The following is an 87,034-nucleotide window of genomic DNA, read 5'->3' as shown; positions in this document are numbered from 1 at the left end:
GCGCCTATTTTATCCCTTTTTCCGGAGCAAAAACGACAGCGCAAACCACACCGCCAGATAGAGAGTGATAGACGCTCCAGCGGAGGGACCCAGATGATAGGAAGTCATCAGGCCGGCCACGCCGGCCAGCACCGCTCCCAGCAGAGAAAACAGATGGTACTGCCTCATGTTCCGGGCCAGGTTCCGGGCCGCCGCCGCGGGCAGCACCAGCAGAGAATTGATGACCAGCAGGCCCACCCAGGTCATGGACAGGGTGACCACCACGGCGATGGCTACGGAAAACACCGTCTCCTGCCAGAACACCTGAATCCCCCGGCTGTCTGCCAGGGCCGGGTGAACAGCGGACAGCATCAGCTTGTTGAAGGACAGCAGCCACAGTGCCAGCACCAGCAGCAGAATACCCGCCAGAACCCCAATCATGGCCGGCTCCACCGACAGGATGTCGCCGATAAGCAGGCTGTTGAACTTGGTGAAGGACCGGCCGTTCATTGTGGACAGGAAGATACCCAGCGCCACGGCGGTGGAAGAGAACACCCCGATGACCGTATCGCTGGCCAGAGCGGACCGGCGGCGGACCAGGTTGAACAGCAGGGCGAAAACCACCGCAAAGATCACCGCCGCCAGCGTGGGGCGGTCGAAGCCACAAATGGCTCCGATGGCCATGCCGGTGAAGGCGGAATGGCCCAGGGCGTCGGAGAAAAAGGACATCCGGCTGTGGACCACCATAGTGGACAGGATACCGAACAGGGGCGTGATGACCAGCACGGCCAGCAGGGCGTGCTTCATAAAGTACATCTGCCCAGGCTGGGCCCAGTCAAAGGGCAGGACCGACAGGAGAGAATACCAAAGCTCCATCAGCGCTCTCCCCCTCTCCCCATCCGCAGATGGAAGGTGTCATAGAATTCCGGAGAGGACAGCACCTCGTCCGGCGGACCCGCCCGCAGCATTCTCTTATTCAGCAAAATGACCTTGTCCGCGAACTGGCCCAGGGTGGCGAAGTCATGGGTGGACAGGAAGATGGACAAATCATATTGGGTTCTTAGCTCATCCAGCATCTCCAGCAATTGGTGCTCCCCCTCAATATCCACGCCGGACAGGGGCTCGTCCAGAATCAGAATGTGAGGCACTGGCTCCAGGGCCAGGGCCAGCAGCACCCGCTGGAGCTGGCCACCGGACAGGGCCCCCATGGGCCGGTCCAGTAAGTCCTCCCCATGGACCCGGGCCAAGATGGCCGCCGCCCGGTCCCGGTATTCCCGCGGGATAGGGAGAAAAACCGGCCACTTAGAGGTTGCGGCGGTAAAGAAGTCTAAAACTGACACCGGGTCCCCCCGGTCAAAGCTGGGAGACTGGGGCACATAGCCCACCAGTGGCCGGGTGCCCCCAGCCGCCGCTCCGTCGGCCAGCCGGATGGCGGGGCCGCCCGCCGGGGAGAAGGTAATACTCCCTTTATAGGGGGTCTGCCCTAAAATGCTTCGAAAAAGGGTGGATTTGCCAGCGCCATTTGGTCCGATCAAAGCCACGATCTCCCCACAGTGTAGGTGGAAGGACACATCCTCCAGGATCTGGTCCCCCTCCATGCTGACGGACAGGCCCTCCAGTTTCAGGCAGCAGGAGTCGGCGCAGCCACCGGATAATTTTCCATGCTTGAACTTTCTCATCCCAGAGCCTCCCTCACCGTCTCTAGATCTCCCTTCAGCCGGGAGATGTATTGCTCCATGATCTTCTCCAGTCCCCAGTCCTGGGGCACGTCGTCACCGCTCATCAGCATATCCAGCATCCAGACCTGACAGCCCGTCTCCCGTCCGATAGCGTTGGCGGTGGCGTCAGAGCCGTTGACCTCGGTAAAGATTGCCGGAATATCATGCTCCCGCACCAGCTGGGAGATCTCCACAATCTCCTTGGCGGAGGCCTCGCTGCCCGCCTCCTCCTCGATGGCAGCCAGCAGCTCCAGATCAAAGGCCCTGGCAAAATATTGGAACCCGTCGTGGAAGGTAATCAGTTCCCGGTGGGTCAACCCACCACCGTCCCGCCCCTGGTATGTATCCAGCAGCTCTCTCTCCACCAAGTCAGCGGCCAGCCCAGTATTGGTCCGGAGCAGAGGCTCCCACTCCGGCATAATTTGAACAAGTCCCTCTACTAGATTGTCCAACATGGTGGGCACGCTGGCAGGGTCCATCCAGTAGTGGGGGTCATAATGGCCGTGATCATGGTCCTCGTCCCCTTCCTTGTGGTCGTGGGAGAGATTTTCCAGCAGCTCTGCTCCAGCGGAGCAGTCCACCACCTCCGCGTCCGAGGTGGCTAGGGCATCGGACAAAAAGTCCTCCAGCCCCGCCCCGTTCAGGGCAATCAGGTCGGCTCTCTCCAGCTTTTTCATGTCCGCCATGGACAGGGTGTAATCGTGGAGGCAGCTGGCGCTTCCTGTGTCCAGCCGCTCTACCACTACCCCCTCCGTCCCATCGGTCACCGCCTGCGCAAACAGATAGATGGGATATGTGGTGGCCACCACAGTCACTCTTTCCTTTTCTTCCTGGGCCGCACATCCAACTGCGGGCAGGAGCAAGGCCAGCAGCAGGAAAGCTAAAATAATCTTTTTCATGGAAACCCCTTTTGAAAAAATTGAACCCCCAGGCCGCGCCTGCGGCGCATGGGGTATCTGGAACTGATTTAGTATATCGCAGTTTCCTCTGTTTGTAAAGGAAGGCTGTCCGCTTACTGGCGGACAGCCTTCCTTTTCATTAAAATATTCCGGGGACGAACAGGGCCAGCACCCAACCCAGGGCCAGCGACAGGCCGTTGGCAGCCAGCGCATAGGCGGCGAGTTGTTTCCCCCGCCCCTTCCCACCGGGCATGAGGCCGAGATAGGCCCCTCCTTCTGCCAGCACCACCCCCAGCTCCATCAACAGATAGGGTAGGAACAGGAACATGGTGCCATTCTTATAGGCGTACCAGTTTAGTCCCAGGTTCAGCGCGCCCTGGGTAAGCAGGTTGACAACCAGAATCAGCGCCATCTGCCCCCCGCTCCGCAGATGGAACAGCCAGGCCACCCCCAACTCCGCCCCAACCGTCAGCACCACCCGGACGGCCAAGGAAACCAGCTCCTTGGTGTAGTCATAGCTCCGAGCCGCCGTTGGGAGCCGGACCGCCCCGCCAGGCTCCAACTCCGCCCCGGACAGATCCAGATGGTAGTAGCTGTCAAAGGCGTACTGCTCGCAGGTCTGGCTAAGAACGACGGCATTCTCCCCCGGAAACCACAGCGCTATCTGGAACTGGTCCGGCGGGTAGTAGGTCCAGGCAAACGCTCCATCGGAGGCGTCCCACACCTCCTGAAGGAAAAACCAGTCCCTCCTCTCCTCCTCATACTCGGCGAAGGCAGCCCATGCGGGATACTCCGGATCAAGCTGGGTATACCGTGGCAAGATATGCTGGTTTTTTACCCACTGCCCCCTCTCACTTTCCCGCCACAGAGAGCTGTGTGGGCCGGTGGAGGAACGGGCAGACAGCAGGGTGGCCCAACAAGCCCGCCCCTCCAGTCCCTCGATTGTAACATTTACTGACGGCTTGGGCCCCGTGTCCCCGTAGACGGGCAGAGCCATGGCGGACAACATCAGAAGCAGGCAGGCCAATCTGATCAGCGTCTTTTTTCTCATGTCATTTCCCTCCCAATCATCCATGTCCCCGCCACTCCCGGCGGTACATTTCTACTGGTATAGACGGAAAAACACGCTTCTCATGACAGGTCCGGGGCCATCCTCATTTAATTCTTGCGCTGGTCCACATAGCGGCAGGCAGCCAGACCAGCCACAGCCCCGTCGCCCACGGCAGTAGTCAGCTGGCGGACCTCCTTCGCCCGACAGTCACCGGCGGCGAAAACCCCAGGCAGGCTTGTAGCGCAGTCCTCATGGACCACAAAATAGCCTCTGTCGTCCGTCATGACCAGGTTGGCAAATATCTCGTTCCGGGGCTCCTGACCCACGGCCACAAAAAGGCCGTCAACCTTCAGCTCCTCCTCTGTCCCCCTCTTCCGGTCAGCCAGCCGCAGGCCGGTCAGCTCCCCGTTGGCTTGTAACAGACTGGTCACCTGGCTGGACAGGCGGAAGTCCACATTGTCACGGCCGCGGAGCTGGTCCACCAGCCGCTGTTCCCCCCGGAACAGGTCCCTTCGGTGGATGACCGTCACTTGGGCGCACCGCTGGGACAGAAAGAGGGCCTCCTGGAGGGCCGCGTCACCGCCGCCCACCACCGCCACCGGACGCCCCTGGTAAAAGGCCCCGTCACACACCGCGCAGTAAGACAGGCCAGCCCCCACCAGGTCGGCCTCCCCGGCCAGTCCCAGCTTCCGGTGGCTCACCCCAGTGGCCAGCACCAGGGCCAGGCACTCCTCCGTTCCTCCGTCCGTTGTCAGCTCAATAACCTCTCCTCTGGTGCGCATGGCGGACACGCCCTCCATCCGCAGCTGCGCCCCCTGCTCCCGGACCTGCCGGGCCAGCTGGTCGGCAAAGTCGCCGCCCCTCATGCCGGGCAGCCCCGGATAGTTCTCCACCAGGGGGGCATAGGCGATCTGACCGCCCAAAGTCTCCTGCTCCAGGACCAGGACCGACTTGCCCGCCCGGGCAGCATACAGGGCGGCAGTCAGACCGGCGGGCCCGCCGCCCACAACGATAATATCATACATATCAAAGCACCTCTTCCTGTCAGGTCGTGGAAGGAAAAACAGCCCCGGAATCCGGGGCTGTTTTTATGATACACGAGTTTGTCCTCCAGCGCAAGGGTCATCCTACACTGGCGGGCCGATTCTCCTGGATAAACTGGCGGATGGGCCCTAGGCCAACCACCTTGGCCGGGCCGCCCTGTCCCTCAAAGACTAAGGTTGGGGCCTGGCGGACGCTGTATCGAGTGGTCAGGTCGGGATTTTCCTCTGCCAGCACCTTCCGGTAGGGGATGCCCGCCTTCTGTAACTGTTCCTCCGCCTGACGGCAGTTGGGGCAGGTCCGTGTGGCGAAGAGCATCAGTTCCTCCGCGGGAACAGGCCGGGCCGCATGGTCCTCCACCGTCACTTGGCTGCCGGCGATGCCCGCCCGACGCAGAGAGGAGCGGCTAATGTCGTACACCTTTCGGTCCTTGAACTCCTGACTCTTGCCGTCGTTCCAGTTCTTCACCGGGCGGTAGTAGCCAGTAATACGGCTGTACACCTCGGCCTCCTTGCCACAGTGGGGACAGACGTGCTGCTCCCCTGCCAGATAGCCGTGGTCGGCGCAGACCGAGTAGGTGGGGGACATGGTGTAATAGGGCAGCTTATAATTCTCCGCAATCTTCCGCACCAGGGCGGCAGCCGCCTTCCAGTCGGGCAGCTTCTCCCCCAGGAAGGCGTGGAACACAGTACCTGAGGTATAGAGGGTCTGGAGCTCGTCCTGGACATCCAGGGCGGAGAAGATATCCTCGGTGTAGCCCACGGGCAGATGGGAGGAGTTGGTGTAGTAGGGGGTCCCGTTCTCATTGGCGGTGATGATGTCGGGGAACTGGGCCTTGTCGTGCTTGGCGAAGCGGTAGGTGGTGGACTCGGCGGGGGTGGCCTCCAGGTTATAGAGGTCGCCGTACTTCTCCTGATAGTCGCTTAAACGCTCCCTCATATGGTTGAGCACGTCCTTGGCAAAGGCCTGGGTCTCCTTGTGGGTCAGGTCAGCCTGGAGCCACTTGGCGTTGAGCCCCACCTCGTTCATGCCAATCAGGCCAATGGTGGAGAAATGGTTATCAAAGCTCCCAAGATAACGCTTTGTATAGGGATACAGCCCCGCATCCAGCAGCTTAGTGATAACGGTGCGCTTGGTCTTCAGCGATCTGGCCGCCACGTCCATCAGGTGGTCCAGTCGCTTGTAGAAATCCTCTTCACTCTCCGCCAGATAGGCGATGCGGGGCAGGTTGATGGTGACCACGCCCACAGAGCCGGTGGACTCGCCGGAGCCGAAGAAGCCGCCGGACTTTTTCCGCAGCTCCCGCAGGTCCAGCCGCAGGCGGCAGCACATGGAGCGCACGTCGGAGGGCTCCATATCGGAGTTGATGTAATTGGAGAAATAGGGGGTGCCGTACTTGGCGGTCATCTCAAAGAGAAGCTTGTTGTTCTCCGTTTCGCTCCAGTCAAAGTCACGGGTGATGGAGTAGGTGGGGATGGGATACTGGAAGCCCCGGCCGTTGGCGTCCCCTTCGATCATGATCTCGATGAAGGCCTTGTTGACCATATTCATCTCTTTTTTACAGTCGCCGTAAGTAAAGTCCATCTCCTTCCCACCCACGATGGCGGGCAGGTTCTCCAGGTCCTTGGGCACCGTCCAGTCCAGGGTGATGTTGGAGAAGGGGGCCTGAGTCCCCCAGCGGGATGGGGTGTTCACGCCGTAGACAAAGGACTGGATGCACTGCTTGACCTCCTTCTGGGTCAGGTTGTCCACCTTGACAAAGGGGGCCAGATAGGTGTCGAAGGAGGAAAATGCCTGGGCCCCAGCCCACTCATTCTGCATGATGCCCAGGAAGTTGACCATCTGGTTGCACAGGGTAGACAGGTGGCTAGCGGGGGAGGAGGTGATCTTACCCGGAATACCGCCCAGCCCCTCCTGGATGAGCTGCTTCAGAGACCAACCGGCGCAGTAGCCGGTGAGCATGGACAGGTCGTGGATGTGGATCTCGGCGTTCCGGTGGGCGTCAGCGATCTCCTGGTCATAGATCTCACTGAGCCAGTAGTTTGCCGTAATAGCCCCGGAGTTGGACAGAATCAGACCGCCCACGGAGTAGGTGACGGTGGAATTCTCCTTCACCCGCCAGTCGTTGATCTGCAGATAGTCGTCCACCAGGTCCTTGTAGTTCAGCAGGGCGGAGTTGACATTGCGCACCTTCTCCCGCTGCTTGCGGTACAGAATATAGGCCTTGGCCACATCGGCGTAGCCCGCCTCAGACAGCACCCGCTCCACACTGTCCTGGATATCCTCTACGGCGATCCGGCCGTCCTTGATCTTGGGCTCAAAATCGGCGGTGACCCGCAGGGCCAGCATATCGATCACACTGGGGTGATACTGCTTCTCCATGGCCTCAAAGGCTTTGGTAATGGCGGCGGATATCTTGTTGAGCTCAAAGCTGGCGGCGGTGCCGTCCCGTTTTGTCACCTGGTACATCAGAAGTCCCTCCACATTTCTTTCTATGACAAAGCCGGCCTCTCCCGGCGTTTCAGCGCCTTTTTACTATACCACCGGCTGGAGCGGCCGTCAATATATAGTTTCAAATATTTTCAACAAACACAATATCTTGTTGCTATATACAAAAAGGCGAGGGCAACTTTTGGTCACCCTCGCCAAAGCCCTCTCATTCCAGCCCCCGCAGGCTCACCTCGTCCACATAAGGGCGAACCAGGGCGGCGAAGCCCTCCAGCTCCTCTCGGGAGCAGGGGTGGAGGCCCGGCTGGAGTACGGTGTCCCGGTCCGCGAAGGACTGGAGGAAGTACCTCCTGGTGCCGGACAGCCAGGGGCCGATGGCCCGGAAGGAGTCCCGGTTGTGAAACTCCCGTACCACGGTGGTCCGAAATTCATAGTCCACCGCCCCAGACAGCAGATAGGACACGCTGTCCCGGACAGACGCCAGCTCCAGGCCGTACACCCCCGCTGTTTCCCCGTACCGCTCCGGGCTGTTCTTCACGTCCATGGCCACATAGTCCACCAGCCCCTCCTCCACCAGCCGGCGCAGCCGGTCCGGATGGGTGCCGTTGGTATCCACCTTGACCCGAAAGCCCAGCTCCTTGATCTCGCCCAGCAGTAGGGGCAGGTCGGGGCGCAGCAAGGGCTCCCCCCCTGTGACGCACACCCCGTCCAACAGGCCCTTTCGTCTGTTCAGGAAGGCCAGAAGCCCCTGGTCGTCTGTTTCTGGGGGACAAGTGCCGGTAACCAGCTCGCCGTTATGACAGAAGGGGCAGCGGAAATCGCAGCCGCTCAAAAAGACGGTGCAGGCCACTTTGCCGGGATAGTCCAGCAGCGTCATTTTTTGCAGTCCGTGTATCTCCATGGCTTATACCTCCTCTCTCTCCGTACGGGCCAGCTCCTGGGGGCTGTCGGCGGGCCGACGGCGGACCGTCAGCCTATCCAGGTACCGCTGGTCCTCTTCCTCCCCCTCCGGTCCGGGACGGTGTTCTAAAAGTGTCTGCTGGAGCCGGTCCAGCTGCCCTTCGTCCAACACGGGGTGGCAGACGCTCCCCATAGTCTGCGGCTGTGTGTTGGCCAGCCAGGGGTTGCGGTACAGCTCATGGAGGGCGTCTATTCCCCGGCCCTCGCCGGCCTGGGCCAGCAGGACCTCTATATCCTGGTCGGTCACCCGGAAATGGAGATTGCCCTGGTCGTCCAGATAGCCGGTTTGGGCACATTGGCCCAGAGAGCGGGGAAAACCTCTCAGCGGGATATAGAGCCGGTCTCCCCTGCCCTCCGCCAGCTGCTGTGCCGTCCAATCCCGGCTGTTCTCCAGCAGGTCAAGGATCTGTTTGCGCAGGTCAGGTCTCCGGTGGAGCAGGGGAGAAAAAATCTCAGAGGGCTCCCCGGTGTAGTAGTCCAGCGCCTCCGTCTCGCCCCCCTGCCAGCATACGAAGTAGTAGGGAGTAAAATACTGCTCCAAAGGCTCTCCGCTATTGAGGACCACCCGGCTCACCCGCTGGGGCAGATTGCGCTCGATCCGCTCCTGGCCGGACCAGGGGTCCAGGATGCGCCGCTTCAGAGCCTCCTCCTCCAATACCACCCGCTCGTCGAACATGTCCAGTGGCAGTCCGTCCCGGAAGGGTACCTTGGCTCCCTCCTCATGGTGGAGGGAAATGTAGAGGTCCTGGCTGTTATAGGGGATCAGCCGGGTACCGGGCTGATACTCCCGCGTCAGGGGAATCAGCCCCAGGGCGTCCACATAGAGCCGCCGCAGCGACCGGGCCGGGTATATCTTCCTACCTCTTTGGATGGACTTGGCGCACAGCTGGGTGTATTCCAACCCCTGGGGTCCTTCTACGATGTGACCCTGGGTTATCAGCGCGGAGTAGAAGCTCTTGGCCATCTCCACTCCCTCCAGCCCAAGCAGGCGGAGCAAATCGTCCCGGTCCTTCAACCGCTGGCTGGGGGCGCACTCCATCACCGCCCGGTCCATAAATTCCTCCAGCACAGACCAATCGCTCTCCAACTCCTCTACCAGCTCCAAAGGCAGTCCATAGACCGGGTGGTACACCTTGGCGAAGCAGGCCACCGGCCGTACGGCGGCCAGACCGCTCAATATCTCATTGACCCGGCGGGGCCGGTTATTCTTCCTTGCCATGGGACACCTCCAGCCGCTGATAGACGCCGTTCTGCCGGCAGTAGTCCAGCAGAGCGGAGAAATACTCCCGGGGGTAGCGGCTCCCCTGGAAGGGGGGCTTTTTGGCCCGGGTCTGGGTCAGGGTCTCGCTGTCCCCCACCATGACCAGCAGCCGCTTGGCACGGGTCATGGTCACGTTCAAGCGGCGGACCTCGCTCTCAAAGCCAATGCCGTGCTGGGGAGAGGAGCGGACAAAGCAGTAGAAGATGATCTCCTTGTCTCTCCCCTGAAAGGAGTCCACCGTGGCGATGTCGATCCGGTCCAGGATCTCCTGGGCGTGGAGCTTGTCACCTTCGCACAGCTCCCGGGCGAGGGCAGGGAGTAAGAATTTGCGGATGCGGCCAATCTGCTTCTTATAGGGGGTGATGATACCCACCGAGCGGTAGTTCAGCTCCACGTCAAACTCCCGGCTGCCGTCAAAATCCTTGACCACATAGGGCAGCTGTTTGAGTATCTTGACGGTTTCATCCACCAGGATCCTAGCTTCACAGTCGTTATACACTCCCTCGCCTCCCTCCGCCATGGTCTCCCCCTTGTCGGTCAGGCCGATGGTATCCAGAAAGCGGATGGGGGCTTCGCCCCCCCGAAGGGGCAGGACACGGTACTCATCCAGGCACCCGGTTTGGTAGGTCCCGTGATAGAACTGGTCCGAGATGTACCGCGCGATGGAGCTGTGCATCCGGAACTGGGTATCCAGCATAACTTTATTTGCCTCCGGCGCCCGCTCGAACAGTTCCTCAAAGAGGCTGACGGAATAGTATCGGTCCAGGCCCTCCTCCTGCTGGAAGCGTTCGTCCTCCTCCATGCGCCGGATCAGGTCGCTGTCTGACACAGGGGGCAACTGAAGGTGGTCTCCGATGAGGATGACCTTCCTGGCCTTGGCCATGGGGACGATTACGTCGTGGAGGGTAATCTGGCCCGACTCATCCACGATGGCAACGTCGTACTCCAGCTTTTTAAAGTTCCGGTCCGTTTCGCTGGAAATACAGGTGGCCCCGATGACCTTCACCTGGGCAAACAGGGCGTCCTCCAGTTCCTCGCAGCGGTTTTGCAGCTCCCGCTCCCACTGGCTCAACAGTTGGAGACGGGCTCTCCAGGTCCGCTCCTTGGCCTGGAGATCAGCCAACTCCCGGAGGATATCAGTCGCCAACTGGCCCACATCCACATCCCGGCTCCCCATGCCGTGCTCCACACAGTACCGGGCCAGCAGCTCTCGGGCAAAGGCCAGCCGCTCCTCGGTATGCTCCAGTTCCTGCTCCCACTCCTTCGTCCGTTTAGAGCGGAACAGGGCCAGCAGCTTCATCCACAGGCGCTGTCCCATCAGCCTTCGGCGCTCCTCCAGCAGCTCCTGATAGCGTCCGGCGCTCTGGGCACAGTCCTGGAGGGCAGAGATCTGTGGGGCAAGCTCTGTCAGCTCCTCCTCCAGCCTGGCCCGCTGGCGACCGCTGTTTCGGAGCACGTTTCGCTGCATGGTCAGCAGCTTCCGGTTGGTCCATACCTCCCGGACTACGGGGACCTGGATTTTCTCCTCGTCAGTGGTCAGGCGGACGCAGTCCACCTGCTTCTCCACCAGCTTTTCCAACACATTGTCCACCGCTAGATTGTTCTTGGAACTGATCAGCACCCGCATCCCCCGGTCTACAAACAGGCGGACCATCTCGATAATAATGGTGGTCTTTCCTGTGCCGGGCGGTCCCTGGACCAGCAGGAAATCCTTAGTGGCCACTGCCAGGTCTACCGCCCGTTTTTGGGCGGGGTTTCCTTTTCTGGCCACCTGCTCCACCGGCCCCATGGGGGCATACCGCCCTTCCAGCAGGATGTCCAGAATAGAGCGGTTCACCGCCTTGTCCTCCGCCAGAGTCTGGAAGGCGCTCTTCTGGATGGCGTAGCCGATATTGGGCCGGCTGAACAAAGTGCCCTCCTTCGGCAGGGCGTCCAGGGTACACTCCCGCCGCTGGGGCAGCTTGACCCATACCGCTGGACGCTGGCTTTCATACCGGACGATGGTCCCAGTGCGCCGGCTGTTCTCTCCCGGCTCCTCACCCAGGCCGCACAGCACCACGCCCTGTCCCTCCAGCTCCTGACCGCTCTGGGAAGAAGGCTCGGCCAGCAGGAAGCAGTAGGTGCCGCCCTCGGCGTTGAACTGGTCCGTGCTCTCGATACCCCGGTAGGACAGCCGGATGGCCTTCTCCTGCTCCAAAGCCGCCTCGGCGTCGATCAGGTCACAGTGAAGGGTACAGTAATCCACCCGTTTCTGCCGCTCCTCTTCGGGCCGCTGTTCCTCCTCCCGTTCCAACTCCACCTGGCCCAACAGGCAGAAGTAGCTGTCCACCCGGCTAATGAACTGCTCCACATAGGCCAGCTCCACGCCGGACTGCCCCTTCCTGGCCAGAGATATTTTTTTATTGTGCCGGAAGCGGGCAGTCCGCCCTAACATATTCACCGTATCCAGGGTGGTCTTTCTGTGCCGGAAATGGATGGTAGCGTAGTAGTTGCCGCTGGAAACAAATTTTTTCCACTGCAGCTCAAAGACACAGTTAGCGGAATAGAGGAGGTATTGGGCATATTGCTCCGTAATCTTTCCTGGCTGAATCCACAAGTAGTCGTTCAGAGCCAGCTCCTCTTTGACCAGCCGCTCCAGCTCCCCGTTGGGGATGGTCCTCCGCTCCATCTGCTCCGACGGAAAGAACAGCGGAGTGGGGCCGGTCAGGTCCAGGCCCTCGGCCAGCTCCGCCCGTAGGGTGGCCGCCTGCCGCCCGTCCACAGGAGGTGTCAGCCCAGTTGGACAGCCAGCCACCTGCACCCCCGTCTGGCGGGCCGGAGGATTGCCCAGAGGGTATCCCAGATCACGTTCGGCCTGTACGGTCCTTTCCGTAGCTTCTCCGCCAATCCGGATTCCATTGGCCGCCTTTCCGGTCCCCACAGAGGCTCTGCCCCTCTCCTCCAGCCAGGCAGCGCCTCCATCGGCCCAGCGGAGCAAGGCCCATATCTTTTCCCGAAAGATCCATAGTCCAGCAGGGATCAGAGGCAGAAAGAATTTTACATACTCGACCAGCCTCCACAGCAGGAAGCCTGCCGTCAGACACAGCAGCAGCCGGACAGTCATCGTCCGCAGCAATATTCCCTGCCTGTGTTCCTGGAGAAACACCAGGCTCCGGCTGCTGATACAGGCACTGACTCTCTCCGCGGCCAGAAAAAGCAGTCCGGTCCCGATCGGCCCTGACTCTATTATGATGTCGTAAAGAACATCACACAAAAACAACCATATCCCAATGGCAAGAAAGACCCATATCAAAGAAACCATACCGCCGCCTGCCGAGATCCAATCTCCGTATCGGCTTCCATCCCGGTATCTGTATTGTCCGTTTTTCTTTTTATGGATCAACCCCGTTCACCTCTCCTCTGGCTAAAGTCGGAACAGGTAGGGCGGCCGCCCCACCCAAAAGTCTGTGGGCAGCACGCCCGGCCACCGCAGCCAGCTCCCTGGCTTTAAGGCGGGGCCCCCCTCCGCCAGACAGAGCCGCCAGCTGCCAGCCCCATCCTCTGAGGGCAGTTCCTCCGGTCTGGCGGGTATACCGGCGGACAGCAGCAGCCAGCGTTCCCCGGCCGCCGGGGGGACATCCATCTGCCCCTCCACAGTCAGCACAGCGCCGGCCATCTCCAGCTCACGCCCCGGCGCCAACGCCAGCTCCCGGGGCAGGAACACCTCCAGCGTCAGATCCTGGTCCGCCTCCCACACCATCCGGTGGACCAGCCCGCCCCGGTCCAGTCGGGCCTGGGGCCGTGGGATGGGAAGACGCACCTCCCCCAGCTCCGCCGGAGCCAATATCCCGTTCTCACAGCGCCAGCGGCCAGCGGCCAGCCGGTCCAATGCCTCCTGAGAGAACCAGGGTTGAAACAGCATCCGAAGCAGGCCCGGGGCCCGGGCTACATACTGGCTTTTCTTCAGCTTCTTACCCAGCGTATAGCTAGCAGCATCCCCCTGATCCCCGCTCTGGACATCGGATGGCCCCAGAGGACTATAAAATGTCCCTTCAGGCAGCAGATCGCTGAGGGCGTCTCTCTCCTCCAGCCCAAAGGGGGCCAGAGCTTGGGCCACGGCGGAGGCCGGTACCGGAAACAGATCCATGCACTGGCCCCGCTCCATCTTCAGGCGGAGCGCCTTGTCAGCCATATGGGACCTCCTCTCTGCCAAACAGAGCCAACAGCTCACGGGCCTGTGCCCGGTCGCTGTCCCGGCCGCTGTGGTCCAAGATATCCTGGAGGAGCAGCTGGGGAGCTCCATAGTGATGGGCGCTCCGGCTCAGATGCCGGAACAGGTATTCATTCTCCTCCAGCAGCCGGCCCAGCTCCTCCGCCTGTACCCAGCTCAAGGTCCTGCCCCCCATCGCCAGCCGGTCTTTTCCCTGGGCCTTGGCCAGCTCCAGTTGTCCCTCCGCCCGATCCAAATAGTACAGGGCGGGCAGTCTGGGGTCGAAGGAGGGCAGACAGCCGCAGGACAGGCCGAAGCGAGGGCGGTAGGCCTCCAGCGCCGCCTCCCCCTCGATCTGCCGCTCCAGCTCCCGCCGCAGGGCGGCGGCCACGGACAGCGCCCGCTCCGGTGGGCACAGAAGCAGCAGATCATCCCCACCGGCAAAGAGGGGATATAGCTCCTCCAGGTGGGTGACAGCCCCCAGGATGGCCCGGTCCAGAGCCTGTCCCGCCGCCTCCCTCTGGTCCACGGTGCCGAAGGTGGAGAAGAACAGGCCCAGGTTGTCCAAGTCCAGCTTCAGCAGGCCAGGCTGTGCCCAGGGAGGCGGTAGGAGCTCTCCTTCCCCTTTTAGCAGGGCGGCAGGCTCCAGCCAGGGCATCCGGTCCCTCGCCCAATCCAGCCCGAACAGGGCCCGGCTCTGGAACTTATCCCGCTCCATGGCCCGGTGGACCTGGACCATCCCGTCCGGCCAGGGCCCACCCATCAGGCGTCTGCCCCCAGGCCGGACCAGTACAACAGGGACCGTGCCCGCCTCCAGCTCCAGCCGGCCGCCGGAGGCCAGAAACAGCCCCCGCTTCAGCCGGACCAGCTCCCTCTCCAGCTTTTCCAGCGGCGTCCCAGGCGCCGTGAGGAGCCAACCCTTTCCGCTGCTCATCATCAATGGATGGGGGCGGTAGCCCTCCATGGCCCGGACCAGGTGGGCCCCCACCGCCTCCGTCGCCTGGGACACATAGCGGGAGGCCCGCCGCACCATAGCCGGGGTCCACTCCCCGTTTATCCTGCCAAAAAGATAGCCCTGGATGCCGGACAGGGCAAACCCGGTAAGCAGCGCCCGGCTTTTTTCCGGGTAATCTGCCGGAAATTCCTCAAAAAACAAGCCGTACCGCTCCCCCATGGGTGACCTCCTCTCCGCTAGAAGCCTTTTATCGGATGGCCATAGCCATTGTTTTCCTGTAATTCTGCCGGTGGAGGTCGATGCTGCGGGTGGTGACCTCCTTCCCCCAGGCCAGAGCCACATATGCCTGATATACGTCTGTGGGCAGGGGCAGAGGGGGCTCCGCTCCGCTGTCCCGCTTTGGGACCAGAAGCCGGTATGCCTTCAGGGCCGTCCGGCCCAGCTCCGTCAGTGTGCGGCACACACAAGTCATGCAGTGGTCCAGAAAATCCAAGTCCATACTGCGAAACAGCTCCCTGGGGTGGCGCACCTGGCGGAGCCAGCCCTCTCTGGCCATCTGGGTCACATTATCAGTAAAAAACAGCTGGTAATAGGCAATGACCACGTCTTTCCTGACCGACCGGCCCCGCTCCTGCTGGAGCAGGAACACCTTGGCCGCCAGCTCACAGGCCATGGAGGCGAACACACTGTCCTCCTCCACCCGCTCCAGGGTCTTCAGCCCTTCCGGGTCCTGGACCATGTCGCCCAGCGTGGCCTCCTCCTCCCCCATCGGTACATCCAGCGAGAGGGCGCTGATGCCGCGGTAGACCGCCCGGCGCACCTCGTCCCTGCGGTCCGGGTCCGCCTCCCGGATGCGTTGGCGCTCCCCATGGGTCAATTCAGGCACACCGTCCCGCTCCCTGCGGATGAAGTCAGACTGCTTCCATTTCATCCCCTTGGCGATATATACCAGCCAGGGGGCCCGCTCCGGGTCAAAGCGAGGAACACCCTCCCCCTCCTGTCCTGGCCGACCAGTCAGGCCGTTCATGATCAGCTCGGTGAGCAGCTCCATCTTTAGGTCCTGTTCCTCATAATCCCGCCCGCTGTTGGCGATTCGGCGCTCCTGGTCCAGAGCTCGGCCCCCCAAGGTCCGTTCCATAGCCTCCACCGTGCCCAGCCAGATCTGGGTGGACAGAGCGGTCAGCCGCTCGCTGTTCCGGTCCTGGCCGCTGTTCACCAACTCTACATACTGGGCGGCCAGCTGGTTGACCCGCTGCTCCTGTCGGGTGAACGCCGGTCCTGTTGTCCTCTCTTCCATCCCGCTTCCCTCCCCTCACAGGTTCAGGATGCGGTCCAGTACCGCCTTGGGGTCGGATACCCGCTGCTCCGCCAGGCGGCGCACGATGTCGTCCAGCGTGATAAGGGCGGTGATGTCATAGAGCTTTGCCGCCGGGGGCTGGACGCTGTGGTCCATCTGGCCGTACACCGCGCAGGTGATGGTCACATCCCTGTGGATCCGGTAGGCATACTGCATGGCCATCACCTCCACCAGCGGGGTGGGCTTGCTTCCGAAGGTAAGACAGGCATATAGATCGTCCCCCTCCTCCGTCCGGTCGATCAGCTTTTGAAAGGTGGCGATATGGCTGTCCAGGCTCTCGTCAAAGGGGACCTCCACCACCTCCACCCCCTTGGGACAGGAGAGTCCCCTGTCTTTGCAGAGGGCCTCCAATTCCTCTTTGAGCAGCTCCAGATTGCAGCGGCAGTTGTCATAGTCGGCCGACAGGGCAATAACACGGATCTCCTCTCCCTCCTGGCCATAGCCCCAGATCAGCGGGATCACCGGGAACCGGGTGGCCCCAGGATAGTCCAGCGCCCGATTCCCCTGGGCCTGGTAGCGTACGTTGCTCAGGTCCCCGGCCTTCTGCCTGGGGATGACACAAATAAACTTCTTCATGGGAACGCGGTCCTTTCTGTTTGATCTTTCCTCCTGGCTCCAATTACGGAGCCATAACGGGCCATTTTTACATATTGTAGCACACATCCTCTCCGTTTGACAGACCTATCCGGCCCTTCTTCTCCCCTATCCGGACATTTTTTTACCAGAGAAGCGGGATTCCCTTGTTCCAAAGATGTTGGGATGCTATAATAATTATGATTATTTTCCGGCGGAAGCTAAAAGGGAGTGTCCCCATGTCCACACGGATCATCAGCTTTTTCAGCGATCTGCGTCCTGGCCTGACCGAACGTTTATACCGCTATCCCGGCCAGCAGGGCCGGCCGCCCCTGTCTGGAGCTCACACGAACGAGGCTCCGCTCTACTATTTGCTGACCACCTTTGCCCCGGTGGATGAGATCCTGTACCTGCGCACCCGCCAGGTAAGGGAGGACAAAGTGGACTGCGGCCGCGAGGGATCCCTCACCGCTGAGGAGTACCTCCAGAAGCGGGTGGCCCGCTTCTGCCAAGACCGGGGGCTGCCCCAGCCCCAAATGACCCCTCTGGACTACGATCCGGCCAATCCGGACATGGAGCAGGCCCTCCGGGCCCTGCTGACCGGCATCCAGCCCAGGGACCGAATCTATCTGGATGTGACAGGCGGCCCCCGGAACGTCAGCTTTCTTATGCTGCTCCTCACCCGTGCTCTATCCTATAAAAACTGCTCGGTGGAGCAGGTGGTATACAGCAGCATCGTCAACGGCCAGAACGCGGTGGTGGAGCTGGCCAATGTGCCCCAGCTCTTTGACATCATCAACGGTCTCCATGAGTTCACCTCCTTCGGCAGCGCCGACACTCTGGTACGGGTGCTGGCCCAGGACCCCGCACCTCAGGTACGGGACCTGATCCGTGACCTCCAGGCCTTCACCGAGGCCATCCGCCTGTGTCGGGCGGACCTGGACCTTCTGGAGCAGATGCTTGCCAACCTGAACCGCGACCTGGACCGGTGTGGAGCACTCCAGGACAGCCACCCCCTGTTATCCGCTCTCCTCCCTGTCTTTCGGCAGGAACTGGGCTTTGGCGACCGGAAGCTTACCATAACCGGTCTGGTCCGCTGGTGCGCCCAAAACCGGATGATCCAGCAGGCCATGACCATCTATAATGAGCATCTGGCCCACGCCATGACTCAGGGGGAGACCCCCTATCTTCTGGTATCCCCCGAGGCCAGGGAGCTGCTGTCCCGTGAGCCCTTCTACGCCAGGTCCCAGAGAGAGATCACCGACTCCGACTGCTTCCAGAGCTTCTCCTACCATCTGGTGGGCGAGCTGGAGCGCTGGGCCCTTTCCAACGGAAACGCCCCCTTCCCCAAGCTCGCCGGAGCAGAGCGACGGCAGGCCCTCCAGCGGGCCCTGTCCCAGCCGGAGACGCGGGTGGCCCTGATGGTAGAGGCGGCCGCCGACCCGGTGGAGGGACAGGCCGTTCCCCCCGCCCTGCCCTGCCTGCCCGCGGATAGTCAGGCTTTGGTCCACCTTCTCCGGGCCCTGTTCCAGTCCCCTGGACAGCGGCGGACCCGAGAGGGCAGCTTGTCTTATCTGGCCCAGCAGGACCAGTTGGATCTGGCTCTGCCAGTGCTTCAAAAGGACTGGAAAAAGGATAGCCAGATGGCCGATGTACTGGAGCGGCTGGCCGATCCCGGACACAATGGCGACCGTCTGCGCCGGATTCTCCTCACCCCGCTGTCCGCCGCCCCTTACCGCCAGGTGGTGCTGGACCTGCTGGACCGCCGGAAGCTCCGGCTCCGTCCCGGTGCGTCGGTGGCGGTCTTTGTCCGCCTGGCCCTGGACAACCAGTATGTCAACCTGATGCGCAACCAGATCAACCACGCCTTGGGCGACTCCAGCAACCGGGGCAAGATGCACGCCCTGAACCGGCTGGGCTACCATGCCAACCTGGGCCGTCTCACCACCCAGGAGCTGGCCTCCTTCTTCCTGGAGTCTGTAGGCCGGCTGGAGCACTTGGGCCGCGAGGTCAAGGCCGCCAGCGGCGCTCCACTCCCCCAGCCGCCGGAGTCCCCATCCCCCCAGGTCACAGAGGACCTTCTGCGCCAGCTCCAGGAAAAGGCCAATGCCAAGATGCTATGAACTATATTTCAAAGGAAAATGCCCCGGCTGTTCTTTTTGAACAGCCGGGGCATTTCTCTATGAAAAAAAGTTTCCTGCTTCACTTCTCTGACTGATCCTTCTCCGGATAGGGTAACTGTACGGTCCAGCGCCTGCCGGATATCCCCAGCGGCCCCAGGCCGCTGTTAGAAAGGAAGGATTTATGATGAAAAACTCCCGTGTCCCGGCCCTCCTCCTGGCCATCAGTCTGATCACGACCTCACTCCCCGCCGCCTTCGCCGCCGGTGAGGCGGCGGGCCAGAGTACCGCTTCTTCGGTCGTCCCACTCCTCTCCTATGCGGGGGTGGACGGCGCGTCCTCCTTCCTCCATCTGCTGGGCACCCTTTTGGGGCCCAACCCTCTGCTGGCCCTGATGCAGCAACCCTCCGAGCCGGAGGAAGCCCAGCCGGTGGAACCCGCGGCCCCCGCCCTGCCCGACCGTCGGGTGATCGACACCCCTTACATCAGCCAGGTGACCCCGGTGTACGCCCCAGTAGGCTGCGAGCCCACCTCCCTGCTCATGGGGCTAAAGGCCAAGGGCTATGCCCAGGAGGTAGACCTGCGCTCCTTCCTGGACGCCATGCCCAAGCATGAGTACGACCCCGCCCAGGGCTTTGCCGGCTCCCCTTATCAGCCCGACCAGAGCAAACGCACCACCATCTACCCCGCCAAGCTGGCGGAGTACGGGCGCCAGTATGGAGACGTGGCAGATTTCTCCGGACGGTCTGTGGAGGAGCTCCAGAGAGAGCTGCTGTCAGGCAACCCGGTCGTGGTTTATGTCACTCTCTGGTGGGCGGAGCCCTACTACCGCACTTACCGCATGGGGGACCATGAGGAGACCTTGCTGCGAAACAACCACGCAGTCCTTCTGTGCGGCTATGACAGCCAGACCGACCAGTACAATGTAGCCGATCCCTATAACGTGAAGTGTCAGGGGCAGGATTACTTTTACTGGCAGGACGCCTCTGTGCTGGAGCCTCTGTACCTGGTCCGGCAGCACGCCGTGGTAGTGCGGTAACTTTTTTCCCAGCTCGCTTCTCTCCCTCATTTCCGTCCGGACAGTACCCTGGGTGCCGGAAGCGGTGGGAAAAATAATTTTTCTGTTTCCCTTCTCTCCCGCTCCCGGAGCCGGACAGTACTTTGTAAGTCACAGCGGCCCGGCATCCGTCGAAAGAAAGGAGGTTGCTATGGACCATTCTCCTCTGTCCCATTCCATCGCCGCCATGGTTCGGCGCGAGAGTGTTCAAGCCCATCTGGAGCTGGACCGCCGGCAGGAGCAGCTCCAGCAGTTACTAGATTACAACCAGACCCACGACCTAGACCCCAGGCTGACGGAGGGCTTTTACCGCTGCCTGCGGACCGCCCTCCAGGCTATGGACCTGGCCCAGTGGGACGTTCTTTCCCTCTCCTTTCTGGACCCCCTCCCCTAGTCAATGCCGGCCTCTGGAGGAGCCGCCGCCTGACTTCCCCCATTCCGTCCCAATATGATACATTTAAGGAGGTTATAGATATGAAAGAAATTTTTTGGATCTCTCATTCTCCCATCCACCAGGAGGAGTACCAGGACCTCTGCCAGCGGTCCGGAGCGCCCCTTCTCATCCGGCCTATGGAGCCGGAATCGCTGGAGGAGCAGCTCCAGCTGCGGGGTAGCCGGGTGGAATCTCTGGTAGTCAATCTTCCTCTGCCCAAGGCCGCCCAGGTTTTCCGCACCGCCGCCGGCCGCTTTCCGGTCCTGTTCCGGGCCTCCCAGAGAATCGCCACCGGGCGCAAGGTCCCCGGCTACTGCAGCGGGCTGCCGGAAGACGAGTACGAAAAGCGGTTTGTGGGCTGGCGCAGGTTGCTCCGCTGCGACGTGGAGGAGCTTCCCGCCGCCCAGCTCTCCCTTCCCCCCGCGTCTGGCCGTGTCTTTCTCTGGCTGTCCCGCCACCAGCTCTCTCAGCCGGCCCTGGACGCTCTCCAGGCCGACTGCGGGCCAGTGACGGTCCTCCAGTACCCCCTCCCCATCCGGGATGTAGCTGACCTGCTCCCTCTGCTGCCTATGGCCGACCTTGTGGGGGCTGTTCTGCCCCCTCAGATGCTGTCCCAGCTGAAGCTGCTGCTTGGGGACACCCCCCTCCTCCGCTCCGATTTCTCCCCCCAGGACGGCTTCCATCGCTGGCAGACACTCCTCTCCTGCTCTGTGGAGTATGAGCTTTTACCTCAGTTGGTCCCTGAACAGCTCCACACCGCTTGATTCTATCCCTCTATCCTCATTTTTTGTATACAGAAAGGAGTTTTATGATGAGAAACTACACCCAGGAGCAGAAGCTCCAGCTCCAAACTCTGATCAGTCAGGAGGCAATGCTGCCCGCCAAGCTGTTCAAGTACCTACGCTCCGAGGAGCATCTCCCTTCTCTGTTGGCCCTGGTGGATGTGCCCGGCTTTTCGGAGCCCCTGATGTGCTCCGTCCCCGCCAATCAGGTGGACCGGTTGAATAAGCCCGTGTCCATCCGGGACCTGCAGCCGGGCTTCCGGGTGGTCCTCCGCGGGCTTGAGGAAGACGGCAGCCTGACGGCCTCCCGCCGGCGGGCCCAGGAGCTGATCTATGACCGCCTCTTCCTTCATCCCGACCGCCGCCAAGTCTACCAGGGCCGGGTAATGGGCATCTCCCCGCAGGGCTTCTTTCTGATGGTGGAGGATCAGCCCGCCATCCTCCTCCGGGAGTTTTACCGCCCCACAGAGGGGCAGGAGGTCTCCGTGGGCGACCTGCTCCCTGTCTGTTTCGCCAACTCCTCTCCCCATCAGCGGCTCTGGTTCCGCTCCCCCCAGGATGAGAACTACCTCAACTATCCCTTCCTGGAGGAGCTGGAGCCCGGCCTGATCTTCCCGGCACGTGTCGTGGGCACTCGGAACGCCTCTATTTTCTTCCAGATCTTTCCCGGCTTCAATGCCATCTCCCCCCGCCCGGATGGCTGGCAGGCGGCAGCGGGTGACCAGATCCTATTCCAGATCAGCGGCGTATCCCGGGATCAGGCCAATCTTAAGGCCTGGGGCAGACCCCTGTGCCCCGTAGCCTGAATCCCACACCCGGTGATGATTTGATTTGAATGGAGGTTTTTTAGATGGATACACTTTACACGCTGAAGGACCGGAATCAGCGCTACTATGCGGCCCAGGTCCCTGGCGGCCGGACCGACTGCCCAGACCGGGCCGACACGCTCACTCTGGATAAAGTCAGGGAAGTGATGAAGCGCCCTGCCATGGCCGGCAGCTGCTGGCAGATGGAACCCGCCGCCAAGACCAAGTCCACCCCCGCCCCTCTGCGGCCCTTTGACTGTTTCCCTACACCCAGGCCAGAGGTACAGGCGGGCTCCGCCCCAGCTCCTGTTCCTGCTCCGCCCTCGGATGGAGCCCCCTCTCCCTCTGAACTTCCGTCCCGTTCCGCCGTCCCCCTTTCCCCCGCACTGGGGCGGCTGGCCTCCTCCCTACGCGCCTTTTTGACCCAGCAAAAGGGGCAGCTGGAGGCACGCCGGGACCAGCTCCGTGGTCGTAAGGATTCTCTGCTCCAACAGGCAGCAGCGAACCAGCTGACGGGGCAGGCGCTTACCCAGTTCTACCAGCAGCTCCAAAACACCCTGCTGGAGTCCGCTCAAGCGGAGCAGGACCTAGCCCTGGCAGTGGAGCTTCTGTCTGCCCCAGACGATAGCCAACTGCTCCAGTCCCTCCAGCGGGCGCAGAAGGGAGGGGCAGCGTGAGCTTCGCCAACGGAAGAGAAAAGGGCGTTTCCTCCAGTATCAGGAGGAAACGCCCTTGCTCCGCCGAAATCAGAGCGCCTTCAGTTCTGTCTGTCCAGCTCCCGACGGACAGTCCGAGACAAGAGCTCCTGCCCTTCGGGAGAGCGGAGCACTTCTAGTACCATCGTCCGCACCAGCTCCTGAAAGGGAGCACTTCGCAGGAAGGAATCGAACACAGTTCCCTCTCCTCCCACAGACTGGGCGGAATTCCGAGGCTCCCGCCTGGGAGGGGGAGATTGGACCGGGTCCTCCTGGTACGCGCCTTCTAGCCAGCTTTCTTGACGGGTACGGTCGTCGCTCTCTCCCCGGAGGTAAAATATGGACACGCCAAAGTAGGTGGCCAGCTTCTCCTGCTGCTCCTGGTTGGGTGTTTGGCGGCCCGTTTCAAACTTCTCAATGGCGTTCTTAGGAAGGCCCAGAGCTGCGGAAAGGCCAGGCCGGCTCATTCCCCGCTGGGTCCTCAACTCCTCGATTCGCTGTGCCAATGTGATCATGGTCATTTCCCTCCTGGTTTTGTTGTCTTCCAGAGCCTATTATACCTCCTTTTTTCCTCATTGGAAAGAGGTATGCGAAGGCCGTCCACGTACTCATGTGGACGGCCTTCTCTTGTTGTCGTCGCTGCCCCTATCTTCTGTTCCTATTGACACCATAGTCCTTCCTGGTAAAATAGGAACTGCTCATACCAGTGTCAAACGGTATTTCCCGCCAGAATAATAGCTGGGTGGTAAGGTGAACTATGAGCCCCCCTGACTTTTGAAACCGTTGGCATAGGAGAGCGGACAAATGACGTCTCTTTTGCCACAGGCATAAAAAGACGTCGGAGCAAACGATATAACGTTTGCTCCGACTTGGAAAGGGCGGTTAAAATCGATATTTTTTCCCTGATAAAACAAAACTGCCGTGCGGCAGCCCCAAAGCGCAACCCAGCGCAAGCGGTTGCGCTTTGGAAGCGAGAAGCAGCAGAATGAGCGCGCGATGAGCTTTGTCCTGGAAGGAAAAAGCTCATCGCAAGCGATATGACGCTTGCGACGAGCTGGCGGAGACGGTGGGATTCGAACCCACGTGCGGTTGCCCGCAAACTGATTTCGAGTCAGCCCCGTTATGACCACTTCGATACGTCTCCATTTGGATTCACATTTAAGTCTATGTGATAGGATATCAAACTATTGGGGAGAAATCAAGCACTTTCTTGTTCTCTCTCCAGGAAAGGACAAACCATGTATCGTATCCTGTTCGTATGCCACGGCAACATCTGCCGTAGCCCCATGGCGGAATTTATTATGAGGGATCTGGTCACACATGCTGGTCTTGGTGGGAAGTTTCATATTGCCTCTGCCGCCACCAGCAGGGAAGAGCTGGGAAATCCAGTCTATCCTCCTGCCCGGCGCAAGCTGGCGGAACATGGCATCAGCTGTGCCGGCAAGACGGCCCGGCAGCTGACACAGGAAGATTATAGCCAATATGATCTTCTCATTGGCATGGACCGCACCAATCTCCGCAATATGTCCTATATCTTAGGCGGCGACCCAGAGGAAAAACTCCACCTGCTGCTGGAGTTTGCGGGTCGTTCTGGAGAGGGCATCGCGGACCCCTGGTATACAGGCGACTTTGAGAGCACCTTCCGGGACGTTTTAGCCGGCTGTAAGGGGTTATTAGCTCACTTTACCGGTACGAAATAAAACAGAGAGTGGAGCACAACACTCCACCCTCTGTCACTCTTTTCTTAATTAGCCGAAGTAGCGCTTCAGCAGGCCCTCAAAAGCCTTGCCGTGACGGGCCTCGTCGCGGGCCATCTCGTGCACGGTGTCGTGGATGGCGTCCAGCCCCAGCTCCTTGGCCTTCTTGGCCAGCTCGAACTTGCCGGCGGTGGCGCCGTTCTCAGCGTCCACACGCATCTCCAGGTTCTTCTTGGTGGAGTCGGTCAGCACCTCGCCCAGCAGCTCGGCAAACTTGGCGGCGTGTTCAGCCTCCTCATAGGCGGCCTTCTCCCAGTACAGGCCGATTTCAGGATACCCCTCCCGATGAGCCACACGGGCCATGGCCAGATACATACCGACCTCAGAGCACTCGCCCTCAAAATTCATACGCAGGCCCTTGATGATCTCCTCGTCCACGCCCTGAGCCACGCCCACAACGTGCTCGGCGGCCCAAGTCTTCTCACCAGCCTGCTCCTTGAACTTCTCGGCAGGAGCCTTACAGATGGGGCAGAATTCAGGGGCAGCGTCGCCCTCGTGGACATAACCGCAAATGGTACAAACAAACTTTTTCATGATCGTGTTTCCTCCTTACTTTTTTTCTGTTTTATACAGTCGGGACAAAGTCCATGCAGGGTGAGCTCATGGCGGTAGACCATCAGCCCATATTGCTGACTGACGGCATGGTCCATCTCACTGTCCAAAGTAAGATGGGGCAAATCGATGACCGCGCCGCAGTATTCGCAAACAAAGTGGCTATGGGGGGTGACAACGGCGTCAAAACGCTCCTGTCCCTGAATGACTCCTACGCTCCGAATATCGCCTCTCTCCTGAAAGAAGATGAGATTGCGGTACACGGTGCCCAGGCTCAGGTCGGGATGGCTGGGTTTCAACTGCTGGTAGATCCACTCGGCGGAGGGATGGCAGCTGGTGCCCTGAATGGCGGCCAGGATGGCCTCTCTCTTTTTACTGTATCGAATGGACCGTTCCATATCCGCCCCCCTAACAATAGTAATTATCGTTTTCTATTTAATCATAACATATGGGACTGAGTTTGTAAAGACCCAGTCCCAAAAATTTTTTATCTCTTATCCTCCCCGCTTTAGCCGGCGCAAAATCTCTGCTTCCACCCGGTCCCCGTACTTCATCCCCAGCAGAAAGAGAGCCAGGCCGCCCAGTCCGATAGGGGCCATAGCCCACAGCGGCAGCCGGAGGGAGGCGCCACCTAATGCGCTGGCGAACAGCAGGCCCCAAGGGCGGGCGCACAGCGCAATGAGCGCGAACCTGCGAAACGGGATCTCTGTCAGGCCTGCCAGGATGCACAGCACATCGTCCGGAAAGAAGGGAAACAGGAAAGCCAGCAGCAGAAAGATATCCGTTTTCGCTCGAATCACGTCCTGGTAGCGGTCTGACAGCCTTCGGCTGACCAGCCGGTCAGCAAAATCTCTGCCCAGCACCCGGGCCAGCCAAAAGACCAGGAGGGAGCCGGCCATCACTGCCCCAAAAGTGAGCCAGAAGGAAGGCCAGGTACCAAAGAGCACACCCCCGGCTGCGGCGCTGATATTGCTGGGAATCGGAGCCAGTACCACTGACAGGAACTGGAGCAGGAAAAAAATCAGGTGTGAATAAGGAGCGAACCGGCGGATATACTCCTGCAGCCCTTCTGCTGAGGTTGCTGCCTGAAAAAAGCCGCTTCGGTACAGGAACAGCCCTCCTCCCAAAAGGAGCAGCAGGGCGAGGACCAGGATCAAACTCTGCTTTTTCTTCTTCATGACGACCGCCTTCTCCTGTGGTTTTCCTCATCCTACCACAGGAAAATTAGGATATCTGGTAGTTTTCCTTAAAAATTGTTAAAATCCTACACCGACCGGATGGAGGTCAGGCTGCCGGCAATTTGCTGGGCTACTGCGGGGTCATTCATGGTATACAGGTGGATACCCTCCACTCCTCCAGCAATGAGATCGGAGATCTGATCAATGGCATAGGCGATGCCAGCCTCCCGCAGGGCAGCCGGATGGTCGCCATACCGGGCTAGGATACGGGTCAGCTTGCTGGGCAGGCTGGCGCCGCACATGGACACCATCCGCTGGATGGAGGACCTGGACAGCACGGGCATGATGCCGGCCTCAATAGGCACATCAATGCCGGCAATCCTGGCCCGCTCCAGGAAGCGAAAGAAATCCTCATTGTCAAAGAACAGCTGGCTGACCAGATGCTGGGCCCCGGCATCCACCTTTTCCTTCAGGTGGCGAATATCGCTGACCAGGTCAGGGCTCTCCAGGTGTCCCTCGGGGTAGCAGGCGGCAGACACTCCGAAGCCGCTGTGGGCGCGGATATAGGACACCAGATCGCTGGCGTGGGCAAAGTCTGTCTTGGGCGGGATATCTGGATTCACGTCCCCCCGGAGCGCCAGGATGTTCTCCACCCCTTCGGCCTTCAGCTCCTCCAGCAGCCGGTCCACGTCCTCCCTGCCGGCCGCCACACAAGTCAAGTGGGCCATGGCCGGGATGTGGTACTGGTTTTGGATCAGTCCGGCGATCTCCCGTGTAGACTGGTTCACCTGGGACCCTCCCGCCCCGAAGGTGACGCTAATAAAGTCTGGGTGGATGTCCCGCAGGCCGTCCAACGTCTTGTAGATGCTATCTACTGGGCTAGTCTTTTTAGGGGGAAACACCTCACAGGAGAAAACCGTGCGCCCCTTCCCAAATAATTCTGCTAACTTCATGGAAATTCTCTTCCTTTCTGTTGATGTGCACTAGGCCAAAACAGAGGGCGTCAGGCTCTCCCGATGGTCCACGTAATATTCCACCACCTGGTGGGAAATGGCCGGATGGGCGTTTACCATAGTCAGGGCCTCCTCTGGAGTGACCCAGACCGCTTGGTCCACCTCCTGGGAGAGGTGGAACTCCTCCCGGTGGACGTTTGCCACAAAGCCGATCATCAACATATCCTTTTTTCCCAGCCAGTAGGTCCCGGTGAAGTGGAGCCCCCGGACCGCAAGGCCCAGCTCTTCCCCAATCTCCCGGGCCGCGCACTCCTCGGCGCTCTCTCCCGGCTTTATATATCCGGACACCAGCACATAGTGCCGGGTGGAGATATACCCCTGGCGCAGAAGGGCCACATTCCCCTCTTCGTCCACCGCCAGAGCGATGATACAGGTGGAGAATATGTCAAATAGAGGCCGCTTGCAGCGGTCGCACCATGGCATCAGCCCCTCGTCCCCAATCTCCTTTTGGACGGCTCTCGTCCCACAGTGTGGGCAGTATTCAAATCGCATGGCGTTTCCCTCTCCGTCTTAATATCATACGTCCAGCTCCAGCAGCACCGGACAGTGGTCGCTGCCTTCTACGTCAGCGAGAATCTCCGCCCGGCGGATCTTATCCCGCAGGCGGTCGGATACGATAAAGTAGTCGATACGCCATCCCGCGTTGTTCTTCCGGGCATTGAACCGATAGGACCACCAGGAGTAGGCCCCGGTGGCGTCGGGATAGAGGAATCGGAACGTGTCAGTAAAGCCGGAGGAGAGCAGAATCGTCATCTTCTCCCTCTCCTGGTCGGAGAACCCCGCGTTCATCCGGTTGGTCTTTGGATTTTTCAGGTCGATCTCCTGGTGGGCCACGTTCAAGTCCCCGCAGTAGATGACCGGCTTTTGCCTGTCCAAAGAGCTAAGGTAATCCCGCAGGTCGTCCTCCCACTCCATCCGGTAGTCTAGCCGCTTCAGGCCATCCTGGGAGTTTGGGGTGTAGCAGCACACCAGATAGAACCCCTCATACTCTAGTGTAATGAGCCGCCCCTCGTGGTCGTGGAGGTCCTTGTCCATACCGTAGGCCACAGAGATGGGGGTATGGGGGGTAAACACGGCGGTTCCGGAGTACCCTTTCTTCTCCGCGGAGTTCCAGTATTCCAGGAGACCCTCCCCAATGGGGACATCCGCCTGTCCCTGTTCCATCTTGGTCTCCTGCAGACATAGAAAATCCGGCCGCCGCTCCTGATAAAAGTCCAAAAAGCCTTTTTTCATACAGGCCCGCAGCCCGTTCACATTCCAGGATATAAATTTCATTGTTTGCTCCTCTGTTGTTCAAAAATCCCCGTACCCACCCTCGTCTCCGGTCAGTGCTGGGTTGTGCGTGATGCCAGATCACAATGCGGTCATGCGCAGTCGGGGCATTACGATAAGCCGGGGAATCGAACCCCCGCGTCCGCCCAAGGACGCATACCAATGGTTGGCTCATTCTCAGCCAAAGAGATCGCACTCGCTCCGGAAACTATCCTTTGTCAGCTTATGACAGTTCTGTGGACCAGTTGGTCTGCTGCAGCTTGTTATCCAAAAGGCGCAGCTGCTGGGCCATCCGATCAGTGTCCTTTTGCAACTGGGCCACGTCTACTGTGCTGAGAATCTTAATCTCAGAGCGGGTTGCCCGGCGGGTGGTCTGCCCCGCCTGTTGAAGAAGATCCCGGTACACGCTGATTTTCAGGGACAGGCAGTCCTTTTTCGCAATCAGTTCCGTAAGGGTGAGACCATCCACCATCGTTCTGCTATTGGTAAGATTGATGCGGACCATCAGTTCCTCCAGCCTAGCGGCGCAGTGCTCCAGTTCCTCCAGAAGCACCTCGGGAGCTTCCGCAGGGCGCTCTCCTTCCTGGACGAGGGCGCTGTTCTCCAGCCGATTTCGGAGCTGCTCGATACGACGGTTCAGGTCCGCCCGTTCCTGCAGGGCCTCTGCCAGTTTCATGGCGGGATCCTCCTTGTCATTTTTTATGGTTATCATTATAGCCATGGCGGTCTTGTTTGGCAAGAGATGAAATAAAGCGCCCGCCGAAGCGGACGCTCTGAAATGGGCCGTTACAAAAGCCTGTCCTCTCCGCCCATGAGGGTGGTAATCGCTTCTATACGCTCCAGTGGGAACGGAGGCATAGCAAGGGGTTTCAGCGCGATGGACATAAGCTTCACAGGGTTGTCGTCCGCTGCTGACCGGTTGGAACTTAGCTTACCGCACCGGCGGCACCGGTGGATGACCGCCCACTCTCCGTTTTTCCGGACCCAGACCCCGATGGGGTCCATCACGCCACCACACTCGGCGGCCCGGTCCCCAGGCTCCTCATCCATATGCAGGCTGGACAGACAGTTGGGGCAGTGGTTGCGGTGATCGCTGCCCGCCGCCTCCGGCGTCACCAGCCAGCCGCACACCTTACAGGTAAAGCTATCTCGGCAGGGATGTGTCTTATAGTAGCCTTTTTCAAATATTTTCCGTTTATTTTCCCGATTCATGGGGATATTTCCTCCTAAAAGATATCATGTGTTCTTTTGGGAGGCGCGCGAAGCGTTTGGGCGCAAACCTCCCGGTTTAACCCACAAGCTCCGAATCATAATGATAATTCATCTTGGTTTCCTCGTTTTCTATTTTTGTCGTCGCCGCGGCCGCAACACCGCCATTATACTGTAAAGTGAGTGGAAAAGGCAAGTTCAGAAACAAAATCGTAATAAAACTGTAAAAAACGCCGTTGCGCTCCCGCAAATAATTCGTTATAATAAGGGAGATTCGATTGAAAAAGGAGGACCCTGCCACCATGCCTCAAATCCACATCCCCCAGGGTTATACTTCCCTGCTGTCCATCTATGAAACACAGAAGGCCATCGGTCTACTCAACCGGCTCTTTGAGGATAAGCTGTCCGGTGCTCTCCGCCTCCACCGGGTGTCCGCCCCCCTGTTCGTCTCCTCCACCTCCGGGCTGAATGACGACCTGAATGGCGTAGAGCGGCCCGTGTCCTTTGACATCAATGGCTGTCAGGAAACCGCGGTGGTGGTCCACTCCCTGGCCAAGTGGAAGCGCCTGGCCCTGAAACGCTACCAGTTCCAGGTGGGTGAGGGGCTGTACACCGACATGAACGCCATTCGTCGAGACGAGGCACTGGACGCCCTCCACTCCGCCTATGTAGACCAGTGGGACTGGGAGAAAATCATCTCCAGAGAGGACCGGAACCTGGATTTCTTGAAGCAGACCGTCCGCTCCATCGTGGGCGCCCTGGCCGAGACCCAGTCCTTCCTCCACACCGTGTTTCCCCAGCTGTCCGTCCTGCCCAAGCTGACCCGTGAAGTGACCTTTATCACCTCCCAGGAGCTGGAGGACCTGTACCCCCAGTTGACCCCCAAGGAGAGGGAGCACGCCTTCACCCAGGAGCATCCCGTCACCTTTCTCATTGGCATCGGGGGCAAGCTCCGCTCCGGCCAGCCTCACGACGGTCGGGCGCCCGACTATGACGACTGGTCCCTTAACGGCGACCTGCTGGTGTGGGACAGCGTCAACGGTCAGTCTCTGGAGCTGTCCTCCATGGGCATCCGGGTAGACCCTGAGGCGCTGGACCGGCAGCTCGCTCTGGCCGGCTGTGACGACCGGCGCGGCCTGCCCTTCCACAAAATGCTGCTGAACGGCGAGCTGCCTCTGACTATGGGCGGCGGCATCGGGCAGTCCCGGGTGTCTATGGCCCTGTTAGGCAAGGCCCATATCGGAGAGGTCCAGAGCTCTCTCTGGGATGAGCCCAACCTCAAGGCCGCCGAGGAGGCCGGCGTCATCCTGCTGTAATGGGAGAAATTTACCGGCCCGCTTCATCAAATCCCAGGAAACCCCTTGTCAAAGCAGGGAAAATAGGGTAAAATAAATCAGCTTATTTCAACGATAATGGAGGATGATTCCTATGGCAATGATTTCTGCCAGCGACTTCCGCAATGGCGTGACTTTTGAAATGGACGGAAAGGTCATGCAGGTAGTCGAGTTTCAACACGTGAAGCCCGGCAAAGGCGCCGCCTTCGTCCGCACCAAGATGAAGAATATCATCACCGGCGGTGTCACCGAAACTTCTTTCAATCCCACCGCCAAATTTGAGCAGGCCTTCGTGGAGCGCAAGGACATGGAGTATAGCTACAACGACGGCGACCTGTACTATTTCATGGACATGGAGACCTTTGATATGCTGCCCATCAGCAAGGATCTGCTGGGCGACTCCTTCCGGTTTGTTATGGAGAATACCCCCTGCAAGGTCATGTCCTATAAGGGCAGCGTCTTTGGCGTGGAACCCCCCAACTTTGTTGAGCTGGTGGTCACCGAAACCGATCCCGGCTTCAAGGGTGACACTGCTACCAATGTGACCAAGCCCGCTACTCTGGAGACCGGTGCCGAAATCAAGGTCCCCTTGTTCATCAATCCTGGCGACAAAATCAAGATTGACACCCGCACCGGCGAGTATCTGGAGCGTTGCAAGGGTTAAGTGTCCCAGCCGTCGTGAGTCCCACCTAACAACCGTAGGCCGGGGTTTGTCCCCGCCGCCTGAAAAGGAGAACGATTATGACTATTTCCGAAAAAGTCGCCTATCTCAAAGGTTTGGCCGAGGGCCTGAATTTGGATACCGAGAAGTCCAAGGAGGGAAAGCTCATCTCTGTGATGATCGGCATTCTGGAGGAGGTCGGCCTGTCCATCGAGGACCTGGAGGAGAACGCTCTGGCTCTGGGAGAGGAGATCGATGTGCTGTCCGATGACCTGGCTGATGTGGAGTCCGTGGTCTTTGACGAGGATGAGAACGACGAGGAGGACTACGACGACGACTGGTTTGAGGTGGAGTGCCCCACCTGTGAGGAGCCTCTCATCATCGACGATGAGGCTCTGGCGGAGGGCTTTATACAGTGCCCCAACTGTCAGTCCAAGTTCTCTTTGGACCTGAGCGACGATGTGGTGGAGGCTGACGAGGAGGAGTAACCCCCTTCCCCTCTCTCCCGTTCAAAAAGCGGCCGAGGAGGCGCGCCAGACGGCGCGCCTCCTTTTTTCCTTTGGTCATGAAGCGCCCTCCCCGCGAATAGAGTGACAGGGAGGGGTGATCATCGTTGGGCGAAAAAATGTTGTCGGCGGGCAAGGGGGCGCTCTTCCTCACCGCTGTAGGCGCGGTATCCCAGATACTGGGCTTCGGCTACCGTGTGGCCCTGTCTCGGGCCGTAGGGGCGGAAGTCATGGGGCTATACCAGCTTATCATGCCAGTGTATTCGGTCCTTCTCTCTCTGACCGCCATTGGCCTGACCTCCGCCATGTCTAACCTTACCTCCCAGTATCTGGCCCTGGGCAACCGTAGGGGGCTGTCCCAGACAATGGGCACCTGCCTGCGGGCCTTTTTTCTCCTTCTGCTCCCTCTAGGCGCGCTGGTCATCTGGCTGTCCGACCCCATCTCTGTGGAGCTGTTGGGGGACGCCAGGACCCAGCTAGGTCTTATTCTGCTGGTCCCCTGTGTTGCCCTTACCGGTGTGGAAAATCTACACAAGCACTTCTTTTATGGGGCGGGGCTGGTTCGGCCGCCGGCCATCGTCGAACTAGTGGAGCAGTTCATCCGGACGGCAGCGGTGCTTGGACTGCTGCTCTTCTTTCTGCCTCAGTATCCGGAGCGGGTGGTCGGGCTTATCGTCCTGGGGATGGTGATCTGCGAGGTATTCTCCGCCTGCACCCTGTCCGTCCTGTACCGCCGTCGGTTAGGCCGTTTAGGGCTGAACGGGCCGGGGGAAACCGCCCGAATCCGCCGGAAGCGAGTGCTCTCCATTGCCCTGCCTGTAGGGGCCAACGCCCTGCTGGGCAACCTGATGGGAGCGGCCAACGCCACTTTAATTCCCCAGAAGCTGGTAGAGGGAGGGATGGAGCGGTCGGCGGCCATCTCCGAATTCGGTGTGGTCTGTGGCATGACCATGCCCATGCTCTCCCTTCCCATTGTCTTTCTGGGCGCCCTCAATCTGGTCCTGGTCCCCCGTCTGGCTCGGGCCTGCGCCTTAAACTGGCCGGGTGAGGTGCGGCGGCTGTCCTCCCGAGCCATGGCCGCCGTCTCTGTCCTCACTCTGCCTGCCATGGCTCTGATGGTGGTGCTGGGCCCTGACCTGGGCCGGCTCATGTTCAAGCAGGATGGCGTAGGAGAGCACCTGATCCCTCTGGCTGTTACCACCGCCATGAGTTGCTACTGCTCCGTGTTGGCCGCCGTCCTCAATGGGGTTGGCCGCCAGAAGGAGGTGGCCGCTGTTTCCCTGCTAGGTGGTGGGGTGCAGCTGGCCTGCACTCTGGTTCTGATCCCCCTGCCTGGCCTTGGAATGAAAGGCTATGTGGCCGGAGCTCTGGTATCCACCGCGCTGGAGCTTGTCCTGTGCCTGTCTCTTGTTCTACGGCACACAGGTCTGCGGCCCCAGCTCTTCCGCTGGATGACTGCCCCTGGGCTGGCCTCTCTCCTGGCCGCATTGAACACCAATCTTCTGCTCCGGTATCTAAAGGCCAGCGGGCTTCCTCCCCTTTGGGCTGGGCTGGGCAGTCTAGCCTTCGCTCTGGTCCTCTACCTGGCCGCTCTTCATGCCCAGGGAGTCAGCCTGCGGGATACACTGCGGGTCAAGTGGTAAACGAAAAAAGGACTGCCGCAAAAAGCGGCAGTCCTTTTAAATGCATGGGGACAGCTTACTTCAGCTCGACCTTGGCACCGGCCTCTTCCAGCTTCTTCTTCAGCTCCTCGGCCTCGTCCTTGGACACGCCCTCCTTCAGAGCCTTGGGAGCGCCCTCGACGGTAGCCTTAGCCTCGGCCAGACCCTGGCCGGTGATCTCGCGGACGGCCTTGATGACCTTGATCTTGGCAGCAGCGTCAAAGCTGGCCAGAACCACGTCAAACTCGGTCTTCTCCTCAGCGGCGGGAGCAGCAGCGCCGCCAGCAGCGGGAGCGGCCATAGCGGCGGCGGACACGCCGAACTCCTCCTCCAGAGCCTTGACCAGCTCGGACAGCTCCAGCACGGTCAGAGCCTTGACTTCCTCGATCAGAGCAGTAATCTTCTCACTTGCCATGATAATTTACCTCCTAATTGTGTAATCAAAATCTAAATTTTTTCTCCCCACCGGGGAGCGGGGAAAGGTACGCCGACTTACTCGGCGGCAGGGGCTTCCTCAGCGGGGGCAGCGGCCTCCTCGGCAGCAGGGGCGGCTTCGCCGCCCTTCTCGGCGATGGCCTTCAGCACGATAGCCAGACTGGTGATAGGAGCCAGCATCATGCCCAGAGCCTGAGCCTGCAGAACATCCTTAGCGGGCAATTCGGCCAGAGCCAGGATCTCCTCCAGGGACAGCACCTTGCCATCCATGAAGCCGCCCTTGATGTTGAAGCGATCGCCCAGCTGCTTGGCGTACTTGTTGACCACACGCATGGGAGCGATTGGGTCGCCGGCGCTGGTCGCCAGGGAAGTGGTGCCGTTGAGCACCTCATCCAGGCTTTCCAGGCCCACATTGTTCAGGGCGAACCGGGCCAGAGTATTCTTCACCACGCCATACTGCACCTCGTTCTGGCGCAGCTCGACGCGCAGAGCGGTGTCCTCGGCAACGGTGATACCCTTGTAATCCACCAGCACGCCGCTGGCGGCGCCCTTCAGCTGCTCCGTCAGAGCGGCCACAACAGCCTGCTTCTCAGAAAGGACCTTTGCGTTAGGCATTTTGGATTCACCTCCAGAAATTGTTTCCGCGCAACAAAAAACCTCCGGTCAAAAGACAGGAGGACAGTACCATCAAAAGGTATTCTTTTGAAAGCACTCTCGGCAGGACTTACTCCGGCGGGCCGGAACCTGCTGTCTTTGAACGCGAATGATATTTTATCATCCCGGACAGGCCTTGTCAAGCAAAACCTGTCCGGGCATGACAAACAAAATTGGGGCACAGCGCAGCCGCCAAATCGAGGACCAGGTCCTCCCAGCGGTACGCGCGCGTCTTACATCAGCTTGGCGCCGTTGACTTTCACACCGGGGCCCATGGTGGATACCACAGTGCAGCTCTTGATATACTGGCCCTTGGCGGCGGCGGGCTTGGCCTTAACAATGGCGCCCATGATGGCGTTGAAGTTCTCAGCCAGCTTCTCAGGGCCAAAGGAAACCTTGCCGATGGGGCAGTGGATGATATTGGTCTTGTCCAGACGGTACTCCACCTTACCGGCCTTGATCTCGTTGACGGCCTTGGTCACGTCCATGGTGACGGTGCCGGCCTTGGGAGAGGGCATCAGGCCCTTGGGGCCCAGCACCTTACCCAGACGGCCTACCACGCCCATCATGTCGGGGGTAGCCACTACCACGTCGAAGTCGAACCAGTTTTCCTTCTGGATCTTCTCCACCAGGTCCATCTCACCTACGTAGTCAGCGCCAGCAGCCTTGGCCTCGTCCGCCTTGGCGGCCTTGGCAAAGACCAGCACGCGCTGGGTCTTGCCGGTGCCGTGGGGCAGAACGATGGCGCCGCGGACCTGCTGGTCAGCGTGGCGGGAGTCGACACCCAGTTTCACGTGGAGCTCCACGGTCTCATCGAACTTAGCGGTGGCGGTATCGACGACCAGCTTCATGGCGTCGGCGGTATCGTACAGAGCGTTGCGGTCGATCTTCTTGGCGCTCTCCTGATATTTCTTACCTCTAAACATCTCTAACCCTCCTTACTCGCCCACCAGGATGCCCATGGAACGGGCGGTGCCGGCGATCATGCTCATAGCGGCCTCGATGGAGGCGGCGTTCAGGTCGGGCATCTTGATCTCGGCGATCTTGCGGACGTCTTCCTTGCTGATGGTGGCCACTTTGTTCTTATTGGGCACGCCGGAGGCCTTCTCCAGATTACAGGCCTTCTTGATCAGCACGGGGGCGGGAGGAGTCTTGGTGATAAAGGTAAAGGAGCGGTCGGCATATACGGTGATGATAACGGGGATGATCATACCCACGTCGTTCTTGGTGCGCTCGTTGAACTCCTTGGTAAAGGCGGCGATATTCACGCCGTGCTGGCCCAGAGCGGGGCCAACAGGGGGGGCGGGAGTCGCCTTGCCGGCGGGGATCTGAAGTTTTACATATCCAGTTACTTTCTGTGCCACGAAAGAGCACCTCCATTTGAAAAATGTGGTCGTTTGGCGGAGCGGTAATCGCTCCTCCCACTTGTGCGGGCCGCTTTTGTAGGGCGCGGCGACCCTGGTGCGCCATTTATGACCCAACCTGAAGCATGCGGCGCGCCATAGCCGCCGCATCCTGCGTCCAGTCGGTCATTGTCAGGAATTTGCGGGCTCCACCTGGTCCAGCTCCAGCTCCACGGGGGTCTCGCGTCCAAACATGGACACTACCACCCGAACCTTGCCGCGCTCCAGGTCAATTTCTTCCACGGTGCCCAGGAAGGACTCCAGGGCGCCCTCGGTGATCTTGACCGTGTCGCCCAGCTGATAGCTGACTACGATCTCGCGCTTCTCCACCCCAAGGGCAGCCACGTCGTCTTCAGACAGGGGGATGGCCTTATTGCCCTCGCCCAAAAATCCGGTGACGCCGCGGATATTGCGCACCACGTGCCAGGTCTCGTCGTTCATCACCATCTTGACCAGGACATAGCCGGGAAAGACCTTCCGCTCCACGTCCTTGGGACCGTTGTCGGTGATCTCGGTAACCGTTTCCATGGGGATGCTGATCTCGTGGATCAGATCTCTCATGTTGCGGTTCTCCACATACTTCTCGATGGTGGCCTTCACCGTATTCTCATACCCGGAATAGGTGTGTACCACATACCAGTTCGCGTTGTCAGCCATAGTCCGCGCCCTCAGCCCAGCAGGGAAAGGATCAGGCCGATCCCCTTGTTGGCCACCAGGTCAAACAGCCAGATAAAGATGCCAACCACGACCACACAGGCGATGACGATCAGGGTGTTGTTGACCGTCTGCTTGCGGGTGGGCCACTGGACTTTCTTCAGCTCGCTCTTCATATCCTTGAGCCACTTGCCAATGCGGGCAAAGACGCCGGGCTTGGACTTTTTCTCGGACTTCTTGTCCTTCTTGGCCTTGTCGGCCTTGTCAGAAGCAGTCTGGGCAGTCTGCTCCAGCTTCTCGTTCTCAGCCATGTTGCTACCCTTCTTTCCTTTCAGCCTGTGAGGCTCCAATTACTTGGTCTCATTGTGGACGGTGTGCTTTCTGCAGAAGGGGCAGTATTTGTTCAGCTCCAGGCGGTCAGGGGTATTCTTCTTGTTCTTCATGGTGTTGTAGTTTCTCTGCTTGCACTCAGAGCACCGCAGGGTGATCTTAATGCGCGCGCCGGCTTTGCTTGCCATTTGTTCGGCACCTCCTTTTGAATTTACAGGGACCGCCGCAGCGGCCCGCGTTGAGTCGGACGGGAGAAAAAGCGTTCCTAAAACAGAAAACGCCGGACCCGGCCATATTGCCAGATCCAGCGACACAAGGGCGCAATACGCCATGGTCTACGGTGGGATCCGGCTCTGTTGCCTCCCTGTGTTCCAAGTATGGCCAAGGGGGTCGGACGTCAAACACCGTAAAAATGCGCACGACAAAAAAGCCCCTTTTCACAGGTATGGGATACTATATCATCTTTCCCGCTATTCGTCAAGCTATTTTTTATTTTTTATAAGTTAAGGTAAGAAACGGGATGGGCGGCGGGCCCCTATTTGTAGGACCCGCCGCCGCAGTCTACTCAAATATTCGCTTCAGTCCGTCAGCTTATCCAGCAGGGCAGCCAGCTCTTCCAGCTTGGCGTCCGGGTCGCCGGAGGCGGCCGCCTCCCGGACGCAGCAGTCCATATGGGCCCTGAGCACCATCCGGTTGGCCTTTTTCAGGATGGACTGGGCGGCCATGATCTGGCTGGATACATCCAGGCAGTAGCGGTCCTCCTCCACCATCTTCAAAATGCCGTCAATCTGCCCGCGGGCGGTCTTTAGCAGCCGGTTCACCTGGGCGTGGTCTGCCTTCACTTGACAGACACCACCTCATAGCCTGCCTCGGTGACGGCGTCGGTGAGCACCTTGTCATCCACTTCCTTAGATAGGGACAAAACGGCGGACTTATCCTCCAGACTCATCTCTACCTTGTCCACTCCGTCAATGGCGGACAGGGCCTTCTCCACCCGTCCGGTGCAGTGGCCGCACATCATGCCCTCGATTATCATGGTCTTGTTCATCGTTTCTGTTCCTCCTTGCTCTGTTTCCTTTATCTCCAGGGGGCAGGCTCCCTCCCGGGCGCTCCGCTCCTCTGTGGGCGGGGATTTGAATTTGCTTTTGAAAAAGCGCAGGCGCAGGGCATTTGTCACTACGCAGACCGAGCTTAGGCTCATGGCGGCAGCGGCAAACATGGGATTGAGCTGCCAATGGAGGGTGGTATAAAATACACCGGCAGCCAGAGGAATACCCAGCGAGTTATAGAAAAATGCCCAGAACAGGTTTTCTTTGATGTTTCGGATGGTGGCCCGGGACAGCTCCACCGCGGAGGCCGCGTCCAGCAGGTCAGACTTCATCAGCACGATGTCCGCGCTTTCGATGGCCACGTCAGTCCCGGCTCCGATGGCCAGTCCCACGTCCGCCCTGGCCAGGGCGGGGGCGTCGTTGATGCCGTCGCCCACCATGGCCACTTTCCTGCCCTGATCCTGGAGCTCCTTCACCTTCCGCTCCTTGTCCTGGGGCAGAACCTCGGCCATCACCTGGGTCACCCCCAGTTCCTTGCCAATGGCGTCGGCAGTACGCCGGTTGTCGCCGGTAAGCATAACCACGTCCAGTCCCAGCGTCCGAAAAGCTGCCACGGCGGCCGCGCTGGAGGGTTTGGGGGTGTCCGCTACCGCGATAAGGCCCAGCACCCGCTCCCCGTCCGCAAAGTACAGAGGCGTCTTTCCCTGGGCGGCCAGAGTGTCCGCCTGGACCCCAAATTCGGCCAGGTCCACTCCAGCCTCCTCCATCATCGCCCGGTTTCCCCCCAGGAAGTATCGGTCTCTGATGGTTGCCCGCACCCCTCGGCCATGGACGGCCTCAAAGTTGCCTACCGAAGTGATGGGCAATTTCCTGCCCCTGCTCTCCTCTACGATGGCGGCAGCCAGGGGATGTTCCGACGGCCCCTCCAAACAGGCTGCCAAGGTCAGCAGGCCGTCCTCCTCCAGATCAGCCGCCGGCAGGATATCGGTCACCACCGGCTTCCCCTGAGTCAGGGTGCCGGTCTTGTCCAGTACCACCGTATCAATGGTGTGGAGGGTCTCCAGCGCCTCAGCGGATTTGATGAGGATGCCGTTTTCCGCTCCCTTTCCGGTCCCCACCATAATGGCCACGGGGGTGGCCAGCCCCAGGGCACAGGGGCAGGAAATGACCAGCACCGCCACGCCGGCAGTGAGAGCCTTTGTCACGTCCCCGCCGGTGACAACCAGCCAAACGACGGCGGTGACCGCGGCGATCAGCATTACCACCGGGACAAAGACGCCGGCTACCTTATCCGCCAGCTTGGCGATGGGAGCCTTGGAGGCAGAAGCCTCCTCCACCAGTCGGATCATCTGAGCCAGAGTGGTATCCTCCCCCACCCGGCTGGCCTCAAAGGTAAAGAAACCGGATTTGTTGATGGAAGCGGCGGCCACCTTATCCCCCACAGATTTGTCCACAGGGAGAGACTCCCCGGTGAGGGCAGACTCATCCACAGCGGATTGGCCCTCTACGATCACGCCGTCCACTGGGATGGACTGGCCCGGCCGGACCACCACTCGGTCCCCCACCTGGACCTCTTCCACGGGAATCTCCACCTCCACCCCGCCCCGAAGGACAGAGGCCGTCTTGGGCGCCAGGTCCATCAGGCGGGTGATAGCCTGGCTGGTCTTGCCCTTAGAGCGGGTCTCCAAAAATTTCCCCAGGGTAATCAGGGTCAGGATCATTCCAGCAGACTCGAAATACAGGTCCATGTGGTAGCGGGCCACCCGCTCCATATCCCCATGGCCCAGTCCATAGCCCATCTGGTAAATGGCGAACACGCCATAGATAACCGCGGCGATGGAGCCCACGGCGATCAGGGAGTCCATGTTGGGCGCCCGATGCCAGAGCGTTTTAAAGCCCACCTTGTAATACTTATCGTTGAGATACATGATAGGCAGAGTAAGGAGCAGCTGGGTCAGCCCGAAGGCTACGGCGTTCTCATGTCCCAGCAGGAAGGCAGGCAGGGGAGCGCCCATCATGTGGCCCATTGAGATATAGAATAGGGGAATGAGAAAGACGAAGGACCAGATCAGCCGACGCTTCATAGAGGCCAGCTCCCGCTCCATGGTGTCATCTTTTTGCGGGGCAGCCGCCTTTCCTTTTTCCTGGGGCAGGGAGGCGCCATAGCCAGAGGCGGTGACCGCCTGAATGATATCCTGTGCCGTGACGACACCTTCGTCGTACTCCGCTACCATGGAGTTGGTCATCAGACTGACCGCGGCACTTCTGACGCCCTCCATCTTGCTGACCGCCTTCTCCACATGGGCGGAGCAGGCGGAACAGGTCATGCCTGTGATATTGAATTTTTGCTTCATCGTATCACCTCGTTGCGCTGTCCCCCTCCGCCCATATGGGGTGCGCCGCGCTCCACACTGCGGAGGCGGCACAAATTCGGAGCGGAGGATTTTCGGGGGCGGCTCTGCTGCCTTAGAGATTACAGTGCGCGTGCCACCATTCAAATAGAACGGTCTGAATGGGAAACGGAGCAGGCGCTGCCTGTTTGATTGAATTCCTGCTTCCTGTCCTCGCTCCGCCATATCCTCCAGCTTTGCCGCTCAAAGATATCGCTTTCCAAGGTATCGCCGGCTTATTTATACCCCCCCTGGGTGGGGTGTATATATCATACCCTGACATCTCAGCTTTGTCAAGAGGATAGTATGGGCGTTTTTCCGGATCTTATCAAAAGAGCCGCACGGCTGTACACCGCGCGGCTCCTTAGTCTGTTACTCCGCTGGACGGTCTTCGGATAAATCCAGACCGCTAATCAATTCTCTTAAGGGCAGAATGAACTCTGGGGATATGGACAAGCTGTCCACCCCCATCCGGAGGAAGGTCTCCGTCAAATCAGGATCTGCCCCCAGATCTCCACAGATCGACACCCGGAGGCCGTGCCGGTGCCCCGCCTCCACGGTGTGGCGGATCATCCGCAAAACGGCCGGGTGCCTGGGATCGTAAGCGCCGCCGGCGCGGCATCGATCTGCCGCCAGAGTATACTGGGTCAGATCGTTGGTCCCCAGGGAAAAAAAGTCCGCCTCTAAGGCCAGCTCATCCGCCAGCACAACGGCGGCAGGCGTTTCCACCATGATCCCCACTCTCACTTCTCCCGGCTCCCGGCCCTGGCTCCGCAACTCACTTCGGCACTCCTCCAGGATCTCCCTCGCCCTTCGGACCTCCCACGGGGCTGTCACCATGGGCAGCATCAGGGAAACTGGTCCCAGAGCACCAGACCGGAGAATGGCCCGGAGCTGTGGGCGAAACAGGTCGGGACGGGCTAGGGACAGCCGGATACCCCGGCATCCCAAGGGGGAGCTGTCCCCCTCACGCCCCAGACAGGGGGCCTGTTTGTCTCCCCCCACATCCAAGGTCCGGATGACCACCGGCCGGCCAGCCATCGCCCGCACCACCTGGGAATAGGCGGCAAACTGTTCCTCCTCATCCGGACAGGTATCCCGGTCCAGGAAGAGGAACTCACTTCGGAACAGCCCCACGCCCTGGGCGCCCTTCTGCCGGGCCAGCTCCCCCTCGGCGCCGCTGCCAATATTGGCCAGCAACGGCATCTCCCGGCCATCCAAAGTAACTGTATCCCGGTCTCTCCACTGGTTTAACCGCAGCCGCTCCTCCCTGCCCTTACGGGCCATCTGCTCCCCCTCCTCCACTATCTGCTCTGTGGGGTCAAGGTACAGCCAGCCCCGGTCTCCATCCAGCATGGCTGTTCTTCCCTGCCAGTCCTCCTGGATTTCTACCCCCATCACAGCCGGGACGCCCATGGCCCGGGCCAGGATCGCGGTATGGCTGCTGGCCCCCACATCTCGGGTAACCAGCCCCAACAGCTTGTCCCGGTCCAGTCCGATCAACTGGCTGGGGGACAATTCCTCTGCCGCCAGAATGGACGGCTCCCCGCCCAGCAAGTCCTCCTCCCGGACTCCGGTAAGCAGGTCCGCCACCCGGCGCGTAATGTCCCTCATGTCGTCGGCCCTGGCCTGCATATACTCGTCCTCCATAGCGGAAAAGAGGGCGGTGAACCGCGCTCCCGCCCTCTGAACCGCTTGGCAAGCTCCCTCTCCCCGGCGAATGGAGGTGTGCACCGCCTCCTGGTAATCCGGGTCCTCCAGCAGCATCTGGTGGATGCGGAAAATGGCAGCCGCCTCCATCCCCGCCTGGTCCAAGGCCCGTCCATAGAGGTCCTCCAGCTGGTCCATGGCGCCGCGCCGGGCGGCCTCAAAGCGGTTCAGCTCCTCCTCCGGGGACAATGTCGGCCCGGCTGTATCAGTTCGGCCCATTCGGGGACAGATGCGGATGGGACCTAAGGCAATTCCGCCGATGCTCCATGTCCCCCTGATCGCCTCCATGAAACCAGCCTCCTTTACAGGTTCTCCCGGAAAAAACGCTCCAGGACCGCTATGGACCTCTCTTCATCTCCCCCTTGGACGGTCACGGTGATCTGATCCCCCTGGCGCACGCCCAATGTCATCAAGGCGATGATCCGGGTAGCCTCCACCGCTGTCCCTCCTTTGATTATGGCAACCGTGCTGTCCAGGCCTCTGGCTGTCTGGACCAATAGGCCGGCAGGCCGGGCATGGAGACCCAGCGGGTCCTTTACCGTGTACGGAAACTGCTTCACCTGGTCACCATCTCCTTTTCCCTCAAGACTCACAGTTCCTCCGCCCTGGGCATAGCCGGGATCGCTCCGCTTCTGGAGCAGGTGATGGCAGCCGCTCGGTTGGCATAGGTCAGAATGTCCCGCAGCTCCTCTGCCGTCAGCCCCGCCAGCGGCTCCCTTCCCCGGCTGCACAGCCGGGCCAGCACAGCCCCCAGGAAGGTATCTCCGGCTCCGTTGGTGTCAGCGACCTGGACCGAGGCACCGGGGACAGAAAAGCTCTCTCCCCGCCAGCGGCAGAAGGCCCCCCGCTCCCCAAGTGTGACCAAGATCAGGGAAATACCCCGCTCTTCCAACAGGCGGCTGCCCTCCTCTGGGTCCCGCGTGCCGGTGAGGAGGGGGAGCTCCTCCTCTGACAGCTTGATCACATCCACCAGGGGCAGAGGTATGGCCATCCACTGGGCGGCCTCCTCTGGATTCTTCCACAGGGGCGCCCGATAGTTGGGGTCATAGCTGACCAGGACGCCCGCTCGGTGGGCGTGGCGGGCAGCGAAAATGGTAGCGTTTCGCTCCAGTCCCGCCGTCAGGCTCACCGAGCCAAAATGGAGAAATTTGGTGCGGCCCAGAGCCTCCTCATCCACCTCCTCCGGGCTTAAAGTGCAGTCGGCCCCCCGGATGAACTGAAAGTCCCGCTCTCCCCGCGAGTCTACCGACACCACAGCCAGGGTGGTGGGCTGGCTGCCCGTCCGCAGGCCGGAGCAGTCCACGCCATTTTCCTCCAGCACCCGGCGCAGGTAGGCGCCAAAGCTGTCCCGGCCCACTTTTCCAAAAAAGGCGGTCTCCGCCCCCAGCCGCGCCGCCGCTACCGCCACATTGGCGGGGGCTCCTCCTGGATTGGCGGCAAAGGCTGGGATTCCCTGATCTGTTGTTCCCGTCTGGGTCAGGTCGATGAGGACCTCTCCAACGCTTATGATATCTCTCATAATGCCGCCGCCTTCTTTCTCTTCTTTTCCTTCCAGACCAGGCAAGCCCACCAGCACAGGGACACCAGATAGAGGTAGACCGCCAGGGGCAGCGCTGACGCTCCCACCCCAAGGGTGGTCAGCGGGACGCTGGCGGAGATGGCCCAGGGCACCAGACCGGCTAGATTAAGCACAGAATTTCCGAGATTGACCGCCAGTTCCATGGAATCCAGGCCCCGCCGGCGGTACTCCCCCTCCATCAGTTGGGCCCCCATCACAATGCCCACAGCCTGGTTACAGAACAGGCCGCAGCAGCCAAAGGACAGCAGGATGTGGACGGGGAACAGACCTACCCGGTCTACCAGATGCCCCACCCGGTCAGTCACCGGATCCAGCAGCCCGGTCCCGTTGAAGATACCAGAATAGGCGCAGGACAGGACCACAGTCAGCACGACGTTGATCATGGAACTCAGGCCTCCGCCGGCCATAATGTCCGCCAGACCCGGTTGAGCTGTCTGGTAGCCCACCAGACAGGCCAGCAGCAGTTCACCCAGATCCATCCCTTGGACGAACAGGGCGCAGATGGCGGCCAGGACACAGCTGACAGTGATGGACAGGAACGCGCTTATTTTGAGCCAGGGCAGAAGGAGCACGGCGGCGGCTGGAAGAAGTGTCACCCAGCTCAACTGAAAGCCGCTCTCTAAAGCCTCGATGATGTGGCTGTCTACCTGCCGGATGGGACACAGGATGGATAGGACACCGTAGACAGCCAGCGACAAAGCCATGGGCAGAGGGGTAGTGCGCCACATCTCGTGCTGAAAGGCCCTCTGCTCCGCCCCTGACACCGCCGCTGTCAGCGCCGCGGAGGAGGAAGCGGGGGACAGCCGCTCTCCCACATAGATCCCGGATATGATAGCCCCGGCGGTGACGGTTAGATCGGCCCCGCCGCTGCGGGCGATGGCCATCAGGATCACTCCCGCGGTGCCCACTACACCGAAGGAACTGCCAAAGGCCAAGCTGAACAGGGCTGGCAGCAAAAAGGCCACCAGGATGAAGGTCCTGGGTGTGATGAGTTGTGCGCCTCCCCAGACGAAGAAGGCCACCGTCCCCCCCGCCCGCCACAGGGCGGTGAGCAGCCCGATCAGGACCAGGATACGCAGCACCTTTACTGAGGTCTTCATTCCCGTCAGGGTCATTTGGACCAGGTCAGCCGCCCGGTGTCCCCGGTGCATCCCGACCAGGAAAAAGCACACCAGCCCCACCAGCAGGGCCAAAAACTGGGGCAGCCCCATGACCATACAGCAGGCCACACAAGCCAGGAACACCCCAAACGCCACAAAAAGATCCACTTTTTTCTCCCCTTTTATCCCTCTCCGCCCGAGATGGGACACTTTTTCATCCCGCAATACTACAATCGTGCCATGCCGTCGGTCCGCTCGGTCCCCTCCTCAGGGCTGTCAGTCCCGTTATGTCCCTCCTGTTTGCCGCCATTATAGCATTTTTTCGCTCCAGTGTCATCCGGTTTTTCAGCATGGCCCACCATTTCCTTTTCGTCCTGTCCCCCCTTTCTTTTCCAAAAAAGGTATGGTATAATAAATTCTCAGAGCATATGGGACAATACTATTTTTCGGGGCCGGGCCGCTGTCCGACCATTTTGTTGTGCGCCTCCCTCTCCCTGGAATCGTTCCTATGCCCTTGGCATACTGGAGCATATTATAATAGGGAAAGGCGGAATCTTTTTGGACAACCTCGTACTCATCGGTATGCCTGGTTCTGGCAAAAGCACTGTGGGGGTTCTGCTGGCCAAGGCCCTGGGGTTGAGCTTTGTCGATGTAGATCTGGTCATCCAGCGGCGGGAGGGCGCCCTTCTTCAAGAGATCCTGGATACTCAGGGGGCCGAGGCTTTTCTGGACGCGGAGGAGGAAGCTGTTCTCTCCCTTCAGTGTCAGAACGCGGTCATTGCCCCAGGGGGAAGCGCGGTATGCCGGGAAAAAGGCGCGCTGTATTTGAAGGAACTGGGACGGGTCATCTATCTCCGCGTCCCTCTGGAGGAGCTGGACCGCCGCATCCAGGATCTGGCCACTCGGGGCATTGCCATGGCTCCGGGACAGGGCCTGGCGGATTTAATGGCCTATCGAGGCCCCCTTTATGAAAAATATGCCGATCTCATCGTCGATTGCCTGCCTGGTCAGACTCTTGCCCAGACTACGGGTGCGGTTCTGGACTGTCTGTCCCAGGACCTCTCTGCCCCAGCCCACGGGGTCAATGTGGGCCAGACGGCAGCGATCCGGCTCCGTTCTGAATCAGAAAAGGAAGGATCCAATGACATTTCGTGATTTGGGGCTCAACGCCCCCATCCTGCGTGCCCTGGAGGAGCAGGGCTATGCCAAGCCCTCTCCCATCCAGGAGAAGGCCATTCCCCCTGCCTTGAAGGGCCGGGACGTACTGGGCTGTGCCCAGACTGGCACGGGCAAAACCTGCGCCTTTGCCGCCCCCATTCTCCAGCGGCTGGCCGCCTCTCCCGCCGCCGGCCGTCCGATCCGTGCTCTGATCCTCACCCCTACCCGCGAGCTGGCCATCCAGATTGGAGAGAGCTTTGCGGCCTACGGCAAGTATCTGAAGCTGCGCCACACCGTCATTTTCGGCGGCGTGGGTCAAGCCCCCCAGGCCGAGGCGCTGAAGCGGGGGGTGGATATCCTGGTAGCCACTCCGGGCCGGCTCATTGATCTCCACGACCAGGGGCTGATCTCCGCCAATCATCTGGAAATTTTTGTCCTGGACGAAGCCGACCGGATGCTGGATATGGGCTTTATCCACGACGTGAAAAAAATACTCAAGTGGCTGCCCCAAAAGAAGCAGACGCTCTTTTTCTCTGCTACCATGCCCCCGGAGATTACCGAGCTGGTAAACTCTCTGCTGAAGGATCCGGTCAAGGTCGCGGTAGATCCGGTATCCTCCCCGGTGGATGCCATCCACCAGACCGTATACTTCGTAGACCGGGGCAATAAGACCCAGCTTCTGGCGCTTCTGGTGGAACAGTTGAAGGCGAAGAACGCGCTGGTCTTTACCCGGACCAAGCATGGGGCCAACAAGGTTGCCCGGGACTTGGTCAAAGCGGGGATCCCCGCCGCCGCCATCCACGGCAATAAGAGCCAGACCGCCCGGCAGCAGGCTCTGTCTGACTTTAAGGCTGGCCGGATCCAATGCCTGGTGGCCACTGATATCGCCGCCCGTGGGCTGGACATCGAGGAGTTGTCCCATGTCTTTAACTACAATCTGCCCGAAGTCCCGGAAACCTATGTCCACCGCATCGGCCGCACCGGCCGAGCGGGCCGGGAGGGCGTGGCCGTGGCCCTGTGCGATTTCTCGGAAAAACCCCTGTTGAATGATATTGAGAAGCTTATGGGACGAAAGGTACCTGTGGTGGAGGACCACCCCTGGCCTATGGAGGTCTTTGAGGCCCCCAAGCGGGACAAAAACGGCAAGCCCATCAACGCTGAGGACGCCGAGGCCCGGGCCGCTGCCAAAGAGCTGCGCCGGATGCGGGACCAGAGCCAGAAGGAGACCCTCCAGCGCAAGGCGGCCCAGGCCCAGCAGAAGGGCCAGGAGGCAGGAGAGCAGGAGGAAAAGCGTTCCCGCTCCCGCCGCCGGAAGAAAAAGGCCGGTCAGTCTGAAGGGGTGCCCCCCGGCACCGCACCCGCCGCCCTCCAGGATTACGAGAGTCCCATCCGCCGCTCCGAACCACCCAAGCGAGGAGTACGTCCCGGCACGCTGATGGACACCGGCGACGCCATGCCACGCACCGATTTCCACCGGCCCAACCCTCTGGACAGCGATGTCATCATGGATGCCACCGCCCGGCTTCTGGCGCCCCGGCGCTCCCCCCTGGTTCCCTCTCGCGGCGGGAGTGACCGAAAGGAGAGCCGTGCCGGCAAGGGACATAGCAGCAGAGAGGGCCAGCCGGCCCCCCAGCCCGGTCAGGCGCACCGGCAGAAGGCCAAGTCCCGCGCCGGGCAGCAGTCCGAGTCCAAGGGGGCTGCGCCCAAAGGCCCGCTGGAAAAGAAGTCCGGCGGCAAGAAGCGGACCTCCCGCCCCGACAGGCGCCATTCCCAGCCACTGGAACCCCGCCGGAATGGTCAGCCTAAGGACTCCACCGAGCAGCATAGCCTGATGAAGCCCTATTACTTGGATATTGGCAGATGATCCCGGTGGACGGAGCAGAGGGGCCCTCTCCCGCTTCCATGTCCGCTCCCAGTCAATTTGTCTTACAAAATACTATTTAATATACAGAATATGGAGGAAAACAGTATGGATTATCAGGCCCTCTATCAGCAGAAGCTGACCACCGCCGACGAGGCGGTCAAGGTGGTCAAGTCCGGTGACTGGGTAGATTACACCTGGTGTACCAACCACCCCATTGCCTTGGACAAGGCCCTGGCCGCCCGGCAGAATGAGCTAACCGATGTCAAGGTCCGGGGCGGCGTCACCATGTGGATGCCCGAGATCGCCAAGGCCGAGGACGCCGGGGAGCACTTCGCCTGGCACTCCTGGCACTGCAGCGGAATCGACCGGAAGATCATCGCCAAGGGAATGGGTTATTTCAGCCCCATGCGCTACTCCGAGTTGCCCCGGTTCTACCGGGAACACCTGGATCCCGTAGATGTGGTAATGCTCCAGGTCACCCCCATGGATAAGCATGGCAACTTTAATTTTGGTCTGGCCTGCTCCCACCTGGCGGATATGCTGGCCCGGGCGAAGCGCGTCATCGTAGAGGTCAATCAAAATCTTCCCTGGGTCTATGGCCTGACTGGTACAGAAATCAACATTCAGGACGTGACATATGTGGTGGAAGGAGATAATCCCCCCATCGCCCAGCTTGGCGCCGGCGGCCCTGCTACTGAGGTGGACAAAGCGGTGGCCAACCTGGTGGTGCCCCAGATCCCCAACGGTGCCTGCCTGCAGCTTGGCATCGGTGGTATGCCCAACGCTATCGGCGCCATGATCGCTCAGTCCGATCTAAAGGATCTGTCTGTCCATACCGAGATGTATGTGGACGCCTTCGTGGACATGGCCGCCGCCGGCAAGATCACCGGACGGCACAAGGCGCTGGATAAAGGCCGCCAGGTCTTTGCCTTTGCGGCCGGCACCCAGAAGCTGTATGACTACGTGGACCGCAATCCCGACGTGATGGCTGCCCCTGTGGACTATACCAACGACGTCCATGTCATGGCCCAGATCGACAATTTCATCTCCATCAACAACGCCATTGACATGGACCTGTTCGGCCAGGTCAACGCCGAGTCTGCCGGCATCAAGCACATCTCCGGCACTGGCGGACAGTTGGACTTCGCCATGGGCGCTTACCTGTCCAAGGGGGGCAAGAGCTTCATCTGTATGTCCTCCACCGTCACCGGCAAGGATGGCACGGTCAAGAGCCGCATCGTCCCCACTCTGACTCCCGGCTCCATCTGCACCGATCCCCGGTCCTGCACCCACTACATCGTGACTGAGTACGGAATGGTATGTATGAAGGGCCTGTCCACTTGGCAGCGCGCTGAGGCAGCCATCTCCATCGCCCACCCTGATTTCCGTGAACAGCTCATCAAGGACGCGGAGAAAATGGGCATCTGGCGGCGCAGCAACAAGTAAAAAGCTTGCTAATAAAAAATCCCTGTGTCCAAAAGGCACAGGGATTTTTCAAATCAGCTCCCACTGAAAGTCCTCCCACTTCAACCGGCTGCCCACCGTGGTCCCCTCCGGCAGCAGGAACATGGTAATAGAGTGCTCCCGCCCCCCATCAGACAGCAGGTCGGCGTAATCTCCGTTGACTCTCTGAACTGTGTAAAAAATCGGGTCCAATTTCAGCTCTCTCCTTTCTCACATCCCGTCTGCTCCTTACAGGACCGGCGGATCTGGAAATAAAATACGAGATAACTGATTACATCCAGCACAAAGATCAGTTGAAAAATCACATTTCGGGCAAACTTTTTCCCCGTCAGGTTGCCCAGCCGGTACTGCACATACAGCCCGCTGATGGAGTAGGCCGAGGTGGCCAGCACCACGGAATAGGCAAAGGCTACGCCAAGAAATCCGAAGGGCAGCAAGATCTGCAGACCTGGAATCACGAGAAAGGCGGCTAACATCATTGACCAGATCTGCAGGTGCGTGATAAAAAAGGGGATGGTCAGCAGCTTCATGGCCAAGGCCAAGTGATTCAGCCTTCTCCGGGCGGAAAGGTCTGCCTGGACTCGCCTCACCCGCTTGATCAGAAAGATGATGGCTACCACGGCAAGAATCAGGTTGGCGATCACCGCCGGCGGCAGCAGTCCCCATGGGATATCCAGGTCTCCACTCCCGTCCGACAGCAGAATGGGTCCCAGTAAAACGGCCTGGGTCCCATAGAGGCTGACTAAATAAAGAGCGCTTATGATGATCATGTCTACTCACTCCTCAACGCCCTGTAAAAAGTCCGTTTTATGGGACTGCTCTTTTCCTATACTTAGGTTGTCGATCAGACAAGAAAGGAGCAGAACATTATGGATTACAGCATCGTTTGGGTACGGGGACATGTGGAGGTCTACGACTGGGCAGGGCGGTTCTGCTTCTCTGCCGATAACGAGCGGGAGGCCAGAGAGGAGCTGGCTCTCACCGCGTAAATTCAACTTGGGGGTGCGCTACAGGGGCGCCCCCTTTTCTTATTGGCTGCCCCGGTGTTCTCCGTTCAGGAGTCGATAAAGCTGCGGATACGCAGCTTCACTCCCAACCGGTCAGCGATGTCCCGACAGTTCTGGATCTCCTCTTGCGTCTTGTCCTTGTCCACAATAGTCAGCACCACATGGGGCACATAGCGCTTGGCCTCTCCGGCAAAATCCAGCATGGCCTGATAGGCCGCCTCCCCCTGAACGGGGTGGCACAGGGCGGTGTAGTCCGCCGCGTTGTCCGAGTTGAGAGAAATAGACAGGGTATCGATGCGTCCCTTTAGCTCTGGGCACACATCCCGGCCCAGAATCAGATTGGCGTGTCCATTGGTGTTGATACGCACTGGGGGCAGCTTATCCCCGAAACGCCCCTTCAGCTCGTCCACCAGCCACAAGATATCATCCAGGCGGTAGGTGGGCTCGCCATAGCCACAGAATACGATCTCCCGGTAGGAGCACACATCCCGGCTCAAAAAGCTGTCCAGAGCCTCCTGGCGGGTAGGCTCCCGCTCCAGCCACAGGGAGTCCTCGGTATAGATGGACCCCTGCGCCCTGCCGTGGCGCAGGCAGAATTCGCAGTTGCAGTTGCATTTGTTGGTCAGGTTCACATACAGCGCGTCCTCATATTCATAGGTAATGGTCATGGTAGATCCGTCCTCTCCTTTTTCTTCTTGGGCAGCATAGGTGGAAAGACACCTGTGCGCACCCCCACAAACCGAATGATGATCCAGGCAGCCGCGAAGGCCGCGGCCCAGGCCAACAGGCCGTGGTATTCCACATAATCCTCCTGGCTAGCCGTGGCGTGGCCCCCCTCCATGTCAATATAGCAGGTATCCACGGTAACTCCATGGTACTTGTTCAGCTCCTCCAGCTGGTCGTCCGTCAGGGACTCCCGCGCCAGAGTGCCGATGGGCAGGCGGGCATAGCTGGCTGTCATAGGGGCCTCCCCCTCCTCCCGGTATACCACGCTGTCCGAGTTGACTTTGGCGGCGATCCGTGTGCCGTCTTCCAACTGGAAAATATGCCAGAATAGTCCGTCGATATAGCCGCCGGGGCTGTTGCTATTCAGAGTAATGGAGTCCATCTCCATCGTAAAATACTCGTTGTTCTCCATATCAGCCAAGGTCTCAGCCAGAGGGATATCTTCACTGGCCACCGCACCGACTGAGCCTTCTTCCGCGGCGTTCTTCTCCAAATACGCCTGGTACCCCTCCTCCAGTGTCTGTTCGTACAGGTATTGCGCTCCAAAGGCGATCCCAGCTGACAGCAGCACAGTCAGCAACAAGTCCCAGCGCCAGTACCAGATACTACGGCGCCTCATTAGGCTCTCCCCCTTTGATGCCAAAAAACCGTTTCCCGTTCTCCAGGGTGATACGGGCCACCTCATCCGAAGTCAGCCCCTTCACCCGGGCGATGGCTTCCGCCACCAGATGAACATGGCTGGAGTCGTTCCGCTTACCCCGGAAGGGTTCCGGCGTCAGGTAGGGGGAGTCAGTCTCAATCATAATCCGGTCCATGGGCAGCCAGTCGATGACCTCCAGGGCCTTCCTGGCGTTTTTGTAGGTAATGACGCCGGTGAAGGACAGCATCCATCCCAGCTTGACCAGCACCTTGGCGTCCTCCAGACTGCCGGAATAACAGTGGTACACCCCGGTAACCTGGGGATACTCCCGGACAATGGTCAGGCAGTCCTGATGGGCTTCCCGGTCATGGACGATAACGGGCAGATGGAGGGACTGGGCCAGCTCCAGCTGGCGGCGAAAGACATTCTGCTGTAAGGCCCGAGGCGGGTTATCCTTCCAGTAGTAGTCCAGTCCGATCTCTCCAATGGCCCGGACCTTCGGGTGGGCGGCCAACGCCCGCAGCTCCAGTAGAGCCCCGTCTTCCCAGTCTCCACAGTCGGAGGGGTGGACCCCTACTGCCGCGTAGACATAGGGAAAGCGGTCTGCCAGCTCCAGGGCCGTCTTTGAGCTCTCCAGATCACAGCCGGGATTTAAAATCAGCTCCACCCCGCATCCCGGCATAGAGGCCAGCACTTCCAGCCGGTCGGCGTTGAAGGCCCCGGAGTCATAGTGGGCGTGGGTGTCGAATACCGCCATAGGCTACCCCTCTCTTCTTCATCAAGCGTGTCTTTTATCATACTCCCATCCCCTTAAAAATGCAAGTGGATGGCCCCCCTGTCTCTCCTTCATTCACGTCGGTATGGGGGGACTCCTCCCTTCTTCCTCCTGCCCCCCAAAAAAGGCAGGTCAGCGGTATTCCCCTTGCCCTTTGGCGCAAAGCCTGATATGCTGTCGTTGAAAGGAGGGGTCCCTCTTGAAGATCTCAGTAGAACACGCCCCTTTAGAGGAAAACGAGGTCATCCTGCGCTGTTCCAACTTGGACCAGGAGATGCTCTGGGTGCTGTCCATTCTCCGCTCCGGCCTGCAAAAATTGTGTGCGTGGGATGAGCGACGCGAGGTCACCCTCCTCTCTCCCAGTGAGGTGGTGTACTGTGAGAGTGTGGATGACCACACCTTCCTCTATACCTCCGCGGCAGTCTATCAGACTGCTCTTAGCTTGGCGGAGCTAGAGGGGCGGTATGGAAGCCTTGGCCTTTTCCGCGCAGGCAAGTCATCCATCGTCAATCTTCACCGTGTCCGCGCCCTGAAAAGTCAGCCTGGCGGGAGGATCGAGGTCACTTTGGAAACAGAGGAGAGGCTGGTGGTCTCCCGCCACTATGCGCCCCTGCTGCGGGAGCGGCTGGGACTGTGAGAGAAAGGAGTGTTATCTATGTTCAGAGAAGAATTTATCCACTATTACAGCTGGGGCGTCACCATGAAGTACCACATGGGCGTCTATACCGCGGCCCTTGTTTTCACTGACTGTATTGCCCAATGGCTTATGGGGCGGCAATCCATCCCCATCCTGGTTCTGGGGGAGATGCTGCTGGTATCTATGGGGGTGGCTGTCCTTGAGTCCTGGATCTTTCCCCGGAGAGAGGTATGGGAGGGCGAGGCCCTGATACGCCGCACCGCCCTGTGGGCACTGGTATCCAATCTGGGATTCGTAGGAGGGGCAGCCCTATGCGGCTGGTTTGATGGCGTTCCCCTGTGGGGCGCCGCGCTGTTGGCTCTTTTTCTGGAGTTCGGTCTGGCTTCCATGTGGTTCGCTGACCATGTTGCTCTCCGGCGGGATACCCAACGGCTCAATGAGAGGCTGCGCCAGTATCAGAATGAATAGACGGTAAAACTACGGCAGGACATCTGACGGGATGTCCTGCCGTTTTGTCGGACATTTCCGAGCCATACGCAGCAAAGCCCATTTTGATTCCAAATCAAATTGCAGCCCAGTGCAGCAATACATATGTATTTTACCTTTTGAATCATCACCACCGGTCCAGCCGGTGAGTTCCAATTATAAAAAAGTCGGAGCAAGCGGTTGCGATTTGGAGAGGATGAGCAAGTGGGCGGGGGGATAACGCTATTTGCACACGCATAAAAAAGTGTCGGAGCAAAGAGAAACTTTGCTCCGACGTGGTGACCCAGCGGGGACTCGAACCCCGGACCCACGGCTTAAAAGGCAGTTGCTCTACCGACTGAGCTACTGGGTCATATATATTCTTTTTTGAAATATTGGCTCCGGCACAAGTCCATAAGGAGTCGCCAGAGGCTGATGTTTCCATCAGATTTTGGCAGGGATGGCTGGACTCGAACCAGCGAATGAGGGAGTCAAAGTCCCTTGCCTTACCACTTGGCTACACCCCTGTATCTGCCGCGAAGAAAAGGCAAGGGCCGGAGCCGAAGCTCCCGGCCCTTACGCCTTATTGGTCTGGGGTGGGTAAAGGGACTCGAACCCTCGACACCCGGAACCACAATCCGGTGCTCTAACCAACTGAGCTACACCCACCATATCGCTGACTGTTCACAGATTGGCTCCCAAAACCGGGGGCCTTCGCCCTGTCAGAGGACCATCCAACTTGAGAGGATAAGGGGAATACAGGGGAGGACTACGCCACAATGTCCAGAACAAAACTGCTCCGACTGGCACGCCTGAAGGGACTCGAACCCCTGACCCACTGCTTAGAAGGCAGTTGCTCTATCCACCTGAGCTACAGGCGCGTATGGAGCGGGTGATGGGAATCGAACCCACGCGACCAGCTTGGAAGGCTGGGATTCTACCATTGAACTACACCCGCATAGAAGGCGCGGTCCTTCCACGTCAGCCTTGAAATTGTAGCACACCAAGACCCGGTTTGTCAATCCCTTTTCTTCTGTTTACAGCAATTCATAAAATATTTCTCTCTCCGGCAGGGATTCCGGTCAAAACCGCGGGGAGGGGGGCTGCCCCTCCCCCGCGTGTTCCTTATGTAGCCGCTTTCCGGAGCAGAGCCGATTGGATCCGATGGTCTTCCACTTTTTCCACCTGGATATCCAGTCCGTTGACCTGAACCGCCGGCCGGCTGCCGTCCTCTGGAATGGTACGCAGGCAGCTGAGTACCATTCCACCCACCGTGTCATAGTCCAGGTCGCCGGACAACTCGATCCCCAGAGTTTCGGCCAGTTCCCCCACGCTCAACGCGCCGCTGGCTCTCCACAGGCCTTCGCCTATCTGTTCCAGTTCCGGCGGCTCCGCAGGGTCGTACTCATCATAAATATTGCCCACGATCTCCTCCAGCAGGTCTTCCACCGTGATAACACCTGCCAAACTTCCATATTCATCCATCACCACAGCCAGATGTATCTTCTTTCGCTGCATATCCCGCAGCAGGTCGCCGGCGGACAGGCTGTCTGGTACCAGGTAGGCCGGGCGCATCAGCTCCCGCACCGTATGGCCGCCCCGGCCCGTCCAGTCCAGCAGGAAGTCCCGGGCATAGAGCACACCCACCACATCGTCGTCGTCCTCTCCACATACAGGAAAGCGGGACAGCCCACTGCTTTGAATTACATCCAGCACCTCCTCCCGATCCGCGTCTTCCCACAGGGTAATTACATCTGCTGCCCGGGTCATCACATCGCCCACAGCCTGCTCAGAAAAGTCAAATACATTATGTAGCAGTTCCTTTTCCTCCGCGTCAATAGCGCCATTTTCATTCCCCAGGTCGATCATCATGCGGATCTCATCCTCGGTGACCTGCTCCTCCTCCACCTCCACGGGCACCCCAATAAGCCGCAGCACCCCATTGGTGGAACAGGAGAGCAGAAAGATCACAGGCCGGGCCAGCACTTCTATGGCGGATACCACTCGACAGGAAAAGCGAGCCATCTCCATAGGCTTCTGCATGGCGATCCGCTTAGGTACCAGCTCTCCGAATACCAGTGTAAAGTAGGATAGGATCAAGGTAATGAAAATCACAGACAGGGTATCCACCACCGATATGGGCAACATCGTGATACCCAGATCCTCGCAGAACCAACGCACCAAGTACTCCGAGAAGCTGTCGGCGGCAAAGGCCGAGGCCAGAAAGCCAGCCAAGGTGATCCCGATTTGAATGGTGGACAAAAATCCGGCTGGCTCCTCCACCATCTTTAGCAGCCTGGGGGCCAGCTTGTCCCCCTCCTCCTCCAACTTACGCAGCTTATTGGCGTTTAGAGAGATCACGGCAATCTCTGTCGCCGCAAAAAAGGCATTTATCACGATCAGTACCACCTGGAGCAGCAGTTGGAGCGCTATGGTCATCAAATCAGTTCCTCCTTTGATTTCTTTCGCCTGTGCTGACATATGCAAAAGGCATGGCCCGCTCCGCGCAAAGCGAAACAGGCTATGCCTTTTTTCATCTGTTATCGATTTGTAAGTGACAGGGACCGTCTCGGTCAGGATCCATAAGAATCGAGGGGCTCCTTTTTACACAGGCTTCCGGCGCCGCTGTGGCACCGGCCAACATTATCATATCCAAAGGCGGCTCTCACGTCAAGGCATTCCCCGCAACCTTAACGCTTTATTGACAGGCGCTCCGTTCGTTCAGCGCAGAGCCGTGTCACAGAAGGCGCAGCAATCCACCCCACCGTTCTTTTTCACCAGAGGCGGCAGATACGGTTGCGTCTGGGTGATGCACCTGGGGTTGGAGCACACCGGCTTGGTCCCGATCTCCACCGCCTCCGTCCGTTCCAGCCGGGGCTGGTTCGCCAGGTCGGACAACAGGGCCATCCGTGCAAACATCCCGTACCGGGCCTGCTGAAAATAGGCCGCCCTGGAATCGTCATCCACATCCACAGTGATCTCATCCACCCTGGGCAGGGGGTGCATGACCAGCATCTTCTCCTTGGCCCGGTCCAGCTTCCGCCGCGTGAGAATATAGATCCCTTTGTTCCGCTCATATTCCAGGGGATCTACAAACCGCTCGCGCTGGATCCGGGTCATATACAGCACATCCAGTTGTGGAATGACCGCCTCCAGCCCCGTGACTTCCGTAAATTTCATCTCATTTTCCAGCATGAAAGCCCGCACATAGTCGGGGACAGCCAGCTCGCGGGGCGAGATCAGGAAAAAGCGGATATGTTCAAATTTGGCCATGGCCTTGATGAGGGAGTGGACCGTGCGCCCATTCTTCAAGTCGCCGCACAGTCCGATAGCCAGTCCATCCACGCCGCCCAGCAGCTTGGTCATGGTCGTCAGGTCAGCCATGGTCTGAGTGGGATGCATATGGCCGCCGTCCCCGGCGTTGACCACCGGAACATGGGAGTAGAGGGAGGCCGCCTTGGCCGCCCCCTCCCAAGGTGTACGCATGACAATAACGTCGGCGTAGCTGGACACCATTTTAATGGTATCCTTTAGCGTCTCTCCCTTGGCCACAGAGGAGGAATTGGGGTCCGCGAACCCAAATACCGTCCCACCCAGCCGAAGCATGGCGGTCTGGAAGGAAAAGTTAGTTCGGGTAGAGGGTTCGTAAAACAAATTGGCCGCCACCTTGCCCCGACATACATCAATGAACTTCTCCGGGGCGTCTATGATCTGACTGGCCCTGGCATATAGCTGATCCCACTCCTGGCGGGACAGGTCGCCAAAATCGATCAGGTGCCGCATCGTCCCTCACTCCTCATCTTTTTTCTTCCAGCTATCCTACCACAAACCACCCCGCTCCGCAAGGTGGCAGAACAACTTTTCCTATTTTTTAACTCAGGAGCACACCAATAAATCACAAAAATTTCCCCGCATGAAAATCATCCATTTCCACACCCTAACAAATGTGAATGGAGGGTCTCATTTGGTCTGGTTTTGGTATTTTTTGATATACAGCTTTTTTGGCTTTTTGTTAGAGGTGTCCTATGCCCGGATCACCGGGGGATATCCGGAACGCAAATGTCTGTTGGTGCTGCCTCTATGCCCCGTCTATGGGTTGGGTGCCTGCGCCATTTTGCTATTGGCTCCAGTCAAAGGCTTTCCTCCGGCCGTCTTTCTGTTGGGCGGACTAGCGGCCACAGCGGTAGAATATGGGGTCAGTCTCTTTTATGAAAAAGCCCTTAAGGTTTCCTTCTGGGACTACCGAGGATTGCCAGGCAGCATCCACGGCAGGATATGTATGCCCTTTTCTCTGGCTTGGGGTGTTCTAGCTCTGCCTCTGATCTACTGGGTTCATCCGGCTCTAGCACCATTGGTTCAGGCCATCCCAGGGCCGGTCAGCCTGTCCGCCGTGACAGCGGTGGGGGTGGACTCCTTGATTTCTCTGGCACTGTTGGCTCAAACCCATGACCGATCCTGTCTGGAGTGGCGCCGATCCTGATACCGGGGAAGGTACTACTGTTTGTTGCCTCCAGCAGATACAGAAAAAACAACCAGTCCAAATGGACTGGCTGTTTTACTATCCCGCAGGCAGTCATATACTTTCCAAATCGATAGCTTGATACTAGTTCATACTAAAAATGTATGCCTTAGGTGCGCCCAACATCACAGCAAAAATACTACTTTAATATGATGCTTTTTTGCCAAAGGTCTGTATATCGAATACCTACATTGTGACTGGGGAAGTGAGGTCTTGCCCCTTTTCTTACAGGAGGTACATGTACATTGTACACTCTTCCAGTCACTCTACCACATGACCTGTCTGATATAGCAATAAAACAACTATACCCAGACGGAAATGGATTCTGTATACTATCTTGTTCTAAAGTACTGGCGCTGGTAGTAATGGATTGTCAAGGTCACCCACAACAGCAGGAATTGGACCAAATATAAACTATGGTATGCGAAATCATTTTTTATAGTACTTAGCTCTCATTTTTTCCACGTAGTTGGGCCTTTTTCTGAGCTTTAATATCTAAATAGCGATAGTAAATTTGACTGTATTCTGTATCAAAAAAATTAGCAATAATACCAATGTGTTGAACCATGGCTTGGTAAGCAGTATCACTATCTCCAACAATAATAGCATCTACTACAGTACAGTGCTCCTGGAACGACTGTTCTGATCGTCCAGGAAGGGAAGTAATAGCCATATGATACGGGGAGGTTATCATATAGATGCGCATCACAAAATCAGTCAAAAAACGATTGCCAGCAATCTCCATAATCTGCGTATGCAACTTACTACTTAGAGATGAATAAAGAGTGACATCCTCCCCTTCAAGAGCTCTTTGCATTTGAGCTACAGTATTTTTCAGCAACATGATATCCTCAGAACTCCGCTTTTGTGCAGCCATGCTGGCCGTGAGTCCCTCATTGATCTTCCTGATATGGAGCAATTCCCTCAGTTCATCAAAACTCAACTGATGAACGGTAGCGCCGCGGTTCGTTTCATGCGCTACCAAACCGGCCGTAGCTAGACGTTCAATCGCTAATCTGGCCGGTGTACGGCTTACACCAAATTGCGCAGCAATTTGCGATTCCACCAGTCGATATCCCGGTGGTAAATCTCCCCGTATTATCTGTTGCTGTAGCTCAACAAAAATTTTTTCTACTTCACTAGCTTTTTGCCCAACGGACATGAAGAGATACTCCTATCATCTGATGTTTTTATTATAGAGGAAAAGTTAAAATTGCAATTATTATCCCATATTATACCACAGACTCGTTCGAATAACAATCATTAGAGCTTACAAGCGAAATCATATATACTGCACAAAATTATCCCACAAAAAATGTATATTAAGTCTATATTAAATAAAACCCTTGACACACAATACATATAATGATATTTTATAATTAAAAATTGCATTCTATTATTTAAATAATAGCATGCAATCCATGGACAAACTTGTTAGAGGAGGAAATCTTATGAATCAAGCTTTTTTAGTTCGGCCCAATAAACTTTTTACTCCAGGGCCTGTCAATATTCCAAACCGTGTTGCACTCGCATCTATCAGTGCTTGCTACCATCACCGCACCAAAGTATTTTCTGACATTTTAACGGAAACCTTGGAACTTATGAAGCCTCTTTTTGGAACCGTGCGGCCAGTCTATCCAATACATACTACTGGTCGGGGGGCCATGGAAGGCGTGGTCAACAATATCCTTACCCCTAATGACAAAGCTATCGCTATATGTAACGGCAGCTTCGGTACAATGGCTGCTACAATGATGGATCGCAATGGTATCCCCAATGTCCGCTGCTATGAAAGCTGGACTGATACTGTGAATCTAGAATACCTCGAAAAACTGATTCAAGATGAGAAGGCTACTGCCATCACAGTGGTACATAACGATACCTCCAATGGCTTGGTCAACCCGATCTGGGAAATCGGAAAACTGGCCCGAAAATATGACCTTATGCTTATCGTGGACTTTGTCAGTGCTGCCGGCTGCACCCCTTTTAAATTTGATGAATGGGGGGTAGACGCTGTGGTTACAGCCTCCCAGAAAGGCCTGATGTCCCCCGCGGGTATGAGTTTCTGCGTCTTAAGCGAAAAAGCTGAGAATGCCTGTGCTACCATAGAATCCCGTGACTTCTATATTGACTTCAAAAGCATCAAAAAGAGCATTGAGAAAAACGGTCAGACTCCTGGTTCGACTCCTGTTAGCTTAGTATTAGCGGTCCATGAAGCCGTTAAGATAATCCATGAGGAAGGGGTAGAGAATGTTTTTGCCCGCCACCATGACTTAGCCTGCCGCACTCGAGCGGCTCTTCAGGCCATGGGTTTCAAGCTGTTCCCTGAAACCTGTAACTTCCGTAGTGATTCCTTAACTGTCGCCACGCCCCCCGAAGGTGTTGATATCGCCAAGCTTACATCTTACATGCAGAGCGAGTACCATCTGCAGATTGGTAAAGGTCTGGGGGATTATGCCAACCAAACTATCCGCATCGCACACATGGGCTATTGTTATATTGAGGATATGATTCAGTGCATTGCTGCTTTAGAGAGTGCAATGGCAACTCTAGGCTGGAATCAGACTGTCGGCAAAGGTCTACAAGCCTTCCTAGCTTACAGTGACAAGTAGTAGGAGGTACGTCATGCTGGAATTAAAAGATGTCCAGGATGCCTATAAACGTATTCGCCCTTATATAATCCACACTCCTCTGCTTCGCGCCCCCACGTTAGATGAGTTTATTGGTTGTAAAGTCTACTTAAAGCCTGAGATGTTCCAGCTTACCGGCTCTTTCAAGGTCCGGGGTGCTACCAGCCGCATGACTCTCCTTACAGAGGACGAGAGACGGAATGGTGTGGTCACCGCCTCCTCGGGCAACCATGCTAAGGCCGTAGCTTACGCAGCCAGGAAGATGGGCATAAAAGCCACCATAGTTCTGCCCGAGGGTCCCAATCCAGCCAAGTTGGCCGGTATCCAGAAACTGGGGGCGGAGATACGATTCAAAGGAACTCAGACCGGTGAGCGTGTAGCCCTCGCTCGGCAACTAGTTGAGGAAAAGGGCTATACACTCATCCACTCTCATGCCGATTTCTACGTCCTGGCTGGTCAGGGCACTATTGCGCTGGAGGTACTGGAGGATGAGCCGGATATAGATGTCATTGTCTCTCCTGTAGGTGGTGGTGGACTGATTTCTGGCGTCTCTATCGCTGCCAAGGAACTAAAACCTTCTATCCGAGTATTTGGCGTTGAGCCAGCAAGTGCCCCCCGTTATGCAAAAAGCCTAGCAGAGGGCAAAGCTCTCACCATTGAGACTCAGTACACCATTGCTGATGGCACCCGTTGCAACCACGCTGACGCCGGGAACCTCGAAATCATCCGCAAACGGGTGGACGGACTGTTCAATGCTAGTGAAGACCGCATTCTTGCGGCCATGGCCTTATGTATAACGGAAGCAAAACTGGTGGCGGAGCCTTCTTCTGTGATGGGATTGGCAGCTGCTATGGACGGACAATTATCCGTTAATTCTACTGATAAAGTTTGTTTTATCCTCACTGGCGGCAACAATGACCTGTCTCTGCTAGATTGTGTTATCCACCGCTGAGCAAAGGAGTCTAAATTTATGGGAAAGACCATTGCTGAAAAGATTTTTTCTATAAAGTCAAAATCGGATGCAAAGGCCGGCGATGTAATCATGGCTCAGGTCGATGCAGCCATGTCCAACGATGCCTCTGGCCCTCTGACGATTGAAATTTTTCACGACATGGACGCCACTCAGGTTCCCTATCCAGAACGCATTGCTTTTATTTTAGATCACTATGTCCCCTGCCCAGATAGCAAAGTAGCAGAGTTACAGCAGACTGTCTTCGACTTTTCTACACAATATGGTATTTCTATATTCCAAGCTGGTGAGGGCATTGCTCACCAGGTCTTTGATGAACAAGGCTATGTTCAGCCTGGTCGTCTCATCGTGGGCGGCGACTCCCATAGCACCACCTATGGTTACCTGAACTGCCTTGGCATCGGAATCGGTTCGTCTGATATGGCTATGGTATTTCAAAGCGGCGAATTATGGTTTAAGGTACCTGAAACGATCAAGATTGATTTCATTGGCAGACCAAATCCGGGAATCGGCGGGAAGGAAGTAGCTCTGTGGCTTATCCGGATGTTAGGTGTTAACGGTGGCAACTATAAAGCTGTGGAATATGGGGGTGAAGGTCTTGTCCACTTGTCCATGAATGATAGGCGCACTATCTGCAACATGATGGCAGAGTGTTGTGCAAAGTGTAGTGTGATGCCTTTTGACGCAGTAGCAATGGCTTACTGCTGTGAGAGGGGACTGCCTTCTAATGGCGCAGTTGCCTCTGATTCAGATGCAGTCTACTGTGCGCACTACACTGTGGATCTTTCCAAAATTCAACATATCATCGCCTGTCCACACGGGGTGTCCAACTGCAAAAAGCTGTCCGAGCTAGAGGGCCTAAAAGTGGACATGGTATTGTTGGGCACATGTACAAACGGTCGGCTGGAGGACTTCCGTACTATTTATGAACTGCTTAAACAGACCCCAGGTCGAAAGTTCCAGACAGAAACTTTGGTTATACCCGCCTCCCGTAATATATATATGGCTATGCTGGAAGAAGGAATTGCCACTGAACTACTGTCGCGGGGTGCTATGATTTTGACGCCTAGCTGTGGCCCCTGTTGCGGCAGCAGCCCCGGTGTTCCCAGAAATGGTTTTACTGTTTTATCTACTGCTAACCGGAACTTCTTGGGCCGCATGGGCAACACCGAAGCCAACATCTATTTGGGTTCTCCCTTAGTGGCAGCCGCTTCAGCCCTCACAGGAAAATTTACTGATCCAAAGGAGTTGATGCATCATGGTACAGTTTGAGGGCCCAGCTTTTTGCTTTGGGGACGACATCAACACCGATTATATTATTTCCTCCCGTCGAAAACGCGACACTTTGGATGTAAATATTTTAAAGCAGTATATCATGGAGGATATCCGTCCTGGGTTTTTCCATGAATTAAACGGCACTACAATTCTGGTAGCGGGGGAAAATTTTGGTTGCGGTTCTGCTATGGAAGTGGCTACTCAAGTAGTCAAGGGCAATAATATACCTGTCATATTAGCTAAGTCCTTTGCAAGGAGCTATTATCGTAACGCTATCAACAACGGTATACTTATTGTGGAAATGGACACCAGTAGTATCCGTGAAAAGGATCTGCTCCGCATAACCATGGACGATAATGGTATTCTGGTAGAGGATTTAAGTAATAAACTGTCTGTCCGGTGTCCCGGCTTACGTAAAGAGCTTGAGAATATTATCCTAAGCGGAGGGCTTATCAAGTTTGTCAAACTACAACGTGGCCAAAAGGAAGGGTGTTGATTGTGGAAGAAAAACAGAAAAAAATCAGTCGGCAAAGTTTGCGTAAAGCCTTAGATGGGCCTTCTCAAAAGTTTGCTTTAGCCACAGGTATCATGTGGATGCTCTTTCAAATCCTGATCGCTGCACAAATCATCTACATGGTTCCTCACAAAGTCCGCATTGTACATCTGGGCTTTGCACTAATCATGATTTTCCTGTTAACTCCGTTTTTCCGTCAAAGCAGACGTGATCATATTGGAATCATGGACGCTCTCCTTGTCATCTTCACAGCAACAGTGTTTATTGGAATGTTCCTTCGTTATGATGCACTCATCAAAATGGGCGGGCGCTGTGCCGACGTTGATGTAGTTCTGGGTATACTTACCATGATCCTGATGTATGAGGGTGCCCGCCGGGTAGTCAGCCCCGGTCTGTCTATTTTATCCCTTATCGTTCTTGCCTATGCATTTTTTGGCCAGTACCTTACCGGCATTCTGTCAACCAGTGGTTATACGCTGAAGCGAATCATTAACCATCTTGTGCTTGGAGGCGAAGGCATCTTTGGTTTTGCTCTAGGTGTTTCTGCCGAAACTATTGTGATTTTTGTCATTTTTGGCTCACTACTTCAGGAGGTAGGTATCTCCGACTATTTCTACGACCTCGCCAATGCAATTGCCGGCAATGCCAGAGGCGGTCCAGCAAAAGTGGCTGTTATTTCCAGTTCCTTAATGGGTATGGTCAGTGGCGAAACTTCTGCTAATGTAGCTACCACCGGAGCCTTCACTATTCCTCTGATGAAGCGCGTAGGATATGACGCTAACTTTGCCGGCGCTGTGGAGTGTGCCGCCTCTGCCGGTGGACAGATTCTCCCTCCAGTTATGGGGGCAACCGCCTTCATGCTGGCTGACACACTGGGAATCCCCTATATCAAATTAGCCGTAGCTGCAATTCTACCAGCCCTTCTGTATTATGTCAGCGTGTTTTGCACTGTTCACTTCCGAGCGGTTCGTCTGGGCCTGGGCAGTAGTGGGGAAGCAAAGCAGAATTGGGGAAATTTACTGAAACGTTCCTATCTCCTTCTACCCATGGTTGGTATCGTTGTTCTGTTGGTTATGAATTATACACCTACTTTTTCTGCGTTTTGGGGCGGCATTGTCACTGCATTGGTGCTATCCATGTTGCGCAAGGAAACCAGACTGAATTTGGACAAGATCGTACGTATTATGTACAATTCTGCCAAAACTGCCATGACTCTAGGGACTGCCACCGCAGTAGTAGGTATCGTGGTAGGCACATTTTCTCTTACCGGTATCACCATGACCATCGCCCGCATTATTTTCCAGGTCACAGGGGGCGTCAAACTTCTGACGCTCGTGATGACTATGCTGGTCGCTATGATTTTGGGTATGGGATTGCCCACTTCTGCAGCCTATGTCCTGGCTAGTATAAGCGCCGCTCCGGCTTTGACTTTAGTAGGTATCAGCGACTTGTATGCACATTTGTTTGTTTTCTATTACGGCTGCATGTCCACCATCACTCCTCCTGTAGCCACTGGTGCTTATACCGCCGCCGGACTGTCTGGAGGTAACCCCAACAAAATTGGCTTCTTATCTATGCGACTAGCTGTAGCTGGATTCATAGTACCGTTCATCTTTATTTATTCCCCGGAATTACTACTTACAGGGGATATCGATATTATGGCTACAGTTTTCAGTTTCTTTGTTACAGGTCTTGGACTGCTGTTCCTGTGTGCCGCTGTTGAGGGTGCGCTTATAAAGCCTGTGGCCCCATATGTACGTGTTGCTTTTGCCATTATTGCGCTGCTACTCATCTGGCCTGATGTGCTGGTTTCCTTGATTGGCTTAGTGGTATCAGCAATAGTTGTTGTGGTCTCTATTTTGAGGAAAAAGGAATTAGTGTCCCCAAAAAATTAATATAAATGGAGGAAATAAACATGAAAAAGCTACTCTCATTATGCCTGGCTGTTGCAATGTCTTTAAGCTTATCTGCCTGCGGCAATCCCACTACTCCCCCATCTGGATCCCAAGGTAATTCCTCTGTCGGCAGCCAAACTTCGCAACCAGATCCCAGCGGAAAGACCCTTAGTCTGGGAACTGCAAGTCTTGGCGGCAATTTCTTTACTATGGGTGCCGCTGCTGCCTCTGTAATCATGGATGCTACAGGCCTGTCTGTCACCGCACAGGCAACTGGCGGAAGTGTGTATAATGTAGGCGCTGTCAATGATGGCGAGCTGGATCTGGGTATGTCCCAAGCCAGCGCCGTGGCCTCCGGAATCAACGGCACTGACAGTTACGAAGGCATGGCCACAGAGGATATCCGAACCCTGTTCAACTTCAATGCTACCCCCGTTCATATCTTGGTCAAAAAGTCTCTGGGAGCCTCTAATGTGACTGATCTGGCTGGTGCCAAATTTGAATGCTTGGCTCCTGGTGACGGTGTCGAGCTGGCCACAATGAAGCTACTGCCTATGTTAGGCCTTTCTCTGGACGATGTGACTTTGGAATATAGCGGCAGTCGTGTGCAAGCCTCTTCCCGTCTGAAAACTGGTCAGGTAGATGCCATTCTGGACGCTACCGGTTTAGGCGCATCTTGGATTGCCGACATCTATGGTGATGGTTCTGACTGGACTCTGCTGAGCTTGTCTCCCGATCAAATCAACACTGTCGTACAGGGAGCTCCTGAGTATTCCCAGATGACAATTCCTGCTGAAACTTACTCTGGTCAAAGCGAAGACGCTGTCACGGTTGGGCTTTGGACAACTGTATACTGTAATGCCAGCATGGATGAGGATACTGCTTACAGCATCGTGAAGTCCATTATGGAAGGTAAGGAAGAACTGGTAAAGGCCCACAGTTTCTTTAGTGACTTGTCGCCCGAAAACATATCTGATGCCTGTATTGCGCCCCTTCATCCCGGTGCAGAAAAGTACTATAAAGAGGCCGGAGTGTTGTAAATCGGCTCTTACCTGTGGGAGCGAATTATAAGACGATTCGCTCCCGCACAATTTATTGACAACGAGGTACCGCTATGGATATTTTAGCAAGATGCAAAAAGTTAGGCATTGAGATTCCGACCGCTAGGCAACCCGGCGGCACCTTCTCCCCTGTGGTAAAGGTCGGAGAATTGGTTTTTACTTCTGGTCAGACGGCCAAAATAGAAGGTAAGTTACTTTATATTGGAAAAGTGGGCAGTGATCTCACCCTAGAGGAAGGGCAGGAAGCCGCAAAGATCTGCGTACGAAATTGTTTGGCACTCATTAACGACTTCGGCGGTGGTTTAGACAACGTAAAGCGTATTGTGCGTTTGACGGGCTATGTAAACAGCGCACATGGTTTTACCAAACAGGGAGCAGTGATAGAAGCAGCCTCACATCTGCTGTATCAGATATTTGGTGAATTAGGGCTACATGCTAGGACATCCTTCGGTGTGACTGAACTGCCTGGAGATTCTGCATGTGAGATCGAACTGATTGCTCAAGTCGCAATATAGATCGTTTCTATTGAGAGGAGATCCCAGCTATGAAAATTATGGATTGTACCCTGCGTGATGGGGCAAATGTAGTCGGCAACGGCTTTTCAGCGGAATTAACTCAACTGATGTTGAAGGGCCTGACTACAAACCACTACCCAATCATTGAGTTTGGTAATGCCAAGGGAATCGGTGCCTCCAACAAAGGGTTCCCGGCCCCTTTAAGTGATGAAGAGTATTTAAAACTAGCCCAGCCTTTCCTTAAAAAGGCTGAAATTGGTATGTTTCTGAACGCAAAGCGCTACGAAGCGGCTAACATTGAATTAGCCGCCCATTATAACTTAGGCTTTCTACGTTGTGGTAGCGATGCAGGTGATGCCCACCTATATCTGAAGCAAATTAAAGATATCAAAGGGCACGGAATGAAGGCATATTTCTCTCAAATGAAGGCATATATTCTCTCTCCTAATAAACTAGCGGAGGAAGCCCGTCTTCTGGAGGATGCTGGTGTTGATGAGATTACTCTGATGGATTCTGCAGGCTGTATGTTTCCCGATCAGGTTAGCCTATCTGTGGAAGCTATGAAAAACGCCGTCAAAGTGCCTATCGGTTTCCATTGTCACGCTAATATGGGCATGTGCTCTGCTAACGCTTTAGCGGCCTACCGCAGTGGTGCCGATATCCTGGATTGCGGCCTACTGGGCATGGCTCGTAGCGCCGGCAATATGCCAACTGAGTTGGCCACTGCTCTCATGCAGACAGAGGGCCAGTGCGACGAACTTGACTTCTATGGTCTACTACACTTTCTAGATCAAGAGTTAATTCCTGCTATGACACAACAGGGTTATAAGCCCTCATTGCTGCCTAAAGATCTGATTTTAGGCTATAGCGGTTGTCACTCAGCCTTCGTGAAGACCTTTACCGCCGTAGCCGCAGATGCTGGGGTAGATTTGTATCAGTTGATAGTTGAGACCTCCAAACTCAACCGAAAGAATCCTAGCGAGACACTGATGCGTGAGGTCGCCACAAAATTAGCTTAAGCTGTTTCCGCTGCCAAATCGCATCGCTACCGCTCTATATCTTTTATTTGAGAGTGCCGCACTACAAGATGTGAATACCGGAAGTTCAGCAACTTGCACACCATTCAATCTATGCCTAACGTATAGATTGAATGGTATGTAGTCATCTAGTTTTATCTATGTATTATGAACCGTTTAACAGCATCATAAATCTGTGATACAGTCCTAAACAAATTAATGCTTGTTATGTTCTGCTATCGCTTCTGCATTTTTCTTTGTTGTCATACATTGTACTTTTATACCGTAATAGCCCGCCCCCTTTATTATACAAAGGGATACCTTCTTTTCTTCTTCCTTAAAAAGTTCTTATGGCACTACCTGATATCCGAAAGATATTATAATACAACAATAGGACCCCCCCCGGCATAGCCGGGGGGGCGGAATACAAAAAGCTCCCGTCCAGCGGTTCTGGACGGGAGCTTTTGCTTCAGCGGGTCGTAGTCAGGCGCCGCTCCGGGATAAAAGGACGGAGAGCCGGCACCCTGGGCAGGGCGGAAAGCAGCAACTGCCCCAGGATAAGGCAGGCGGCCAGCTCGCCCAACCCTACGGTGAGGGCGTTGAAGGCGTAGGCTGCTCCAAAACCCGGGCCGAAGCCGGCCTCGAACCAGGCGATCTCCGCCCCCACGATAACCATGTTGCACACCACTGGGGGAAGGGAGGCCAGCCACCGGTTTGGCATCCGCTGGGTGAGCAGGCAAGCGATGAGGGTGGCGGCGGAGCCGCACACCACATCCAGGGGATAGGGGGAAAACAGATTGGCGATGACGCAACCCACGAACAGCCCCGGCGTGGCGGCCTGGAACAGGAAGGGCAGGACCGTCATGGCCTCGGCCACCCGGAATTGGACTCCGCTGAATGCAGGGACAGGCAAAGCCACGGTGAGCACGGCGTAGACGGCGGCGATCAGCGCCGCCAGAGTCAGGTCTTTGATGGTAAATTTGGACATGAAAAAACCTCCATTTTTTGTTTAGAGAACAGCGGCGGAACCGCTGAACGAACATAGAACCAGGGATCTTCCCCTGCCACGCTCCGCTCCCTCGTGGTCGGAGACCCGGCGCTTCTATGCTTGGACGAGGTTTGGAAGGAACTCGTCGAGCAATATCTTACCACAGTCCGCGCTGTTTGTCCAGAGGGATCTCTGTCCTTTCCGTGCTGGTGAATCATAGAGGAAAAGCGTCCGCTATTTCATAAGCCGGAGGAAGAATATAGAAAAATGGCCTTATGCTTTCCCAAGCTTCTGTATATCTTTTCCCAGCCGGAGGGTACCCCGCTCTCTTTTCCAACGCGGAAAAGGCAGCAGATATTATTTCCAATTTCATAGTTCAGCAATAATCTCAAATCTTAGTTTAATCGGCAGCCACCATATCGGGCAACTGCCCGCTTGGCTATTCTGAAATCAGCCTTCCACAGGACAGAAGGAAAACGGAACGCCCTGTCCCTGACCGCAAAACAGAGCAGGCCCTCTCCATATCTGGAGAGGGCCTGCTCTGTTTTGTCCTTATTCCGCAGATATCATATAGTAGTAGACGGGCTGGCCGCCGGGCAGCAGGCTGACCTCCGCCTTGGGGCAGGCCGCCGCGAAGATCTCCTCCGCCCGCTGGGCCTGCTCCTCTGTAACGTCCTCTCCATAGAAGATAGAGATAAACTCTGCCTCCTGGTGTCCCTCCGAGTGGGCCAGCCGGTCCAGCATGGATTCCAAGTCCCGGTCCGTGCCAAAGAGCTGGTGCTCCTCCAGGGCCAGATAGTCCCCCTGCTTGATGGCAAAGCCGCCAAAGTCGGAGTCCCGCGCCGCGTAGGTAATCTCACTGGTCCGGACCCGGCTAAAGCCGTCGGTCATGGCGGCAGTATTGTCCTCCTCGCTGGCGTCCGGTTCGGCGCACAGCATAGCGGAGATGCCCTGGGGGATAGTCTTGGTGGGCAGGACTACCACCTTTTTATCCTCGCACAGGGACACACACTGCTCGGCCGCCATAATGATGTTTTTATTGTTGGGCAGGACATAGACGATTTCAGCCGGTGTGCGCTCGATTTCCTTCAGGATGTCCTCTGTGGAGGGGTTCATGGTCTGTCCTCCACCTACTAGTCCGTCCACGCCCAAGTCACGGAATACAGCCTCCAGTCCAGCGCCAGCGCAGACAGCCACATAGCCAAACTTTTTTTCTGGCGCCGCCTTGGCCGGGCCCTCAGTCCCGCCGGCCTCCAGCTCCCGCTCCACATTCTCCAGATCGTCAGTGCTCTGGACGTGCTTGCCGGCGGCCAGATCCTCCGCCTGAGTACGCATATTCTCGATCTTGGCCAGCTCCAGCGTCCCGTATTTTTGGGACTCGGTCAGGGCCTGGCCGGGTATGTTGGTGTGGACATGAACCTTAAAGGCGGTGTCGTCCTCACCAATGACCAGACTGTCGCCAATGGAATTCAAATAGCGGCGCAGAGGTTCCAGGTCCACATCCTCCCGGTCCTTGCGGATAATATACACGGTGTCGAAGGCAAAGGTGATATCCTCCACGGACAGGGCCTCAAAGTCGGCCTTATCCCCGGAGCCCTCCTTCTCCTCCATCACCTCAGGCATGGGCAGTCCCCGGAGCTCATCCAGCATGCCCTGAAGGATGACCAGAAAGCCCTTTCCGCCGGCGTCCACTACCCCGGCTTTCTTCAGCACGGGATTCAGATTGACCGTGTCGGCCAGAGCCACATGGCCCTCCTGAATGGCGGCCTCCAGCACGGCCTCGACGTCATTGTTCTCCCGGGCACAGCCGGCGGCCCGGGCGGCGGCCAGACGGGACACCGTGAGGATGGTGCCCTCGGCGGGCTTCATAACCGCCTTATAGGCGGCGGCCACGCCGAAATCCAGAGCGATAGCCAAATCCCGGCCGTCCATGGTTTCCTTCTCCTTGATCGCCTTGGCAAAGCCGCGGAACAACAGAGACAGGATGACGCCGGAGTTGCCCCGGGCCCCCCGCAGCAGGGCCGAAGCGGTCCCCTGGGCGGCCTGACCCACAGCCTGATAGCGGTTCTTTTTCATCTCCGCAGCGGCCGCGCCGATGGTCAGGGACATATTGGTGCCTGTGTCGCCGTCCGGGACAGGAAATACATTTAGATCATTGATGGGCTGTTTCTGCGCGCTGATGGCAGCGGCTCCATGAATCACCATTCGTTGGAAAGCCGCCGCGTCAATATTGTGTACCATAGTGGCTATTTTCCTTTCTATGAATGGTTAAAAGCGCATGGAATCCACACACACATCCACCGAGGCGACCTCTACTCCCGTGGTCTGGCTGACCACATAGCGGACCTCGCTCATAATGGAGCGGCAGACAGCCATCAGGTTGACCCCGTTTTCCACAATGATGTGCAGTTCGATGGACACAGTTCCATCTTCGTTATAATAGACCTTCACGCCCTTGGCCATAGACTCCCGCTTCAGCAGATGGACCAGACCATCTGTCTTAGAGCGGACAGCCATCCCCTTCACGCCGTAACAGTTGGTGGCGGCGCTTCCTGTGATGGCGGTAAAAACATCGCTGCTGATGCGGATCTCGCCCAGCTCGTTCTGCAGTTTCATAGATCTCTACCTTCCTTTCGCGCAGGATAGGAATCCATATTAATACAGTTTCTATTGTATTCGATTTTCCGCAAAAATACAAGTCCCAACTTCTGTCCTCTTTTCCCTTCCTCTACCGGCCCACCCTTACACCATTCGACGCATCTTTTCCAGAAATTGGAATATAATGGGGCACATCAGGTTAGGACAGGCCCTCTGGGGCCGTATACATAGGAGGAAACAGGCATGACGGCCAGAGAAAGCATACACGGAAAGCTCAACAAACTTCGGCAGCAGTCCAAACAGACCGGTCAGATCCAGCTGTCCGCCTCCGCCCTCACCTTATGGGCGGAGGCGGGTATCCATCTGCTGCTGGCGGCGGTGCTGGCCGGGGCGGTCATCTTTGAGGGGTATTCCCCCTTCGGGGTGGCCCTGGTCGGGGCGGCGGGCTCCGGACTGTGCGGAGGGGCGGCTCTGCTGGGAGCCTGCTTCGGATATCTGTGCCAGATGGGCTTTGCGGACGGGCTGCGGTACGCCTCCGCCTCCATTCTCACCTTTGCTGTGGCCTTCGCCTTCTACGATCTGAAGGCGATCCGTCGCTCCTGGACCATGCCGCTGCTCACCGCCTCCATCAACGGGGCGGCGGGTTTTATCTATCTGTCCCAACAGGGATGGAAGACAGTTGACGCCATCTATTTCTCTCTGGAGGTCTGCCTGACTGCAGCGGCCGTCTGGTGCTACCGGGCGGTCCTGGTCCCTATGCGTGTCCACCGGGAGGACAGGCTCCTCTCCCCTACCCGCCGGGCCGGCCTGTTGGTTTTATTGGCCACCGCGCTGATGGCGCTGGTCCCCCTCTACATCTATAAGGATATCTCTCTAGGCCGCATCCTTGCTGTGTTGGCGGTGATAACCGCCGCCTGGCAGGGCGGTCTGGCCACCGGAGCCATCGCCGGGGTGTCTCTGGGCATGGCCATGGACTTGGCCGGAGCAGGCGCCCCCATGTACACCATGGCCTACGGTCTGTCCGGCATGATGGCTGGCCTGTGCCGGGGCAAGGCACGGCTGTGGGCCGCCATGGTCTATGTACTGGTCAATGGTGGCGCAGTGTTATGGACCTGGGAGCGGGAGCTGCCTCTGTCCATTCTGTACGAGGTATTTGTGGCCTCGGTGGCCTTTCTCCTGCTGCCCCAGCGGCCCATGCGCAAGCTGGGCGTGTGGCTGGCTCCCCAGATGGCCGGCCCTGTGGACCTGCGGGCCCAAGCCCTGGTCCAGCATCAGTTGGAGGCCACAGCCAAGGCCTTCCGTACCCTGTGCGACTCCCTGCGCTCCGCCTTCCGTCCCCCGGAGAATGACAATGACGTAGCCACCGTCTTTGACCGAACCGCCAGCAGGGTATGCCGCTCCTGCTCTCTCCGGAACAACTGCTGGCAGCAGAATTACACTACCACCTTCAACGCTCTCAATGACGCCACCCCCGCCATGGTGGAGCGGGGCCGCGCGGAGGGGAGTGACTTTCCCAGCCATTTCTCCCACCGATGCATCCATTTCTCCGCCTTTCTATCCACCGTAAACGAGGAACTCACCGCCCTGTTCTACCGCCGCCAGTACAACGCTCGGGTCAAGGAGAGCCGGGCGGCAGTGGGCCGGCAGTATGCCCAACTGGCTGATCTGCTGGGGGCTGCCTCTGCAGAACTGAGCCGGGAGCTCATTCCCGACCTGCTGGGAGACCGGAAGCTGCGCCAGCGGGTGGCGGAGCTGGGACTGGACATCCGGACCGCGGTATACCGGGACAGCAGGGGCCTGCTCCGGGTGGAGGCAGAGGGTCCTGGCTGCGCTGCCCTGGCACGGCCCAGCCGTCTGTCCGACCTGTCTGACCTGCTGGGTGTCCCCCTCCGGGTGGACCAGCCCGGAGAGGACTCCATCTCCCTTCTCCAGCAGGAGCCGCTGATGGCTCTGGCCGGAGTGGCCGCCCAGAAAAAAAGCGGCGAGACGGTGAGCGGCGACTCCGGAACCTATTTCAAGCGGTCCGACGGCAAGCTGTATGTCCTCCTGTGCGACGGCATGGGCAGCGGCCCTGACGCCAACCGGGAGAGCTCCTTGGCGGTTCGTCTGCTGGAGCAGTTCCTCCAGGCCGGGGTAGAACCACGTCACGCCCTGTCCACCCTCTCCTCCGCCTTGGCGCTCCGCGGAGAGGAAACCGGCGGCTTTACTACGGTAGACCTGCTCCAGGTGGACCTGTTCTCCGGCGAGGGCCAGCTGTTCAAGCTGGGGGCCGCTCCCAGCTATGTAAAAAAGGGCTCTGCGGTCCAGAGGCTGTCCGGCACCTCCCTCCCCGCCGGGCTGGCCGAGGGAGAGCAGGGGGCGCTGGACCAGTTCACCCTGAAGCTGGCGCCAGGGGACACAGTGCTTATGGTGAGCGACGGTATCTGCGGCGCCGGGGAAGACCAGTGGGTCAAGGACAAGCTAGCCCAGTTTGACGGGGCCAGCCCCAAAGACCTGGCCCGTGAACTCATTACCGACAGCCCCAAAGAGGTCACCGATGACCGAACGGCTCTGGTCATCCGCATTGAAAAGCGGGCAGCAGGCCAGATGAAGTCATCGTTAAAATGAAACATGGCGGACGCTGTAGCGTCCGCCATGTTTTAATCCTTCCAGTCCCACCAGTTTAGCCTATCCGCCGGGCAGCTCCCATGTTCGGCATAGTACACCGCCAGCCGGTAGACATACAGGGCACACCGGTCCACCTGACAGCCCTGGAACAAGCAGTCCTTTTGATAAATGTGCTCCGGGTCCTCGCCTCGCAGGGAATTCAAAGTGGTATAGCCAATATCCGCCAAGTGGCGGGCCATATTCGACCCCACTCCAGGGATCCGCTCCAGCTCCGACTTCATTGTCAGAACTCTGCATTGCCCACAGTACGGGGGTGAAGCTCCACATCGCGGATGTTGTTGATACCGGTGAGGTACATCACCATCCGCTCGAAGCCCATGCCATACCCGGCGTGCCGGCAGGAGCCGTAGCGCCGCAAATCGCAGTACCACCAGTAGTCCTTGGGGTCCATGCCCAGCTCCCTGATGCGGCCCTCCAGCAGTTCCAGCCGTTCCTCACGCTGGGAGCCGCCGATGAGCTCGCCGATGCCTGGCACCAGACAGTCGGCGGCGGCCACGGTCTTGCCGTCATCGTTCTGGCGCATATAGAAGGCCTTGATCTCCTTGGGGTAGTCGGTAACAAAGACGGGGCGCTTGAACACCTGCTCGGTGAGGTATCGTTCGTGCTCCGTCTGCAGGTCGGTGCCCCACTCCACTTTGAAGTCGAACTGGTCGTTGACCTTCTTCAAAATCTCCACCGCCTCGGTGTAGGAGACCCGGCCGAACTCGGAGTTGGCTACGTGCTCCAGCCGCTCCTTCAGGCCCTTGTCCACAAAGGAGTTGAAGAAGTCGATCTCGTCCGGGCAGTGAGACATGACATATCGGATGACATACTTGATCATGGCCTCGGCGTTGTCCATATAGTCGTTCAGGTCGGCAAAGGCCATCTCCGGCTCGATCATCCAGAATTCGGCGGCGTGCCGCTGCGTGTTGGAATTCTCCGCCCGGAAGGTAGGGCCAAAGGTGTACACGTTGCCGAAGGCCATGGCAAAGTTCTCACAGTTGAGCTGACCGGATACGGTCAAATTGGCCCGCTTGCCGAAGAAATCTTGGGTGTAGTCCACAGTGCCGTCCTCGTTCCTGGGCACGTTCTCCAGGTCCAGGGTAGTCACCTGGAACATCTCGCCCGCCCCTTCACAGTCGCTGGCGGTGATGATGGGGGTGTGGACATAGACAAAGCCCCGGTCCTGGAAGAAGCAGTGGATAGCGTGGGCGGTGGCGGAGCGCACCCGGAAGGCGGCGGAGAACAGGTTGGTCCGGGGCCGCAGGTGCTGGATGGTCCGCAGGAACTCTACACTGTGGCGCTTCTTCTGCAGGGGATAATCGGGGGCGGAAACACCCTCCACCTGGATAGAAGTGGCCTTCACCTCCAAGGGCTGCTTGGCTTCGGGGGTCAGCACCACCTGTCCGCGGACGATCAGCGCGGCGCCCACGTTTTGACCGGCAATCTCCTTATAGTTGTCCAGGACATTGGCATCCATGACGACCTGCAGGTTCTTGAAGCAGGAGCCATCATTCAGCTCGATAAACCCAAAGGTTTTCATGTCCCGGATGGTCCGGGCCCAGCCGCATACGGTGACGGTCTGGCCACCCAGCTTTTCCTGGTCGGCAAAGATGGCGGCGACGGTGACGCGTTCCATTTCATTCATCTCCATGTATAAAAAGTCGATGCCATGGAGATGTCCGCCGGAGTGGCACCCCTGGCGCGACTCGAACGCACTACATTCCGCTTAGGAGGCGGACCCTCTATCCCGGTGAGGTACAGGGGCGTATGGTGGACTCTCCATGGTATCTTTTGTATTTTATCGCACTGTCAGGAGGTTGTCAACGGGGAATGTAAAACCATTTATCCCGGAAAAACGACCACCTGTCCCAAATCTCTGGACCTTCGGGGTCAAAACGGATATACTGGGGACAGAAAAACATAGGGAGGTGGAACGGTCATGGAGGTAGAACTGAAGCTGGAGCCTGGCCGGCAGGAACCCAAGGTGGTCATCCTGGCCGGGGAGGACAGCCCGTCCCTGGAGCGGCTTCGAGCGCATCTGTCCGGCCTCTCTCTGGGCCCCATCACCGTGTGGCGCGGGGAGCGGGCCCTGCCGGTCCGGCAGGAGGAATTTCTCCGCTTCTTTGCCGATGGCAAGGGCGTATCCGCCCAGACGGCAGAGCAGACCTATCCTGTTCGCCTGCGGCTGTACGAGCTGGAGGAGCGGCTGGACACCACCCGCTTTGTCCGCATCTCCAACAGTGAGATCATCAATCTGGACCGGGTGACTGCCATCGACCTGTCCCTGGCCGGGACCATCCGAATGACTCTGGAAGGGGCGGTCCACGCCTATGTATCCCGGCGGTATGTGAAAAAGATCAAGGATACCTTGAACCTGAGAGGTGGGGATAAAACATGAGGGATATCCGTAAAATCTGGTCCATCCGTCTGGCCGCCGGCACCCTATTAGGCGCTATTCTGACCACCCTGCTGGCCTGGCTGCTCCTCTCCTTTGGAGTATCCAATGGACAGTCTATCCCAGTGTCCCCCGCCGCGGTCCAGTTTTACGGCTCGGCGGCACTGGCCTTAGTAGTCCAGCTCCTGTTAGGCGGTCTCTTCGGGGCCGTGGTCTCCTTAGCCACCCTGCCATTTGCAAACGAGGGAAAAAAGCTGATCCTGCTCTCCCTGGTCCATTGGGGAGCCACTGTCCTCTGTTTCTCCCTGTTACTGACAGGCTGCCGGTGGTTGGATTTCGGCTGGGACTTGCTGCTGTGGGTGGCTCTGCTGACCCTGCTCTATTTCCTGATCTGGCTGGGCCGGTGGATCGGGTGGTATATGGAGGTGATCCAGCTTCGGGAATTGTTGGGGCTGGCTGCCGGTCCCTCTCCCCTGAAGTGGCGGGAAACCCTGCCTTATCTGCCCTTCTTGCTGTTGGTGTGCAACCTGCTGCCGGCGGCGCTGAGGTGGGTGGACAGGACCTTTGTGGTAGATGTTCCCGTACTGTCCGGTTTGCTTCTGCCTTATCTGATCCTGCCGGTAGTAGGTTATCTATCCGGCCTGTCCCTGGGAAAGCGGCAGGGAGTATGCCCCCTATATCCCCTGGCCTGTTTCCTGTTCTATCTGCCCATGGTATATCTGATATATAACAGCTCCGCCCTGTTTCACTGCTTTATGATCGCTCTCCCCGCCCTGGCTGGCAACGTGATGGGCTGGCTGTACCGTCGGGCGTTCCCAAGAAAGAATCGAACGCCCAGTGAGGGGGCTGACCATGGAGATTAAATGGTATTGGCCCATGGAAATGCTGGGATTTGTAGAGAACATTTCAGCGGAATATCAGGATGGGTATATCCATTACAGTGTGTCTGGGTCCTGTGATACCGTAATGATGTGGCTTCTTCTCGGCCTATTCCCGCTTTTATTCCTGTTTGGCTTCCTGACACGGCGGCTGTCAGCCAGAGCCGGGCGGGACACTCTGGGGATCTGGCTTGCGCGGGTCAGTGTGGCCCTGCTGCTCGGCTATGCCCTGCTCCTGTCGATAGGTGTGGGGCCTTATATTCAATTCTATCCCAGCGGAGGCGGTTTTATTTCCTTTGATACGCTAGAGCACCTATTGTACGGGATATACTGCTCCCTGTTGGCGCTGTCCCTCTTTTTGGGAGGGAAGCTGGGCAAACCGAAATAGAGCCTCTTGTCTCCTTTGAGGCTGTCCCTCTGACCCCTGCCGGTGTCCGGCTTATGATCCTTTTCCGATGCATGATAGAATCGCGGACAAGAAAGGAGCGATTGAGATGAAGCCTATCATGGACAAAACAGATAAAATTCTGTTGACTTTGTTTCTGATGTCCCTGGCAGCCTATCTGGTGATCTTTCTCTCCGCCTTTTGGGACCTGCCTCTGAACATCCCGCCCTGGCACCAGGGTCTGCTCCTGTACTTCCACAGCATCCCCATGTTTTTTCTCCAACTGCTGTTGTGCCGTCTGGCAAAGCCACACTGGCGGCTGTTCGCCCCGCTGATGTTGCTTCTGGTCCCCGGACTTGTCTTTGTGGGCAGCGCTGGATGGGCCGTCCTAGGATGGGTCCTGTTTCTATATTGGTGCACGGCACCGACGGCAGGCTGTATTCTGGCCTGGATTGTATGGGGTGTTGGGAAGCTGGGCCGGGGGAGGGACAAGCACGAAAAAAGAGATCCGTCTATATAATGTTTTGTTTCCCATCTGGCCGCTTTGGGGCTTCCCGGCAGCCTGACTGTTTTTATCCCTATACATTGAAAAACGGAGGTGCCCTGTGGAAGCCCTGGCCTTTTTCGTCTTAACGCCCCTGACGGCAGGGATCATCCAGTTCTTCCTCTCCCGGAGCCGTCTGCCCCGCTGGGCCAAGTGGGGGCCCGCTGTCCTGGTCATGCTGGCAGGGATGGTCTGCTTTCTGGGGGCAGGGGCGCTCTTTTCCGTGGCCCAGTGGTCGGAGTGAAAAAAGCGTCAAACGGAGACCCATTCAAATCTGTAAGAAAAAAGGGCCCTGTCCATGTGGACAGGGCCCTTTCAACTCATGTGCCGGCTTCCGGCAGGTATTTGTCCGCCAAGTTCATATAGTGGCGGTACAGCACCCGGAACCGGCGGCGGTAGTTCTTTTTCCAGGGCTTCTCCCTGCCGCAGAAGTGCAGGACGGCGGTATGGGCCATGACCCAGTCCAGGTCCGCCTCTCCCATACTCCGCACCAAGTAGTTGCTGAAATTTCTGGCGTCATAGTTCCATATAAAATCGTCCACAGCCAGCACCCGGCCGCCATAGAGCGCGTTGAGAATATCCTGGTCCGGCAGGATCAGCTCGTCCCCGTGGTTAGACACGTAATCGAACAGCTCCTCCGTGTGAATCTCGTTTCTGCACCGCTCTAAATCCATTAACAGTACGCCGGAATTGTAATAGTCTCCCTCCGTCCCCAGCCGGAAGCGGTTGACATTGTTGGCAATCTCCGTCTTGCCCGTATGGGCCGCAGCGGCAAACAGATGGCCGTCTAGCTCCAGCTCCCACAGAGGGAGCAGAGAGTTGATCACCAGGGTGTCCGGGTCCAGGTACAGCACCCGTTTCAGCTCCTCCGGCAGAAAGCGGGCGGCCAGCAGGCGGTAGTACATCTCCTGGGGATACCGGTCTGTCACCGGAGCATCCTGAAAAACAGCCTCATCTACTCGGATAAGCACCAACTGGTAGCCCCATCCGGCAAGGCCGCTCTCCAGCGCGGCCAGCCGCTCCTCCGGGATGCTCCGATGGAGTAGATAGACCCTGCACTGGACGCCGGGATGACTTAGACGCAGGGATGTCAGCATCACCCTAAGCTGGGGCAGGTAATGCTCGTCCAGGGTCACAAGAAGATCCATCCGGGTGGTTTCCATCGCTCTGTCCTCCTATCTCTGTCTGTTGAAGCCCTGCCCAGGCTAACCCCGGGCAGGGCTTCCCTCCGGTCAGGAAAGCTGGAACTGCCCGGTATACAGGCGGTAGTACCGGCCCCGCTTTTCCAGCAGTTGATCATGACTGCCCTTTTCCTCGATCTCGCCGTGTTCGATAACCACGATGCAGTTGGAGTTGCGGACCGTGGACAGCCGATGGGCGATGACAAACACAGTCCGTCCGTCCATCAGGGCGTCCATGCCCTTCTGGATCAGGGCCTCGGTCCGGGTATCGATGGAGGAGGTGGCCTCATCCAGGATCATCACCGGCGGGTCCGCCACCGCCGCCCTAGCGATGGCCAGCAGCTGCCGCTGGCCCTGGGACAGGTTGGCCCCGTCCCCAGTGACCATAGTGTTGTATCCGTCCGGCAGACGGCGGATAAAGGAGTGGGCATTGGCACTCTTTGCCGCGGCAATGCACTCCTCGTCGGTGGCGTCCAGCCGCCCGTATCGAATGTTGTCCATAATGGTGCCGGTGAACAAATGGGTGTCCTGAAGCACCGCCCCCAGGGACCGGCGCAAATCGTCCTTTCGGATGGAACGTACATTGATACCGTCATAGGTGATCATACCGCCCTCAATCTCATAGAAGCGGTTAATGAGGTTGGTGATGGTGGTCTTTCCCGCGCCGGTGGAGCCCACGAAGGCGATCTTCTGGCCTGGGTTGGCGTAGACGGACACATCATGCAGGATGCGCTTGCCGGGGACATAGGAGAAGTCCACATGGCTGAACCGGACGGCGCCCTTCAGCTCAGTGAGATAGTAGTCCTCACCAGGGACATTTCGGACCGCCCCCCGGATAAGATGGAGGGAGGCATTGTGGTTGTGGTCCGGGTATTTCCAGGCCCAGCCGTGGCCGGCCAGAGAGGCCAGATCCTGTACTTCGATGAGGGTGCCGTCAGCCGCTACCCGCACCCAGATGCCATCCGGGGAGTCCTCGCCGGGGAGCAGCAGCTTGAGCCCAGTCTTCTCTCGAACGGCCTGGCCCAGCTCGGTGAGCACGTCGCCCTCCGCCAGTACGGGGACAAGCGCCATGCCGCTGGTCCTGGGCGTCTTCCACGCCCAGGTGTGGGAGTGTCCCTTTCCATTGAAGGGGGACAGGGTGCCATTGGCATCCTTCTCCACCTCGATCAGGGTGACGGTGCCCTCGTCCACCTCGGGCTTGGTGTCCATCACATCGAAGATGCGTTCAGCGCCAGCCAAGGCGGACAGCAGGGTGGTCATCTGCTGGGAGATCTGATTCAGGGGCTGGCCAACCTGCTTGGAGTAGTTCAGATACACCACCAGGCCACCCAGGTCAAAGCCCTGAAGGACGGACAACAGGCCGCCGAAGGCGGCAGTGAGGGCATAGCTGATGTTCATTAGGTTGCCCGAAACCGGCATGATCATGATGGAGTAGAAGTTGGCCTTTTGCGCCGCGTCCCGGTAGGCGGTGTTCAGCTTGCGGAAGTCCTCCTTGGCCTGTTCCTCGTGGGTGAAGGCCTTAACCACCTTCAGCCCCTCAATGATCTCTTGGATCTCGCCATTGACATCACCCAGGGCAGATTGCTGTTGCTGGTAATATTTCCGGCTCCGTCCGCCCAGTGTCCTAAAGAGATACACAGTCACTATCAGCAGCAGGGCGGTAACCAGAAAGAGCTTCCAGTTGATGAACAGCATCATGGCCACCAGACCCACAAACATCAGGCAGCTAGAGCACAGAGAAACTACGCTCTGCTCCAGAGCCATCTGTACGTTATCCGCGTCATTGGTAAAGCGGCTCATCAGCTCACCGTGGGGATGCTTGTCAAAGTAGCTGAGGGGAAGGGACTGAAGGCTGTCAAACAGGTCTTTTCTCAGCCGGTTGACGCCCCTCTGGGCCAGCCGGACCATGACGGCGGACTGGCAGTAGGTGGCCACACAGCCGATCAGATAGACGCCTACCAGCTTGCCCACAGACAGGGCCAGCCCGGCAAAGTCGGTACAGCCCGACCAGATGAAGCTGTTGATGATATCCCGCATCATATAGGAGCCGCCCAGGTTGGTAAACACAGACAGCATCAAAAACAGGAACACGGCGACCAGCGGCAGCTTGCTCTTGGTCAGATATCCTACAAGGCGGCGGATCGTCTTGGCCATATTTTTCGGTTTGGCATAGCCCCCTCTTGGGGCTCTATTGGGTCCTGGCATTATCCACCCACCCCCTCTTGCTGAGATTGATAGATCTCCTGATAAATGGTATTGTTGGCCAGCAGTTCCTCATGGGTGCCCCTGCCGGCGATGTGGTCGTCGTCCAGGATCAGGATCTCGTCAGCGTACTGCACGGAGGAGATCCGCTGGGCAATAATGATCACAGTAGTATCCTTCAAGTTCTCCGCGAAGGACTGTCGGATGGCAGCCTCGGTGGCCGAGTCCACCGCCGAGGTACTGTCGTCCAGGATCAGGATGGCGGGCTTGCGGAGCATGGCCCTGGCGATACACAGCCGCTGCTTCTGGCCGCCGGACACGTTGGTTCCTCCCTGGGTCAGCGGGGTATCGAAGCCGTCCGGGAAGGACATGATGAAGTCATAGGCCTGGGCATCCTTGGCCGCCTGGATCATCTCCTCCTCTGTGGCGTCGGGGCGGCCCCAGAGCAGGTTCTCCCGGATGGTGCCGGTAAAGAGCACGTTGGTCTGAAGCACCATGCCGATACGGGCTCGCAGCTCCTCCAGCGGGTAGTCCCGCACATCCACACCGTCTACCAGGACGGCGCCGCCGGTAACATCATAGAACCGGGGGATCAGGTTGACCAGCGAGGACTTGCCGGTGCCGGTGCCGCCCACAATGGCCACGAACTGGCCGGGCTCCACAGTAAAGCTAATACCGGACAACACGTCGTCCCCCGTGCCGGCAGCCGCGTAGCGGAAGGAAACGTTTTGGAACTCCACTCTGCCCCTGGGAGCGGGAAGGACGCGGTCTACGGCCCCGGACTGCCCCTCCGGTGGGGCCACCCGGTAAATCTCGCCCTGGGGTTTGTTCTCCACGGAGGGCTCGGTGTTCAGCACCTCATGGATGCGGTGGGCGCAGGCCTGGGCACGGGTGAGCTGGAGCAGGGCCATCGCCACCATCATCACGCTCATCAGGATCTGGGCGATATAATTGATAAATGCCTGCAAGTCGCCCAGCAGAAAGCCCTCCGCCATAACCATCCTGCCGCCCAGATACAGGACGGCTACCGTGGCGCCGTTCATGGCCAGCATCATGATAGGCATGATAGCGATGATCTTCAGCCCTACGTTCAGAGCGGCCTCCATCAGCTCATCATTGGACTTTTTGAACTTTCCTCGCTCGTGGTCCTCCCGGACAAATGCCTTGACCACACGGATGGCCACCAGGTTCTCCTGCAGGGTGTTGTTCAGCCCATCGATTTTCTTCTGCATCGTCTCAAAGAGCCTGGTACATATCTTCATCAGAATTCCAATGGCCAGTATCATCAGGGGGATGACCACCACCAGCACGATAGCCAGCCTGGCGTTAATGGAAATACAGATGACCAGGGCGGCGACGAGCATCACCGGAGCCCGGACCAGCATCCGCAGGCCCATATTCAGCATCATGGTCATGGCGTTGACATCGTTGGTCATCCGGGTAATGAGAGAAGCGGAAGAAAATCGGTCGATGTCAGCGAAGGAAAACTCCTGTACCTTGTCGAACAGACACTGGCGCAGGTTAGCGCCAAAGCCCTGGCTGGCGAAGGTGGCGTATTTTGCCGAGCCCACGCCGCAGGCCATGGCGAAGAGGGACAACAGGAGCATCAGACCGCCCATCAGAAAGATGTAGCCCACATCTCCGGCCGGGATGGCCACATCCACGATCTCCGCCATGACCAGAGGGAGGATCAGCTCGCAGATGACCTCCAGGGTAATCAGGATGGGGGACTTGATCGCGTCCTTCTTGTACCCCTCCAAATGGGTAAGAAACAGAGAAAGCAAATTAAGGTTCCTCCTTTGCTTGGGTCTTTGTGGGGGACTCCCCCCGCAAGTTATGGAGCATTCGCCGGCGGAAGGAGAGCAACTGCTCCCGCTCCACCGGGGAGAAGCCCTGGAGCATCCGCCGGGACACAGTTTCAAAGGCCATTTGGCAGCCGATGACCGCCTGCTGCCCCTTGGGGGTAAGCAGTACACGGTTGCGCCGCGCGTCTCGTCCGCGCTCCCGCCGGATATATCCTCCCTTTTCCAGTGATTTCAGTGAGTTTGCCACCGCAGCCGGCGAGATATGCAGCAACTCGGCCAGCTCCCGCTGGGCGTGACACTGGCCGTCCGGGTCGCTGTCGGCACAGCTTTGCAGGATGGTCAGCAGCATGGGGTGGCCGATCTCGTTTAGGTCCGCGGCGATTAATTCCGCCTGAACAGCGGCCCGGTGCGCCAGGTTAATCTGCTGGGACAGCAGCTCCAGCTCGTTGGAGACCGGGATCAAAGCACTCCTCTCCTTTCCAATTAATTAACGGGTTAATAATTAACACGTTGATTATTTTAACACCGCTCTAAAAAATGTCAAGACGGTCCCGTTGAAATTCAAAAACTGTTTACATCCTTCCCTAATAATAGCAAAATAGAGGGCCTGCCCTTCCTGGGCGGCCCTCTATTCTATGGCCTTTCACGGGAATTTACTCCTCGTAATCGTCATACTCAGAGGCACAGGCTGTGCGCTGCAGCTTCCCCTTGGCGTGCCCGCACAGCTCAACCAACGCATCCCAATAGGCGATGACGGCGCAGACCATGGCGGCGGCACCCAGGGACAGAGCCACGATCTTCAGGACGAAACGGGCTATCTTCATATCTGTTTTCCTCCTTTGTTTTTACTGGTTACCGCTATTTTACCTGATACCGGGGGAAAATACAATCGTTTTTACAAATTTAATCGTCCCAGGGCCGCCCTTATCTATGATCCAGAGGATTTCCCATCCTCTCCCTTCGGTGGCAGGGCCCGGAATACAGTTCCCTCCGCCGGCTCCACCTGCCGCTCCTCCATCAGCTGTTCCACGGTGACAAAACAGTAGCCCTCAGACAACAGATTATCCACTACCCGCAGCGCCGCATCTACTGAGGTGTCAAAGATATCGTGCATCAGGATAATATCCCCATCCTTCACATGCTCTACCACCGCTGCCACAATGCGGTCCACATCCTTGTCCTTCCAGTCCTCCGGGTCCACCGACCACAGAATGATGGGGCAGTCCGCCCACTTGCGAACCGAGCTGTCAAACAGGCCGTAGGGGGGACGCAGCCAAAACTCCCCATCGCCCAGGATCTCTGCCAAAAGCGCCCTTGTCTTGCCCACCTGAAGGTCAAAATCCTTGCGGGATAGGTCTGATACCACGACGTGTTCAAAGGTATGAATCCCAATCTGGTGTCCGTCTGCCGCCATACGGCGTATCAGCTCCTCGCTGCCCTCGATCCGGTTGCCCACCAGGAAAAAGGTGGCGGGCACCTCCCGCAGCGCCAGTCCGTCCAGCAGCCGGCCGGTGGTGGAATTTCTGGGGCCATCGTCAAAGGTCAGTGCCACCAGCGGAGGCTCTCCCTCCTCAAGCTCCACCGTAGTCGCTCCCCCTGTCATAGTCAGCTCCTGCGGCGGTCCCGGCCATAGGAGAAAGGCCGCCAGCCATGCCGCCAGCCAAAGTATTTTTCCTGTTTTCACCCGCTCCGCCCCTTCCTTGTCCCTTCGGGAACAGTATGTGCGGCCAAGCGGAAATTTCTCCATGAAAAAAATGTTTTCCAGCAGCTTGACAAAAGCTCCCTCCTGTGTATAATATGAAGCAAGCTTCACATGAAGTATACTTCATATCCAAAGGGAGGAGGGATTGGGGTTGAAAAACAAAGTCCGGGAGCTTCGGGCCGCCGCCGGCATGACCCAGCAGCAGTTGGCCGACTTGGTCCATGTATCCTCCCGCACGATCATCTCCATTGAAAAGGAGCAGTACAACCCCTCTCTGCTGCTGGCCTACCGCATCGCTCTGGTGTTCGGAGTCAGTCTGGAGGAGCTATGCTGCCTGGAAGAAAACAAGGAGCTGGAGGACAAGGAATATGAAAATATATAACAAAAAAGGTCTCATTTGGGGCGTGTTCTGGACGATAGGCGGTCTCTTCTGTCTGTACCGAGATATTGTCGACCCCCATGATTTTCTGCCCCAGCAGATCAAGTCGGTGATCCTCTCCGTGCTCCTGTTGGCAATGGGCGTCACCGGTTTTGTCCGGGCTTTCTCCAAACGGGCCACCATCGAGGATAAGACCGAGGAACGGGACGAACGCAACAAGCTGGTCCGCCTGAAGGGGGACGCCATGGTGGGCAACATCCTCTTTTATGTTCAGATGGCCCTCATGCTGGCGGGGGTTCTGGCCTATGCCGTCACAAAAAAACTTGTATTCGGCTTCCTTTTCCTAATCTGTGGACTGAATGTGAGCCTATGTTTCATCCTGTCCATTATCTTTGCCGTCTATTATGAAAAACATGTCTAGGAGGTTCGTCCTGTGAAGATCAAAAGCGTCCGGAATCTGGCCTCCGGCATCCTGTTGATGTTTTTGGCGGCCGCCTGTGCCTGTAAACTCCTATTGGACGGCTTTCAGCTTCGTTTCCTCCTGTCCGCCCTGCTGGCTGTATCCATTTCCCTGGTCAGCTTTTATTTCGCCTTCACCCACCGAGGGATCGAGGAGGAGCTCTCCCGGTACGCCGATGAGCGGGACCGCTATCTGGCGATCAAGTCCGGCCACGCGACGGTCCGTATCATGAACTACCTGCTGCTGGGCGGCTGCTGGATAGCCCTTGTACTGTACGGCTTTACCAAGTCCGCTCTCGCGCTGTCCGTTGCCGCCACTCTGTGCGGCGTATTGATCGCCATGTTCATCATTATGTTGGGGGTGAATCTCTACTATGAGCGCCGAGGATAAGAAAAATGTTATAGAACAGCCTGTCAAATGGGCCAATCGCCGCCCGTTATATGACGAGCGGGATCAGGAAATTGAGGCCTGTGCCAACAGCAAGGCTCTTGGCTTTGGGGCGGGCTGTCTGGAATTGTTCACCGTTCTATGCGCCGTGAAGGGGGATCCCGCCTGGCGGGGCGGTCTGGCCCTTCTCCTGTTGGGAATGTCCGCCAGTATGCTGTACCGCTCCAGCGCCTACGAGGAGAAGCACTATCTCTGGGGCGGCCTTCTTCTGGGAGCTCTCGGCGCCACCCTGCTGGCCTGGTTCACCTTCGGAAGCTGAAAGGAGGATATCCATGTGGATCATTGGAGGCGTGCTCTCCTTCTACCTGCTGCAGAAGCTGGCTGCTCTGTTAGCCATCGGACTGTTTTTGCTGGCCGTCTGGATGAAATCGAAAATATCCCATATGGATGGTGAAAAATGGGACCAGTATTTCAGGACGTTAAGCAACCGGGGATATACGGCTGTGTTCTTTGTCTTTTACACTGTCCCCCATTTGGCCCTGGGCTGGGTGGGATACCTGCTCTATTCCCATTTTTGTT

91 protein-coding genes and 7 tRNA genes are annotated in these 87,034 nt (G+C 57.8%); 36 read left to right on the top strand and 62 right to left on the bottom strand.

Translation table 11 applies throughout. The features are described 5' to 3' along the window. Positions 1-9: 9 nt before the first annotated feature. From OCV64_RS04985 to OCV64_RS04925, 13 genes are all read right to left on the bottom strand, one after another. Entirely contained in the window at positions 10-858 is an 849-nt protein-coding gene (locus OCV64_RS04985) for a metal ABC transporter permease (protein ID WP_240288874.1), read from the bottom strand. Beyond that, entirely contained in the window at positions 855-1,658 is an 804-nt protein-coding gene (locus OCV64_RS04980; protein ID WP_186852202.1) for a metal ABC transporter ATP-binding protein, read from the bottom strand. The genes OCV64_RS04985 and OCV64_RS04980 overlap by 4 nt, the downstream gene beginning before the upstream one ends. Continuing rightward, on the bottom strand, positions 1,655-2,596 hold the full coding sequence (locus tag OCV64_RS04975; protein WP_262669472.1) for a metal ABC transporter substrate-binding protein: 942 nt from the start codon (positions 2,594-2,596) through the stop codon (positions 1,655-1,657). The genes OCV64_RS04980 and OCV64_RS04975 overlap by 4 nt, the downstream gene beginning before the upstream one ends. A gap of 139 nt (positions 2,597-2,735) precedes the next feature. Then, the gene (locus OCV64_RS04970) at positions 2,736-3,647 is read right to left on the bottom strand and encodes a hypothetical protein (protein ID WP_262669471.1); all 912 of its coding nucleotides are present in this window, start codon (positions 3,645-3,647) and stop codon (positions 2,736-2,738) included. Between the two features lie 107 nt (positions 3,648-3,754). Then, a complete protein-coding gene (locus OCV64_RS04965; RefSeq protein ID WP_186852205.1) occupies positions 3,755-4,672 on the bottom strand; it encodes an NAD(P)/FAD-dependent oxidoreductase in 918 nt (305 codons plus the stop codon). A gap of 97 nt (positions 4,673-4,769) precedes the next feature. Further along, positions 4,770-7,157, bottom strand: coding sequence for a ribonucleoside triphosphate reductase (locus OCV64_RS04960; RefSeq protein WP_262669470.1), 2,388 nt, complete (start codon positions 7,155-7,157; stop codon positions 4,770-4,772). A gap of 187 nt (positions 7,158-7,344) precedes the next feature. Next, positions 7,345-8,037: an anaerobic ribonucleoside-triphosphate reductase activating protein gene (locus tag OCV64_RS04955; RefSeq protein WP_262669469.1), complete on the bottom strand. Its 693-nt coding sequence runs from the start codon at positions 8,035-8,037 to the stop codon at positions 7,345-7,347. Positions 8,038-8,040: 3 nt separating this feature from the next. Continuing rightward, positions 8,041-9,315: a hypothetical protein gene (locus tag OCV64_RS04950; protein WP_262669468.1), complete on the bottom strand. Its 1,275-nt coding sequence runs from the start codon at positions 9,313-9,315 to the stop codon at positions 8,041-8,043. Beyond that, positions 9,299-12,658 carry an AAA domain-containing protein gene (locus tag OCV64_RS04945; protein WP_262669467.1) on the bottom strand — a complete coding sequence of 1,120 codons (3,360 nt, stop codon included), beginning with the start codon at positions 12,656-12,658 and terminating at the stop codon, positions 9,299-9,301. Before OCV64_RS04945 ends, OCV64_RS04950 begins: the two co-directional genes overlap by 17 nt. Positions 12,659-12,760: 102 nt before the next feature. Continuing rightward, entirely contained in the window at positions 12,761-13,528 is a 768-nt protein-coding gene (locus OCV64_RS04940) for a hypothetical protein (RefSeq protein ID WP_262669466.1), read from the bottom strand. Then, on the bottom strand, positions 13,521-14,720 hold the full coding sequence (locus OCV64_RS04935; protein WP_262669465.1) for a Cas10/Cmr2 second palm domain-containing protein: 1,200 nt from the start codon (positions 14,718-14,720) through the stop codon (positions 13,521-13,523). The genes OCV64_RS04940 and OCV64_RS04935 overlap by 8 nt, the downstream gene beginning before the upstream one ends. Positions 14,721-14,748: 28 nt before the next feature. Then, positions 14,749-15,798 carry a hypothetical protein gene (locus tag OCV64_RS04930; protein ID WP_262669464.1) on the bottom strand — a complete coding sequence of 350 codons (1,050 nt, stop codon included), beginning with the start codon at positions 15,796-15,798 and terminating at the stop codon, positions 14,749-14,751. 15 nt (positions 15,799-15,813) lie between these two features. Further along, the gene (locus OCV64_RS04925; RefSeq protein WP_262669463.1) at positions 15,814-16,434 is read right to left on the bottom strand and encodes a TM1812 family CRISPR-associated protein; all 621 of its coding nucleotides are present in this window, start codon (positions 16,432-16,434) and stop codon (positions 15,814-15,816) included. A gap of 236 nt (positions 16,435-16,670) precedes the next feature. On the opposite strand from OCV64_RS04925, the gene OCV64_RS04920 reads away from it, so the two are divergent. The 6 genes from OCV64_RS04920 to OCV64_RS04895 all read left to right on the top strand — a co-directional run bounded on the left by OCV64_RS04920 (position 16,671) and on the right by OCV64_RS04895 (position 22,306). Then, positions 16,671-18,554 carry a TM1812 family CRISPR-associated protein gene (locus OCV64_RS04920; RefSeq protein WP_262669462.1) on the top strand — a complete coding sequence of 628 codons (1,884 nt, stop codon included), beginning with the start codon at positions 16,671-16,673 and terminating at the stop codon, positions 18,552-18,554. Between the two features lie 181 nt (positions 18,555-18,735). Then, positions 18,736-19,590, top strand: a complete 855-nt coding sequence (locus tag OCV64_RS04915) for a C39 family peptidase (protein ID WP_147571042.1) — start codon at positions 18,736-18,738, stop codon at positions 19,588-19,590. 169 nt (positions 19,591-19,759) lie between these two features. Beyond that, the gene (locus OCV64_RS04910) at positions 19,760-20,002 is read left to right on the top strand and encodes a hypothetical protein (protein WP_262669461.1); all 243 of its coding nucleotides are present in this window, start codon (positions 19,760-19,762) and stop codon (positions 20,000-20,002) included. Positions 20,003-20,082: 80 nt separating this feature from the next. Continuing rightward, complete coding sequence (locus OCV64_RS04905; RefSeq protein ID WP_262669460.1) at positions 20,083-20,805, top strand: hypothetical protein; 723 nt, start codon at positions 20,083-20,085, stop codon at positions 20,803-20,805. Between the two features lie 47 nt (positions 20,806-20,852). Next, complete coding sequence (locus OCV64_RS04900; protein WP_262669459.1) at positions 20,853-21,629, top strand: hypothetical protein; 777 nt, start codon at positions 20,853-20,855, stop codon at positions 21,627-21,629. A 44-nt stretch (positions 21,630-21,673) separates the two neighbouring features. After that, a complete protein-coding gene (locus tag OCV64_RS04895) occupies positions 21,674-22,306 on the top strand; it encodes a hypothetical protein (protein ID WP_262669458.1) in 633 nt (210 codons plus the stop codon). Between the two features lie 80 nt (positions 22,307-22,386). Here the strand turns inward: OCV64_RS04895 and OCV64_RS04890 are convergent, their stop codons facing one another. Both OCV64_RS04890 and OCV64_RS04885 read right to left on the bottom strand, forming a co-directional pair. Beyond that, positions 22,387-22,839 (bottom strand): helix-turn-helix domain-containing protein, encoded by a 453-nt coding sequence (locus tag OCV64_RS04890; RefSeq protein ID WP_262669457.1) that lies wholly within the window; start codon positions 22,837-22,839, stop codon positions 22,387-22,389. A 540-nt stretch (positions 22,840-23,379) separates the two neighbouring features. Next, positions 23,380-23,468, bottom strand: a tRNA-Ser gene (locus OCV64_RS04885). A 94-nt stretch (positions 23,469-23,562) separates the two neighbouring features. Between OCV64_RS04885 and OCV64_RS04880 the strand changes: the two genes are divergently transcribed. Continuing rightward, positions 23,563-24,024, top strand: coding sequence for a low molecular weight protein-tyrosine-phosphatase (locus tag OCV64_RS04880; protein ID WP_262669456.1), 462 nt, complete (start codon positions 23,563-23,565; stop codon positions 24,022-24,024). Positions 24,025-24,072: 48 nt separating this feature from the next. Here the strand turns inward: OCV64_RS04880 and OCV64_RS04875 are convergent, their stop codons facing one another. The 8 genes from OCV64_RS04875 to OCV64_RS04840 form a co-directional block, all read right to left on the bottom strand. Further along, entirely contained in the window at positions 24,073-24,615 is a 543-nt protein-coding gene (locus OCV64_RS04875) for an NADH peroxidase (RefSeq protein ID WP_240286761.1), read from the bottom strand. After that, positions 24,612-25,031, bottom strand: coding sequence for a Fur family transcriptional regulator (locus tag OCV64_RS04870; protein ID WP_147571050.1), 420 nt, complete (start codon positions 25,029-25,031; stop codon positions 24,612-24,614). Before OCV64_RS04870 ends, OCV64_RS04875 begins: the two co-directional genes overlap by 4 nt. A gap of 96 nt (positions 25,032-25,127) precedes the next feature. After that, positions 25,128-25,811: a TVP38/TMEM64 family protein gene (locus OCV64_RS04865; protein ID WP_147571051.1), complete on the bottom strand. Its 684-nt coding sequence runs from the start codon at positions 25,809-25,811 to the stop codon at positions 25,128-25,130. Positions 25,812-25,897: 86 nt separating this feature from the next. Beyond that, positions 25,898-26,764, bottom strand: coding sequence for a methylenetetrahydrofolate reductase [NAD(P)H] (gene metF / locus OCV64_RS04860; protein WP_262669455.1), 867 nt, complete (start codon positions 26,762-26,764; stop codon positions 25,898-25,900). Positions 26,765-26,794: 30 nt separating this feature from the next. Further along, positions 26,795-27,316, bottom strand: a complete 522-nt coding sequence (locus OCV64_RS04855) for an NAD(+) diphosphatase (RefSeq protein ID WP_186852238.1) — start codon at positions 27,314-27,316, stop codon at positions 26,795-26,797. Positions 27,317-27,340: 24 nt separating this feature from the next. Next, on the bottom strand, positions 27,341-28,099 hold the full coding sequence (locus OCV64_RS04850) for an exodeoxyribonuclease III (RefSeq protein WP_262669454.1): 759 nt from the start codon (positions 28,097-28,099) through the stop codon (positions 27,341-27,343). Positions 28,100-28,319: 220 nt separating this feature from the next. Then, a complete protein-coding gene (locus tag OCV64_RS04845; RefSeq protein WP_147571055.1) occupies positions 28,320-28,772 on the bottom strand; it encodes a DIP1984 family protein in 453 nt (150 codons plus the stop codon). A 110-nt stretch (positions 28,773-28,882) separates the two neighbouring features. Next, positions 28,883-29,308: an RNHCP domain-containing protein gene (locus OCV64_RS04840; RefSeq protein ID WP_262669453.1), complete on the bottom strand. Its 426-nt coding sequence runs from the start codon at positions 29,306-29,308 to the stop codon at positions 28,883-28,885. A gap of 299 nt (positions 29,309-29,607) precedes the next feature. Between OCV64_RS04840 and asnA the strand changes: the two genes are divergently transcribed. The 4 genes from asnA to OCV64_RS04820 all read left to right on the top strand — a co-directional run bounded on the left by asnA (position 29,608) and on the right by OCV64_RS04820 (position 33,449). Beyond that, complete coding sequence (asnA, locus tag OCV64_RS04835) at positions 29,608-30,621, top strand: aspartate--ammonia ligase (RefSeq protein WP_147571165.1); 1,014 nt, start codon at positions 29,608-29,610, stop codon at positions 30,619-30,621. 118 nt (positions 30,622-30,739) lie between these two features. Further along, entirely contained in the window at positions 30,740-31,303 is a 564-nt protein-coding gene (gene efp / locus OCV64_RS04830) for an elongation factor P (protein ID WP_147571166.1), read from the top strand. Between the two features lie 77 nt (positions 31,304-31,380). Beyond that, positions 31,381-31,788, top strand: a complete 408-nt coding sequence (locus OCV64_RS04825) for a CD1247 N-terminal domain-containing protein (protein WP_147571057.1) — start codon at positions 31,381-31,383, stop codon at positions 31,786-31,788. A gap of 125 nt (positions 31,789-31,913) precedes the next feature. Next, positions 31,914-33,449 carry an oligosaccharide flippase family protein gene (locus OCV64_RS04820; protein ID WP_262669452.1) on the top strand — a complete coding sequence of 512 codons (1,536 nt, stop codon included), beginning with the start codon at positions 31,914-31,916 and terminating at the stop codon, positions 33,447-33,449. 55 nt (positions 33,450-33,504) lie between these two features. Here OCV64_RS04820 and rplL read toward each other — a convergent pair whose 3' ends face one another. The 14 genes from rplL to OCV64_RS04750 all read right to left on the bottom strand — a co-directional run bounded on the left by rplL (position 33,505) and on the right by OCV64_RS04750 (position 45,133). Then, complete coding sequence (rplL, locus tag OCV64_RS04815; RefSeq protein ID WP_147571058.1) at positions 33,505-33,882, bottom strand: 50S ribosomal protein L7/L12; 378 nt, start codon at positions 33,880-33,882, stop codon at positions 33,505-33,507. 77 nt (positions 33,883-33,959) lie between these two features. Beyond that, positions 33,960-34,517, bottom strand: coding sequence for a 50S ribosomal protein L10 (gene rplJ, locus OCV64_RS04810; RefSeq protein ID WP_186852242.1), 558 nt, complete (start codon positions 34,515-34,517; stop codon positions 33,960-33,962). A gap of 272 nt (positions 34,518-34,789) precedes the next feature. Beyond that, positions 34,790-35,482 (bottom strand): 50S ribosomal protein L1, encoded by a 693-nt coding sequence (rplA, locus tag OCV64_RS04805; RefSeq protein ID WP_147571060.1) that lies wholly within the window; start codon positions 35,480-35,482, stop codon positions 34,790-34,792. Positions 35,483-35,494: 12 nt separating this feature from the next. Next, positions 35,495-35,920, bottom strand: a complete 426-nt coding sequence (gene rplK, locus OCV64_RS04800; RefSeq protein ID WP_147571061.1) for a 50S ribosomal protein L11 — start codon at positions 35,918-35,920, stop codon at positions 35,495-35,497. 171 nt (positions 35,921-36,091) lie between these two features. Beyond that, positions 36,092-36,616: a transcription termination/antitermination protein NusG gene (gene nusG / locus OCV64_RS04795; protein WP_147571062.1), complete on the bottom strand. Its 525-nt coding sequence runs from the start codon at positions 36,614-36,616 to the stop codon at positions 36,092-36,094. An 11-nt stretch (positions 36,617-36,627) separates the two neighbouring features. Next, complete coding sequence (secE, locus tag OCV64_RS04790) at positions 36,628-36,924, bottom strand: preprotein translocase subunit SecE (RefSeq protein WP_147571063.1); 297 nt, start codon at positions 36,922-36,924, stop codon at positions 36,628-36,630. A 39-nt stretch (positions 36,925-36,963) separates the two neighbouring features. Beyond that, positions 36,964-37,131 (bottom strand): 50S ribosomal protein L33, encoded by a 168-nt coding sequence (gene rpmG, locus OCV64_RS04785; protein WP_008980220.1) that lies wholly within the window; start codon positions 37,129-37,131, stop codon positions 36,964-36,966. 390 nt (positions 37,132-37,521) lie between these two features. Next, on the bottom strand, positions 37,522-37,785 hold the full coding sequence (locus tag OCV64_RS04780; RefSeq protein WP_147571064.1) for a metal-sensing transcriptional repressor: 264 nt from the start codon (positions 37,783-37,785) through the stop codon (positions 37,522-37,524). Next, positions 37,782-40,346: a heavy metal translocating P-type ATPase gene (locus tag OCV64_RS04775; protein WP_262669451.1), complete on the bottom strand. Its 2,565-nt coding sequence runs from the start codon at positions 40,344-40,346 to the stop codon at positions 37,782-37,784. Before OCV64_RS04775 ends, OCV64_RS04780 begins: the two co-directional genes overlap by 4 nt. A gap of 408 nt (positions 40,347-40,754) precedes the next feature. Continuing rightward, entirely contained in the window at positions 40,755-42,380 is a 1,626-nt protein-coding gene (gene ptsP, locus OCV64_RS04770) for a phosphoenolpyruvate--protein phosphotransferase (RefSeq protein WP_262669450.1), read from the bottom strand. A 14-nt stretch (positions 42,381-42,394) separates the two neighbouring features. After that, positions 42,395-42,652, bottom strand: coding sequence for an HPr family phosphocarrier protein (locus tag OCV64_RS04765; protein WP_147571067.1), 258 nt, complete (start codon positions 42,650-42,652; stop codon positions 42,395-42,397). 29 nt (positions 42,653-42,681) lie between these two features. Beyond that, a complete protein-coding gene (locus OCV64_RS04760) occupies positions 42,682-43,611 on the bottom strand; it encodes a carbohydrate kinase family protein (RefSeq protein WP_262669449.1) in 930 nt (309 codons plus the stop codon). Beyond that, positions 43,608-44,939, bottom strand: a complete 1,332-nt coding sequence (locus OCV64_RS04755) for a Na+/H+ antiporter NhaC family protein (RefSeq protein ID WP_262669448.1) — start codon at positions 44,937-44,939, stop codon at positions 43,608-43,610. The genes OCV64_RS04760 and OCV64_RS04755 overlap by 4 nt, the downstream gene beginning before the upstream one ends. Positions 44,940-44,998: 59 nt before the next feature. Continuing rightward, complete coding sequence (locus tag OCV64_RS04750) at positions 44,999-45,133, bottom strand: hypothetical protein (protein WP_262669447.1); 135 nt, start codon at positions 45,131-45,133, stop codon at positions 44,999-45,001. 196 nt (positions 45,134-45,329) lie between these two features. On the opposite strand from OCV64_RS04750, the gene OCV64_RS04745 reads away from it, so the two are divergent. From OCV64_RS04745 to OCV64_RS04735, 3 genes are all read left to right on the top strand, one after another. Next, positions 45,330-45,926 (top strand): shikimate kinase, encoded by a 597-nt coding sequence (locus OCV64_RS04745; RefSeq protein WP_147571070.1) that lies wholly within the window; start codon positions 45,330-45,332, stop codon positions 45,924-45,926. Further along, on the top strand, positions 45,913-47,793 hold the full coding sequence (locus OCV64_RS04740) for a DEAD/DEAH box helicase (protein WP_262669446.1): 1,881 nt from the start codon (positions 45,913-45,915) through the stop codon (positions 47,791-47,793). The genes OCV64_RS04745 and OCV64_RS04740 overlap by 14 nt, the downstream gene beginning before the upstream one ends. Before the next feature lie 105 nt (positions 47,794-47,898). Continuing rightward, a complete protein-coding gene (locus OCV64_RS04735) occupies positions 47,899-49,239 on the top strand; it encodes a butyryl-CoA:acetate CoA-transferase (protein ID WP_262669445.1) in 1,341 nt (446 codons plus the stop codon). 48 nt (positions 49,240-49,287) lie between these two features. Here OCV64_RS04735 and OCV64_RS04730 read toward each other — a convergent pair whose 3' ends face one another. From OCV64_RS04730 to OCV64_RS04710, 5 genes are all read right to left on the bottom strand, one after another. Beyond that, complete coding sequence (locus OCV64_RS04730) at positions 49,288-49,449, bottom strand: hypothetical protein (protein ID WP_186852250.1); 162 nt, start codon at positions 49,447-49,449, stop codon at positions 49,288-49,290. A 2-nt stretch (positions 49,450-49,451) separates the two neighbouring features. After that, complete coding sequence (locus OCV64_RS04725) at positions 49,452-50,027, bottom strand: hypothetical protein (RefSeq protein WP_147571073.1); 576 nt, start codon at positions 50,025-50,027, stop codon at positions 49,452-49,454. Positions 50,028-50,311: 284 nt separating this feature from the next. Beyond that, complete coding sequence (locus OCV64_RS04720) at positions 50,312-50,932, bottom strand: TatD family nuclease-associated radical SAM protein (RefSeq protein WP_147571074.1); 621 nt, start codon at positions 50,930-50,932, stop codon at positions 50,312-50,314. After that, positions 50,929-51,609 carry a hypothetical protein gene (locus tag OCV64_RS04715; protein WP_240286743.1) on the bottom strand — a complete coding sequence of 227 codons (681 nt, stop codon included), beginning with the start codon at positions 51,607-51,609 and terminating at the stop codon, positions 50,929-50,931. The genes OCV64_RS04720 and OCV64_RS04715 overlap by 4 nt, the downstream gene beginning before the upstream one ends. Next, positions 51,596-52,387: a TatD family hydrolase gene (locus OCV64_RS04710; RefSeq protein WP_262669444.1), complete on the bottom strand. Its 792-nt coding sequence runs from the start codon at positions 52,385-52,387 to the stop codon at positions 51,596-51,598. The genes OCV64_RS04715 and OCV64_RS04710 overlap by 14 nt, the downstream gene beginning before the upstream one ends. 217 nt (positions 52,388-52,604) lie before the next feature. Between OCV64_RS04710 and OCV64_RS04705 the strand changes: the two genes are divergently transcribed. Together OCV64_RS04705 and OCV64_RS04700 are read left to right on the top strand one after the other, a co-directional pair. Then, positions 52,605-53,042 carry a LytTR family DNA-binding domain-containing protein gene (locus OCV64_RS04705; RefSeq protein ID WP_240286739.1) on the top strand — a complete coding sequence of 146 codons (438 nt, stop codon included), beginning with the start codon at positions 52,605-52,607 and terminating at the stop codon, positions 53,040-53,042. A gap of 18 nt (positions 53,043-53,060) precedes the next feature. After that, positions 53,061-53,510: a hypothetical protein gene (locus OCV64_RS04700; protein WP_262669443.1), complete on the top strand. Its 450-nt coding sequence runs from the start codon at positions 53,061-53,063 to the stop codon at positions 53,508-53,510. Between the two features lie 294 nt (positions 53,511-53,804). Here the strand turns inward: OCV64_RS04700 and OCV64_RS04695 are convergent. The 7 genes from OCV64_RS04695 to pyrB all read right to left on the bottom strand — a co-directional run bounded on the left by OCV64_RS04695 (position 53,805) and on the right by pyrB (position 57,290). After that, a tRNA-Lys gene (locus OCV64_RS04695) sits at positions 53,805-53,880 on the bottom strand. A gap of 79 nt (positions 53,881-53,959) precedes the next feature. Beyond that, a tRNA-Gln gene (locus OCV64_RS04690) sits at positions 53,960-54,034 on the bottom strand. Positions 54,035-54,099: 65 nt separating this feature from the next. Then, positions 54,100-54,176, bottom strand: a tRNA-His gene (locus OCV64_RS04685). Between the two features lie 135 nt (positions 54,177-54,311). Then, positions 54,312-54,388 (bottom strand) — tRNA-Arg (locus OCV64_RS04680). A 3-nt stretch (positions 54,389-54,391) separates the two neighbouring features. Beyond that, positions 54,392-54,465 (bottom strand) — tRNA-Gly (locus tag OCV64_RS04675). Between the two features lie 167 nt (positions 54,466-54,632). Then, the gene (locus OCV64_RS04670; RefSeq protein WP_262669498.1) at positions 54,633-55,946 is read right to left on the bottom strand and encodes a hemolysin family protein; all 1,314 of its coding nucleotides are present in this window, start codon (positions 55,944-55,946) and stop codon (positions 54,633-54,635) included. Between the two features lie 282 nt (positions 55,947-56,228). After that, the gene (gene pyrB, locus OCV64_RS04665) at positions 56,229-57,290 is read right to left on the bottom strand and encodes an aspartate carbamoyltransferase (RefSeq protein WP_186852253.1); all 1,062 of its coding nucleotides are present in this window, start codon (positions 57,288-57,290) and stop codon (positions 56,229-56,231) included. 181 nt (positions 57,291-57,471) lie between these two features. Here pyrB and OCV64_RS04660 point away from each other — a divergent pair, with 181 nt between their 5' ends. After that, the gene (locus OCV64_RS04660) at positions 57,472-57,987 is read left to right on the top strand and encodes a putative ABC transporter permease (protein WP_262669442.1); all 516 of its coding nucleotides are present in this window, start codon (positions 57,472-57,474) and stop codon (positions 57,985-57,987) included. 484 nt (positions 57,988-58,471) lie between these two features. Here the strand turns inward: OCV64_RS04660 and OCV64_RS04655 are convergent, their stop codons facing one another. Beyond that, positions 58,472-59,188, bottom strand: coding sequence for a GntR family transcriptional regulator (locus OCV64_RS04655; RefSeq protein ID WP_186852254.1), 717 nt, complete (start codon positions 59,186-59,188; stop codon positions 58,472-58,474). Positions 59,189-59,477: 289 nt separating this feature from the next. Between OCV64_RS04655 and OCV64_RS04650 the strand changes: the two genes are divergently transcribed. From OCV64_RS04650 to OCV64_RS04615, 8 genes are all read left to right on the top strand, one after another. Continuing rightward, positions 59,478-60,638 (top strand): pyridoxal-phosphate-dependent aminotransferase family protein, encoded by a 1,161-nt coding sequence (locus OCV64_RS04650; protein WP_262669441.1) that lies wholly within the window; start codon positions 59,478-59,480, stop codon positions 60,636-60,638. A 13-nt stretch (positions 60,639-60,651) separates the two neighbouring features. Continuing rightward, on the top strand, positions 60,652-61,608 hold the full coding sequence (locus OCV64_RS04645) for a threonine ammonia-lyase (protein ID WP_262669440.1): 957 nt from the start codon (positions 60,652-60,654) through the stop codon (positions 61,606-61,608). Between the two features lie 18 nt (positions 61,609-61,626). After that, complete coding sequence (locus OCV64_RS04640; RefSeq protein ID WP_262669439.1) at positions 61,627-62,898, top strand: aconitase/3-isopropylmalate dehydratase large subunit family protein; 1,272 nt, start codon at positions 61,627-61,629, stop codon at positions 62,896-62,898. Continuing rightward, positions 62,885-63,397, top strand: a complete 513-nt coding sequence (locus OCV64_RS04635) for a LeuD/DmdB family oxidoreductase small subunit (protein WP_262669438.1) — start codon at positions 62,885-62,887, stop codon at positions 63,395-63,397. The genes OCV64_RS04640 and OCV64_RS04635 overlap by 14 nt, the downstream gene beginning before the upstream one ends. A gap of 2 nt (positions 63,398-63,399) precedes the next feature. Further along, positions 63,400-65,310: a TRAP transporter permease gene (locus OCV64_RS04630; protein WP_262669437.1), complete on the top strand. Its 1,911-nt coding sequence runs from the start codon at positions 63,400-63,402 to the stop codon at positions 65,308-65,310. Positions 65,311-65,330: 20 nt separating this feature from the next. Further along, positions 65,331-66,350, top strand: a complete 1,020-nt coding sequence (locus OCV64_RS04625) for a TAXI family TRAP transporter solute-binding subunit (RefSeq protein ID WP_262669436.1) — start codon at positions 65,331-65,333, stop codon at positions 66,348-66,350. A gap of 74 nt (positions 66,351-66,424) precedes the next feature. Further along, the gene (locus OCV64_RS04620; protein ID WP_186852261.1) at positions 66,425-66,886 is read left to right on the top strand and encodes a RidA family protein; all 462 of its coding nucleotides are present in this window, start codon (positions 66,425-66,427) and stop codon (positions 66,884-66,886) included. Between the two features lie 29 nt (positions 66,887-66,915). Further along, positions 66,916-67,905 carry a beta/alpha barrel domain-containing protein gene (locus OCV64_RS04615; RefSeq protein ID WP_262669435.1) on the top strand — a complete coding sequence of 330 codons (990 nt, stop codon included), beginning with the start codon at positions 66,916-66,918 and terminating at the stop codon, positions 67,903-67,905. A gap of 466 nt (positions 67,906-68,371) precedes the next feature. On the opposite strand, the gene OCV64_RS04610 is transcribed toward OCV64_RS04615, so the two are convergent. The 3 genes from OCV64_RS04610 to OCV64_RS04600 all read right to left on the bottom strand — a co-directional run bounded on the left by OCV64_RS04610 (position 68,372) and on the right by OCV64_RS04600 (position 71,506). Then, positions 68,372-68,890 carry a QueT transporter family protein gene (locus OCV64_RS04610; protein WP_262669434.1) on the bottom strand — a complete coding sequence of 173 codons (519 nt, stop codon included), beginning with the start codon at positions 68,888-68,890 and terminating at the stop codon, positions 68,372-68,374. 552 nt (positions 68,891-69,442) lie between these two features. Continuing rightward, positions 69,443-71,131 (bottom strand): DAK2 domain-containing protein, encoded by a 1,689-nt coding sequence (locus OCV64_RS04605; protein WP_186852263.1) that lies wholly within the window; start codon positions 71,129-71,131, stop codon positions 69,443-69,445. A 27-nt stretch (positions 71,132-71,158) separates the two neighbouring features. Continuing rightward, positions 71,159-71,506, bottom strand: coding sequence for an Asp23/Gls24 family envelope stress response protein (locus OCV64_RS04600; protein WP_147573342.1), 348 nt, complete (start codon positions 71,504-71,506; stop codon positions 71,159-71,161). A gap of 225 nt (positions 71,507-71,731) precedes the next feature. On the opposite strand from OCV64_RS04600, the gene OCV64_RS04595 reads away from it, so the two are divergent. Continuing rightward, positions 71,732-74,095 carry a SpoIIE family protein phosphatase gene (locus OCV64_RS04595; protein WP_262669433.1) on the top strand — a complete coding sequence of 788 codons (2,364 nt, stop codon included), beginning with the start codon at positions 71,732-71,734 and terminating at the stop codon, positions 74,093-74,095. Positions 74,096-74,127: 32 nt separating this feature from the next. Here the strand turns inward: OCV64_RS04595 and OCV64_RS04590 are convergent, their stop codons facing one another. The 3 genes from OCV64_RS04590 to OCV64_RS04580 all read right to left on the bottom strand — a co-directional run bounded on the left by OCV64_RS04590 (position 74,128) and on the right by OCV64_RS04580 (position 75,902). Next, positions 74,128-74,376, bottom strand: coding sequence for a helix-hairpin-helix domain-containing protein (locus tag OCV64_RS04590; RefSeq protein ID WP_240288597.1), 249 nt, complete (start codon positions 74,374-74,376; stop codon positions 74,128-74,130). A gap of 2 nt (positions 74,377-74,378) precedes the next feature. Then, positions 74,379-75,773 (bottom strand): asparagine--tRNA ligase, encoded by a 1,395-nt coding sequence (asnS, locus tag OCV64_RS04585; protein WP_262669432.1) that lies wholly within the window; start codon positions 75,771-75,773, stop codon positions 74,379-74,381. A 52-nt stretch (positions 75,774-75,825) separates the two neighbouring features. Further along, positions 75,826-75,902: transfer RNA gene (locus OCV64_RS04580), tRNA-Arg, on the bottom strand. A gap of 174 nt (positions 75,903-76,076) precedes the next feature. On the opposite strand from OCV64_RS04580, the gene OCV64_RS04575 reads away from it, so the two are divergent. The 5 genes from OCV64_RS04575 (at position 76,077) to OCV64_RS04555 (ending at position 78,583) form a co-directional block, all read left to right on the top strand. Beyond that, positions 76,077-76,535 carry a LytTR family DNA-binding domain-containing protein gene (locus tag OCV64_RS04575; protein WP_262669431.1) on the top strand — a complete coding sequence of 153 codons (459 nt, stop codon included), beginning with the start codon at positions 76,077-76,079 and terminating at the stop codon, positions 76,533-76,535. Beyond that, positions 76,532-77,395: a DUF3021 family protein gene (locus tag OCV64_RS04570; protein WP_262669430.1), complete on the top strand. Its 864-nt coding sequence runs from the start codon at positions 76,532-76,534 to the stop codon at positions 77,393-77,395. Before OCV64_RS04575 ends, OCV64_RS04570 begins: the two co-directional genes overlap by 4 nt. After that, positions 77,385-77,798, top strand: coding sequence for a hypothetical protein (locus OCV64_RS04565; RefSeq protein ID WP_186852266.1), 414 nt, complete (start codon positions 77,385-77,387; stop codon positions 77,796-77,798). The genes OCV64_RS04570 and OCV64_RS04565 overlap by 11 nt, the downstream gene beginning before the upstream one ends. Positions 77,799-77,904: 106 nt before the next feature. Beyond that, a complete protein-coding gene (locus tag OCV64_RS04560) occupies positions 77,905-78,315 on the top strand; it encodes a hypothetical protein (RefSeq protein WP_262669429.1) in 411 nt (136 codons plus the stop codon). 85 nt (positions 78,316-78,400) lie between these two features. Further along, positions 78,401-78,583, top strand: a complete 183-nt coding sequence (locus OCV64_RS04555; protein WP_262669428.1) for a hypothetical protein — start codon at positions 78,401-78,403, stop codon at positions 78,581-78,583. A 76-nt stretch (positions 78,584-78,659) separates the two neighbouring features. Here OCV64_RS04555 and OCV64_RS04550 read toward each other — a convergent pair whose 3' ends face one another. The 6 genes from OCV64_RS04550 to OCV64_RS04525 form a co-directional block, all read right to left on the bottom strand. Continuing rightward, positions 78,660-79,502 carry a glycosyltransferase family 8 protein gene (locus OCV64_RS04550; protein WP_147573334.1) on the bottom strand — a complete coding sequence of 281 codons (843 nt, stop codon included), beginning with the start codon at positions 79,500-79,502 and terminating at the stop codon, positions 78,660-78,662. Positions 79,503-79,571: 69 nt separating this feature from the next. Continuing rightward, complete coding sequence (locus OCV64_RS04545) at positions 79,572-81,725, bottom strand: ABC transporter ATP-binding protein (protein ID WP_186852268.1); 2,154 nt, start codon at positions 81,723-81,725, stop codon at positions 79,572-79,574. After that, complete coding sequence (locus OCV64_RS04540; RefSeq protein ID WP_262669427.1) at positions 81,725-83,506, bottom strand: ABC transporter ATP-binding protein; 1,782 nt, start codon at positions 83,504-83,506, stop codon at positions 81,725-81,727. The genes OCV64_RS04545 and OCV64_RS04540 overlap by 1 nt, the downstream gene beginning before the upstream one ends. Before the next feature lies 1 nt (position 83,507). Next, positions 83,508-83,990: a MarR family winged helix-turn-helix transcriptional regulator gene (locus tag OCV64_RS04535; RefSeq protein WP_186852270.1), complete on the bottom strand. Its 483-nt coding sequence runs from the start codon at positions 83,988-83,990 to the stop codon at positions 83,508-83,510. Positions 83,991-84,180: 190 nt separating this feature from the next. After that, positions 84,181-84,351 (bottom strand): hypothetical protein, encoded by a 171-nt coding sequence (locus OCV64_RS04530; protein ID WP_262669426.1) that lies wholly within the window; start codon positions 84,349-84,351, stop codon positions 84,181-84,183. Between the two features lie 104 nt (positions 84,352-84,455). Continuing rightward, the gene (locus OCV64_RS04525; RefSeq protein ID WP_262669425.1) at positions 84,456-85,274 is read right to left on the bottom strand and encodes a polysaccharide deacetylase family protein; all 819 of its coding nucleotides are present in this window, start codon (positions 85,272-85,274) and stop codon (positions 84,456-84,458) included. 106 nt (positions 85,275-85,380) lie between these two features. Here OCV64_RS04525 and OCV64_RS04520 point away from each other — a divergent pair, with 106 nt between their 5' ends. The 5 genes from OCV64_RS04520 to OCV64_RS04500 all read left to right on the top strand — a co-directional run. Continuing rightward, complete coding sequence (locus OCV64_RS04520) at positions 85,381-85,611, top strand: helix-turn-helix transcriptional regulator (protein ID WP_147573330.1); 231 nt, start codon at positions 85,381-85,383, stop codon at positions 85,609-85,611. After that, on the top strand, positions 85,598-86,029 hold the full coding sequence (locus OCV64_RS04515; protein WP_147573329.1) for a hypothetical protein: 432 nt from the start codon (positions 85,598-85,600) through the stop codon (positions 86,027-86,029). Before OCV64_RS04520 ends, OCV64_RS04515 begins: the two co-directional genes overlap by 14 nt. A gap of 12 nt (positions 86,030-86,041) precedes the next feature. Beyond that, the gene (locus OCV64_RS04510) at positions 86,042-86,458 is read left to right on the top strand and encodes a hypothetical protein (protein WP_262669424.1); all 417 of its coding nucleotides are present in this window, start codon (positions 86,042-86,044) and stop codon (positions 86,456-86,458) included. Then, a complete protein-coding gene (locus OCV64_RS04505) occupies positions 86,442-86,774 on the top strand; it encodes a hypothetical protein (protein ID WP_186852274.1) in 333 nt (110 codons plus the stop codon). The genes OCV64_RS04510 and OCV64_RS04505 overlap by 17 nt, the downstream gene beginning before the upstream one ends. Before the next feature lie 13 nt (positions 86,775-86,787). Beyond that, positions 86,788-87,034: hypothetical protein (locus tag OCV64_RS04500; protein WP_262669423.1), on the top strand; the 247-nt coding region annotated here is incomplete at its 3' end.

The organism is Muriventricola aceti (assembly GCF_025567565.1).
Classification (GTDB): Bacteria; Bacillota; Clostridia; order Oscillospirales; family Oscillospiraceae; genus Lawsonibacter; species Lawsonibacter aceti.
The sequence above is the reverse complement of the archived record's forward strand: the minus strand, read 5'-3'. Positions and strand labels throughout refer to the sequence as shown.

Bases quoted from the DNA above. Each gene is read 5' to 3' on its own strand.
- OCV64_RS04980 (WP_186852202.1), bottom strand. From the start codon at position 1,658: ATGAGAAAGTTCAAGCATGGAAAATTATCCGGTGGCTGCGCCGACTCC.
- OCV64_RS04975 (WP_262669472.1), bottom strand. From the start codon at position 2,596: ATGAAAAAGATTATTTTAGCTTTCCTGCTGCTGGCCTTGCTCCTGCCC.
- OCV64_RS04970 (WP_262669471.1), bottom strand. From the start codon at position 3,647: ATGAGAAAAAAGACGCTGATCAGATTGGCCTGCCTGCTTCTGATGTTG.
- OCV64_RS04965 (WP_186852205.1), bottom strand. From the start codon at position 4,672: ATGTATGATATTATCGTTGTGGGCGGCGGGCCCGCCGGTCTGACTGCC.
- OCV64_RS04960 (WP_262669470.1), bottom strand. From the start codon at position 7,157: ATGTACCAGGTGACAAAACGGGACGGCACCGCCGCCAGCTTTGAGCTC.
- OCV64_RS04955 (WP_262669469.1), bottom strand. From the start codon at position 8,037: ATGGAGATACACGGACTGCAAAAAATGACGCTGCTGGACTATCCCGGC.
- OCV64_RS04950 (WP_262669468.1), bottom strand. From the start codon at position 9,315: ATGGCAAGGAAGAATAACCGGCCCCGCCGGGTCAATGAGATATTGAGC.
- OCV64_RS04945 (WP_262669467.1), bottom strand. From the start codon at position 12,658: ATGGTTTCTTTGATATGGGTCTTTCTTGCCATTGGGATATGGTTGTTT.
- OCV64_RS04940 (WP_262669466.1), bottom strand. From the start codon at position 13,528: ATGGCTGACAAGGCGCTCCGCCTGAAGATGGAGCGGGGCCAGTGCATG.
- OCV64_RS04935 (WP_262669465.1), bottom strand. From the start codon at position 14,720: ATGGGGGAGCGGTACGGCTTGTTTTTTGAGGAATTTCCGGCAGATTAC.
- OCV64_RS04930 (WP_262669464.1), bottom strand. From the start codon at position 15,798: ATGGAAGAGAGGACAACAGGACCGGCGTTCACCCGACAGGAGCAGCGG.
- OCV64_RS04925 (WP_262669463.1), bottom strand. From the start codon at position 16,434: ATGAAGAAGTTTATTTGTGTCATCCCCAGGCAGAAGGCCGGGGACCTG.
- OCV64_RS04920 (WP_262669462.1), top strand. From the start codon at position 16,671: ATGTCCACACGGATCATCAGCTTTTTCAGCGATCTGCGTCCTGGCCTG.
- OCV64_RS04915 (WP_147571042.1), top strand. From the start codon at position 18,736: ATGATGAAAAACTCCCGTGTCCCGGCCCTCCTCCTGGCCATCAGTCTG.
- OCV64_RS04910 (WP_262669461.1), top strand. From the start codon at position 19,760: ATGGACCATTCTCCTCTGTCCCATTCCATCGCCGCCATGGTTCGGCGC.
- OCV64_RS04905 (WP_262669460.1), top strand. From the start codon at position 20,083: ATGAAAGAAATTTTTTGGATCTCTCATTCTCCCATCCACCAGGAGGAG.
- OCV64_RS04900 (WP_262669459.1), top strand. From the start codon at position 20,853: ATGAGAAACTACACCCAGGAGCAGAAGCTCCAGCTCCAAACTCTGATC.
- OCV64_RS04895 (WP_262669458.1), top strand. From the start codon at position 21,674: ATGGATACACTTTACACGCTGAAGGACCGGAATCAGCGCTACTATGCG.
- OCV64_RS04890 (WP_262669457.1), bottom strand. From the start codon at position 22,839: ATGATCACATTGGCACAGCGAATCGAGGAGTTGAGGACCCAGCGGGGA.
- OCV64_RS04880 (WP_262669456.1), top strand. From the start codon at position 23,563: ATGTATCGTATCCTGTTCGTATGCCACGGCAACATCTGCCGTAGCCCC.
- OCV64_RS04875 (WP_240286761.1), bottom strand. From the start codon at position 24,615: ATGAAAAAGTTTGTTTGTACCATTTGCGGTTATGTCCACGAGGGCGAC.
- OCV64_RS04870 (WP_147571050.1), bottom strand. From the start codon at position 25,031: ATGGAACGGTCCATTCGATACAGTAAAAAGAGAGAGGCCATCCTGGCC.
- OCV64_RS04865 (WP_147571051.1), bottom strand. From the start codon at position 25,811: ATGAAGAAGAAAAAGCAGAGTTTGATCCTGGTCCTCGCCCTGCTGCTC.
- metF (WP_262669455.1), bottom strand. From the start codon at position 26,764: ATGAAGTTAGCAGAATTATTTGGGAAGGGGCGCACGGTTTTCTCCTGT.
- OCV64_RS04855 (WP_186852238.1), bottom strand. From the start codon at position 27,316: ATGCGATTTGAATACTGCCCACACTGTGGGACGAGAGCCGTCCAAAAG.
- OCV64_RS04850 (WP_262669454.1), bottom strand. From the start codon at position 28,099: ATGAAATTTATATCCTGGAATGTGAACGGGCTGCGGGCCTGTATGAAA.
- OCV64_RS04845 (WP_147571055.1), bottom strand. From the start codon at position 28,772: ATGAAACTGGCAGAGGCCCTGCAGGAACGGGCGGACCTGAACCGTCGT.
- OCV64_RS04840 (WP_262669453.1), bottom strand. From the start codon at position 29,308: ATGAATCGGGAAAATAAACGGAAAATATTTGAAAAAGGCTACTATAAG.
- asnA (WP_147571165.1), top strand. From the start codon at position 29,608: ATGCCTCAAATCCACATCCCCCAGGGTTATACTTCCCTGCTGTCCATC.
- efp (WP_147571166.1), top strand. From the start codon at position 30,740: ATGATTTCTGCCAGCGACTTCCGCAATGGCGTGACTTTTGAAATGGAC.
- OCV64_RS04825 (WP_147571057.1), top strand. From the start codon at position 31,381: ATGACTATTTCCGAAAAAGTCGCCTATCTCAAAGGTTTGGCCGAGGGC.
- rplL (WP_147571058.1), bottom strand. From the start codon at position 33,882: ATGGCAAGTGAGAAGATTACTGCTCTGATCGAGGAAGTCAAGGCTCTG.
- rplJ (WP_186852242.1), bottom strand. From the start codon at position 34,517: ATGCCTAACGCAAAGGTCCTTTCTGAGAAGCAGGCTGTTGTGGCCGCT.
- rplA (WP_147571060.1), bottom strand. From the start codon at position 35,482: ATGTTTAGAGGTAAGAAATATCAGGAGAGCGCCAAGAAGATCGACCGC.
- nusG (WP_147571062.1), bottom strand. From the start codon at position 36,616: ATGGCTGACAACGCGAACTGGTATGTGGTACACACCTATTCCGGGTAT.
- secE (WP_147571063.1), bottom strand. From the start codon at position 36,924: ATGGCTGAGAACGAGAAGCTGGAGCAGACTGCCCAGACTGCTTCTGAC.
- rpmG (WP_008980220.1), bottom strand. From the start codon at position 37,131: ATGGCAAGCAAAGCCGGCGCGCGCATTAAGATCACCCTGCGGTGCTCT.
- OCV64_RS04775 (WP_262669451.1), bottom strand. From the start codon at position 40,346: ATGAAGCAAAAATTCAATATCACAGGCATGACCTGTTCCGCCTGCTCC.
- ptsP (WP_262669450.1), bottom strand. From the start codon at position 42,380: ATGGAGGCGATCAGGGGGACATGGAGCATCGGCGGAATTGCCTTAGGT.
- OCV64_RS04760 (WP_262669449.1), bottom strand. From the start codon at position 43,611: ATGAGAGATATCATAAGCGTTGGAGAGGTCCTCATCGACCTGACCCAG.
- OCV64_RS04750 (WP_262669447.1), bottom strand. From the start codon at position 45,133: ATGGTGGGCCATGCTGAAAAACCGGATGACACTGGAGCGAAAAAATGC.
- OCV64_RS04740 (WP_262669446.1), top strand. From the start codon at position 45,913: ATGACATTTCGTGATTTGGGGCTCAACGCCCCCATCCTGCGTGCCCTG.
- OCV64_RS04735 (WP_262669445.1), top strand. From the start codon at position 47,899: ATGGATTATCAGGCCCTCTATCAGCAGAAGCTGACCACCGCCGACGAG.
- OCV64_RS04725 (WP_147571073.1), bottom strand. From the start codon at position 50,027: ATGATCATCATAAGCGCTCTTTATTTAGTCAGCCTCTATGGGACCCAG.
- OCV64_RS04720 (WP_147571074.1), bottom strand. From the start codon at position 50,932: ATGACCATTACCTATGAATATGAGGACGCGCTGTATGTGAACCTGACC.
- OCV64_RS04715 (WP_240286743.1), bottom strand. From the start codon at position 51,609: ATGAGGCGCCGTAGTATCTGGTACTGGCGCTGGGACTTGTTGCTGACT.
- OCV64_RS04710 (WP_262669444.1), bottom strand. From the start codon at position 52,387: ATGGCGGTATTCGACACCCACGCCCACTATGACTCCGGGGCCTTCAAC.
- OCV64_RS04700 (WP_262669443.1), top strand. From the start codon at position 53,061: ATGTTCAGAGAAGAATTTATCCACTATTACAGCTGGGGCGTCACCATG.
- OCV64_RS04670 (WP_262669498.1), bottom strand. From the start codon at position 55,946: ATGACCATAGCGCTCCAACTGCTGCTCCAGGTGGTACTGATCGTGATA.
- pyrB (WP_186852253.1), bottom strand. From the start codon at position 57,290: ATGCGGCACCTGATCGATTTTGGCGACCTGTCCCGCCAGGAGTGGGAT.
- OCV64_RS04655 (WP_186852254.1), bottom strand. From the start codon at position 59,188: ATGTCCGTTGGGCAAAAAGCTAGTGAAGTAGAAAAAATTTTTGTTGAG.
- OCV64_RS04650 (WP_262669441.1), top strand. From the start codon at position 59,478: ATGAATCAAGCTTTTTTAGTTCGGCCCAATAAACTTTTTACTCCAGGG.
- OCV64_RS04645 (WP_262669440.1), top strand. From the start codon at position 60,652: ATGCTGGAATTAAAAGATGTCCAGGATGCCTATAAACGTATTCGCCCT.
- OCV64_RS04640 (WP_262669439.1), top strand. From the start codon at position 61,627: ATGGGAAAGACCATTGCTGAAAAGATTTTTTCTATAAAGTCAAAATCG.
- OCV64_RS04635 (WP_262669438.1), top strand. From the start codon at position 62,885: ATGGTACAGTTTGAGGGCCCAGCTTTTTGCTTTGGGGACGACATCAAC.
- OCV64_RS04625 (WP_262669436.1), top strand. From the start codon at position 65,331: ATGAAAAAGCTACTCTCATTATGCCTGGCTGTTGCAATGTCTTTAAGC.
- OCV64_RS04620 (WP_186852261.1), top strand. From the start codon at position 66,425: ATGGATATTTTAGCAAGATGCAAAAAGTTAGGCATTGAGATTCCGACC.
- OCV64_RS04615 (WP_262669435.1), top strand. From the start codon at position 66,916: ATGAAAATTATGGATTGTACCCTGCGTGATGGGGCAAATGTAGTCGGC.
- OCV64_RS04610 (WP_262669434.1), bottom strand. From the start codon at position 68,890: ATGTCCAAATTTACCATCAAAGACCTGACTCTGGCGGCGCTGATCGCC.
- OCV64_RS04605 (WP_186852263.1), bottom strand. From the start codon at position 71,131: ATGGTACACAATATTGACGCGGCGGCTTTCCAACGAATGGTGATTCAT.
- OCV64_RS04600 (WP_147573342.1), bottom strand. From the start codon at position 71,506: ATGAAACTGCAGAACGAGCTGGGCGAGATCCGCATCAGCAGCGATGTT.
- OCV64_RS04595 (WP_262669433.1), top strand. From the start codon at position 71,732: ATGACGGCCAGAGAAAGCATACACGGAAAGCTCAACAAACTTCGGCAG.
- OCV64_RS04590 (WP_240288597.1), bottom strand. From the start codon at position 74,376: ATGAAGTCGGAGCTGGAGCGGATCCCTGGAGTGGGGTCGAATATGGCC.
- asnS (WP_262669432.1), bottom strand. From the start codon at position 75,773: ATGGAACGCGTCACCGTCGCCGCCATCTTTGCCGACCAGGAAAAGCTG.
- OCV64_RS04575 (WP_262669431.1), top strand. From the start codon at position 76,077: ATGGAGGTAGAACTGAAGCTGGAGCCTGGCCGGCAGGAACCCAAGGTG.
- OCV64_RS04570 (WP_262669430.1), top strand. From the start codon at position 76,532: ATGAGGGATATCCGTAAAATCTGGTCCATCCGTCTGGCCGCCGGCACC.
- OCV64_RS04565 (WP_186852266.1), top strand. From the start codon at position 77,385: ATGGAGATTAAATGGTATTGGCCCATGGAAATGCTGGGATTTGTAGAG.
- OCV64_RS04560 (WP_262669429.1), top strand. From the start codon at position 77,905: ATGAAGCCTATCATGGACAAAACAGATAAAATTCTGTTGACTTTGTTT.
- OCV64_RS04550 (WP_147573334.1), bottom strand. From the start codon at position 79,502: ATGGAAACCACCCGGATGGATCTTCTTGTGACCCTGGACGAGCATTAC.
- OCV64_RS04545 (WP_186852268.1), bottom strand. From the start codon at position 81,725: ATGCCAGGACCCAATAGAGCCCCAAGAGGGGGCTATGCCAAACCGAAA.
- OCV64_RS04530 (WP_262669426.1), bottom strand. From the start codon at position 84,351: ATGAAGATAGCCCGTTTCGTCCTGAAGATCGTGGCTCTGTCCCTGGGT.
- OCV64_RS04525 (WP_262669425.1), bottom strand. From the start codon at position 85,274: ATGGAGAAATTTCCGCTTGGCCGCACATACTGTTCCCGAAGGGACAAG.
- OCV64_RS04515 (WP_147573329.1), top strand. From the start codon at position 85,598: ATGAAAATATATAACAAAAAAGGTCTCATTTGGGGCGTGTTCTGGACG.
- OCV64_RS04505 (WP_186852274.1), top strand. From the start codon at position 86,442: ATGAGCGCCGAGGATAAGAAAAATGTTATAGAACAGCCTGTCAAATGG.